Annotated in this window: 105 protein-coding genes and 1 pseudogene (2 of these 106 running past the window's edge); 84 read left to right on the top strand and 22 right to left on the bottom strand. The window is 37.1% G+C overall.

Annotation, left to right across the window (positions count from 1 at the left end; genetic code table 11):
• The 3 genes from Gferi_RS07940 to Gferi_RS07930 form a co-directional block, all read left to right on the top strand.
• A protein-coding gene (locus Gferi_RS07940) for an MFS transporter (protein ID WP_069975264.1) crosses the window boundary here: on the top strand, positions 1-627 show its 3' end. Its footprint begins 654 nt before the window's first position; only the last 627 of its 1,281 coding nucleotides appear in the window; its start codon lies beyond the left edge, outside the window; the stop codon is at positions 625-627.
• Positions 628-679: 52 nt separating this feature from the next.
• Positions 680-1,588 carry a macrolide 2'-phosphotransferase gene (locus Gferi_RS07935; protein WP_069975254.1) on the top strand — a complete coding sequence of 303 codons (909 nt, stop codon included), beginning with the start codon at positions 680-682 and terminating at the stop codon, positions 1,586-1,588.
• Between the two features lie 836 nt (positions 1,589-2,424).
• Positions 2,425-3,321, top strand: coding sequence for a macrolide 2'-phosphotransferase (locus tag Gferi_RS07930; RefSeq protein ID WP_069975253.1), 897 nt, complete (start codon positions 2,425-2,427; stop codon positions 3,319-3,321).
• 395 nt (positions 3,322-3,716) lie between these two features.
• Here Gferi_RS07930 and Gferi_RS07925 read toward each other — a convergent pair whose 3' ends face one another.
• Positions 3,717-4,865 (bottom strand): metallophosphoesterase, encoded by a 1,149-nt coding sequence (locus Gferi_RS07925; protein ID WP_069975252.1) that lies wholly within the window; start codon positions 4,863-4,865, stop codon positions 3,717-3,719.
• A gap of 486 nt (positions 4,866-5,351) precedes the next feature.
• On the opposite strand from Gferi_RS07925, the gene Gferi_RS07920 reads away from it, so the two are divergent.
• The 17 genes from Gferi_RS07920 to Gferi_RS07840 all read left to right on the top strand — a co-directional run bounded on the left by Gferi_RS07920 (position 5,352) and on the right by Gferi_RS07840 (position 22,055).
• The gene (locus Gferi_RS07920) at positions 5,352-5,897 is read left to right on the top strand and encodes a MarR family winged helix-turn-helix transcriptional regulator (RefSeq protein WP_069975251.1); all 546 of its coding nucleotides are present in this window, start codon (positions 5,352-5,354) and stop codon (positions 5,895-5,897) included.
• A complete protein-coding gene (locus Gferi_RS07915; RefSeq protein ID WP_069975250.1) occupies positions 5,890-7,164 on the top strand; it encodes an MFS transporter in 1,275 nt (424 codons plus the stop codon). Before Gferi_RS07920 ends, Gferi_RS07915 begins: the two co-directional genes overlap by 8 nt.
• Positions 7,165-7,578: 414 nt before the next feature.
• On the top strand, positions 7,579-8,136 hold the full coding sequence (locus tag Gferi_RS07910) for a flavin reductase family protein (protein WP_069975249.1): 558 nt from the start codon (positions 7,579-7,581) through the stop codon (positions 8,134-8,136).
• Between the two features lie 34 nt (positions 8,137-8,170).
• On the top strand, positions 8,171-8,362 hold the full coding sequence (locus Gferi_RS07905) for a hypothetical protein (protein ID WP_069975248.1): 192 nt from the start codon (positions 8,171-8,173) through the stop codon (positions 8,360-8,362).
• A 139-nt stretch (positions 8,363-8,501) separates the two neighbouring features.
• Entirely contained in the window at positions 8,502-8,720 is a 219-nt protein-coding gene (locus Gferi_RS07900) for a hypothetical protein (RefSeq protein WP_069975247.1), read from the top strand.
• A gap of 244 nt (positions 8,721-8,964) precedes the next feature.
• A complete protein-coding gene (locus tag Gferi_RS07895) occupies positions 8,965-9,840 on the top strand; it encodes a MerR family transcriptional regulator (protein ID WP_069975246.1) in 876 nt (291 codons plus the stop codon).
• 231 nt (positions 9,841-10,071) lie between these two features.
• On the top strand, positions 10,072-11,274 hold the full coding sequence (locus Gferi_RS07890) for an MFS transporter (RefSeq protein WP_069975245.1): 1,203 nt from the start codon (positions 10,072-10,074) through the stop codon (positions 11,272-11,274).
• A gap of 523 nt (positions 11,275-11,797) precedes the next feature.
• Positions 11,798-12,841 (top strand): TRAP transporter substrate-binding protein, encoded by a 1,044-nt coding sequence (locus Gferi_RS07885; protein ID WP_069975243.1) that lies wholly within the window; start codon positions 11,798-11,800, stop codon positions 12,839-12,841.
• 84 nt (positions 12,842-12,925) lie between these two features.
• Positions 12,926-13,450, top strand: a complete 525-nt coding sequence (locus Gferi_RS07880; RefSeq protein WP_069975241.1) for a TRAP transporter small permease — start codon at positions 12,926-12,928, stop codon at positions 13,448-13,450.
• A complete protein-coding gene (locus Gferi_RS07875) occupies positions 13,447-14,742 on the top strand; it encodes a TRAP transporter large permease (protein ID WP_330389619.1) in 1,296 nt (431 codons plus the stop codon). The genes Gferi_RS07880 and Gferi_RS07875 overlap by 4 nt, the downstream gene beginning before the upstream one ends.
• A 6-nt stretch (positions 14,743-14,748) precedes the next feature.
• Positions 14,749-15,219: a YcxB family protein gene (locus tag Gferi_RS07870; protein ID WP_069975237.1), complete on the top strand. Its 471-nt coding sequence runs from the start codon at positions 14,749-14,751 to the stop codon at positions 15,217-15,219.
• A 122-nt stretch (positions 15,220-15,341) separates the two neighbouring features.
• Positions 15,342-16,412 (top strand): mannonate dehydratase, encoded by a 1,071-nt coding sequence (gene uxuA, locus Gferi_RS07865; RefSeq protein ID WP_069975231.1) that lies wholly within the window; start codon positions 15,342-15,344, stop codon positions 16,410-16,412.
• 324 nt (positions 16,413-16,736) lie between these two features.
• Positions 16,737-17,738, top strand: a complete 1,002-nt coding sequence (yiaK, locus tag Gferi_RS07860; protein ID WP_069975229.1) for a 3-dehydro-L-gulonate 2-dehydrogenase — start codon at positions 16,737-16,739, stop codon at positions 17,736-17,738.
• Between the two features lie 423 nt (positions 17,739-18,161).
• Complete coding sequence (locus Gferi_RS07855) at positions 18,162-19,205, top strand: iron-siderophore ABC transporter substrate-binding protein (protein WP_069975227.1); 1,044 nt, start codon at positions 18,162-18,164, stop codon at positions 19,203-19,205.
• Complete coding sequence (locus tag Gferi_RS07850) at positions 19,202-20,200, top strand: FecCD family ABC transporter permease (protein ID WP_069975223.1); 999 nt, start codon at positions 19,202-19,204, stop codon at positions 20,198-20,200. The genes Gferi_RS07855 and Gferi_RS07850 overlap by 4 nt, the downstream gene beginning before the upstream one ends.
• Complete coding sequence (locus Gferi_RS07845) at positions 20,197-21,231, top strand: FecCD family ABC transporter permease (protein WP_069975221.1); 1,035 nt, start codon at positions 20,197-20,199, stop codon at positions 21,229-21,231. Before Gferi_RS07850 ends, Gferi_RS07845 begins: the two co-directional genes overlap by 4 nt.
• The gene (locus Gferi_RS07840; protein ID WP_069975219.1) at positions 21,228-22,055 is read left to right on the top strand and encodes an ABC transporter ATP-binding protein; all 828 of its coding nucleotides are present in this window, start codon (positions 21,228-21,230) and stop codon (positions 22,053-22,055) included. Before Gferi_RS07845 ends, Gferi_RS07840 begins: the two co-directional genes overlap by 4 nt.
• Positions 22,056-22,262: 207 nt before the next feature.
• Here the strand turns inward: Gferi_RS07840 and Gferi_RS07835 are convergent, their stop codons facing one another.
• Positions 22,263-22,736, bottom strand: coding sequence for a transposase (locus Gferi_RS07835; RefSeq protein ID WP_069975217.1), 474 nt, complete (start codon positions 22,734-22,736; stop codon positions 22,263-22,265).
• 211 nt (positions 22,737-22,947) lie between these two features.
• Here Gferi_RS07835 and Gferi_RS07830 point away from each other — a divergent pair, with 211 nt between their 5' ends.
• The 8 genes from Gferi_RS07830 (at position 22,948) to Gferi_RS07795 (ending at position 34,632) form a co-directional block, all read left to right on the top strand.
• A complete protein-coding gene (locus Gferi_RS07830) occupies positions 22,948-24,447 on the top strand; it encodes a sigma-54 interaction domain-containing protein (protein ID WP_069975215.1) in 1,500 nt (499 codons plus the stop codon).
• A gap of 228 nt (positions 24,448-24,675) precedes the next feature.
• Positions 24,676-26,106, top strand: a complete 1,431-nt coding sequence (locus Gferi_RS07825) for a trimethylamine methyltransferase family protein (RefSeq protein ID WP_069975211.1) — start codon at positions 24,676-24,678, stop codon at positions 26,104-26,106.
• A gap of 71 nt (positions 26,107-26,177) precedes the next feature.
• Positions 26,178-26,801, top strand: a complete 624-nt coding sequence (locus tag Gferi_RS07820; RefSeq protein ID WP_069975209.1) for a cobalamin B12-binding domain-containing protein — start codon at positions 26,178-26,180, stop codon at positions 26,799-26,801.
• A 106-nt stretch (positions 26,802-26,907) separates the two neighbouring features.
• Complete coding sequence (locus tag Gferi_RS07815; protein WP_069975207.1) at positions 26,908-27,708, top strand: dihydropteroate synthase; 801 nt, start codon at positions 26,908-26,910, stop codon at positions 27,706-27,708.
• A 95-nt stretch (positions 27,709-27,803) separates the two neighbouring features.
• Positions 27,804-29,405 (top strand): BCCT family transporter, encoded by a 1,602-nt coding sequence (locus Gferi_RS07810; protein ID WP_069975205.1) that lies wholly within the window; start codon positions 27,804-27,806, stop codon positions 29,403-29,405.
• Between the two features lie 378 nt (positions 29,406-29,783).
• Positions 29,784-31,340, top strand: a complete 1,557-nt coding sequence (locus Gferi_RS07805; RefSeq protein WP_069975203.1) for a glycine betaine uptake BCCT transporter — start codon at positions 29,784-29,786, stop codon at positions 31,338-31,340.
• Positions 31,341-31,779: 439 nt separating this feature from the next.
• Positions 31,780-32,574, top strand: a complete 795-nt coding sequence (locus Gferi_RS07800) for an epoxyqueuosine reductase (RefSeq protein WP_069975202.1) — start codon at positions 31,780-31,782, stop codon at positions 32,572-32,574.
• A gap of 705 nt (positions 32,575-33,279) precedes the next feature.
• A complete protein-coding gene (locus Gferi_RS07795) occupies positions 33,280-34,632 on the top strand; it encodes a YjiH family protein (RefSeq protein WP_236932710.1) in 1,353 nt (450 codons plus the stop codon).
• 108 nt (positions 34,633-34,740) lie between these two features.
• On the opposite strand, the gene Gferi_RS07790 is transcribed toward Gferi_RS07795, so the two are convergent.
• Entirely contained in the window at positions 34,741-35,979 is a 1,239-nt protein-coding gene (locus tag Gferi_RS07790) for a diaminopimelate decarboxylase family protein (RefSeq protein ID WP_069975196.1), read from the bottom strand.
• Between the two features lie 103 nt (positions 35,980-36,082).
• Between Gferi_RS07790 and Gferi_RS07785 the strand changes: the two genes are divergently transcribed.
• The 9 genes from Gferi_RS07785 (at position 36,083) to Gferi_RS28020 (ending at position 44,700) form a co-directional block, all read left to right on the top strand.
• Entirely contained in the window at positions 36,083-37,402 is a 1,320-nt protein-coding gene (locus tag Gferi_RS07785) for an aminotransferase-like domain-containing protein (protein ID WP_069975195.1), read from the top strand.
• Between the two features lie 175 nt (positions 37,403-37,577).
• On the top strand, positions 37,578-38,027 hold the full coding sequence (locus tag Gferi_RS07780) for a DUF5946 family protein (RefSeq protein WP_069975193.1): 450 nt from the start codon (positions 37,578-37,580) through the stop codon (positions 38,025-38,027).
• A gap of 536 nt (positions 38,028-38,563) precedes the next feature.
• Entirely contained in the window at positions 38,564-38,884 is a 321-nt protein-coding gene (locus tag Gferi_RS07775; protein ID WP_069975188.1) for a PadR family transcriptional regulator, read from the top strand.
• Positions 38,877-40,076, top strand: a complete 1,200-nt coding sequence (locus Gferi_RS07770; RefSeq protein WP_069975186.1) for a DUF2812 domain-containing protein — start codon at positions 38,877-38,879, stop codon at positions 40,074-40,076. Before Gferi_RS07775 ends, Gferi_RS07770 begins: the two co-directional genes overlap by 8 nt.
• A gap of 50 nt (positions 40,077-40,126) precedes the next feature.
• A complete protein-coding gene (locus Gferi_RS07765) occupies positions 40,127-40,696 on the top strand; it encodes a YdeI/OmpD-associated family protein (protein WP_069975184.1) in 570 nt (189 codons plus the stop codon).
• A 232-nt stretch (positions 40,697-40,928) separates the two neighbouring features.
• Entirely contained in the window at positions 40,929-41,630 is a 702-nt protein-coding gene (locus Gferi_RS07760; protein WP_069975182.1) for a response regulator transcription factor, read from the top strand.
• Positions 41,611-43,077, top strand: a complete 1,467-nt coding sequence (locus tag Gferi_RS07755) for a sensor histidine kinase (protein ID WP_207645809.1) — start codon at positions 41,611-41,613, stop codon at positions 43,075-43,077. Before Gferi_RS07760 ends, Gferi_RS07755 begins: the two co-directional genes overlap by 20 nt.
• Positions 43,078-43,175: 98 nt before the next feature.
• Positions 43,176-44,291, top strand: a complete 1,116-nt coding sequence (locus Gferi_RS07750; RefSeq protein WP_069975176.1) for a TolB family protein — start codon at positions 43,176-43,178, stop codon at positions 44,289-44,291.
• 244 nt (positions 44,292-44,535) lie between these two features.
• Positions 44,536-44,700: a hypothetical protein gene (locus Gferi_RS28020; protein WP_156782344.1), complete on the top strand. Its 165-nt coding sequence runs from the start codon at positions 44,536-44,538 to the stop codon at positions 44,698-44,700.
• A 413-nt stretch (positions 44,701-45,113) separates the two neighbouring features.
• Here the strand turns inward: Gferi_RS28020 and Gferi_RS07745 are convergent, their stop codons facing one another.
• The 3 genes from Gferi_RS07745 to Gferi_RS07735 form a co-directional block, all read right to left on the bottom strand.
• Entirely contained in the window at positions 45,114-46,607 is a 1,494-nt protein-coding gene (locus Gferi_RS07745) for a tripartite tricarboxylate transporter permease (protein WP_069981347.1), read from the bottom strand.
• A gap of 24 nt (positions 46,608-46,631) precedes the next feature.
• Positions 46,632-47,150: a tripartite tricarboxylate transporter TctB family protein gene (locus tag Gferi_RS07740; protein WP_069975175.1), complete on the bottom strand. Its 519-nt coding sequence runs from the start codon at positions 47,148-47,150 to the stop codon at positions 46,632-46,634.
• 165 nt (positions 47,151-47,315) lie between these two features.
• Positions 47,316-48,392, bottom strand: coding sequence for a tripartite tricarboxylate transporter substrate binding protein (locus tag Gferi_RS07735; RefSeq protein WP_083273438.1), 1,077 nt, complete (start codon positions 48,390-48,392; stop codon positions 47,316-47,318).
• Between the two features lie 166 nt (positions 48,393-48,558).
• Here Gferi_RS07735 and Gferi_RS07730 point away from each other — a divergent pair, with 166 nt between their 5' ends.
• On the top strand, positions 48,559-49,437 hold the full coding sequence (locus Gferi_RS07730) for a LysR family transcriptional regulator (RefSeq protein WP_069975174.1): 879 nt from the start codon (positions 48,559-48,561) through the stop codon (positions 49,435-49,437).
• Between the two features lie 434 nt (positions 49,438-49,871).
• Here the strand turns inward: Gferi_RS07730 and aroA are convergent, their stop codons facing one another.
• Positions 49,872-51,161, bottom strand: a complete 1,290-nt coding sequence (gene aroA / locus Gferi_RS07725; protein WP_069975172.1) for a 3-phosphoshikimate 1-carboxyvinyltransferase — start codon at positions 51,159-51,161, stop codon at positions 49,872-49,874.
• A gap of 612 nt (positions 51,162-51,773) precedes the next feature.
• Here aroA and Gferi_RS07720 point away from each other — a divergent pair.
• Positions 51,774-52,463 (top strand): response regulator transcription factor, encoded by a 690-nt coding sequence (locus Gferi_RS07720; RefSeq protein ID WP_334292699.1) that lies wholly within the window; start codon positions 51,774-51,776, stop codon positions 52,461-52,463.
• Positions 52,438-54,525, top strand: a complete 2,088-nt coding sequence (locus Gferi_RS07715) for a HAMP domain-containing sensor histidine kinase (RefSeq protein ID WP_069975168.1) — start codon at positions 52,438-52,440, stop codon at positions 54,523-54,525. The genes Gferi_RS07720 and Gferi_RS07715 overlap by 26 nt, the downstream gene beginning before the upstream one ends.
• A 150-nt stretch (positions 54,526-54,675) precedes the next feature.
• Here the strand turns inward: Gferi_RS07715 and Gferi_RS07710 are convergent, their stop codons facing one another.
• Positions 54,676-56,388 carry a M56/M15 family metallopeptidase gene (locus Gferi_RS07710; protein ID WP_069981345.1) on the bottom strand — a complete coding sequence of 571 codons (1,713 nt, stop codon included), beginning with the start codon at positions 56,386-56,388 and terminating at the stop codon, positions 54,676-54,678.
• Positions 56,389-56,469: 81 nt separating this feature from the next.
• Positions 56,470-56,856 (bottom strand): CopY/TcrY family copper transport repressor, encoded by a 387-nt coding sequence (locus Gferi_RS07705; protein WP_069975166.1) that lies wholly within the window; start codon positions 56,854-56,856, stop codon positions 56,470-56,472.
• A 155-nt stretch (positions 56,857-57,011) separates the two neighbouring features.
• Here Gferi_RS07705 and Gferi_RS07700 point away from each other — a divergent pair, with 155 nt between their 5' ends.
• The 7 genes from Gferi_RS07700 to Gferi_RS07670 all read left to right on the top strand — a co-directional run bounded on the left by Gferi_RS07700 (position 57,012) and on the right by Gferi_RS07670 (position 63,693).
• Positions 57,012-57,203 carry a transposase gene (locus Gferi_RS07700; protein ID WP_069975164.1) on the top strand — a complete coding sequence of 64 codons (192 nt, stop codon included), beginning with the start codon at positions 57,012-57,014 and terminating at the stop codon, positions 57,201-57,203.
• Between the two features lie 251 nt (positions 57,204-57,454).
• Positions 57,455-58,267: a DUF169 domain-containing protein gene (locus Gferi_RS07695; protein ID WP_069975162.1), complete on the top strand. Its 813-nt coding sequence runs from the start codon at positions 57,455-57,457 to the stop codon at positions 58,265-58,267.
• An 11-nt stretch (positions 58,268-58,278) separates the two neighbouring features.
• The gene (locus Gferi_RS07690; RefSeq protein ID WP_069975160.1) at positions 58,279-59,070 is read left to right on the top strand and encodes an ABC transporter permease; all 792 of its coding nucleotides are present in this window, start codon (positions 58,279-58,281) and stop codon (positions 59,068-59,070) included.
• Positions 59,071-59,112: 42 nt separating this feature from the next.
• The gene (locus Gferi_RS07685) at positions 59,113-60,138 is read left to right on the top strand and encodes an ABC transporter substrate-binding protein (RefSeq protein WP_069975158.1); all 1,026 of its coding nucleotides are present in this window, start codon (positions 59,113-59,115) and stop codon (positions 60,136-60,138) included.
• A 21-nt stretch (positions 60,139-60,159) separates the two neighbouring features.
• Positions 60,160-61,197 (top strand): ABC transporter ATP-binding protein, encoded by a 1,038-nt coding sequence (locus Gferi_RS07680; protein ID WP_069975156.1) that lies wholly within the window; start codon positions 60,160-60,162, stop codon positions 61,195-61,197.
• A 176-nt stretch (positions 61,198-61,373) separates the two neighbouring features.
• Positions 61,374-62,276, top strand: a complete 903-nt coding sequence (locus Gferi_RS07675) for a DUF3221 domain-containing protein (RefSeq protein ID WP_069975154.1) — start codon at positions 61,374-61,376, stop codon at positions 62,274-62,276.
• Between the two features lie 586 nt (positions 62,277-62,862).
• On the top strand, positions 62,863-63,693 hold the full coding sequence (locus Gferi_RS07670) for a CPBP family intramembrane glutamic endopeptidase (protein ID WP_069975152.1): 831 nt from the start codon (positions 62,863-62,865) through the stop codon (positions 63,691-63,693).
• A gap of 165 nt (positions 63,694-63,858) precedes the next feature.
• Here Gferi_RS07670 and Gferi_RS07665 read toward each other — a convergent pair whose 3' ends face one another.
• Positions 63,859-64,566: a L,D-transpeptidase family protein gene (locus tag Gferi_RS07665; protein ID WP_083273435.1), complete on the bottom strand. Its 708-nt coding sequence runs from the start codon at positions 64,564-64,566 to the stop codon at positions 63,859-63,861.
• Positions 64,567-64,748: 182 nt separating this feature from the next.
• On the opposite strand from Gferi_RS07665, the gene Gferi_RS29445 reads away from it, so the two are divergent.
• Genes Gferi_RS29445 through Gferi_RS07635 form a run of 7 tightly spaced genes read left to right on the top strand, consistent with a single transcriptional unit; the run spans position 64,749 to position 73,168 of the window.
• Positions 64,749-64,838: a potassium-transporting ATPase subunit F gene (locus Gferi_RS29445; RefSeq protein ID WP_156782342.1), complete on the top strand. Its 90-nt coding sequence runs from the start codon at positions 64,749-64,751 to the stop codon at positions 64,836-64,838.
• Positions 64,835-66,580, top strand: coding sequence for a potassium-transporting ATPase subunit KdpA (gene kdpA / locus Gferi_RS07660; protein ID WP_069975150.1), 1,746 nt, complete (start codon positions 64,835-64,837; stop codon positions 66,578-66,580). The genes Gferi_RS29445 and kdpA overlap by 4 nt, the downstream gene beginning before the upstream one ends.
• Positions 66,581-66,607: 27 nt before the next feature.
• On the top strand, positions 66,608-68,674 hold the full coding sequence (gene kdpB / locus Gferi_RS07655) for a potassium-transporting ATPase subunit KdpB (protein WP_069975148.1): 2,067 nt from the start codon (positions 66,608-66,610) through the stop codon (positions 68,672-68,674).
• 12 nt (positions 68,675-68,686) lie between these two features.
• Entirely contained in the window at positions 68,687-69,262 is a 576-nt protein-coding gene (gene kdpC, locus Gferi_RS07650) for a potassium-transporting ATPase subunit KdpC (protein WP_069975145.1), read from the top strand.
• Positions 69,263-69,289: 27 nt separating this feature from the next.
• Entirely contained in the window at positions 69,290-69,661 is a 372-nt protein-coding gene (locus Gferi_RS07645) for an NAD-binding protein (protein ID WP_069975142.1), read from the top strand.
• 47 nt (positions 69,662-69,708) lie between these two features.
• Entirely contained in the window at positions 69,709-72,438 is a 2,730-nt protein-coding gene (locus Gferi_RS07640; RefSeq protein ID WP_069975140.1) for a sensor histidine kinase, read from the top strand.
• 28 nt (positions 72,439-72,466) lie between these two features.
• Positions 72,467-73,168, top strand: coding sequence for a response regulator (locus Gferi_RS07635; RefSeq protein ID WP_069975139.1), 702 nt, complete (start codon positions 72,467-72,469; stop codon positions 73,166-73,168).
• A 101-nt stretch (positions 73,169-73,269) separates the two neighbouring features.
• Here the strand turns inward: Gferi_RS07635 and Gferi_RS07630 are convergent, their stop codons facing one another.
• The 4 genes from Gferi_RS07630 to Gferi_RS07615 all read right to left on the bottom strand — a co-directional run bounded on the left by Gferi_RS07630 (position 73,270) and on the right by Gferi_RS07615 (position 76,711).
• A complete protein-coding gene (locus Gferi_RS07630) occupies positions 73,270-73,845 on the bottom strand; it encodes a class I SAM-dependent methyltransferase (protein ID WP_069975137.1) in 576 nt (191 codons plus the stop codon).
• 43 nt (positions 73,846-73,888) lie between these two features.
• A complete protein-coding gene (locus tag Gferi_RS07625; protein ID WP_069975135.1) occupies positions 73,889-74,773 on the bottom strand; it encodes an EFR1 family ferrodoxin in 885 nt (294 codons plus the stop codon).
• A gap of 80 nt (positions 74,774-74,853) precedes the next feature.
• Positions 74,854-75,417 (bottom strand): TetR/AcrR family transcriptional regulator, encoded by a 564-nt coding sequence (locus Gferi_RS07620; protein WP_069975133.1) that lies wholly within the window; start codon positions 75,415-75,417, stop codon positions 74,854-74,856.
• Positions 75,418-75,745: 328 nt separating this feature from the next.
• Positions 75,746-76,711 (bottom strand): helix-turn-helix domain-containing protein, encoded by a 966-nt coding sequence (locus Gferi_RS07615; protein WP_069975131.1) that lies wholly within the window; start codon positions 76,709-76,711, stop codon positions 75,746-75,748.
• A gap of 272 nt (positions 76,712-76,983) precedes the next feature.
• On the opposite strand from Gferi_RS07615, the gene Gferi_RS07610 reads away from it, so the two are divergent.
• Together Gferi_RS07610 and Gferi_RS07605 are read left to right on the top strand one after the other, a co-directional pair.
• Positions 76,984-77,202: a heavy-metal-associated domain-containing protein gene (locus Gferi_RS07610; protein WP_069975128.1), complete on the top strand. Its 219-nt coding sequence runs from the start codon at positions 76,984-76,986 to the stop codon at positions 77,200-77,202.
• 96 nt (positions 77,203-77,298) lie between these two features.
• Positions 77,299-79,227, top strand: coding sequence for a heavy metal translocating P-type ATPase (locus Gferi_RS07605; protein WP_330389618.1), 1,929 nt, complete (start codon positions 77,299-77,301; stop codon positions 79,225-79,227).
• 73 nt (positions 79,228-79,300) lie between these two features.
• Here the strand turns inward: Gferi_RS07605 and Gferi_RS07600 are convergent, their stop codons facing one another.
• On the bottom strand, positions 79,301-79,687 hold the full coding sequence (locus tag Gferi_RS07600; RefSeq protein ID WP_069975127.1) for an ArsR/SmtB family transcription factor: 387 nt from the start codon (positions 79,685-79,687) through the stop codon (positions 79,301-79,303).
• 108 nt (positions 79,688-79,795) lie between these two features.
• Here Gferi_RS07600 and Gferi_RS27535 point away from each other — a divergent pair, with 108 nt between their 5' ends.
• The gene (locus tag Gferi_RS27535; protein ID WP_083273433.1) at positions 79,796-79,960 is read left to right on the top strand and encodes a transposase; all 165 of its coding nucleotides are present in this window, start codon (positions 79,796-79,798) and stop codon (positions 79,958-79,960) included.
• A gap of 200 nt (positions 79,961-80,160) precedes the next feature.
• Here Gferi_RS27535 and Gferi_RS07595 read toward each other — a convergent pair whose 3' ends face one another.
• The 3 genes from Gferi_RS07595 to Gferi_RS07585 all read right to left on the bottom strand — a co-directional run bounded on the left by Gferi_RS07595 (position 80,161) and on the right by Gferi_RS07585 (position 83,208).
• Positions 80,161-81,081: a hypothetical protein gene (locus tag Gferi_RS07595; RefSeq protein ID WP_069975125.1), complete on the bottom strand. Its 921-nt coding sequence runs from the start codon at positions 81,079-81,081 to the stop codon at positions 80,161-80,163.
• 82 nt (positions 81,082-81,163) lie between these two features.
• Entirely contained in the window at positions 81,164-82,558 is a 1,395-nt protein-coding gene (locus tag Gferi_RS07590; RefSeq protein ID WP_069975123.1) for a sensor histidine kinase, read from the bottom strand.
• Positions 82,555-83,208, bottom strand: coding sequence for a response regulator transcription factor (locus Gferi_RS07585; protein WP_069975121.1), 654 nt, complete (start codon positions 83,206-83,208; stop codon positions 82,555-82,557). The genes Gferi_RS07590 and Gferi_RS07585 overlap by 4 nt, the downstream gene beginning before the upstream one ends.
• A 346-nt stretch (positions 83,209-83,554) precedes the next feature.
• Here Gferi_RS07585 and Gferi_RS07580 point away from each other — a divergent pair, with 346 nt between their 5' ends.
• The 6 genes from Gferi_RS07580 to Gferi_RS07555 all read left to right on the top strand — a co-directional run bounded on the left by Gferi_RS07580 (position 83,555) and on the right by Gferi_RS07555 (position 89,335).
• Complete coding sequence (locus Gferi_RS07580) at positions 83,555-84,319, top strand: class I SAM-dependent methyltransferase (protein WP_069975119.1); 765 nt, start codon at positions 83,555-83,557, stop codon at positions 84,317-84,319.
• Positions 84,320-84,381: 62 nt separating this feature from the next.
• Positions 84,382-85,323 carry a nickel ABC transporter permease gene (gene nikB, locus Gferi_RS07575; protein ID WP_069975117.1) on the top strand — a complete coding sequence of 314 codons (942 nt, stop codon included), beginning with the start codon at positions 84,382-84,384 and terminating at the stop codon, positions 85,321-85,323.
• Positions 85,324-85,325: 2 nt separating this feature from the next.
• Positions 85,326-86,213: a nickel transporter permease gene (gene nikC, locus Gferi_RS07570; protein WP_069975112.1), complete on the top strand. Its 888-nt coding sequence runs from the start codon at positions 85,326-85,328 to the stop codon at positions 86,211-86,213.
• Positions 86,200-87,747 (top strand): ABC transporter substrate-binding protein, encoded by a 1,548-nt coding sequence (locus tag Gferi_RS07565; protein WP_069975104.1) that lies wholly within the window; start codon positions 86,200-86,202, stop codon positions 87,745-87,747. Before nikC ends, Gferi_RS07565 begins: the two co-directional genes overlap by 14 nt.
• Positions 87,748-87,757: 10 nt before the next feature.
• On the top strand, positions 87,758-88,564 hold the full coding sequence (locus tag Gferi_RS07560) for an ABC transporter ATP-binding protein (RefSeq protein WP_236932709.1): 807 nt from the start codon (positions 87,758-87,760) through the stop codon (positions 88,562-88,564).
• A 3-nt stretch (positions 88,565-88,567) separates the two neighbouring features.
• Positions 88,568-89,335, top strand: a complete 768-nt coding sequence (locus Gferi_RS07555) for an ABC transporter ATP-binding protein (RefSeq protein ID WP_069975102.1) — start codon at positions 88,568-88,570, stop codon at positions 89,333-89,335.
• 167 nt (positions 89,336-89,502) lie between these two features.
• On the opposite strand, the gene Gferi_RS07550 is transcribed toward Gferi_RS07555, so the two are convergent.
• Both Gferi_RS07550 and Gferi_RS07545 read right to left on the bottom strand, forming a co-directional pair.
• The gene (locus Gferi_RS07550; protein ID WP_236932753.1) at positions 89,503-89,709 is read right to left on the bottom strand and encodes a L,D-transpeptidase; all 207 of its coding nucleotides are present in this window, start codon (positions 89,707-89,709) and stop codon (positions 89,503-89,505) included.
• Positions 89,710-89,824: 115 nt separating this feature from the next.
• Positions 89,825-90,595: an alpha/beta hydrolase gene (locus tag Gferi_RS07545; protein ID WP_069975095.1), complete on the bottom strand. Its 771-nt coding sequence runs from the start codon at positions 90,593-90,595 to the stop codon at positions 89,825-89,827.
• Positions 90,596-91,881: 1,286 nt separating this feature from the next.
• Between Gferi_RS07545 and Gferi_RS07540 the strand changes: the two genes are divergently transcribed.
• The 20 genes and pseudogenes from Gferi_RS07540 (at position 91,882) to hypE (ending at position 113,133) form a co-directional block, all read left to right on the top strand.
• Positions 91,882-92,370, top strand: coding sequence for a ribonuclease H-like YkuK family protein (locus Gferi_RS07540; protein WP_069975093.1), 489 nt, complete (start codon positions 91,882-91,884; stop codon positions 92,368-92,370).
• Positions 92,371-92,994: 624 nt separating this feature from the next.
• Positions 92,995-94,110 (top strand): ABC transporter substrate-binding protein, encoded by a 1,116-nt coding sequence (locus tag Gferi_RS07535; protein WP_069975092.1) that lies wholly within the window; start codon positions 92,995-92,997, stop codon positions 94,108-94,110.
• Positions 94,111-94,123: 13 nt separating this feature from the next.
• Entirely contained in the window at positions 94,124-94,948 is an 825-nt protein-coding gene (locus Gferi_RS07530; RefSeq protein WP_069975091.1) for an alkaline phosphatase family protein, read from the top strand.
• A gap of 62 nt (positions 94,949-95,010) precedes the next feature.
• Positions 95,011-95,862 carry an ABC transporter permease gene (locus Gferi_RS07525; protein ID WP_069975088.1) on the top strand — a complete coding sequence of 284 codons (852 nt, stop codon included), beginning with the start codon at positions 95,011-95,013 and terminating at the stop codon, positions 95,860-95,862.
• Positions 95,855-96,652 (top strand): ABC transporter permease, encoded by a 798-nt coding sequence (locus tag Gferi_RS07520; protein ID WP_069975082.1) that lies wholly within the window; start codon positions 95,855-95,857, stop codon positions 96,650-96,652. The genes Gferi_RS07525 and Gferi_RS07520 overlap by 8 nt, the downstream gene beginning before the upstream one ends.
• A 15-nt stretch (positions 96,653-96,667) precedes the next feature.
• Positions 96,668-97,693, top strand: a complete 1,026-nt coding sequence (locus Gferi_RS07515) for an ABC transporter ATP-binding protein (protein WP_069975081.1) — start codon at positions 96,668-96,670, stop codon at positions 97,691-97,693.
• 39 nt (positions 97,694-97,732) lie between these two features.
• Positions 97,733-98,491 carry a DeoR/GlpR family DNA-binding transcription regulator gene (locus Gferi_RS07510; RefSeq protein WP_207645807.1) on the top strand — a complete coding sequence of 253 codons (759 nt, stop codon included), beginning with the start codon at positions 97,733-97,735 and terminating at the stop codon, positions 98,489-98,491.
• 394 nt (positions 98,492-98,885) lie between these two features.
• Positions 98,886-100,463 carry a DUF342 domain-containing protein gene (locus Gferi_RS07505; RefSeq protein WP_069975079.1) on the top strand — a complete coding sequence of 526 codons (1,578 nt, stop codon included), beginning with the start codon at positions 98,886-98,888 and terminating at the stop codon, positions 100,461-100,463.
• A 13-nt stretch (positions 100,464-100,476) separates the two neighbouring features.
• Positions 100,477-102,309 carry a hypothetical protein gene (locus Gferi_RS07500; protein ID WP_069975077.1) on the top strand — a complete coding sequence of 611 codons (1,833 nt, stop codon included), beginning with the start codon at positions 100,477-100,479 and terminating at the stop codon, positions 102,307-102,309.
• Positions 102,310-102,945: 636 nt separating this feature from the next.
• Positions 102,946-103,329 (top strand): annotated as a pseudogene (locus tag Gferi_RS07495) (RidA family protein).
• On the top strand, positions 103,326-104,420 hold the full coding sequence (locus tag Gferi_RS07490; protein WP_069975075.1) for a threonine synthase: 1,095 nt from the start codon (positions 103,326-103,328) through the stop codon (positions 104,418-104,420). The pseudogene Gferi_RS07495 and the gene Gferi_RS07490 overlap by 4 nt, the downstream one beginning before the upstream one ends.
• Positions 104,421-105,058: 638 nt before the next feature.
• Positions 105,059-105,508: a cytochrome b5 domain-containing protein gene (locus Gferi_RS07485; protein WP_236932708.1), complete on the top strand. Its 450-nt coding sequence runs from the start codon at positions 105,059-105,061 to the stop codon at positions 105,506-105,508.
• Positions 105,509-105,523: 15 nt separating this feature from the next.
• Positions 105,524-106,402: a hydrogenase small subunit gene (locus Gferi_RS07480; RefSeq protein WP_083273430.1), complete on the top strand. Its 879-nt coding sequence runs from the start codon at positions 105,524-105,526 to the stop codon at positions 106,400-106,402.
• Between the two features lie 21 nt (positions 106,403-106,423).
• Positions 106,424-107,833 carry a nickel-dependent hydrogenase large subunit gene (locus tag Gferi_RS07475; protein ID WP_069975073.1) on the top strand — a complete coding sequence of 470 codons (1,410 nt, stop codon included), beginning with the start codon at positions 106,424-106,426 and terminating at the stop codon, positions 107,831-107,833.
• Between the two features lies 1 nt (position 107,834).
• Complete coding sequence (locus tag Gferi_RS07470; RefSeq protein WP_083273429.1) at positions 107,835-108,275, top strand: hydrogenase maturation protease; 441 nt, start codon at positions 107,835-107,837, stop codon at positions 108,273-108,275.
• Positions 108,276-108,287: 12 nt separating this feature from the next.
• Positions 108,288-108,548 carry a hypothetical protein gene (locus Gferi_RS07465; RefSeq protein WP_069975070.1) on the top strand — a complete coding sequence of 87 codons (261 nt, stop codon included), beginning with the start codon at positions 108,288-108,290 and terminating at the stop codon, positions 108,546-108,548.
• The gene (gene hypF / locus Gferi_RS07460; protein ID WP_156782341.1) at positions 108,538-110,823 is read left to right on the top strand and encodes a carbamoyltransferase HypF; all 2,286 of its coding nucleotides are present in this window, start codon (positions 108,538-108,540) and stop codon (positions 110,821-110,823) included. Before Gferi_RS07465 ends, hypF begins: the two co-directional genes overlap by 11 nt.
• Before the next feature lies 1 nt (position 110,824).
• Entirely contained in the window at positions 110,825-111,064 is a 240-nt protein-coding gene (locus Gferi_RS07455) for a HypC/HybG/HupF family hydrogenase formation chaperone (RefSeq protein WP_069975068.1), read from the top strand.
• Positions 111,039-112,127 (top strand): hydrogenase formation protein HypD, encoded by a 1,089-nt coding sequence (gene hypD, locus Gferi_RS07450; RefSeq protein WP_179948117.1) that lies wholly within the window; start codon positions 111,039-111,041, stop codon positions 112,125-112,127. The genes Gferi_RS07455 and hypD overlap by 26 nt, the downstream gene beginning before the upstream one ends.
• Before the next feature lies 1 nt (position 112,128).
• The gene (gene hypE / locus Gferi_RS07445; protein WP_069975066.1) at positions 112,129-113,133 is read left to right on the top strand and encodes a hydrogenase expression/formation protein HypE; all 1,005 of its coding nucleotides are present in this window, start codon (positions 112,129-112,131) and stop codon (positions 113,131-113,133) included.
• Between the two features lie 364 nt (positions 113,134-113,497).
• Here hypE and Gferi_RS07440 read toward each other — a convergent pair whose 3' ends face one another.
• Together Gferi_RS07440 and Gferi_RS07435 are read right to left on the bottom strand one after the other, a co-directional pair.
• Positions 113,498-114,172, bottom strand: a complete 675-nt coding sequence (locus Gferi_RS07440; RefSeq protein ID WP_069975064.1) for a YjjG family noncanonical pyrimidine nucleotidase — start codon at positions 114,170-114,172, stop codon at positions 113,498-113,500.
• 15 nt (positions 114,173-114,187) lie between these two features.
• Positions 114,188-114,814, bottom strand: a complete 627-nt coding sequence (locus Gferi_RS07435) for a YczE/YyaS/YitT family protein (RefSeq protein ID WP_069975062.1) — start codon at positions 114,812-114,814, stop codon at positions 114,188-114,190.
• 100 nt (positions 114,815-114,914) lie between these two features.
• On the opposite strand from Gferi_RS07435, the gene Gferi_RS07430 reads away from it, so the two are divergent.
• Positions 114,915-115,343, top strand: partial view of a cyclic nucleotide-binding domain-containing protein gene (locus tag Gferi_RS07430; protein WP_069975059.1) — the 5' portion only. 189 nt of this gene lie beyond the right edge of the window; only the first 429 of its 618 coding nucleotides appear in the window; its start codon is at positions 114,915-114,917; its stop codon lies beyond the right edge, outside the window.

Raw genomic sequence — 115,343 nt, 5'->3', positions numbered from 1 at the left:
AACAGAACAATAGGTTTGCTCTGTTTATTTTATTTAGCAAATTATATGATGCTCCAACCAATTTTCAGTGTTATTTTACCTTTACTATTTAAAATGAGCTTGAAATTTTCCGATATTCGGTACGGTTATGTACAGATGATTGTAATTTTGGGAGGGCTGGTCGGAAGTATTTTCGTTGGAGTATTATTCGGAAAGGATGGAGAATTAAGAAAACCACTGGTGTGGGGAACTGGGTTTGTATCTGCTGCAATGATGCTTTTCACAGCATTGATATTGCCTGGCAGCATATCTTTGTTAGGAAAAGATACCTTTTTATTCTTTGTTTCATTAGCAGGAGCACTATGTTTGTTAAGTATATCCAGCGCATTTATCATTATTCCAATACAGGCACATATTCAAAAGGAGACACCCATCCAATATATGTCTAGAGTATTTTCTATGATGGGTTTGCTGTCACGAGGGGGTATTCCCCTAGGAGCTTTGATTTATGGATTTACCCTAGAGCGAATTGCATTGCACAATACGATGTTTTCCGCAGTCTTATTAATGATTGCAACATTCACAGGGATTATAATTTTGCTATTAAGGAAAACGGAAGATTTAAAAGAGTCCAATGAGAGCATGTGAGGTAAAAAGGAGATTTTTAATTTGAAAATAATAATGCTTAGGAGTGATTTGAATGAGTAGAACCAAAGAACAAGTTATCGAAATAGCAAAAAAGTATGGTTTAAAGATAAAAGAGGATACTTTAACATTCAATGAGTCAGGGCTTGACTTCCAGGTCGTATTTGCCCTTGATTTAGAAGGGAATGAATGGGTCTTACGTTTACCTAGGCGTGAAGATGTAATGCCAAGAACAAAGGCTGAAAAGCACGCATTAGATTTGGTGAATCAATATATAACCACCTTTCAAGCCCCCAACTGGACGATCTATACAGATGAGGTAATTGCTTATAAGAAATTAGATGGCATACCAGCAGGTACAATTGATCATGAGATAGGGAATTATGTTTGGGAAATGGATGTCAATAATGTTCCAGATTGCTTTCATCGGACATTAGGGAAGGCATTGGCAGCGTTGCATAGTATTCCAAAGGAAAAGGCAGAGGATGCTGGACTGGTGGTTTACACGTCTGAAGAAGTAAGACAGTTGATGAAAAAAAGAATGGATGCGGTAAAAGTTAAATTTGGAGTGGGTGAATCCTTATGGAATAGATGGCAGATGTGGTTAAATAACGACGAATTGTGGCCGAAGGAGACAGGCTTCATACATGGAGATCTCCATGCAGGACACACTTTAATGGATAAGGATGCTAATGTAATCGGTTTAATTGATTGGACTGAAGCAAAGGTTGCAGATATATCAAATGATTTTGTATTTCAGTATAAAGCCTTTGGTGAAGCAGGACTTGAATCTCTTATCAATGCTTATAAAGAAGCAGGGGGATACTATTGGCCAAAGATGAAAGAGCATATCATTGAATTGGTTGCCGCATACCCCGTTGACATTGCAGAATTTGCCATCACATCTGGCCTGGAGGAATATGAACAGATGGCGAAACAATCGTTAGAGGTAAGTGAAAACTAAAAAAGAATCTATATTGGTTTAACGAATATTTTTTGAATTAGTTATGTTTGCTAAAGCCAAATATATATGTTATCCTATTAATGATTTAAAAAGAATGGAGGGTTGCTTAAAAATGTGTGGAATATTTAGATCTCGATTGAATACTTTATGTGACTAATTGAATAGTGCTTAAAGGATCTACCTATGTGTAGCGTAATCGGGATTGGTCTGCCTATTTTTAAGAAAACCTTATTAACGAATGTGTGATGTTAAAAAGGAGGGACAAAGCTACCCTCTTTTTGTGTGTCTAAAAATAGAATTAGAATCAATAAGAAATTTCAATAGTATAATATAAGCACGACTATAACTATCTTTGCATGCCCGTTCAACTGCAGATCTATTATGTTGGCAAGTATGTATCTGAATCAATGATAGTATTTGTTTTGCTTATGTAAAAATTCTATTGAAAAGTTTTCTTGAAATGACCATATATTTAATGTGTGTAAGAACCACTTGTCTAAATAATGAAATACAAGGTGTTCTATTTTGTCACATATTTCTCCTTTACTCAGTGCACAGGTAGCCAGCCTGTGTTTTTTATTGGACAGAAAAAGAAAGTGAAATGGGAGAGAAGTAATGAATAATAAACGGAAAAGGAAAATCTTAAATACAAATTTTGTGTTGTTTCTACATTTAAAAAGAAAAATAAGGGTTGTTATCTGTTGTGTATGATAGATGAAGCCAATCATATTTATCAGACACAATACAAAAAGATTGAAGCTAAATCAATTAATATGTAAGGCCGGTTTTCTGCCTATGGAAGACAAGAATAAAATGAATATTAGGAGGAAATGAAAATGAATACACTTAAAGTTAAACAACTAGCAAATAATAAAGGTCTAGATGTTTTAGAAGACACGATAAGAATTAATGGATCTGGTGTTGACTTTCTAGTAGCTCATGCTAAAGTTCAAAATGGCGATAAATGGATACTAAGGATTCCGCGGAGACCGGAATCTATGAGACATGCGCTACAAGAGAAAAAAGCGTTAGATATCATAAGTAACTATGCAAGCTTTCAAGTTCCCGACTGGTCTATTTTTTCAGAAGACTTAATTGCATATAAGCAGCTAAACGGTATTCCAGCCGCTACGATTGATATTGAAAAACAAGGTTATGTATGGAGTTTTGATGAAACGAATGTACCCTCTGAATATTACTACTCATTAGGAAAAGCTTTAGCAAACTTACACGCATTACCTCAAGATGAATTCAATAATATCGGTGTTGAAATTCTTGGGGCTAGTGAGTTAAGAGCCTCAATGAAACAGCGAATGAAACGTGTACAAGAAAAATACCATGTCAATCCAAATTTATGGGACCGATGGCAAGCCTGGTTAGCTGAAGACTCTCTTTGGCCATCTCATATAGGGGTAAAACATGGAGATATACATCCAGGTCATATCCTTATTGATAAGAACAATCATGTTACTGGAATAATTGATTGGACAGAAGTAGGAATAGCCGATGTGTCTGTAGATTTCATGTCCCATTATCTACTCTTTGGTAAAGAGGGGCTGAAAAAGTTAATCGGTGCTTATGATAATGCCGGAGGTAAAACTTGGGCAAGAATGGATGAGCATATTCTTGAACTTCTAACAACCAGTGGCATCACTGTTGCTGAATACGCTCAAGTGTCAGGTATGAAAGAAATGCACGAGACAGCTGCACACATGCTTGCAAATGAAAGTTAATAAACGTGACTATATTTTAAGATTCCATTTATAAGAAAGCCCCTAAGTCTATTATTTATGTGAAATATTATCATCTGTCTATCAAAACCCATGTGGAGTGTGTGGTATTGATAGAGGACAAATAGCTTAAAAACAGCGGTATGGAAGAATTTGGATAAAAATGGAATGTCTAATTATATTCCCCTAAACGATTGTTTAGGGGATGTGTCTTTGAAGAAGGGGAAGAAATTTCGCGAAAAAGTATAGAATTTCAAGAAATTGTTTAAGAAATACAGATGAGATTCATTGCTGTTGTTAATATATTTCTATAGTTTTTTCATGTGGCGTGTTGCGTTTTAATAAAGCGAAAATAATTCTCACAAGGTAGGAGTTCTAAAAGCCATTTTTTCATAATTCTATTGAAATTGAATATTTATCTTTACAATTTCACTTCGATGCCCTACACGTATAGGTGGTCCCCAGGTTCCGTAACCAGAAGAAACAATAATATTATAATCACCATCCTGTAAATGTCCCCAGTCGATTTCAAAAATCCTTCCAGTTATCAAATGGAAAGGAAAAAGCTGACCTCGATGCGTATGCCCGGAGACCTGCAAATCGATCCCTGCCTTTTTATGCTCACTTAAATTATTAGGCTGATGGTCGAGTAAAATTAGGGGTAATGAAGGGTCCACATGAGCCATTAACTCTTTTATACTTTTTCTGGACTGTCCAGTAAAGCGCTGGCTATCTCTGTCCTCTCTACCTATAATATAAAAGCTATCATTCACAAGAACAACCTCATCTCTTAAAACAACAACACCCGCCTCGGCTAAATGAACGGCAATCTCATCCGCATGTCCTCCAATATATTCATGATTACCCATAACTGCATAAATGCCCAGTGGCGGATTTAGACGGGAAAAGGTTTCTGACATGTTTTGTTCAATAAAATATTGGATATTTTCATCTATAACATCTCCAGGAAGCAAGATTATATCTGGGTTCAATTCGTTAATACGATTCACCATGTTTACAAGTCTGCCATTATGGATAATCGTCCCCAAATGTATATCGGAGACCATGACTACATTAATTGAATTCACTTTATTTCCAGGTTTATTAATCATTACATCATATTCAACATTTCTCGGACTTCGGGCACTCCATGAGCCAAATAAGATAACTCCAACAACAAAGAGTAATACAGCAATGCCTACACCAGGGCCTGCCTTGAAATCCAACAGGTTAATTCCTGCTTTTTTACCCAAAAAGCTGACAATATCAATAAGTAGATAGGCCATTGTAAAATAAACCATAGCAGCAAGCCAGTAGGAGCCTACTTGAGTTAAGCTATAGGACACCGCATAAGGTAGAAAATTCTTTGATACCCTGCCAATAATATATGCAAAAACAAGCAGCCAGAAAAAACTCCAATAAACCCTGCTGTTTAAAAAGGGCACGAATATTCCTAGGGACTGCCAGACTCTGAGCCCGATATAATAGTTCAAAAAGCTATAAATAATTAATATTACTCCAAATACTGCAAAAAATACTAAGTTCATACAATATCTCCCTTTAAATTTCATTTTTTCAGGAATGCATGATTAATGATATCAATTAATTATAAACTACTTATAAAAAAATTCTTAAGATTTTATAAACTCAGCGCGCATTAAGCCTTAATTGTTTGACCACTCCTGCTGGAGGCTAAATATCATTGATAGTTGCTCTATATAATTCCATTAGTAAGTGGTGTATTGACATCAATGAAAGACGGCTGAAAGGCTGATTTATTGGGGTTTTTATGAGTAAGCAAAGAGGTAAGAATGATTTGAAAGTTGGTCTTGCTCTTTTTTGTTTTTCACGAAAACCTATCAACAGGATAATTTTTGTATTTTGAAATTTCAGTAGTTTAAGGAAATGTATCCATTGAGATTTAGATTACTTTATATATTGCCAAAAATATTTAGACAGTATATTGACAATTTTAATGCGGGGTACTATGCTTTATTTAGACAATATAATGTCTAAATAAGGAGGAATACCATATGAACATAGCAAAGGATTTATTTTTCTCACAACATGCTCTTGCGACATTATTTTCCGTGACCAATAAACTGCAAATGCAAGGAGATAAATATTTGCAAGATATAACCATACGTCAAATGTTGGCGATACCTGCCATTATCCATGCCCCGCACGGCAAAGCAACGATCAATTACCTAGCGCGACAACTGGGTACGACCAAACAGAGCGCAAAGCAGATTGTTGATGTTATGGAAAAAAAGAAATATCTGTCCGTCGCACCAAGTCAATTGGATAAACGAGCGGTCAATATCTCTATCACAACAGAAGGTTATCAAGCTTTCAAAGTTTGTTCCGAACGCACGGACGAATTTTTAGCGGATATATTCCACGATTTTACATCGGAAGATTTAGAAACATTGTGCACTCTTCTGAGAAAATTATATCGATTTGATGGCATAGAACAAGACCGCTTTGAAGAAGATATGGACTTTCACACAAGTGATACAGAGCGTGTACTGCAACATCATCAAAATTACCTAAAAAGGAGAACGGATAACCGTGAGTAAACAAACGAAATTTAATCAAGATTTTATTCTCGTAGCCATAGGCCAAATTATATCCGTATTTGGTAACCAGATATTGCGATATGCGCTTCCACTTTACCTGCTGAATCAAACAGGTTCGTCTGCGCTGTTCGGGACAATTTTGGCAGTTTCGTTTATCCCAATGATTTTATTATTCCCAATAGGTGGTATACTTGCCGATCGCATAAATAAGCGTAATATCATGGTTGTTCTGGATTTCAGCACTGCATTGCTGATTTCCTTATTCTATTTACTAGTTGGAAAAATGGATATTATTCCACTTATGGCAATTACTATGATGCTTCTGTATGGTATACAGGGTGCTTATCAACCAGCAGTCAAGGCGAGCGTTCCTATTTTGGTAGGATCAGAGCATATCATGAAGGCAAACTCGATTGTTGATATGATTAATTCAGTAGCCAGTATGGCAGGGCCTGTTATCGGGGGTCTATTATTTTCCGCTTTTGGATTAAATCTTATTTTAGTGTTGAGTATAGGCTGTTTTTTTGCATCGGCAGTCATGGAGATTTTCATCCATATTCCATTTGAGAAAAAGAAAACATCTGGGAATATATTTATTATCGGATTGGGTGATCTCAAAGAAAGTTTCCATTTTATGTTCAAAAAGCAGCCTGTACTGTGGAAAATATCTTTAGTATTTGCGGCTACTAATCTATTATTAACTTCGTTGGTTTTAATCGGACTGCCAGTTTTAATCACACAGCATTTAGATTTTAATGAAGATACTGCTAACCTGTTATATGGCTACTCACAGGGCATAATTGCCGCAGGCGCAGTGTTAGGCGGGCTTCTGGCAGGAGTGATGTCCAATAAACTGAAAGCGAAATCAAGCCCACTTCTGCTCATTGGATGCTCTTTACCTATACTCATAGGTGGAATTGCATTGCAAACGCTAAGCAATCAGGTGGCAATCTACTTTATCTTATCAGTGGGGAGTGGTTTGTTATTGACATTACACACATTGTTTCAAATTCAGATGATGACAGTTCTTCAGCTATTGACTCCCAAAGACTTAATAGGAAAAGTGGTTTCTGTTTTTATTTGTGTAGTTATGTGTACAAGTCCTCTGGGACAGTTCATTTATGGTTTTGTTTTTGATAAGATTGGAAGTGCTGTATATCTTCCATTTTATGCAGCAGCATTGATTATGATAGGCGTCAGTATCTTTACCCGACATATTTTCTATGGAATCAACTACTTGGTTGAAAAACAAACAATGAAGCGGTGAAATAATTCCTTTCTGAAGAAGTGTTTGGCAACGAGTTGTCCTATCCAGAGGGAAAAATAACAGAAAGGGGTGAAGTTTTCGTAGATCTAGGAGAATTTACAACGGAATATAACTGAGTATGGACGGAGGTAAAAGCAAAATAGAAAATGATGAGGAAAAGATAGTTTGAAAATGAGGCTGTTGCTATGACTGGATAAAAGAATAGCAATAACCTCATTTTTTGCCTTTGGGGCGGATTCGGAAATGATTAAAGACTCTATAAAAATAAAAAAACTAAGCCAACTGGCTTAGGGGCATACCCTATCTATATGATAACTCATGGAAAAGAAAAAGTCTATTCTTTTATTAGAATTCCAGATATAATACAAATACTACTGCAGTAGAAGAACAGATGAATGAAAAGGAGGATTTAAAATGGAAAAGATTAAAATTCAAAATCGCCCCTTCGGTCCCTTTCCTACCATGCTTGTGGGAGCGGATGTCAATGGGAAGCCCAATTATGTCACTGTGGGTGCATGTGGAGTAGTGAGTTTGAAGCCAATGCTGTATATTTCGCTGAAAAGCACGCATTATACAACGGCAGGCGTTAAGGAAAACGGGTATTTTAGTGTCAATATTCCCCCAGCGGATTTGGTTGAACAGACAGATTACTGTGGTATGGTGTCAGGAAAAAGAATAGATAAGTCAAATGTATTTGTTCCCTTTTATGATGAATCGGGAAAAGCACCAATGATTAAAGAATGCACGATGAATTTTCTCTGTAAAGTTGTTCAGGTTATTCCTATAGATGACTTTGAAATGTTTCTGGGAGAAATTGTTGCGGTATATGTGAATGAGGAATGTTTAACAGAGGGCAAGCCAGACCCTTTGAAGATCAATCCAATGATTATGATGGGTGCTAGTTATTATGATCTAAATCAGTTATTGGGCAATGCTTTTAAGGCTGGATTAAAAATATCGGAAGGCAAATAAAAGCTGCTGCGTATAAGATGGTTATGATTTTGAAATGGGTAATGCCTATTACACGGCACCCATTAGAAGAATTTGCAGCGATATTTGTTTGAAAAGACAATACAAAATTAAAGATAGTCATATGGAGTACATGCTGGAAAGTGCATTGAATATAGGAGACGATGTTTTACAAAAGGAGTTTAGCCGTACTTCTGATGAGAAGATGAAGAATATTGTAGCTACCTAGATTTTGTACAAACAAAACCATGATGTTTTCATAAAATTTCCATATCTTAATTACCAAAAAACAACAAAAGGTGAGAAGTAACCGCCAGTAGAAGTATTTTTTATCCAGAAAAAACCCTACGAAAGGCGGTATCTCACCTATGAAAAGTATATCATTTCTGTTAGATGAGAATAAAGTGGTAAATACTTCTGCTTGGCTTGTTTCAATCATTCAGTTTGCAAATAAGATCCATTTCTTTGATGCTTTTAATATCTTTGATCTGAAAATGAAGACCATAGACTATACGAATCTAAACAGGCTTCAAACCTTGATTTCTTCTATTACCATGGGGTGTACTTATACAAGTGACTATTTTTAGCATCATCATCAAAGTGGTCTAAATGTAAATGCGTTGTAATTACAGCATCTACAGTAATAAGATTATCAAGGGATATTTTGTATAGTAGAAAAAGGTGTGTAGTTTTGCTGAAAAGGTATAATAATCTGACAATATACAGAACTGTTTAGTGGAAGAGTCATATGCGAATTATTTGTACTTTTCTCGTAAAAACTATTGACTATCACCTTGGGTGTTAGCTTATGATTATCTTGAGGTGATTGAAATGTTAATGAATGAAACCAGTAAAGTAACGAATTTAACCAAAAAAGCAATTGAGTATTATGCAGAACAAGGATTAATTTTCCCTACTATTTTAGAAAATGGATATCGGGATTTTAGTGCAGATGATATAGACCGATTAAAAAAGATTTCTATTTTTCGTAAACTTGGATTTAGCACAGAAGAAGTTAAAGCAGTACTCTCCGATGAAACCGGCGATACGCTACAGAAGTTTTCAGTTCAAAAGGAATTGAGTGTTCAAAGAGAACAGGCGAAGAAGGTTATTCTGGATAAGCTTAGTTGTGGTAAAGACTATGCTGAAATAAGTACGGATTTGAAAGCAATTGAGCAAAGTGCAACAATTGCCGAAAAGCTGCTGGATGCTTTTCCTGGGTATTACGGCAGATTTATATGTCTTCATTTTGCCCGTTTTTTGAATGAACCGATTATAACGGTTGAGCAGCAATCAGCATATAGGGATATTATTGAGTTTTTAGATAATGTACCATCATTTAGGTTTCCCGAAGATTTGCAAGCTTTTTTAATTGAAAGCACAAAACATATTAGTACAATAAATATTAAAGAGCTGATAGAAGTCACAAAACAATCTATTGAAAATCCTGAAAAGTTTTTATCGGAAAATAAGTGTATTCTAGAGCAATACATGTCGTTTAAGCAATCAGATGAATATAAGAATTCCCCAGTATATAAAATGCAAGCTTTGCTGAAAGCGTTTAACAAGACGAGTGGTTATTACGACGTATTCATTCCCGCTATGAAGAAACTAAGTGCCTCTTATACGGACTATTATACGAAAATTGAACAAGCAAACGAAAAACTTCTTGCTCAATATCCTGAGATAGCAAAGCTCAATAATTAAAGCAAATTGGTTTAGTCTACCCCACAGCATGTATTATGCAAATTTTCTTATTTAGTGAAAATTTAAAGAACTGTTGGTAACCATAAGCTAGTTGAGCGAATTATTATAATCTATAAAGCAAGCAAGAACTTATATGGTTCTTAGAGATAGATGGATTTGCTTGTAATTATTTTAGAATGTGCTATACTTAGTAGGATTATCATCTAATTGTAAGTAGGAGAGCTATAGAATATGAAAAACCAATCGTTTTACACACAGCTTAACAAAGATCAAAAATACATTTTGAATTGCTGCTTTTTTGTTTTTGCAGTCAATGGATTATATGCTATGATTTTAGGTTCACTGCTCCCTTTAATGAGTATTGAATATGGGTTAAGCAATACCGTAAGTGGAGGATTGATTTCTGCACACCAAGCAGGTAATTTAATTTCTGGTTTTATTGCAGGGGTGTTGCCTCTGTATTTAGGCAGAAAAAAATCAATTATATTTTTATGCAGCTTTGTTGTTATGGGATTTCTAATTATGATTTTAACAGGTAATCCAATCCTATTGATTTTAGGGTTTTTATTTACAGGATTAAGTCGGGGGAGTATTTCTAATTTTAATAACACTATTGTAAATGAGGTATCGAATAGCAGTCCGGCAGCACTTAATGTTTTGCATAGTATTTTTGCGGTCGGTGCTTTAATCTCTCCATTTTTAGTTATTCTATCTTCAAGCATTTCCGGGGAACTGGGCTGGAAAATAGCTGCCAGTATGATTATTGTTCTTGCTATTATTTCTATGTTTCTTTTTTCAAGGATGAAAATAGATAACACTGCGAAAAAGATTGAGAAAGAGAAAGTGTCTTATGAATTTTTGAAGAACAGAGATTTTTGTATTAGTGCTGGGATTATGTTTTTTTATTTGTGCGCTGAAGCAACTATTAATGGATGGATGGTTAAATATTTCATTGACTCAAATATCATGACCATAGAATATGCTCAAATTCTTGCTTCCTTATTGTGGCTGGTTATTCTTGCGGGTAGATTAACTTGTGCATTTTGGGGAGATAGAGTATCGAAGAAATTACTGCTGCTAGCAACTAGTTGTGGAACCGTTGTCTTTTATCTATTATTACTTTCTACACATAACTTGAAGGTTATTACCATTGCCATAATGGGATTAGGATTTTCTATGGCAGGTATTTATCCTACCACAATTTCTACAGTCGGGAATATCATTAAGTCTTATCCTATGGCGATGGGAGTCTTACTAATGATAGGAGGAATTGGTGCTATTATCATGCCAATTATAACTGGTGCATTATCGGATGTTTTTGGTATTTTGGCTGGTATGGGTGCTATTGTAGGTGCTATTGTTTTAATGGTAATATGCGTGGTTTTAAACGGACAAGGAAAACAAGAAAAAAAGAGCATGTTGGTAATGAAATAGAATAATAAGGCAAGGGGCAAATTAAATCGAAAACTTTATAAGTGTAGAATTGAATAAACTACCATAAAACTGGCTAAAAGGATTAGCCAGTTTCTATTTTTAAGGAGATAAGATTTAGATGAGAAAAGAAAGGAATCTTAAAACAATCGAAATATCAATCCATTTTTAAACATTTTTGATGATATAATTGACTAAAGCTATACTAGTATGTTAGTATATGATACAGATAAAAATGTAGGATAAAAGTTATTAGGTTATGATAAATTTTAGGCACAAAGATTATTGTATTGATGACTTACTTAAAACGTATAAATACTTTATAATAATATGATAAATGTATGAATTTTACAGCATGAAGGAAAGACCTTTTTTTTAGATTTTAGAGAAAACGTTATCCTATGCAAACAAAAATAATTGGCAATTATGTAGAAATTTCCTAGATGTGGGTACTGATCTAATGAAAAGCTTTTTTAGGAACTTTCTACAATGCAAATATTAAGTACAGAAAATAGGAGGGGGCAATATGAAAAAAGGTTATAAGGTATTATCATTAAGTCTGGTACTCGTTTTAATTATTGCAGCGTTAGCAGGTTGCGGTACGAAACCACCAGCGGAACCACCGGCACAAGGAGAAGCACCAGCAGAACAACCAGAGATTACGCTTGTATATGCAGAAGTTAACCCACTAGATACAATTGTTGGTCAAACAGATACTGCCTTTAAAGAAAAAGTCGAAGAGCTTTCAGGTGGAAAGATTAAGATTGATATTCAGGCAAGCGGTGTTTTAGGATCAGAAAATGATGTGCTTGATGCAATGCTAGGCGGGGGTGGAACAATTGATATGTCCCGTATTTCAGCATTTGCTCTTACAAGCTACGGCGGAGAAAAGTCAAAACTGCTTTCTATTCCTTATACATTTGTAAATCGTGAGCATTTCTGGAATTTTGCTACATCTGACTTAGCTCCTGAATTCCTTTTAGAGCCACATGAAAATGGCAGCGGAGTTAGAGGTTTATTCTATGGAGAAGAAGGTTTCCGCCATTTCTTTACAGTTAAACCAATTAGTAAGATGGAAGATTTAAAAGGTATGAAACTAAGAGTATCCAATGACCCTGTTATGAATGGTATGGTACAAGGACTTGGTGCTTCACCTACAGTTGTAGCTTTCGGTGAACTTTATTCTGCACTTCAAACAGGCGTAGTAGATGGTGCTGAGCAGCCTATCGCTAACTACAAATCAAATGCATTCCCAGAAGTTGCACCAAACTTAATTCTTGATGGTCATACACTTGGCGCAATCCAAGTAGTTATTACAGATGAAGCTTGGAATAAACTTACAGAAGAACAGCAGAACATTCTAATGGAAGCTGGTAAATATGCATCAGAATTTAATAGAAAGATTTCTGAGGAAGCTGAAAATAAAGTGTTAGAACAGTTAAAAGCAGAAGGTGTTAATGTTGTAGAAGTTGAAGATATCACACCTTGGCAGGAAGCAGTTAAAGGGGTTATTGAATCTGCTACAGCAAACAACAAAGAGCTTTATAAAAAGATTGTTGATATGAAATAAGATTTATATTGTATTAATGGGATGTTTCTATAGACACAGAGGAGGATAACAGCCTCTGTGTCTAAATTTTTAAGGAGGTAAGGTATGCCCAACATTTTTAATACAATTGATAGGATTAAACCGGCATATGATGTGGCTTACAAGATCGTTCTTTTCTTATGTAAGTTACTTTTAATAGTGGATATTCTCATTACTACTATGGCAGTGGCTGGTCGATACATCTCTTTTATTCCAGATCCAGCATGGAGTGAAGAAGTGGTTTTAACTTGTATGGCCTACATGGCAGTTCTTTCTGCGGCTTTAGCCATCAGAAGAAATGCACATATTCGTATGACAGCTTTTGATAGGTACTTGCCTAAAAAAATGATACTCGTTTTAGACATTATTTCAGACTTTGCAGTTTTAGCACTTGCAGTGGTTATGATCGTAGTAGGTTGGAAATATGCAGTACTGCTTGGATCAAGAGGTTCTTATGTAAGCATGCCAGGTCTTTCAAGATTCTGGATGTATTTCCCAGTTCCCTTAGCAGGTATAGCCATGGTTATTTTCGAAATAGAGACTTTATATAATCATATTAAAGGAATTTTTGTAAAAGAGGAGGATAAATGATGAGTGTTGAGAGTATGGCAATATTAATTTTGCTCGGTAGCTTTTTTGTCATGGTATTTTTAAGATTTCCTATTGCTTATGCAGTAGCACTTGCATCTTTATTTTCTCTTTTATACCAAGGCCTTCCACTTACAACCATTGCACAGCAGATGGTAAAGGGGATTAGTTCTTTCAGTCTTATGGCAGTACCTTTCTTTATTACAATGGGGGTTCTTATGGGATCTGGAGGGATATCTGAAAAACTGATAGCCCTAGCGAATGCTTGCGTTGGCTGGATGCGAGGCGGTATGGCAATGGTTAATATTGTTTCATCATACTTCTTTGGAGGTATTTCTGGTTCTGCAGCTGCAGATACAGCATCTCTGGGTAGTATTCTAATCCCTATGATGGTAGACCAAGGTTACGATGATGACTTTTCAACAGCTGTTACCATTACTTCATCCTGTGAAGGACTCTTGGTTCCGCCAAGCCATAACATGGTTATTTATGCGACCACTGCAGGTGGTATTTCCGTAGGAAGTCTATTTCTCGCAGGCTATGTTCCAGCTGCAATACTAGCAGTATCTTTGATGATAGGTTCCTATATCATTTCCGTTAAGAGGAATTATCCAAAGGGTGAAAAGTTCAGTATCATAAATTTAATAAAACAATTTGCTGTTTCCTTTTGGGCCCTCGCAGCTGTTCTGATCGTTGTAGTAGGTGTTGTAGGTGGTGTTTTTACAGCTACAGAATCTGCAGCTATTGCGGTTATTTACAGTTTGTTTGTAAGTGTATTTATTTATAAAGGTCTTGATTGGAAGGGTGTTTGGAGAGTACTTGAAGTATGTGTAGATACACTTTCTATCGTGCTCATTCTGATTGCAACTTCTAGTATTTTTGGATTTGTGCTGACGCGCTTGGGTGTTCCTAAATTAGCATCAAATGCAATTATTGGTCTTACAGATAATCCGATTCTTTTGGCACTCCTTTTAAACCTTATCCTATTAATTCTTGGTTGTATCATGGACATGGCACCAATCATATTGATTACTACCCATATCCTGCTGCCAATTGCAACTTCAATTGGTATTGATCCTATTCAGTTTGGTATCATGCTTGTATTAAACTGTGGTATCGGTCTTTTAACACCACCTGTTGGTTCTGTACTGTTTATCGGTTCTGCAGTTGGGAAGGTGTCGATGGAGCGGGTTGTAAAAGCAACATTGCCATTTTATCTATGTATGGTCGTTACGCTTTTACTGATTACCTTCATTCCCGCAGTTAGTTTATGGCTTCCATCCTTATTCAGGTAAAGTGATATGAAATATATGTTTGCTTATCGAACAACGGCTTTTGATCTCTGGCAGTTATCCATGTACAGTATTTATGGTTCAATGGTAGGGGTATGTAATATTATATTTACTGTGGCTATGTTACTGTTAAGTTCAAAATTTTGGGGAGATGTAAATAGCCTTATGAAAATACTTTTCATAATCGCAATTTGTTTATTTACGGTTATTCAACCCGCAATCGTTTATATGCGTGCAAAAAGACAGGTAGCGACGATTCCACAGGATATGGAGATAGGTTTTGATGATAATGGCATTCATGTAAAAGCTGGAAATCAAAATTCAGATTTAAAATGGAATACGATAAAAGGCGTATCAAAAAAACCGACTATGATTGTTATATTTTCGACGACTAAACATGGTTTTGTACTAACGAATAAAGTGTTAGGAAAACAAAAAGAAGCCTTTTATGACTATATAGTATCAAAAATTCAAAAATAAATATAACTATCTGTTATATAAAGATGAAATTAAGAATCATGCAAGAGCATATCAAGAAACCCATAGAACTATACTAGTGCACTAGTATAGTTCTATGGGTTTAGGGAGGAGATTTTATAGGAATGAAAATGACATTAAGATGGTTTGGAAGCAAACATGATACCGTAACCTTAGGACAAATAAGGCAGATTCCTGGCTGTGTAGGTGTTATTACAACTCTTTATGATACGAAGCCTGGAGAGGTATGGAGTAGAGGCGCGATCAGAGCCATGAAGGAAGAAATAGAAGCAGCAGGGCTTGCGTTGAGCGGTATTGAGAGTGTTAATATACATGATGATATTAAAATTGGTCTTCCTACAAGGGAGCAATATATTGCAAATTATATCGAAACCCTCGAAAATCTTGGCAAAGAAGGAATCGATTTAGTATGTTATAATTTCATGCCTGTATTTGACTGGACAAGATCTGACCTTGCGAAAGAAAGACCTGATGGATCTACAGTCCTTTCTTATGATCAGGAGCTTATCGATAAGATTGATCCTGCTAAAATGTTTGAAGAAATGGATGCCAATTCCGGTGGATTTGTTCTGCCTGGTTGGGAACCAGATAGACTTGCAAGGATAAAAGAACTATTTGAAATGTATAAAGGGGTAGATGCAGAAAAGTTATTCCAAAATCTTGTATATTTCTTGAAGGCAATTATGCCAACCTGCAAAAAATATGGAATCAAAATGGCCATTCATATGGATGATCCGGCATGGTCTGTATTTGGTTTACCAAGAATTGTAAATCATAAGGAAAATATTCAAAGAATATTAGATGCAGTTCCTGTAATGAATAATGGCCTTACGCTATGTACAGGTTCTTTAGGTTCAAGCCCTCACAACGATATCCCAGATATGATAAGAAGCTTCAAGGGAAGAATTCACTTTGGACATGTACGAAACGTTATCCATCTTGCACCGGGTAAGTTTGACGAGGCAGCTCATCTATCTTCTGATGGATCTTTAGATATGTTTGAAATTATGAAAGCATTTTATGATATCGGTATGACCGGACCGATTAGACCTGACCATGGAAGGATGATTTGGGGCGAAAAGGCGATGCCTGGGTATGGTCTATATGATAGAGCTTTAGGAGCAACCTACCTAATGGGATTATGGGAAGCAATAGAGAAGTCAGCTAAAGAATAACCTAAAGGTTATCAATCTATGGCTCTGTGACTGAGAAGTTTAATATTCAACGGACTGGTGAGGGCACCGTTCCCTACGTAAACATAAGACAGAAATGTAGGGATCGGCGCCCTCGTCGATCCGCATATAAATAAGGATTCTTCAGTCACACATCTATATAGCTGTTCAATAAAAGATCTATCAGGAATGGACTTGTCCAGAATACAATACACATCGCGATAAAGATGTAGATGCAAGTATCAACTTCCCAAGAAGCTCCCACTTCAATCAGACTGCAAGGTCGGATAAGTGGGGAGTAATTCACAATAAATAGGAGGGTTATTCATGCGTGTATCTTATAATGAGCTGAAAAGTGAACTAAAAAGAGTGCTTATAAGCAGAGGATTTGAATCGAAAGCTGCGGAAATGGGAGCGTCCATAATAGCAGACAACAGCCGTGATGGCGTATATTCCCATGGTTTAAATAGGTTTCCTGTTATTGTAAAATCTATAGATGAAGGTATAATTAGACCCGATAGGCAGCCAGTAAAGTTGAATAGTGCCGGAGCCCTTGAACAATGGGATGGACAGCTGGGCTTCGGTCCAATAAATGCGTGTATTGCCATGGATAGGGCTATTGAATTAGCGGGACAATACGGTTTAGGATGCGTTGCGCTTAAAAACACCAATCACTGGCTCCGTGGAGGGACCTATGGGCTGAGGGCTGCCAATGCAGGGTGTGTCGGTATTTGCATGACAAATACATTCCCAAATATGCCACCATGGGGTGGTACGGAAAAGCGTATAGGAAACAATCCCCTTATTATATCTATTCCAGAAAAAAGTGGAGCGCACGTGCTATTAGACATGGCGCAGTCCCAGTTTTCCTTTGGAAAACTGCAGACATATGCCCTTGCTGGAAAGAAGCTGCCGGTTACGGGCGGCTATGATAAAGATGGAAATCTTACGGACGACCCCAATACCATACTAGATGGTGGTGAGGTTCTTCCTGCAGGATATTGGAAGGGATCTGGACTTTCCATTGCTATTGACATGGTAGTTGCAGCACTATCCGCTGGCAAATCTACCTATGATATGAGGATGAGCAAAAATGATGCAGGCATTTCACAGGTATTTATCGCTATAAATCCAACCGCATATGCAGGTGAGGATTATGCGGATGCGTATATAGAAAGTATGTCTGAGTACATTAAGACATCAGCAAAAGAGAACGGTGTTACCGATATCCTTTACCCGGGAGAAAGGACTGCCAAAGCACGGGAAGAAAGTATGAGAGAAAATATTCCCGTAAACGAGGAAATGTGGGAAACATTATTGAAGCTATAACGAGAGTCCTTGAGTTAAAATTAGTCATTATTAAGGGACACGGGGACAGATAAAAACTACTGAAATAGTGCTGATTTTTCTGTGTTTGAGCTCTGACCCCCGTATTTTTACTAATGCTCATTTCCCTAAATAAAAAGGTAAGCAACCATATTTAATGCAAATATGTGCTTACCTTTTTATAATTCATAAGTTTTATGCCATGGACCCTTAAAGATACTTTTGTTAGAAGGTTCAATCCTTTTACTTTGCTTTTCATTTTATGCTTCCTTTTTTTCTCTAACTGTACTCCTTAATCCTATGAAATAGTTGACGCAAAAACAATATGACTATATAATAATGATTATGAAATTCATTATCAAATAGATAAGATTAAATAATCAATAATCACAGCATCAAATTTTAAAAAGAAAGGAAGAAAATATTGTGAAATTCAAAAAAATAAAATCTATTTTTGCTATCACAATCTTACTTATTCTCGTAATAACAGGTTGTGCAAAATCACCAACAACATCATCAAATGGGGAAAAAGCTAAGATTAAGTCTGAATCCTCTACTATATATCCAATTACCATTAAACATGCATTCGGAGAAACCGTTATCGAAGGTGAACCAAAGAGGGTTGCTGCCATCTCTTGGGGAAACCAAGATGTTCCATTGGCATTAGGGGTTATTCCTGTTGGAGTTTCCCAAGCAAACTATGGTGTACAGGATGACACTGGCCTTTTGCCTTGGACAGCAGCGAGATTTAAGGAACTAGGAGTTGAAAGCCCTGTCATTTTCAAAGACACGGACGGGTTAGATTACGAAACTATTAGTGATGTTCAGCCTGATGTTATCTTGGCAGCTTATTCAGGAATAACTCAAGAAGAATACGATTTATTGAGCAAAATTGCGCCCGTAGTTGCTTACGCAACCTTACCATGGCAGACCCTTTGGCGTGACCAGATTATTATAGATGCAACTGGTATGGGTATGAAATCAGAAGGTGAAGAACTAGTTCGTGAACTAGAGAATCTAATAGCACAAAAAATTAGTGAATATCCACAAATCCACGGAAAAACAGCAGCTTTTTTCTATTTTAATCCGGCAGATTTAGGTAAGTTCTACATATATCTTCCGAATGATCCCCGTGCAGCTTATCTTACAGATTTGGGAATGATGCTGCCAGAAAGTATTTCAAAACTAGCTAAAGAATCCAATAGCTTTGCTTTAGAGCTGAGTGCAGAAAATGTAGATTTAATTCAAGACATTGATATGATCATCACCTATGGTAATGATAAATTATTAGAAGTGCTGCAGGCAAATCCTTTGATTGGGATTATTCCAGCTGTTAAGCAGGGATCTGTAGTGGTGATTGAGGATGGCACGCCTTTAGCAGCATCCGGAACACCTAGCCCACTTTCCATCCCAGCCACTATCAATGAATATCTTAGCCTAATCGGAGAGGCAGCTGATAAAGTAGAATGAAACATTCTAAAATAATTCTTTTATTAATTGTCAGTTTACTAAGTTTAGCACTATGCATACTGGCTTCCTTAGCATTCGGAGCACGCTTTATTAGCTTTAATGAAGTGTTGGACACGTTGTTACATTTCAGAAGGACAACAATGAATGAAATTGTCATTCATGAACGGATTCCAAGAACTATTTTTGGCATTTTGGCTGGAGCAGCTCTTGGAGTCTCTGGCGCCCTAATGCAGGCGATTACGCGCAATCCAATCGCAGACCCCAGTATTTTAGGTGTCAATACTGGAGCCACATTGTTCGTTGTTAGTGGCATTGCTTTTTGGGGCATTAACTCTGCTGAAGCGTATATATGGTTTGCTTTGGTTGGTGCGGCAATTACGGCAGTATTTGTTTATGGAATAGGCTCCATGGGACATGGTGGTGCGACTCCCATCAAGCTTGCTTTAGCTGGGGCAGCCACAAGTGCTGCGCTGTCCTCGCTGGTTAGCGCAATCATTCTGCCTCGGGCAGAAGTTATGAATGCTGTTCGTTTCTGGCAAGTAGGAAGCATCAGTGGAGCTACTTGGGAAGGGATATCCTCTGTGATTCCATTTCTCATCATTGGATTCGCTTTAGGTATGTTGTCTACTCCTGCATTGGACGCCCTTGCTATGGGAGATGATATTGCAACGGGTCTAGGGGTTCGTACAGGGACAGTAAGGGTTGTGGGGGCATCAGCCGGGGTGCTGCTATGTGGTGCAACCACGGCTTTAGCAGGACCGATCGGTTTTGTAGGTCTAATGGTTCCCCATACCATGCGCCTGATCTGTGGTCCTAAGCTGCGATTGATCATACCTATGTCAGCTATTGGAGGAGCGGTTCTACTAACACTCTCCGATGTCATAGGAAGACTCATTGGCAGTCCTAGTGAATTAGAAGCAGGAATTGTGACCGCTTTTATCGGGGCTCCAATACTTATTATCATTGCCATGAGAGCGAAGGTGCGGGCGTTATGATTAGAAATAATATTGATACGATCAAAATCGGATACCGCAATAGGAGGTTTCGCTGGATTGCAGGGACGCTGCTACTGGGCATGCTGACTTTGAGCCTATGTGCTTCTTTGGTTTTACTTGGAAACCATAAATATCCTATTGGCGTTATTATTAGAGTGCTTTTAGGAGAACAGATTCAGGGTGCTTCCTTTGCAATTCGGACCTTACGATTACCTAGAATGTTAGCGGGCCTACTTGTTGGCATAGGATTTGGGATGGCGGGCAGTACTTTTCAGACAATATTACGCAACCCCTTAGCCAGTCCGGATATCATAGGAATAACGGCTGGATCCAGCGTAGGAGCTATGTTTTGTATACTTGTATTGAAAACCAGTGGTACGATTGTTTCCGTAGTTGCTGTGATATCAGGGCTTCTGGTTGCTGTGTTGATTTATATGCTTTCAAAGGTGGGGAGCTTCTCAGGAGGAAAACTCATACTCGTAGGAATGGGTATTCAGGCAATGCTTAATGCACTCATATCGTTCCTAATGTTAAGGGCGTCACAGTATGATGTTCCCGCTGCTTATCGATGGCTTAGCGGTAGCTTAAACGGAATGCAAATGACGAACATCCCTAAACTTTTCCTTGTTTTAGCAATCTTTGGAGTTGTAATTATTTTATTAGGAAGACATCTTAAAATTTTAGAATTAGGTGAGCAGTCTGCTATTACCCTGGGTGTCAGGACGGATCTGACACGACTCTTATTAGTTATCAGTTCAGTGGCCTTAATTGCCTTTTCTACTGCAGTCACAGGACCTATTTCCTTTGTGGCTTTTCTGGCAGGGCCGATCGCAACGAAACTTGTTGGCGCTGGAACGCCCAATGAATTTCCGGCAGGTCTTGTAGGTGCCATATTAGTACTTAGTGCCGATCTAGTGGGTCAGTTTGCCTTTAAAACCCGATTTCCAGTGGGGGTTATTACTGGTATTTTAGGATCACCTTATCTACTCCTACTACTTATTCGTATGCATCGAACAGGAGGTTCAGTATGAAGACAACAGGATCACTGAAAGCGAATCATGTCTTTGCCGGGTATGATAAAAAAATCATTATTAATGGTATCGATATCATTATCCCTAACAATAAAATCAGTGTCATTATTGGTGCGAATGCCTGTGGGAAGTCCACTTTACTGAAGACACTTGCCCGGCTAATCCAACCAAGCTCAGGGGAAATCCTTCTTGATGGTAAGAAAATCAGTGAAATTCCACCTAAACAATTAGCTCAGATATTGGGACTTCTTCCCCAATCCCCAGTTGTGCCAGAAGGCATAACCGTGGCAGATTTAGTTGGAAGAGGAAGGTTTCCGTATCAGTCCTTTTTTAAAGGGTTGGGTAAAAAGGATTATGAGGCTGTGGAAGAGGCCTTAGAAATTATGGGTATTACAGACCTGGCAAACCGTTGTGTGGATGAACTATCCGGCGGACAGCGACAACGTGTGTGGATTGCTATGGCCCTTGCCCAACAGACAGACATCCTTCTTTTGGATGAGCCCACAACATATCTTGATATTACTTATCAGGTTGAAATCCTCGATTTGTTGACAGACTTAAATAGAAAACGGGGTACCACCATCGTTATGGTCCTCCATGATATCAATCTTTCCGCCCGCTATGCAGATTATATCTTTGCACTTCAAAAAGGAAAGCTGATTTCAGAGGGAACACCTTCTGAAATCATAACAGAAGCATTGATTAAGCAAGTCTTCGATCTTGATTGCTCAGTTATAAAGGATCCAGTTTCGGGTTCTCCATTTATCGTGCCGAAGGGAAGACATCATGTAAATTTCCAAACGCCTTCTATCTGTACGATCTGATAAGAAGCCTACACCGGCAAGCCGTGGAGGCGTTTCGTTTGTCATCTTAGACATATCAATACTAAGAATCATAAACATTCCCTAGGCTCTTTTACTTTGTTAATCAATATAAGCAACGCTGTAATGTATGGCATTGCAAACGGGGACGGCAGACTGTGTAATAATGCTAAAATATTCTAAAGCTATTTTATCAAAACGAGGTCGTTTTCATGGAACAAAATGGATATTTAAAATTAAGCAGGTTATTGGTGGTTTTTTCCCTATTAATCTGCTTGTCATTTCTCTTATTCCCAATATGTTGATTACTCTTTTTATGTTATACGCTAAAAAAGTCAAAGAGGCCTCCATTTTCACTGACTTTAGTCCTCTTGTCAGAAAATACGAATATCCCCACCATCTTTTTATGGTTCCAAAAGGGTGTTCCACAATCATTTTACGTTGTTTGTACAGTTCTTTATTGCTGTTGGTTCTTTCATCAACTTTATCTAATATATATTGATTGATATCTCTTGTAATGGCTCTTCCTCTTTTGCTCGTTGTGCATTTGTCTTTGTATTCACAAACCTTACATGCTTTGGTATTTCTATAAACTAATTCCTTTGTATTTTCATCTATTGCTTTTTTCCTTCTCCGAATTCTTAGGTGGATTATAGCATACTCTTTGTGTTTTATGTTAACCATTTTGTGGATTTATTACACAGTCTGTCGTTCCCACTTCGGCTGATTTTTTAAACATATTATGATTTTCAGGAAGGAAGTAGAGAATTTGTGTTGAAAATGTTAGCAACAAATATATTCTGGCAAGTTTTTATTAGCAACTAAGATTATGAAAACGGTAGACTAATATAAGCTGAAGAACGGATAGCTAATTGAGTTTGGAGGAAATGTTATTATGAATGAAGATAATAAAAGGCTCGCTCAATTGCAAGAAGAATTATTTAAGCTAAATATTAAACTCCATGAATTTCAGAACAGAAATAACTTATTTGAGCGAATATTAGATCAGATTGATGAAGCAATTTATGCCTATGATCAATCAGGGCACCTAATTTATATGAACCGGGCTAGTGAGAAGGTTGAAGGACAAACAAGAGATATGCTAGTTGGAAAAAAAGAGAAGGATATATGGGATACAAATGTAGTTTTACCGTTGATTCAAGGGAAGAAACCTATTGAGAATGAGAGAATGTATTATACAATTCCCAGTGGCAAAACAGTACATATTGTTCATAGCATGTATCCATATTCTCAAGACGATGAAGTAATGGGTTGTTTTTCTATCACGAAAGATGTGACAAAAATGGATGATATGATCATGCATATCTATGAACTACAGCAACAATTACGAAAAAGCAAAAAAGTAAATATTCCTATTAATGGTACAAGATATAGCTTAGAGGATATTATAGGTGAGACGCCAGCAATTGAGTTATGTGTTGAAAATGCATATAGGGTTGCTAAGCATAAATCAAATATTATGTTGTATGGAGAGACAGGAACTGGTAAAGAACTTTTCGCACAAGGCATTCATAATGCTGGTAATGATTATAATGAATCTTTTATAGGAGTAAATTGTTCAGCTATTCCTAGCAATTTACTGGAAAGTATACTATTTGGAACAGTAAAGGGAGCCTTTACAGGAGCCACGGAGACACCAGGATTATTTGAGCAGGTAAGGGAGGGAACTCTATTTCTAGATGAAATCAATTCTATGCCTATCGATATGCAAGCAAAATTATTACGTGTACTGCAGGAAAAAAAGTACAGGAGGATAGGTGATTTAAAAGACAGAGAGGTGAAATGTAGAGTTATAAGTTCGACGAATATAGAACCCGATAAAGCAATTGCGTTAGGTCAGTTAAGACAAGACCTATATTATAGGATTGCTACTGTGACAATTAGAATACCGCCATTAAGAGAGCGTATTGAAGACATTAACCTATTGATATATTATTTTATGAATAAATATAATACGGTCTTTGATACCCAATTTGAGGCAGTAGATGACAAATTACTAGAAGCCTGCCTTCGATATCATTGGCCTGGTAATGTAAGGGAACTAGAACATATGGTAGAAAGTGCATTGAATCTTTCTAATAGTTATGAAAAAGTACTATTATTAGATTTTTTTCCCATATTAATTAATAATCAAATGATAAGTACTCAGAAACAGGTTATTAAACCGCATTGCGTTGATGATGCAAAACAAATAGATTTGAATGAGGAATTAAATCATTATGAGAGGCAATTGATTCTCAATGCTTTGATAAGTAATAAAGGAAATATTGCTGCAACAGCGCGACAATTATCTCTTCATCGAGGCGTTCTATATAATAAATTAAAAAAATTAGATATGAATTTAGAGCAGCTGACAGAATATGTACTAAAATAGTACTATATGCAATAAAAACAGACAATTTTGAATATTATTGCAAAATTGCATCGTGGAGGAAATTAGGTGTAATAAATTATTACAAATCCATTATGTTTTTCTTGTATAAAAAAATAAGATACTAGTAATTTCAACGACTTTCATGTATATGAAGGTTGTTTTTTTTTTGGCATAGAATTCGCTTTATGATTATAACAAATTCAAAATTAAAGGAAAGGGGTCATATTGATGGATTATGAAAAAGAATTATTGGCAGTAGAAGAAATTCATCGAGCGAGTTTAAAAATACTAGGGGAAATTGGAGTTGAATTTGGTAGCGAGGAAGCAAATGAAATTTTTAAGACAAATGGTTTCAGACAGGAAAATGGAAGGACGTACTTTACAGAGGAGCAAATAGATAAGTATTTAGCTATGGCAACGAAGGAGTTTATAGTTTACGGCAGGGATGAGAACTATTTTATCAATGTTAATACAAGGGATATAAATTATTGTCCTGGATATGGATCCCCAATGATTATCAACACAGATGGTAGCGTTAGAGAAGCTTTGTTTGATGATTACCTCAAGATGGCTAATCTATTTCACATGGAAAAGTCATTTAAAGTAAATGGGGGTATTCTTGTACAGCCTTCAGATATTGCTGCAGATATTAGTATACCAGCAATGATCTATGCCACAATAAAACGTTCTTCAAAAGTGATTTTTGGTATTCAAGGGGTTAAAAAGGATCAGAAAGATATCATGAATATGTTAGAGATTGTATTTGGAGGGAAGGAAGAATTAAGAAAAAAAGCGAGATATATAGTACTATCTACTCCTACTAGCCCACTTAGAGTAGATGCAAATGCAATAGATACACTACTCCTTGGTTGTGAGTATAATCAACCAATTGCTGTCTGTTCAGCCTGTATGCCTGGGGGGACAGCTCCTGTTACACTGGCCGGTGCCATTGCAATGTCTAATGCTGAAATGTTAAGTTCTATCGTTTTGACTCAACTTGTAAATCCAGGGAATCCTGTATTGTATGAATTTGCATGCTATGGATCAAATGTTCAATCAGGAAACGCATCTATAGGAACACCAGAGCTAATAAAGGCTGGGAGATATGGAGCTTTACTTGCTAAAAAGTATGGTTTAGCTTGTAGAAGTGGCGGAGCTTTATCTGATGCAAAAGGGGTTACTGCTCAAGCTGGAGTTGAAACAGCTATGTGCTTATTCCACACAAATACATATAAAGCAAACCTTGTTATGCATGCAGCAGGAATTTTAGACTCATTTGCAGCCATGAGTTACGAAAAAATCATGTTAGATTTTGAAGTGATAGATAGATATGCTAATTATTCTGAGGATATTGAAGTCAATGAAAATACTCTAGCTTTGGATACGATAAGAAATGTGGCTATCAATGGCGGTACTTTCCTAAACCAAAAGCATACAGTTAAGAATTGTAGAAAAACCTATACGCCACAAGTTAGTTTGAGGTCTAACTTACCATCCGGGAAAAATCCTAACGAGGCTCTTTATGAATCTATGAATAGCAGAATTGAAAAACAGTTGGCGGCTTATGTGAAGCCGGAATTAGATCCTGTTATAGAAAAGAAACTGGATGAATACATGTTAAAGATTGGGATGAAGCCGGAGGACATTAAAAAAGTTTAATTTACTAATGACCTGAAGTATAAATAGATAGATTCATTGAGGCAAATTTTAAAATTAAGGGAGGAATCATCATGAGTATTCAAAAGATATTTGATGCTGTATTAGAGTTTGAAGAGGATGCGATAGTAGAGCTAGTGAAGGCTGAAATAGCAACAGGGACAGATTTAAAAGAAATACTAGAGCAAGGTTTGATTGGTGCAATGGACGAGGTAGGCAAGCTGTTTTCAGCTGGAGAGCTATATGTACCTGAAATGCTAATGGCGGCAGAGACGATGAAGGCAGGGCTTGAAGAAATAAAACCATTGTTAAAGGGGGATGAGGCGAAAAGCAAGGGAATATTTATTATTGGAACTGTAAAGGGAGATTTACATGATATCGGCAAAAACCTCTGCGCTATGATGGTTGAAGGGGCTGGATATGATGTTATTGATGTGGGGATGGATAGTGAACCAGAAGTTTTTTTAGAGAAAATTAAAGAAACAGGAGCAACCGTAATAGGGCTTTCAGCGCTATTAACCACAACTATGCCAGCCATGGAAGAAACCATTAAAAAAATAAGAGAAGCAGGATTAGATACCAAGGTAATCGTAGGAGGAGCACCTGTATCCCGGGAATATGCAGAAAAAATAGGCGCCGATGGATATGGGATCGATGCACCTACATGTGTAGAGTTAGTAAAGCAGTTTATGGCATAAGGATGATAAATTAGAGATCTATTAACATTAATGATAAAGCTGACTGTTGCGAACGTTGTGTCCTTCAGTTAGCTTTATGCTAATAACTAAAGGGAGATGAGGGCGTATGTATATTGTTGGCGAGTTAATAAATGCAAGTCGTAAAGTAATTGGGCAAGCTATAAAAGAGCAAAGTAGTGAGTATATCAGGCAGATAGCCAGGGAACAAGAAGAGGCAGGTGCGGACTATATAGATGTTAATGCAGGGATATTTGTTGAGGAGGAAGCAGCGTGCTTAGAGTGGCTTGTAAAAAATGTACAAGCGGCTGTGGACTTACCCTGTTGCATAGATAGTCCAAGTGCAGCAGCTCTGGAAAGAGGACTTGCTGCTCACACTAAAGGAATTCCTATGATCAATTCAATATCGTTAGAAAAAGATAGGTATGATCAGGTGATGTCCATTGTTAGAAATACGGATTTAAGGATAGTAGCACTATGTATGAGTGATAAAGGTATGCCCCAAACAAGAAAGGAAAGAGTAACGATCGCAGATGAACTAGTAAATAAGCTAGTACAAAATGGCGTCAAAATTGAGAATATCTTTCTAGACCCGCTGGTACAGCCTATTGGAACCAATGACAGTTTTGGTGTTGAGTTTATTCATGCGGTTGAAGATATCAGAAGAGCATTTCCTGAGGTTCATTTTATGTGTGGACTTTCAAACATATCCTTTGGCTTACCCGATAGAAAATATATGAATAGTATATTCGCTGTTATGGCTATAGCAAAGGGACTTGATGGACTTATGGTAAACCCATTAGATAAAAAAATGATGGCCAATATCATTGTAGCTGAAACTTTGGCTGGAAAGGATAGATCCTGTAAAAACTATCTAAAGGCATTTAGAAAGAAAAAATTCGAATTTTAATCTACCTTGTTGAGCTAGTACATCGCAGTAACCGACAACATTCCAAAATTCACAAATTTTGTGCCTTGGGCATAGCGAAAGGAATGATAGCTAACATGAAAGAAAACAAAACAATAGCTAGTATTGTCAATAAGCAAATATTTTTTCCACCTGCCATATTATTGGTTGCTGTTGTATTATTTGGCGTAATATTTCCTAAATCTTTAGGCGTGATAGCTAGTAGTGCGTTTAATTTTTGTATAACCTATTTTAGTTGGTTTTATGCTTTGGGTATGAGTATATTATTTGTATTTGTACTATGGGCAGGTTTCAGTAAGTATGGCAGTATTGTATTAGGTGGGCCAGAAGCAAAACCAGAGATGTCGTTTTTTACATGGTTTGCAATTGCCCTTACATCAGGAATTGCTATTGGAATAGTGTTTTATGGTGTTGCAGAACCACTTGGAAACTTTACAAATCCAGCATCTTTTTTAGGCGTAACACCTAGTTCGGCTGAAGCAGCAGAGGTTGCATTGAGGACTGTATATTTACATTGGGCACTACACCCATATGCTACATATACGTCATTTGGTTTGTTTGTTGCATTTTTATACTATAATTCCGGAAAAAAATTCAAAATTAGCACAGGCCTATACCCCATTTTAGGACAGAAGGTAGATGGACTTACAGGAAACTTAATAGACGCTCTATGCATTTTTAGTATCGTGGCTGGCATTGGAACCTCCCTGGGAATAGGTGCTATGCAATTGGCCGGCGGCCTAGGATATACTACTGGCATTAGCTTTGAATCTATGATATTGGTTTGGTTTGCTATCATTGCAGCTATGGCTGTATTTTACACGGTAGCAGCCTGTACTGGACTGCATAAGGGTATTGCTTTGATTAGTAATCTAAATGTATATATCTATTTTGCTTTATTGGCTTGGGTATTTGTTTTTGGACCTACATTATATATCTTAAACAATACAACTTCGGCCTTGGGAGACTATTTAAACACAATGCTTGCTCAATCCCTATATTTGGAGCCAGCGCTCCAAAGTGGATGGGTCGGAGGATGGACAATATTCTATTGGTCTTGGTGGTTAGCGTTTGCGCCTATGGTAGGGTTGTTTTTAGTAAAGCTAGCTAAGGGGAGAACCATTAGAGAATTTGTAATGGTAAACTTTTTTGCTCCAGCTGTATTTGCAGTTGTATGGTTTGGAGTATTCGGAAGTGCAAGTATTTTTATGGAACTTTTCCAAGGGATATCCTTATCTGGTGAGATTTCGACATTCGGTCTAGAGGTTGCTATGTTTGCTTTTTTAAAGAACTTACCTTTACCAGCCTTGTTAACGATTTTAGGATTTTTAGCTATTATTTTCTCCTTTGTTACATTGGCAGAATCTATGACACTCACTCTTGCGAATATGACTTCAGCTAGTTATGAAAGCAATAAAAATGAACAGGATGCTCCTAACATTTTAAAAATCTTCTGGGGTGCGTTAATGGGAGGCATGGCCTTCGTATTACTAATGAGTGGTGGGCTGAATGCATTACAGACAGCTGTGGTAGTATGCGGGTTACCAATATTATTACTAGGATTAGTTATGTGTGTGGCATATGTAAAATCTATGAAAAACGTTGAAGATTATGATATGGTTGGAACCTTTGAAAACAGTAAAATGAAAGACATAGAAAAGTTAAAGAGCTTGGAATAGCTGGATTAATAATTTTAAAAAGAAAAGTATGTTAAGGTTATAGACAGGAGAGGCCTTAACATACTTTTCGTATTGCATCGTATAAATGTATAACTAATAAAGAAATAACTTCCATATATAAATAAAGACTGGGGAAATACTCTTATCAAAGATTATGCAGGAGATGTAGCATCAGAACTTTTACAATGGGAAAATAAAAAGTACAATGAAACAGGGAATGTTATACAATAAAGATGTAAGGGGCAGATTTTTTAAAAAGAAAGATGTCTATTTGCAAGCCCTAAGCACATTTATTACAGCCCAGTAGAAACAGAAATATTTCAAGGGTTAAATCAATTGATTGTAAAAATTAGCCAATGGAATCAAAGGGGGTAAGTAATGAAAAAATATTTTGGTAATTACGATAAAACAATCTCTGAAGTTTCAGCGGTTTTTTGTTTGATTTTTGTGGCTGTTACGATGGTTAAACCAATTGGAGTTCAAAAAGTATTTAATTCAATTTTTAGATTTTTTATTAGTAATTTCGGATGGTATTACCTGCTGTGTGGAATCATCTTTTTAATAGTTTGTTTCACGTTAGCATTTAGCAAATATGGCGAAATGAGATTGGGAAAAGATGATGAAAAACCAGAATTCAGTTTGTTCAGCTGGTTTTCAATGCTCTTCAGTGCAGGTATGGGGATTGGTTTGGTTTTTTGGGGAGTTGCAGAACCGATCTATCATTTTGCAGGACCGCCTTTTGCCGAACCAGGAACCGCAGCTGCTGCAGTTGAAGCCATGAGGTATTCCTTTTTCCACTGGGGCCTACATCCCTGGGCAAGCTACGGTGTGGTTGCTCTTTGTCTTGCATACTTTCAGTTTCGTAAAGACATGCCCGGGCTGATCAGTTCGACTCTTCTACCTGTCCTTGGTGAAAAAGGAATGAAAGGGCCTACTGGGAAGGCTGTAGATACCTTTACAATCATTGTGTCACTCTTTGGTATAGCCACTTCACTGGGACTAGGTGCAATGACCATTACCACTGGCTTAAACTTTGTTTATGATATCCCCAACACGGTAACTACATCAATTGTGGTTATTGCAGTCATAACAGTTATGTTCATAATATCTGCAGTAACAGGCGTTGAAAAAGGGATTAAGTGGCTGAGTAATATCAACATGAGTCTGGCTCTTATGTTAATGGCTTTCCTTTTTCTGTCAGGCCCTACCAGATTCATTATTAATATAATGATAGAATCCATCGGATCCTACGCACAGAACATTCTATGGATGAGTTTTTTTCTGGACACACAAGGAGTTGTGGCAGAACACACCGGATATGATTGGGTTGGTACCTGGACTATTTTTTACTGGGCATGGTGGATTACCTGGGTACCTTTCGTAGGAAGCTTTTTAGCTAGAATCTCCAGAGGCAGAACAATTCGGGAGTTTGTGCTTGGTGTTCTGGTAGCACCTACTCTTCTAAGTTGTATATGGTTCGCCATTCTGGGCGGATCAGCAATGCATATTGAGATGTTTGGTACTGGTGGAATTACTGAAGCTGCCCATACTGAACTAACTAGTGCTATTTTTACAATGTTCACTCACTTTCCTATGACAGGATTATTGTCAGTTCTTACAATGATTATCGTCGCAATATTTTTTGTCACTTCGGCTGATTCTTCAACGTATGTTATCAGCATGATGACATCGAGTGGAAATTTAAATCCTTCGAGCGGACTAAGGGTATTTTGGGGTATCATTTCAGGAGGAATTGGAGTTGCTCTGGTGTTAGCAGGGGGGTTATCAGCTGTTCAAGCCGTTTCGTTTGCCCTTACCTTCCCATTTGCGTTTTTGATGCTGATTATGATCTACTGCCTCTATCAATCGCTTAGAGAAGAAAAAGCAATTAATGATGAGACTATAGTTTCAGCGCAGGATACTGGTCAGATATAATGTGCAAGCATGTCAAGATATTATAGTGAATATCATTATTCTATTACTTAAGTTAGAAAGTTGCTAATTACAAGATATGCAGAGTAGAAGATTAAGGAAGACTATTGCAAAAGATAAGTTTCAGACCGTCTCAATTTTGGATACCTACTAATGAAGTAAGGCACTCCAGACCGTCCTGCTTGCCTTCGGAACTGCAGGGAGTCGACTTAAACGATAGGCTTCTATCGATTCAACCCAATGTTTATGTTTATCTTCATGCTTCATGACAAAATCCCTCCCATTGGAGTATCATCTCATGAAGTTAGATCAGTTGAAATGTCTCCTAGAATTGAAGTTTACGATAAAATGTTCTTAAATTGCATTAAAACATCATGGAACTTACTAAAAAATAGTAATAGCTTCTTATGACCGTAGAATTTAATTTTAAAGGGGAAAAAATATGAATGATTATGTAACTTTATTAATCAAAGATTATGTAAAAAGTTATAAAGTATTAAAAGGAACAGAGTCCAATTGGCGTGAACCAATTATTGGGATTGCTAGTGCTGCTGACCCTATGTTTTCAGATCTTAAAGACTTAATAAGCACTTCTCATGCATTGCCATCAGATTTTATTAGTGATGCAAAATCTATCATTGCGTTTTTCTTGCCTTTTAGTGAAAAAATTGTGAAGAGTAATATAGGGAATATTGAAAGTTCAAGAGAATGGGACATTGCCAATATCGAAACAAATAATCTTATAGTGGATATAAATAAATATTTATATAAAAAGTTAACGGAAAAGGGTTATGATTCTACTGTCTTACCACCTACTTATAATTACGATGAAAAACTATTAATTAGTGATTGGTCACATCGGCATGTTGGATATATAGCGGGCATTGGAACATTTGGAATACACAATATGTTTATAACTGAAAAAGGATGTTGTGGTAGAATTGGAAGTATTATTACGAATATGCCATTAAAACCTACTACAAGAAAAGAAAATGAAAACTGCCTTTACAAGTATAATGGGACATGTAAAAAATGTGTTGATTATTGTGTTGTTGATGCAATTTCAACCGATAATGGATATCCTTATGTTGACAAAAAAAGATGCAATGATCAAATTTATGATGATAACATACCAGAATATCCTATTGGTATTGGAGATGCATGTGGTAAATGCATGTGTAATGTGCCGTGTTCTTTAATGAATCCTGTAAGTAAGCTAAAAAATAAAAGTGTATAGAGCAAGCAACAAACATTTAAGTTAATAAGTAACAAATCTTATGATCTGATTCAATCATATCTCCTATGATGCGTACAATTAATTAAACATTGAGTATCTATATACATAGAATAATTTTACAAACGGGTAATGATAGGATGGCGAAGTAGTCCGCTTGTCCTTATATCACACCTTCTGCCGTTGCTGTCAGGTCAGCCTGTCGGTAATGACATATGGATTGCGTTCGCGTGGTGCATTGGAATTATGCTTGTAGGATATATCTTCACGATGAGGCGTATAAAAGCCGGTGTAAAAGAGCTTTTTGTAAAGGGACTTACTTATTCTGAAAAATGAAATCATCATTCTATCAAAATCCACTTGGAGACAGTACTGAGGGTGATGCGGAAATAGGCTGATATTAGAGGTTTTAAAGGTTTTTTAATGAATACTGAAATGTGGTTTATTTTCCCTCAGACTTATGGTTTGAGGGGATTTTTATTAAAGGGCTCAAGGATTATAGGGATTATTTCGAGCTATCTGTAAAGTGGAAGCGTAGCTACACCAGAAAAGAAAGGTGGATACGCACTTGCATTGTCATGAATGAAATGAATATTCATGCAATTTAAACAATGAAAAATGCATAAAAATACATTGCAACGCACTACAGACTATGTTATTCTAGGAAATGTGCACTTAAGTCAAAGAAAAATGGGGGCTACTAGTATTATGAGTAAATTTAAATTTGTATTTTTATCAATTGTTGGGTATATATTCTTTCTAACGCCTTTTAGTTTTGGCGGTGAAAAGAAGATTGCTATTTCACATATTGTGAATTTTATTACAGGAAATATCTATGATTTGTTTATAGGATTCACTATTCTATGTGCATGGCTTGTATTAATTACGACTGTACTTTTCATTTTTTATTCATCAAAGAATGATTTTATTAATTCTGTATTCAAAGCATCACCTTTGAATGTTGTGCTTAGAGTGGGTGGCTCATTCTTATATTTGATGGTGCTTAATAATTGGTTTGAAAACTATGGTATTGCAAGTATTATTCTAGATGGCAATACTGGAGGACTTATGGCTGGAGAAGGAGGTCTGTTAACGACACTGTATATAACATTCTTTGTTGGTATAATTGCCCTTCCTTTATTAACACATTTTGGTTCTGTTGAATTCATAGGAATTTTATTAGGCTCTATCGTTGAAAAGCTATTCAAAGTACCAGGATACTCAACGATTGATGCAATTGCATCCTTTGTTGGGGATGGTACCATTGGTATTGTAGTAACAGATACCCAGTATCAAAGAGGATACTACAACAGAAGAGAAGCCTATATTATTGCGACTAGTTTCTCTATTGTAGGTATTGCCTTTGCTTCTGCAGTGGCTGAAGAGTTAGGATTTTCACATATTTTCCCGATTTTTTATGGATCTATTGCATTGGTAACGGTCTTATTAGCTTTTATTACAGCTCGAATGCCACTTAAGAAATTTAAATCGACTTATTATGAAGGTGTGAGCCCGAATAAGATTGAAATTCCAGTAGATAAAACGGTCTTACAACATGCATATGATTCTGCAATAAAGCAAGCGGATAGTGTAAAAATTGGAGAAGCCTTGGTGCAATCTCTTAAGGGTGTTCTGAATATATATGTTGGTTTTTTACCTATCATTATGATGGTAGGGACTTTAGCTTTGATTGTGGCAGAATATACTGGTTTTTTTAATATCATTAGCGCACCACTGGTGTTTGTTTATACGATGATAGGTTACAGCAAAGAAGTAGCCGCAATGATGGCACCAGCATCGGTTGCTGGATTTGCTGATATGTATTTACCAGCATTGTTTATCAGCGAATCAGCTTCTGAAAGCTCAAGATTTCTTGTTGGCGTACTGGCATTTACCCAGTTGGTATTTATGTCTGAAACCGGAATGGTTTTAGTAAAAAGTAAAATTGGTTTGAATTTTTGGGATGTAATTAAAGTATTTATTTTTAGAACTGCGTTATCGTTGCCAATATTAGTAATTATAACAAAAATCTTGTCATATTTAGACATCATATCTTTTTAAATAATAGTATATAAAAGGGGCTATTGCGTTTAACGCAAGGCTCTTTTTTGTATACAGAATAAAATAATGAATGTAACAGGCACTTTTCCAAAGTGTCTGTTACCAAATTTAAAATTTAAGAGTAGCAAAATAATCCTCTGGAGTTTCAGCTCGGCGAATCATCTTTACTGATCCATCTGTGCAGAGCAACAGCTCTGCTGGACGAAGCTTTCCATTGAAATTGTAGCTATGTGAGTAAGTATATGCACCTGCATCATGAAATACTAAAATATTACCTTCCTTAGTATATGGAAGAAGTCTATTAACTGCAAACCGGTCTCTATCTTCACATAATGCTCCAGTTACATCATATACACAATTACACGCCTCATTTTCATTACCCATAACAGTAATATGATAATAATCATTATACCTTGCAGGACTCATGAAGCTATTTGTGGAAGCATCAAGTCCTAGAAAATTCTTATAAGTTTTTTTTACGTGCAGCACTGAAGAAACAAAATACCCATAAGGGCCTGTCATATATATTCCAAGCTCAGTAAATAATGAAATTGGGTCAAGCCCTGCAGCTACAATAGTTTCATCATAAGCTTTTTTAATAGAATAGCTTATTGCTTCGATATTAGCTGGGGAATCATCTGGCAAAAAAGGAATACCAAGTCCACCTGCTAAGTTGATAAAATCAACTTTTATTCCTGTATTATTGTATAAGTCTATTACGAATCTAAAAACCTTACGAGAATTATTTCCAAAGTAATCGGCATCTCTTTTATGGGCTCCAAATTGAGTATGAATTCCAAAACGATTTACTCCTAATTCTTGAAGATATCCAAAACCATCATAAATCTGGTCTTGCGTGGAACCGAATTTACTACTTCTAAAATTTATAACAACTTTATCTTGATACTTTATATCTTCACCAAGATTGAGTCTACAACATATTATTTCAGGTATACCTGCACAATTATTTAAAAAGTCTATATGCGTAGTATCATCTAGATTAATGATAGCACCTAGATTTTTAGCAAGCACGTATTCATTAGAGGGGGTTACATTAGATGTAAACATGATCTCTTCCTTTGAAAAACCACATAGATCAGCTAGAATCAATTCTGTGAGGGATGTACAATCTACGCCGCACCCTTCTTCTTTAAAAATTTTTAGAATGGATGGATTTGGAGTAGATTTAACTGCAAAATATTGATGGTAGCCACCATTCCATGAAAAAGCCTTCATTAAATCTCTAACGTTCTCGCGAATTGCCTTTTCATCATAAATATAAAATGGGGTTGGAAACTCCGATATAATCTTTTTAAGTTTATCGTATGAAAATGGAACGGTTTTCATTTTACATTACTCCTTTTTGTTTGTGATATAATAATTTTAATGGAAATAAAATGAAGAAACCAGTATAGAATTTTTAATGTATACCGGTATAGGGTGGGCGAGTATGGAGTATAAATACGAAGTTGTTGCTGATTTAATCAAAAAAAACATTTATTCTGGAAAGTATAAACCAGGTGAAAAATTACCATCAATTCAAAAGTTATCGAAGGCGTTAACCTATAATACTGATACAATAATAAAAGCTTATAATCAGTTAGAAGAAGAACACTTAATTTATGCAGTCCCCAAAAGTGGTTATTATGTTATGAAAAGTGAAGATAAGATGGGTACAGATAAAAGTGTTATTGATATGCTAAACATTTATCTTCCTGATAAAATTAATCCATACAAGGATTTTTATCACTGCATGGATAAAGCAATTTCAATCTATGGAAACAAACTTTTTGACTATTCTTCCCCAAAAGGCATGCCCGAGCTAATTAATGTTTTGACTAAACATTTGATGAATTTTCAAATATTTACTAAGCCAGACAATATATTTATAACAAATGGTTCACAACAGGCTTTATACATACTTGCAACTATGGCATTCCCGGAAGGCAAATCGAAAGTACTTGTTGAACAACCTACCTATTCAGTAATGCTAAAAATATTAGAAAGTGCTAAAATCCCTGTTATTGGTATTGAAAGAACATATGAAGGTATAGACTTAAATGAACTTGAGGCAATACTTAAAAAAGGGGATATAAAATTCTTTTATACAATGCCAAGATATCAAAACCCTACTGGATTTTGCTACAATAATACACACAAAAAAGAAATTATAAGATTATTAGAAAAGTATGACGTATATATTGTAGAAGATGATTATCTGGCAGATCTTGAATTGGATAAAAAATCAGATCCAATGTACACCATGGCAGATAATGACACAAGTATATATATTAGAAGTTTTTCAAAAACCTTACTTCCAGGATTGAGGTTGGGGATGGCAATACTTCCAAAAAAATTACAACAAAAATTTATAGATTTTAAGTTCAGTATAGATTTAAATACATCTATCCTTACACAAGGTGCTCTAGAAGTTTATTTAAAAAGTAGCATGTACAAGTTTCATATAAAAAGAACAAGAAAATTTTATAAAAATAAAATGGATGTTTTAAGAGCGCTATGTAATAAGGAGGTAAATGATAAAATAGCTTGGTATATCCCTGAGACTGGATTATATGCATATATGGAGACAAAAGAAGTACAATCCGATGCACTTGAAAAAAGTCTGTTAAATAACAAGGTCCTCGTTAGCAGTACAAGAAGCTGTTATATTGAAGACTTTAAGCATGCTGAGGGTATACGACTATGTGTATGTAATGCAACTGATGAAGACATAAGAAGAGCAGTTAATATCATTGAATCTCAATTCTAGAGAAGCCCAGGGCTGTTTTGATTACCATGCTATGTATACAACACATGCTGAGATCGTTTATAAGTTAGCGCTGCTTTGCTATTAAATTTCTAAGATAAAGAATGAAGTTGACATTTACGTTACGTAATAGGATAAACTGATAATTAATGATTCTATTAAAGGAGTTTGATAATAAATGGTGGATAATAACACAGTTATGAAATCGGGTAGATGTTTAGAATGTGGAAGTAAGGAGACCGATGGATTTTCATGCTATGAGCTATTCGGGTTTCCACTTGTTTGGGAGCATAATGACCCCCACCTATATGAACTGCATTTTTGGCTTGTTTCATGTTATATGATACAACATCCATCAAATTATACAAAAGAAGGATATAAGCATCTAGTTAAATTATTTATCGATGCTTATGATAATAAATGGGATACACCATATATTCTTAAGAAGAATCGAGAGATAGTAAAATCAGTGGGCAAAATAACAAACCCTATTCCAAGCAAGGAAAGAAAGCGTAAACTAAGATTGTGGTCTATGACAATTGAAGATATATATTTAGGTGGGGAGAAAAATGCAATTGTGAATATTAATAAATGGAAAGAACAAATGAGAAATGAGTTAAGTTGTTGAAAAATAACAAAAGAAACACCTTTTAAAAACGATGCTACAATATAGACGGATATCGACTTCAATGTTTAACTTTCTAAGTAAAGGAAATCAATGTAATGTGTATATATGCTTAGAGAAAATAATAAATAATATTTCTTAAAATAACGAGAAATTTGAAAATGGTTATTTGAAGGTATACCCTTGACCCATATTATTCAATAAGGGATGGTTTGGACAATACACGCAAAATAATAGAAATAAAGGTATAAATAGAGAGAAGGACAGAAAAGTAAGTGAGTCAAAAAAAGGGTCTCTGAGACATCTGTACCTAATGAGAAAGTACTTGATGCAACGGAGAATGAAGTAGTGATCGAATAGATTATAAATAAGCCGCTTGGGGTGCATTCAACTCAAGCGGCTTACTTTTTTTATTGTGAATAAATAACTAGTGATTTGAAAAAAGGAGTATAGACTTCATTGACAAGAGAAACTTAAAGAAGTAGTATTATGTTAAGCGATATATCGATATACATAATAGGATAGAAAGGATGTTTGCGATGCCATATAATGGTGGGCCTATGACAGAAGCAATGTACTATGTGTTGTTAGCACTGATGAATCCAAACCATGGATATCAGCTAATGAATGCAATCACAAAAGTTTCTAATGGTAGATTGAACATGGGGCCAGGAACGCTTTATGGAGTTCTTAGTCGGATGCAGAAGGACGGATTGATAACATTAGCAGAAGATGATGGTAGAAGGAAAACCTACAAAATTACAACGGATGGAGAACAAGCTCTCCGTATAGAATATAGTCGATTAGTGGCTTTAATACGAGACGGAAAAATTTTAGAGGAAGGTGATGAGGGTGAATAAGATCATTCGCAAGCTCCGACCCAGTGACTATTGGCGTATTGGAGAGCACGAAAGCTGGTTTACAGATATGGCGGCTGAAGGATTGCATTTGAAAAAGATGGGGCTTCACTTTGCTCAGTTTGTCAAAGGGGAGCCGAAAAAAATGAGATACAGAATAGATGTATCATCCAATAAAAAGATTACACTAGAACAAAAGCAAATGTATGCTGAAAGTGGATGGGATTATGTTGCAAGCTATGGGGATTTTAATGTATTTTCATCACCTGCTGAGCTGAATGCACCTGAACTTCATACTGATCCTGCTGAACAATCCTATACAATGAAAAAATTGGGTAAAAAATTACTAGTAAACGCACTTATCGTAGTTACTTCAGTAATTATAATGATAGGTATGCTATCTGCTATTTTGTTTCTTGATGGAACACCTGTTTTGGCACTAGTAAAAGGAACAATCATTCCACAGATTATATTAACGATTGTTATGCTATATTTAGCCTACACTTCCTTACAGGCAGCTATATCTATACGTAATTTACAAAAGACTCTGTTAGACGGAAAACCTATAAATCATCATACACCCTGGAAAAAGCGCAAAAGACTAAACTTTATCATTGCTGTAATTTATAGTTTCGTTGCTATTTCTGCCAGTAGTATATCTTTTGTACAACTTGCTAAGATGGAGACGAAAACATTACCATTAACGAATACGGATTTACCTATTGTAAGACTGGCCGATGTAGAGAAGAATCCTAATTTAATTCGAGAGAATTCCTCTTATATTCGTAATGACATTGACTGGGGTAATAGGTATAGTTCTGATTGGAGTTTATTAGCACCAGTACAGTATGAATCAGATGAAAATGGTATTGTTCCGGATCAAATGTGGAAGGATGGTAGTGGAGCATATTCACCAAGTATTCGCACTATGGTTTATAAACTCAATTTTCCTTTTATTGCAGAGACGCTGATTACTGATTTGATAAAAAGATATAGCCTTGAATATAAAGGTGGAGATTTTATTAAAATAGAGCACACCGGTTTTGATATTTTAATTGTACATGAGGTAGATGCGTTTAAAGAAGTATTTGCTGCTAAAGGAAAAGCAGTAATGTATGTTAGATATTATGGATATGCGGATATAAATTCACTAATTGAAAGTATTGCATATAAGATGAATCTAATTTCCAATTAACCTAAATACAGAATACAGATGATATACTGGATGAAAGGATGAATGTAATTATGGATATGGAAAATATACTTAATGTAACAACAAGAGAAGCGCTAAGGCTTTGGTTACAGGATAATTGCAATATTGAAAAATGTTGCTGGGTAATTGTAAGTATTTCTCCAAAACAAGACACTTTACTATATCTGGATGCAGTAGAAGAGGCGCTGTGTTTTGGATGGATTGATAGCGTTAGAAAGAAGAATTCAAAGAATCAACTTGTTCAAAGATTATCCCCAAGAGCTAAGAAAAGTTCATGGACCGAATTAAATAAAGAGCGAGTACGCCGTCTTGAAAAGCTGGGACTTATGACGGATGCGGGGAGAAAAGTGTTGCCTGATATGCGCAGTGATGCGTTTATAATTGATGAGATTATAGTGAAAAGGCTGAAAGAAGATGATCAAACATTTGAGAATTTTATGAAATTCCCTGAACTCTATAGGAGAATAAGAATAGACACAATCCATCAGGTGAAGAATCAACCTGAATTATTTATAAAGAGGTTGGATAAATTTATAGATCATACAAAGCAGGGTAAGATGTATGGCGCATGGAATGATAATGGCCGCCTCAGTGAATATTAAGGAGAGAATTACAATATTTTTGTAGCTCTTCAATATGACTGAAGTAGAAAAAAGTGCCAGAGATTTTTGACTTTGAGGGCCTTATTAATCATTATGTATAAATCACTGTGGGCCGTCGCTTCCCTTCGCGCGAAAAAAAAGACGAGGGATGCTTCAGTTGTCTTCAAGTACTATGCAGAGTAATCTATCATTTAAGAAATCAAATTATTTTGCTAGTTAGGAAGGGATAATAATGAATGAAAGAATAATGGTAGTAGAGGATGAACAAAAAATTGCTGATGCAATTACATATGCCTTAAGAAGAGAAGGTTATTTGGTGGAGGCTGTCTATAATGGTGCTGATGCGCTGGAAAAGTTAAAGCAATTTTCTCCGAATGCTATTATTTTAGATGTTATGCTGCCGGGGATGGATGGATATGAGATTTTAAAAAGGCTTCCAGATAAAGGCTCCCTAGGTGTTATAATGCTGACGGCTAAAGAAGATATTGTTAATAAAATTCTTGGATTAGAGCTGGGGGCAGATGATTATATAACCAAACCCTTTGATATGCGAGAGCTGCTGGCTCGATTGAGGTCGTTGCTAAGAAGGCTGCAGGCAGCAGGAGAAAAGCAGTCGGATGATCGCATTAAACTAAATGGTGTGGAGATTCATTTAAGTAAAAGAACAGCTTATGCAGGGGAAAGATTGCTTGAGCTCACGCCCAAGGAATATGATCTACTGGCACTTTTGGTATCTAACCCCGATAGAGCCTATTCAAGGGAGCAGTTATTGGATTTGATATGGGGAATGGAATATGTGGGGGGCACCCGTACAGTGGATATACATATACAGAGGCTCAGAAAAAAGCTGGGGGCTGAATTTAACGAGCTCATACAAACCCTTCATGGAGTGGGCTATAAGGCCCTAGGAGGTTATGGTGAAAACAAGTATTAAAATAAAATTCAGCATCTTTTTAGGTATGCTATTGCTGCTCACGGTATTTATTTTAAGTCTCCTGGTGCTGCGGGGAATTGAATCAAATCAGCAGGCTGAGTATGAGGATTATTTGGCACAGCAGGCTCAAAGAGCTAATATCTATTTTATGCAGACAATCTTATCTGAAGCAAATAAGGTGCCTGAAACCTTTCTGGCAACAAAGGGAGAACAATTTGCAGAGGCACTGGAATTAATAAGTGGACAGCGTTTAGCTTTGTATGACAATGAGGGTACATTAGTCAGCAGAAAGATAGCACATATGGATTCCGCTGATATTAGAAGGGCTCTAGGATTTGCCCTAACGAATAAAACTACTTATTTAGTGGAAGGGGACTCTCTGTACTACCTGACGCCCTTGAAAGTAGGACGTGAACAGGTGGGGGTTGTACAGTTTTATTACTCGCTGGCAGGAGAACTTCGATTCTACAATCGCATCCGACAGTTATTTATTAATATTGGGGTGGGGGTATTTCTTCTTAGCTTTATTTTAGCCTATTTTTATTTTAACTCCTTTGCCAATGGAATCATACAGCTGCAGAAAATGGTGGAACAGATCCGTGAAGGGCATTTTGATACCTATGTGCTTTCGCGCAAAGATGAAATTGGAAGCCTTAGCCAAGGGATCCATGGCATGAGCGAAAGGATTCAGAAAAGTATTCAGAATATGGAAGAGGAACAAAAAAAACTTAACCTTGCCATAAATAAATTATCGCTGCTGGATCAGCAGCAAAAGCAGTTTATAGGGAATGTAACCCATGAATTTAAAACACCGCTAACTTCAATAAAGGCTTATGTTGACCTACTAGAAATGTATCCCGATGACCTTGAGCTGCTGGAAAAGGCAAAAGCAGATATCAAAAGCGAGACCCAACGGCTTTATGAAATGGTTGAAAAGGTACTTCAGCTGTCAGCCATGGAAAAGTATGATTTTGAATATAATAAGGAAAAACTGGAGATTGGTCAGGTAATTGAGGGGGTAATCAATAGCCTGAGAGGTAAAATTGAAAAATTTGGTATAGAACTGGAGACGGACTTAAAAGAAACCTATGTGGAGGCTGATAAAGACAGCTTAGCAATTATTCTGGTCAACCTATTAGATAATGCAATCAAATATAATCATACAAGAGGGTATATTCATGTGAAGAATTATCAGAAGGATAATCAAGTAGTCGTTGAGATCGCCAATACAGGTATGGGTATACCTGAAGAGGCTGCCCAAAGAATTTTCGAGCCTTTTTTTACAGTAGATAGAAACAGATCTAGAGAAAAGGGAGGAACGGGCCTGGGTTTGTCGTTGGTCAAGCGAACTGTTGAAGGGCAGGGGGGCTCTATCGCTTTAGTGAAGAGTGATTCAAAGTCCACTGTCTTTAGCGTTATACTGCCCTCCGTTAAAACAGTAGAATAATTTGCAGTATTGATGTATTTGTTTACATAATTGAAACAATTGTATATTGAATAGAAATAATCCCTTGATAAGATATACATATCGAGGAGGCGATATAAATGAACAATAAAAAAGCTAAAAAATTAATATTAGCAATGTCATTACTATTGGTATTAACTGCCTGCAATAAGGAAATGGATGAGGATCGAGTAATAATTAAGGAGCCGGGAAAAACCATAACCATTATTGATGACAAAGATAATGAAGCAGGAGAAGCAGTGATATCGGTGGTGAAAATTGATCGATATGAAAACATGTCAATTACTGATTGGCTAAACGAGAACACCGTAATTGTTTCAAGGGAAAATACCACACTGGAAAAAATGAGCTTGTCGGAGCTGGCAAATGCTCATCCTAGAAGCTTATATCTATTCAATCTGGATAATAAAGAATATAAACTTTTGAAGGAAAAATCTAATACACATCTAGGGGAGGCTACACTGTCAGCAGATAAAAAAAATCTATTGTATTATGAATATACCCTAGGTGACCCTGCTTTTTCTGTGATGAATATGGATACCCTGAAGGACTTTAGTATAAGAGGACCTAATATAGCAGGAGCTATGAGCGCTAAGTGGGGTGACAATGAAACCGTAGTTGGAGCAGACTATAGCGGTGGAGCTTATTTAGCCCATATATCTGGCAAGATTACTTCTATAGAGGGCTTAAAGGGAAAAGCCTTAGTGATTGTGGAACAAATTAAAGATAAAATCTACTACAATACAAATTCTGATGGAAGTCTATGGAGACTTGATTTGGCTACAAAGGAGACTGTAGATTTAAACCTAAAAAATATCTACCGTGTATTCCCTTCGCCAGATGAAAATCAAATGCTGCTAATACAAGGCAGTGGGGCTAAACAAAGCCTGCTTCTCTGTGATACAAATGGCGGCAACCGCAAGACGATTGCTGAGGGCAATGAGATTAGCGGAGTTTCCTGGTCTGGGGATCAAAGACTGATAGCCTATAATATGAAGACGGATATGAATGGCAATACTGTGAATGGTCTTTATATCTATGATACCCTAAAGGGAGAGGCCACTCAGGTTGCTGTGGGTGTACAATACCTAAGTACAAGTTGGAGTCCTTCAAGCGAAGCCCTTGCTTATGCAGAATGGGACGGGAGTAAATATGACAGTAGTATTATATACCTTGAATATACCTTAAGGAAATAATATTGATAAAAGGTAACGGACATTAAATGACAGCCACCATAAAAAATCTCTGATGATAAATTCTCATCAGAGATTTTTGCGTGATTTCATTTCCTTCGATAACGGTTTTCATTTGTTTACAAAAGGATGTACCATGACATCGGGTTAGGGTCTTAAAGGTGTACCCCTTTGAAAAGTTATTCTTCTCCACCTTAATTATATCAAGTATTTCCGGGGAACTGGGCTGGCGATAGGGGCCTTACTAATGATAGGAGGAATTGGTGCGATTATCATGCCAATTATAACTGGTGCATTATCGGACGTTTTGGGTATTTTAGCTGATATGGGTGCTATTGTTTTAATGGTAATATGCATGGTTTTAAGCGGACAAGGAAAACAAGAAAAAAGGAGCATGTTGGTAATGAAATAGAATAATAAGGCAGGGGGCAAACTAAATCGAAAACTTTATAAGTGTAGAATTGAATAAACTACCATAAAACTGGCTAAAAGGATTAGCCAGTTTCTATTTTAGGAGATATTCTAAAATCAATAGGGTTTTTACAATTTTCCTTTGTACTGTTATAATCGTCTCTCAATCTAATTTTTCTGTTCTTCTTGCTTCACCGAATCCCTTTCTTCGAGATTTATCCCGATTAAAAACATTAACCCTTACCCAGACTTAGCACATCGCCTCTAGTCCATTACACTAGTTTTTTTGTGCTCATCTAATTGAGTAAGGGTCCTATATTCACAAAGTTGGTCAATGAATTCTGTGGCAATACTATGTTTTTCCTTAAATGTTGTTAAACAGGAATCCTATGTTATTGTAGCAAATACACATACCTATGCACCAAATTTGACTTTTTTAGAATAAGCTTTAATAAATGTGTTTTTGAAGGCTGGTATATTTGACAAAATGATTGATATTGTCAACGTAAGCAATACCAAAGTTATTGGTTTGAAGAACATTGCCTTAAACATATTATCCGTAGCAGAAGCTAATGAAACAGCCCTTCTAAAATTCGAATCCATCATCCCCCCCAGTACAATTGCAAGTACCGTAGGTGCTACAGGATATTCATACCGCCGCATTAAGAATCCAATCACCCCAAAGACAAACATAAGCACAACATCAAATAGTCTATTATTACATGCAAAAGAACCTATCACACAAAGCACCGTAACGATTGGAAGTAATATGTTTTTCGGAATAGCTATTACTCTAGAAATTCTAGGCGCAACTAAAATACCTAAAACAAGCAAAGCAATACATGCGATGAAGCCTCCAGCTAAAATGACATAAAACATTTCAGGATTTTCCTTAATAAACATAGGCCCTGGTTTTAATCCGTGCACATAGAACACCGAGAGTAAAATTGCCGTTACTGCATCTCCCGGTACAGCTAATGCCAGCATAGGTATTAACGCGCCTCCTATACACGCATTGTTTGAAGCTTCGCTTGCAACAATCCCTTCAACAGCTCCTTTTCCAAAAGCTACCTCAGGGTTTTTAATGACTCTTTTTGCTTCGTTATAAGAGATAAAGGCTGCAACAGGTCCTCCCGCACCTGGAAGTGCACCAATAACTGTACCTATTGAAGATGCATATAGGGACAACTTCCAATGCTTGAGCGTTTCTCGAACATTAATCTTCATCTTTACTAATTCTGAAACCCTTTGTTTTAAATTGTTATCATACACTACACTAAGAACCTCTGTAAATCCAAATAGTCCAACCAGAGCAGGAACCGTAGATATCCCCGACTGAAGATCATATAATCCAAAGCTCATTCTTGGAGTACCTATGATTGGATCAAGGCCTATCATGCTAACAGCCAATCCTAAAGCAGCACTCATTAAGCCTTTAGTATAATTTTTAGAAGTTACAGAGCCAACGGTAGAGAGTCCAAACATTGCTAACAAAAAATAATCCATAGGTGTAAATTTCAATGCAATGTTTGCAACTGGTTTGGCTAAAAATGTTAATGCAATTAATCCAAAAACACTCCCAATAAACGAATATATCGTTGCATAAAATAACGCCTTATGAGATTCTCCTTTATGCGCCAATGGATATCCATCTAAGGTTGTTACAACAGATGAGGGTGCTCCAGGTATGTTAATCAGTATTGCAGAAACAGCACCAGAGAATACGCCTACTACATATACTCCCATAATTGTGGCTAATGCATCTGTTGTACTCCATGTATATGTTATGGAAACAAGCAGAGCTGTGGCCATAGAAACGGAGAGTCCAGGAACTGAGCCTACAAATAAACCTGCTAATGACCCCACAAATACGAGTAAAATAAATCTAATATCTATAAAGGATAGCATCTCTAACAAGAACTTCTCCCCCCTTTATGGTAATAATACATTTAAAAACGTTCTAAATGAAATGCTCAAAAACAAAACTGAAATTACAGGAACTGAAATAAGTATATTAACCCTACGTACACCTAAATAAAACAAAAGTGCTAACAGAAATATTACAGTTACAACTTCAAATGTAGCAATAGATATAGCAAACGAAGAGAATTTAAAGATAATCCTCGGCAGTGAAATCTTGGACAGCGCAATATAATACAATATTGACATAACAAGGATAACGATAACCCCTTTATTATTTTTCTTGATACTGGCCTCTTCCGTATCTATTAGTTCTAATTTTTTCTCTTTATAACCTTGTATAAGCAGACTAATTGAGAGTATAAATATAAAGATTGCTACTAATATCGGAAAGAGATAGGGCGACTGTGACCAGTCTTTATTAAATGAACTTGAATAAGAAGTAATTGAATAAAAACCTAGAGCAACACCAATTATCATAAAGAAAATGCCTTCACCAATGTTGCTGTTAAGCCTTCCTCGTTTTTCCATATTGTTATCACCTTTTCTTTATTCAGTATTATCGGTAATTCAGGTTTTAAGCTTATCGACTAAAGGATTTATTTTCAAAATTTTAATAATGTCGCCCTTATTTTACTAAATATTTCATAAAATAAGGGCATTGTAAGATTCTTATCCATTAATGTACATACTACCTTATTGGAATTTTGGAATTGAGAATTCCTGAGGACTCTTATTGCTAACTCCATTTTCATATTGTAACCAGCAAATCATTGATTCCCAATTCTCAAAGAATTTTCTCATAGAATTTTCATCTGTGTATTTCTCATAAAGCTTTTCTGCAGAATTGGTTTCAACATATTCAGTCCATTCTTTTTCTTCCAAAGCAGCTTTCGTAGCGTTTCTCAACATCTCCACAATTTCATTTGGCGTACCTTCTTTGACAAGCAAAGAAAGTGGTGTAAGTGGTATACTTAAATATTTTTTTGCCTCAGGCACAATTTCCGTAAATGCTGGTATATCGGGATACTTTTCAAGTCTCTCATCTGCAAATACTGCAAGCACCTTTATATCTCCACTGTCTATATATCCTGACGCAAAGGAAAGATTAGGATTTGTGAACGCAACTTGCTCTCCAAGAACCCCCAATAATGCATTATTTCCACTATCAAATGCTGTCATAGCCACTTCATAGCCTAACTCTTTCAGGATAAGTCCTTGATTATGGCCGCTTCCTCCAGGACCTGAATGGGACATTGTTACTTTTCCAGGATTTTTCTTCATATCCTCTAGTAACTCTTGCAAAGTGTTATATTTAGATTTTTTGGATACGACTACAAGCTTAGGATCATTTACTGTAACTGCAATAGGTATAAAATTGCTATATGAAAGGCTACTTGTGCCCATAGTACGATATGTCCCAATTGTTTCTGCGGAGAACAATAGTGTATATCCATCAGCAGAAGCATCATGAACAAACTTCGTTCCTATAGACCCTGAAGCTCCCCCTTGATTTGTCACAGTGATAGGTGTACCCAAGTGTTTTTCTAACTGTGCAGCAAGCATTCTTCCGTAAGTATCCGTCCCTCCACCAGCTCCATAGGGCACTATCATCGTTATGGGCCTTTGAGGATATCCATTTTTAACTGTTTCTGATTTTCCCTCATTAGAATTTGCTGGTGTCTCTGTACTTATAGTACACCCAGCTGTAGACAAACTCAAGACAAGTAAAAGGATTAGAGCTATTCCGATTTTATACTTGCTTTTTTTCATTTTATTTCCTCCCCTTTCTTATTGGTTACGTTTTCATATACTTCAAAGTACATCTAACTTTCATTACTTTAAAGAAAGTTTATCATTGATTTTTAATATTGTCTAATATATAATTTTTCATATATTTATGATGTATGAGTTATATATTTTAAAGAGGGGGAGTTATATGGAACTGTTGCAACTTAGGTACTTTAAAATGATAGCTGAAACTGAGCACATAACCAAAGTCGCTGAAGAACTTAGCATTTCTCAATCTGCATTGAGTAAAACTATTAAAATTTTAGAAACCGAACTAGGCGTTAAGTTATTTGATAGAGAGGGAAAATATATAAAGCTAAATCAGAATGGAAAAATTTTTTTAAAATATGTAAATAAAACACTTCAATCATTAGAAGATGCAAAAAAAGAATTGCTAGATCACAATCACAATTCCAAAAATGAAATTACAATATACGTACAAGCAGCTATGTTCATGCTACCCAAAATAATTTCTATGTTTAGTGAAAAACATCCTCATATAAAATTTCATATTAGCCAGAAGCAATTTAGTCCAGGCAATAAAAAATATGATTTCATGATATATATCCCCTCACCGAATGCATCCCATTCCGAAAATACAATAACACTTTTAGAAGAGGAAATCGTTCTGGCTGTAAATAAAAATCATAAGCTTGCTAACCGAAAAAGTGTATCCCTTTGTGATTTATCAACTGAAAATTTTATAAGTCTGCCCGAGTTTACCCAGCTAAGGATTTCAACAGATCATTACTGTCGCATTTCAGGATTAACACCTAACATTATTTTAGAATGCTATGACTCTCCTACCATCTTAGAGCTTGTAAAAAATGGAATGGGCATTTCCTTCGTGCCCAGATATAGTTGGGGAGATATTACAGATAAAGAGCTTTCCTTGGTTAGCATATCCTCTCCTAAATGTACTCGGCTTATAAATTTAACCTGGGATGATAGCGAATATCTTTCAAACGCAGCAATGCTATTTAAGAAACATATTATTGAATTTTATGCTAACCTACTTAAAAAATAAAGAATCTTAACATAGTCTCTCTAAATGGAGTATCAAGGATACTTATATTCTTTATTCCCAACACACTCTAGTCTAATATGCCACTAACTACTTTTATGACAAGTTGACGTTTTAGTCAGTTCACACAAAAAGGAATGATAGGATTTTATAATTGTCCTCATTCCTTTTTGTGTTTATATTCAACGGGTATGGGAAAGGCTTTTAATTATCGTTAATCTCAATCTATTATATCTGAATATAGGACCCTTTTAATTAATTCAAAACGCAAATCTTCTTCAACATACCAATATCCACCCTCCACATCTATTCTACAAGTCTGTTTTTGCGACTAATAGTATACAAATTTGTGGTATATTACTGTCTATCTTTCTTCCCCTGACTTCAACAGTTTTAATTTGCCTGTTTACTTCTTCGATACCTCATGGCAAGAATTTTTATGAAAGAATCTCAATATTTGCTCCTATCGCATTCATTATGTTTATGAAGTTTGGAAATGAGATATTAGCACATTCTACATCATTTACTATGGTTTCTCCTTCTGCAACTAGTCCTGCCATCATCAGCGCCATTGCTACACGATGATCATCATGACTTTCTACCATCGTTCCTTGAAAACCTCTTCCACCTTTTATAGTCATATGATCAAGGCCTACTTCAACTTCTACTCCCATTTTACTTAATTCTTCCTGCATAACTGCAACTCTATCTGTCTCCTTTAATCTTACTACTTCCAGTCCTGTCATTTTCATTTCACCGGAAGCATATGCCCCTATAACCGATAAGGCCGGCAGTGTATCTGGAATATCTTTACAGTCTACCTCTATGCCTTTGAGAGGTTTCCCTCCCCTTATTGTCATTCTGTGGTTTTCCACATCTTTCGTTATATCCGCTCCCATACTGATAAGTATATCTACTATGGCTTTATCTCCTTGTACATCATTAAAATCAACTCCATCTATGGTTACTTCAGAGTTTGTCATTACAGCACCTATAAGTGGAAATGCTACCCCTGACCAATCACTTGGTATTACACTATTTACAGGGCTATATTTTTGAGGTCCTTTAATTACATATCTTTTATAATCATCTTTGTGCTCTACATGTACACCATGCTTTTCCATCCAATCCAATGTCATCTTAACATATGAAATTTCTAATGGATTTTCTACATCTACCACCGTAGTTCCACTTAATAATGGAGCTGATATTAATACACCCGATACCTGTGGAGATATTTTTCCTTCAAGTCTTATGTTTTTAGCTTCCATTGGTCCTTTTATCACAACTGGTGGTGCATCTATGGACGGCCTTGTTTTAAATGCAGTTGCTCCCGTCTCACTGATAGATTCTAATAAAGTATTGATCGGTCTTCTTCTAATTTGTTCATCTCCCGTTATAACCGTTGCTCCTTCTATTGTTGCTGCCATTGCACATGCAATATATGTTGTGGTACCAGAGTTTCCACAATCTACTACGTTGTCTGGTACTTTTAACTTGCCATTTACTCCTTGCATTATCCACTCGTTGTTTTTCATTTCACAGGTTGCTCCAAAGGCCTCTGCAACTCTAACCGCACTTTTACAATCTTCACTTGTTAAAGGGTTTTTAATAATGGATTCTCCCTCAGCCAACGTAGCTATTATAACCGCTCTGATTGTGTGGCTTTTAGAGCCAGGTACCATTACTTTTCCTGATATGTTATTTTTCTTTATTATCGCTTTCATTTTTTACTTCTCCCTACTATATAAAATTTTTCTAATTATCTATACTATATTATTGTTTTTTGCTGATGTCTAATATATGATTTTATATATATTTATAACTTATAGCTCATGTAAATCCATCCTGTTAGATTTGAGAAGCTAGCCATAAAAATAGCTTTGTCAGGAGAATAAGGTTCTCTAAAGAACATCTCGATTAATAATTCTAAAAATTAAAAAGCATCCCTATTTTTCGCAATGTCTAGCAGTAGCCTAAGCTTAAAGTCACAGCTATTCATAGACATTTTCAAAATTTGATGCTATGCATGTTTAAAATCTAGCTATTCTTGATAAATGTGTTGCTTGTCTTACAGAGAAAATAAGAAGAATAGCTGTGGGTTATGCACAATACCATAATAGAAAAAATAGCAGACTATAAGTGGAGTAGTTATAATGCATGTATAACAAAAGATCCATTAATTAATTCTACTTTTGCATTAGACGAAGAGAGTTAACATTAAGAAAATCTTAAGATTTACGTTGGGGATTTATTAAGATTTAATTGTTACTATTAGTTCATACAAAATTACAAAGGATGTGATATACTATGTGCAAATTTATATATTGGAGTGGTACATCTTGAATATAATAGTCTGTGATGACGACAAAGAAATCGTCTACGCCATAAAAATCTATTTAGAAAACGAAGGGTATAAGGTATTTACAGCTTCTAATGGTTTAGACGCCCTTGAAATACTGGAAGAAAATGAGATACACCTTATTATCATGGATATTATGATGCCGAAAATGGATGGAATCAGAGCTACCATGAAAATAAGAGAGGAGAAGAATATCCCGGTGATCATGCTTTCGGCCAAGTCGGAGGATACGGACAAAATAATCGGACTAAACATGGGAGCAGATGATTATATTACTAAGCCCTTTAATCCACTGGAACTAATTGCAAGGGTCAAATCCCAGCTAAGAAGATATACAACACTGGGGAGTATGGAAACAAAAAGTAATGTATATAAAACAGGGGGTCTCGTGATAGATGATGAACGCAAGATCATAACTGTTGATGGGGAAGCTGTTTATCTTACACCGGTACAATATAAGATATTAAAGCTTTTGGCTGCAAATGCGGGAAGAGTCTATTCTATCAATCAGATATATGAAAAAGTATGGCAAGAAACTGCCTTTAACCCAGAAAATACGGTTACAGTACACATTAGAAAAATCAGAGAAAAAATTGAAATAAATCCAAAGGAGCCAAAATATCTAAAGGTGGTGTGGGGGATTGGATATAAAGTTGAAAAACTATAGTCATTCTATAATAACAAAAATGATTGCTTTTGTTCTTGTGATTCTGTGTTTTACAGGGGCAATTACATCTTTTATAAATGTGATAGCATCTCACAATAGTGATTTCGGTATTGTGTTTGAAGAAAGCTATTTTTTAAGCAGGTCATATATAGAAGAAAGTGAAGAGCTTGTAAGGAGTTTAAGAGTCTTAATCTCAGAGTACAAAAACGAAGAACGCATTCTGAATGAAGAAACCGTTACAGAAGAAGAAATGCGGAGCGAAGAAGAAAATCTATTTTCAGATTTTCAATTTAATTCAAGAAGCTACAACCCCAATGCTAGTGAAGAAGAAAACTATGTAAGGTTCAAGGAATTGTATGCAGATAAGATTTCTCAGAGAAGAGCGCAAATGATAAACCATGAGCTGCAAACATATCATCAGCTCTTACAAAGATTGGAAGAGGTCGAAGGGATTCTTTATTATGCCAGTGATGGCGTAAATGTATTTACCAATAGCCCACAAACTGAGAAAGAAAGTTTTAAAGCTTTTTCTTCCTATATGCTGTTTGATAAACAGGAAACGGTAGTATATCCATTAGAAATCAAAAACAATGAATATTATCGCTGGATTCGACCAAGAACCGACGAATTCGATCAGAAGGATAATGTTATTTATATTGCCTTTACAGAAGCGTTTTTAAATCAACGTGAAAAAGAATGGAATCAAAATAAGGGAATGATTCAAGACGCACTATATAGAATTCTAGGATTTTCATTAGGATTAATGCTGTCATTTATATATTTATTGCTCATTGTGGGGAGAAAAGCCTTTAAGGATGAGGAATTGCACATCAATGCAATAGATAGAGTATATAACGATATCAATCTACTATTATGTTTAGGGCTAATAACTTTGTGGATTGGATCTTTGCAAGCGGTAGTAAGGAACCTTAGTAATTTTAATAAAATTATCATACCGATTACCGCATTCATTGCTGTCTTTGGGTTGGTATTGGTACTATCCTTAGTGAAGCATTTCAAAAATAAGACTATCTTAAAGCATACCCTGATCTATAGAATTTTCTATAAACTATTTAAATTTGTAAAAGGTGTATATGATAGCGGAAGTGCTGGTGTAAAGATGGTGCTGATCGTGATTGGATATCCAATCATCGTTGCTGCCACATTCTTTATATTCCCAGTGACGATAGGCGCGGCAGCTTGGTTGACCCTAAAGCGCATTAAAGAATTTAACGCTATCAAAGAAGGCGTAGAAAAAATAAAGGATGGAGATATTCATCATACAATAGCAGTCAATGGAAATGGAGAGTTTGGAAAACTTGCTGCAAATATAAACAGTATTACGGATGGGTTAAAAAAGGCTGTTGACAACGAGCTAAAAAGCGAACGCTTAAAAGCGGAATTGATCACCAACGTATCCCATGATACAAGAACACCTTTGACTTCGATTATCACATATATTGATTTATTAAAGAAGGAGAAAGATCCATTAAAGACAGAAGAATATTTAGAAATACTGGATCAGAAATCTCAACGGCTTAAAGCATTGACAGATGATTTATTTGAAGCAGCCAAAGCTTCTAGTGGAAATATACCAGTAAATTTGGAGCGAATAGATATCGTATCTCTAATAACTCAGGGGCTGGGAGAGCTAAACGATAAGATTGAAGACCTAGCATTAGAATTTAAGATCAATCAACCTATAGATAAGCTATACATTACAGCGGATGGAAGGTTGTTATGGAGAGCGATAGAAAATCTATTATCCAATATATTTAAATATGCCCTGAAAGGTTCAAGGGTATATGTAGATATCGAAGATTTAGGCAATGAAATCGTTATGGTTTTCAAAAATATCTCGGCCTACGAGCTCAATATCTCTGCGGATGAACTGATGGAGCGATTTAAAAGAGGGGATGAATCGAGGAGCAGCCAAGGCAGCGGACTGGGATTATCTATTGCCAAAAGCTTGATTGATATTCAGAGGGGAAGGTTTCATATAGAGATAGATGGAGATCTATTCAAGGCAGTTATTTATATGCCCAAGAAGAATAATCAGTGAAAGTAATAAGAAAAGGAAGAGGATATACCCTATGATGCATTATAAAAAGCAGGTTTAAGGTTAACCTTAAGCCTGCTTATATCTGAATTTCTTTCTGCTGGGAGCATCTTTTAACATACTACCTTAGCTGGATGGGCTCACTGCTTCATATTATTTTTTTGATGTAGATGCCATTTCATTTAAAGCCTTTATGATGCCGTCATGCAAAGCTTGTGCTGCTTGTGTTTTAAATTCTTCGGTCATCAGTTTTTGCCTGTCCGACTCATTAGTAATATATGCAATGTGCACAATAGATGATGGCATTTTGGTATTTTTAAGCAATATCAAGCGATCCTCTTTTTGTATTCCCTGATTTGTGGTTTCTAGCTTTCCGATCAGTTCTTCCTGCAGAAGCTGAGCTGCTCTTTCTCCTGTAATGCCGTAAGAAGTATAATCCATAGAAGGATTGAATAAAGTCGTTGTGCCATTTTCTGACGGGTCAGCATTTGCATCAATGTGAATACTTACAAGCAGAGAAGCATTCAATTTATTGGCTAACTCGGCCCTTTCTGACAGTTTCATTGCAATATCTTCTTGTCGTGTTAATTCTACTTTTATTCCTGAGGTCTTGAGCATATCGTAGAGGAGCAGTGATATTTGCAGATTTAAATCCTTTTCTTTAGTTTGACTGTTATCCGGTTTCGTATAGATTGCTCCTGGATCTTCACCACCATGTCCTGCATCAATCAGCACTAATTTATCTTTTGCTTTGCTATTTAAAATAGCTGTTATTGTAGAGTCGGATACAATCGTATTATTAGCTAGGCTAGAAGCATTTTTTATATCTGCACTTTGAGAGCTGACAGGATTGGTAAGTGTTATAGCGGCTATGACTATACAACATATAATCACAGCTGCGGATATTTGATAAGAACCTTTCTTGAACATTTTTATCATTGTGATTCTCCTTTCTAACGGACTATTAATTTCAAAAAAGCTTGCAAAATACAATTGCTTATATTTATTGGAAAATAGATTGGAAAAATGAATGATGGTCATTCCGTAGTTCATCGTTTCTTCTTCTTCAAGCATTTCCATAACATAAGCGTCGCAAGCAATTTCCCTGTCATATCGCATCTTTTTTACTGTCAACCATACCAGGGGATTAAACCAGTGAACCAGTACAGTTAATACGGAAAATAAATTGGACCATAAATCTTTTCTTTTATAATGGGACAATTCATGCAGAAGTATGTGCTGGAGCTGAACTTGGTCAGCCCTGCCGCAGATATCTTCGGGAAGATAAATACGAGGCTTTATGATCCCTGAAATACATGGACTTTTAAAATAAGGATTCATATAAACAGAAATTTGTCTTTTGATCTTTACTTTTTTACGGCAATAGTCTACTAAGGAATGGATTTCTGGGTTTTCCAGTGGTTTGAAATTTTTGGTTCTGTGTTTGAATTTCATTGTAATGATATAGGAAAAAACAGCAAGAGCGAGAAATCCCATCAGCCATGTTAGAGACAATACTTTTAGGATGGACAGATGCAGATTATTTTCATTATCTGCAATATCATCCTGATATCCACTATGTTCTGTGTTACTCCCAACAAGTTCCTCTTCCATTAAAGGCTCGTGTGCGAAAGGAAGTACTTTGAAAGTTTCATTATTATTTTGAACCATAGAAGTTATCCGAAAATTCATATCAAGAAGATTGAATATGCTAAATGGGCTTTCAAACGTAACCGGTATTAGAAGCCGCAGCAACACCAGTATCCATAAAGAATGGAGAAATCTTGCTCCAAAACGCCGGTAAAATAATTTACGGATCAAAAGCAGCAGCAATATTAGAATACTTGCCATAAATGACGATCGCATAATATGTAAAAAAACTGTTTCCAAAGCGGCGATATCTGGCACCCCCTTTTATCGTTATTTGGATAAGAACGGTTCCATTGACTATTTTTTTCTTTGAGTTTTCTTTTCTTCCAGCAGCTTTTGAAGCCTTTCAATTTCCTGATCGGATAAAGGTTCCTCCTCAATAAAATTGGAGAAAAGCATACTGACTGCTCCATCATATACTTTTTCAACAAATGATTTTCGTTCAGTTCGTATACAATCTTTTTCGGAGACTAATGGGTAGTAAATATAGTTTCGTCCTGACTTTTCAAACCCTATTGCTCCTTTTTTATGAAGTCTGTTTATAAAGGTTTTGACAGTTGGTGCGGACCAATCCATTTTTTCGGATAGAGAAATTATGATTTCTTCTGAGGTTATTCGATTTCCCCTCCATATAATCTTCATTACTTCCCATTCGGCATCTGATATTTTTGGAAAGAGTTGCATCGTTTCACCTCCTTGTGTTTACAAATGTAAACTATATTCGAATATAGTTTACATTTGTAAACAGTATTTGTCAAGAATTTTATCTTATAAAAGCCAAGGGGACGTTTTGATTGCCATGTATTTAGAGTTAGGATAGGATAAAAAAGGCTGATAAAATGGCAAGAACAGCAAGAGAAAAAAGTAAAACAGGGATATATCATGTTATGTTGAGAGGAATAGATAAAAGGAATATATTTTTAAAGGATTCGGACTATGAAAAATTTATAGAGTATATTAAGAAGGCAAAGGAAAAGACAAAATTTATAGTATATGCATATTGTGTAATGACAAATCATGTACCATACTGAAAAATATAAAAGAAACAACTGGAGTAAGCAATAGGAAATTATCAAGGATACTAAAAATAGGAAGAGGCATACTAGACAAAATCAAGTAACTGGTGGCAAACAAAACGTCCCTTTGGCTTCTTTGTCTTATAAAGAATTTTTATGAGAAACATAAACTTGATAAACATTATATATTGGACAGTATTAGTAGGGCCAAGTATAATTACCAGTGGGAAACCAAATATCATTAACTAGAAAGCTGGAGAAACAACGTGGTTAACAAAGCTGATGTAGAAAAAGCCTATGCAGTATTAGATCTGGACAGGCAAATAGTTGGGATTAAAATAATTAAGTCCAAAGCAGAATTCGAGCAAGCTCAAGCCAAAGAATTGACCTACCCACTTGCTTATTGTGTAGCGGTTAAACATGCAACAAAGGGGATTGCCGTGAAAATGACCAAAAAATTTTCTGGGTGTCGGGGAAGTACGAGAGCACTTGGCCTAACCCCGCCTACAGAAAGTTTTTATAATGGTCAAGATGGTTGTGCCTTAGGCCTATATGAATCGCCCGAAATTGCAGCAAGTGTTGCCAAGCAAATGAAATTTTGTCCGCCAGATACTTATGGTGTTATGATTAAACCACTGGAACAATTTGAGGCAGACCCGGATGTCGTTTTGATGGTGGGTGATAGTTATCAGATCATGCGCGTCATACAAGGGTATTCCTATGTCTATGGCATGCAACCGAATTTTAATATGTTGGGGAATCAAGCAATTTGCGTGGAATGCACTTCTTATCCTTTGATGACAAATCAAATCAATGTTTCACTGCTTTGCTCAGGGACCAGATTTTTAGCAAAATGGCGACATACTGAAGTAGCTGTAGGAATTCCTTTTGAAAAGTTTGCGAAGGTAATCGAAGGAGTCCGTTTAACCGTCAATGCAGTTGAAATGAATGAGCGCAAGCGGGTTATCCAGGCAAAACTCGCCAAGTTAGGCTATGATGGTTCGGAAATAAGGTTTAATTATACATATTATTTGAAATTAGAACAAGAGAAACGAAAGCAGAGGAAGGAGGTTGACTAAACAGAAAGCTTATGGATAGAAAGAGAATATTGATTATTGCGACGCGAACTCTGCTGGTTGTAGGATTGATCGCATTATGGGAATGGTCTGCGATCAATCGTTGGTATAATCCCTTTTTTACCAGTTATCCCAGCGAAATCGTCAAAGATTTAATTACTTTTGCCAAAAGTGGGGATTTAGTTTATCATACCTCAATTACTCTGAAAGAAGCCTTCTTAGGTTTGTTTTATGGAACAACCATCGGAATTTTGCTAGGGATTTTATTTGGTCAGTTTGTCACGCTGGGAAAAATTTTTACCCCGATTTTGACTGCAATTAATGGTATTCCCCAGTTGGCATTAGCACCAGTGTATGTTTTATGGTTTGGTCTGGGGTTAACATCAAAAGTTTTTTTAGCAAGTCTAATGGTGTTCTTTTGTGTATTTTTTGCAACTTATAATGCCATCAAAAACATCGAACAAAATTTAGTTGAATCTGCCCATATCCTTGGCGCCAATTCTTTTCAAACCTTGTGGTATGTAGTATTACCGGCATGTATGCCCTGGATCCTTTCAGGTATCAGAGCTGGGGTGGGAGCCTGTATGGTAGGTGCGATTATAGGCGAGTATATGGGTGCTGCCGGTGGCTTTGGCTGGATGATCACCTATGCGACTTCTTTCTTTATGGTTCGCAGAGTTATGTCCTGTATCATCATCTTGCTGGTAGTAGGTATTGTATTAAATTGGTGTTTGGATAAGGTTGAAAAATATGTCCTTCGCTGGAGGGTGGAAGCCAATTTATCTATGAATATGGAAAGCAAGTGATTTCACCAAATGAATTACAAATAATTTTAAAGGAGACAAGAAATGAAAAAAATTATTGCAATGATGGTTTTAGTGGTTATGTCGGCTACCCTGATGATCGGATGTGGCACAAAAGAAACAGCGGCAGAAAAAGAACCTGTAACAGAAAAAACCAGTAACGAGTTAACCAAGGTGGTGATTTCAGAGTTTAGAAATTTAAGCTGGTTACCGGTTTATGTTGCTTATCAAAATGGCTATTTTCAGGAAGAGGGATTAGCTCCGGAATTCGTCTTATATAAAGATGGGCCAATTGCCTTCCAGGGCATGCATGGAGGAGATTCCCAATTTTGCTTGTTGTCTCAGGAACCCGTTCTAAAGGCAGAACAAGAAGGATTAGATTCTTCGATTATCTATTCTGTTTTGGATACCAGACTTTATGGGTTTGTTGGGGCGAAAGATATTAAAAGTGTCAAAGACCTGAAAGGTCAAGCGATTTTTGCAGGTATGCCAGGGTCTGCACCCTACTCTTTTGTCTCTGCTATTCTTAAAGAAGGTGGCTTAGATCCCCAAAAAGATGTTACCTTTGTTAATTTGGATTACAGTGCATCGATGACAGCCTTAAGTCAAGGAAAAATCAAAGCCAGTTACATCAATGTTGATAACCGGATAGAAATTCAAAGTATGGATGTCAATATGTTAGTGGATACTTCCAACCCGGCTGATGCTGCCAAGTACTTAAAAGCGGATGTCTTTACAGGAGAAATTATTACTACTACAGGCGAGTTTGCCAGTAAAAACCCTGAAGTCGTACAAGACTTTGTAAATGCAGTACATAAAGGCACAAAATGGATTAATGAACATAGTGCAGAAGAAGTGGCTAAATTAGTTGCGCCTTTATTCCAAGGCATGGAAGAAGATGTTTTAGCTAAGAAAATTACAATTTTAAAAGGTGCTATTACCAAAACAGGCTATATATCTGAAGAATCTCAAACAGCTGTTGAAAATTTTGCTATCAAAAATGGCGTAATTAATGCATCAATCCCTTATAATCAAATCATTGATATGCAATTTGTGAAGACAATTAAATAACTTTAAAGATGGAAAAAAGCGATGAACTATATTAGATTTGAAAACATTAAAAAATCCTTTGCTGCTAAAAGAGTCTTAGACAATATCAACATTTCCATTGAGCAGGGTGAGTTTATTACCTTGTTAGGACCTTCCGGTTGTGGGAAAACTACATTGTTGCGCTGTTTGGCAGGTTTGGAAAAAGTAGACGGCGGCAAGATTTTTTTAGACAACAGAGATATTACTTACGCTTTACCCAAAGAAAGAAATCTTAGTATGATTTTTCAGCAGTATAGTTTGTTTCCGACTATGACAGTCGCTAAAAATATTGCCTTTGGCTTAAAAATGCAAAGACTTGGCCAAGCAGAAATTAAAAGCAGGGTTGCCAACGCCCTGAAAATGGTTGATCTAGTGGGAAGTGAAAATAAGTATCCCGGACAATTATCGGGCGGGGAACAGCAACGTGTGGCCTTAGCAAGAAGCATTGTTACCAAATCAAAAGTTTTATTATTAGACGAACCGTTTAGTGCCATAGATGCTAAATTAAGAAAAGCGCTACAGATAAAAATCAAGGAAATACATGACCAATTAGGGATGACAACTGTCTTTGTGACCCATGACCAGGAAGAAGCCCTGAGAATGTCTGATCGGATTTATTTAATGTACAATGGCAAAGTTGAACAGGTGGGTTCCCCAATGGACTTGTACTTAAATCCCAAGACCACTTTTGCCGCAAGTTTTATGGGGCATTGCAACTTATTATCCCACGAGGCTTTTCAACAAGTGATAGCTGCTGAGCATGTTAAAGAAGGTTTCTATGCAATGCGTCCAGAGAATATTGGGATGACTTTGCAGGAAAGTACTGAACATACTCAAAATAATTATTATTTTAAGGGAATCGTCAAGCGGATTATTCCCCAAGGAAATATTATTCGTTATACAGTATCGGTAAATGGGAATCTTATAGATGTCGATACTTTGTTTGAAGCCAACAATCAGTTTGCTAGAAATGACGAGGTATATTTATCAATTGATAAAGAACTGATTATTTACTTCGATAGTACAAAAAAAATCAGTTAATGGGATGCTCAGGCATCCCATTTTTTTGTATATGAAAATACTAGGAGTACCGATAAGGCACCTGAGTGGAAGAATAAGACCTATACAAATCTTATCAGATAGGGAACCGGTGCAAAATTTTCATCGTCTAACTACTATAAAAGCGAATTAATTATTCTATACGAGGAGGAAAAGACATGAAATCAAAATTTGCAAAGGCTGTATTAATATGTGGAATAGCAGTAACTGCAGGCTTCTCTACGGTGGGAGCAGCTACGGTATACAATAACGTAAGTGCTACCCTGAGGCCGGATATAATGGTGAAGTACAACAATGAAGCTATTGCGCTAAAGGACGCCAATAATGAGTTAATAACTCCAATAATAATAAATGGCAGCACCTACTTACCTATAAGGGCCATAGCCAATTTAACCGGATTAAGCATTGGCTGGGACAATGAAAGCAAGACAATACTTATTGGGGATATAATTGAAGAAAAGGATGAAATCGGTGTAAGGGGTGTAGTCAAAAATCTGGTTAAGGGCAAGGATGGTGTAACCTTTTTAGTTGAAGGAAAGCTGGAGGAGGACACTATGCTGGATATAGCTTATGTGACCGTCAATATGCAAACCACAGTAATGAAGGATGGTGTGGAAATAACCAAGGACTTTGCCTATGGGGAAATTAAAGAAGGAGATATTCTAGAGACTGTCTTTACGGGTCCTATTGCAAAATCCTATCCGGCCCAAGCTGTGGCAAAGAAGATCAATATAATATCAGAGGACACAAAAACACCTGTCATAAATGCAAGAGTTAAGGCGCCGGATGTAGCAGGCAAAATAATGGAGATTGAGGAAGGCGGAAAACGCATATTGGTGGATTCTAAGAGTACCACTGTCAATGGTCTGATTTGGGTAACCGTAAATAAAGAAACGAGCTTCTTTGAAAACATTTCAGAGGATATAGCTATTGGCTATAGAAATGTCAGCAGAGAATTTGAAGTAGGAAATCATGTAGAGATAATAATAGACGGAGGGGTTAAGGAATCCTATCCAATGCAGGCAACCGCCGATGCAGTGGCAGTAAACGAAAAAAGATAAATATGCCAGCTGTGGAAAATGAGCAAAACTAGTGTATTTAATATGCATTCTTCTTTTTAAACTAAGTTAGATCATAAGAAGGGTTCAAGGAGCCGCTGCCCTTGACAACTCTATCATATCAAATCAGATTTTTTTCTCTATTGGTTAAGTTTGTTTTACACAGGATTTTCTAGTATTTAGGAAGCGTTTTTCAGTAGTTTCGAACAGGTACCTTGTCCCTATATGTTCCCTCAGACTATAAGTTTGGGGGAGTTTTTATTTAGGGAGGTCTATTCGGTGTGCAAAAATAAGAATATTTGTATTAATATATAGGGTTTTGCGTAATTGTAAAAATGCAGCAATAAATCCGATGAAATTTAAAATTGTTGAAAAAAGACAAAAAATGGTTTATATGAGAATTAATGTATTGATTGGAAAAAATGTATATGATATCGTAGATGTATGTGTAATTGTCCTGTAGAGGACATTAGTTTAGGACAGGAGACAAAATGGAAAAGTATAAGAAAACAGATCTCACTAAATTATAATCTATTTTATATATAAAACTATGTGATAGTTAATGAAATAGAAAAAGGGGGAAGTAAAGATGAAAGGAAAGAAGATTGATGTGATGTGGAAATATATAATCAATACATACCTATTGTTTTGGGTAATGATTTTAGGGATTGGCGGTTTAGCATCTATGGTGTTACACGCTCCAACTATTGTCATGAAATGGATTACAGTATTGTGCAGCTGGTCACCAACTATAGTGCTTCTGATTATGCTAAAAAATCTAAAGACCGATATGAATATTAAGAAATTCTATAAGAGAGTTTTCAAAGAAAAACTGAAAATTGGATTGATTTTGATTATACCGGTTTTAATAATTGGTATTTTTTTGCTGTCGGTATTGATTCTGTCTGCAATTGAGAAAACATCTATTACAGCACAGCTTATTTTTGTTCCATCTGCACTATACAGCACGATTCTGTTTACGATTTTACAGGGACCATCTGGGGAAGAGTCCGGATGGCGTGGATACTTGCGGCCGGAACTGGAAGAAAGATATGGTTTCATTAAAGGAAATCTCATTCTAGGTGTGGTATGGGCATTTTGGCATACGCCGCTTTGGTTTGTCGCTTCTGATTACATTGGATTGCAGGCATTGATTTATATAGTTGCAAATATAGTCGTGATGATGGCTTTAACAATTATAATGGGAATATTTATGAAGAAGTGTGATAATTTGTTCATAGCGTTCTGGATTCACTTCTGTTTTAATTTTTCATTAAGTTTCTTTGCAGGTGCTGCTACTTTTTTTGCAATTTTTTCTGTACTGTATCTGGCAACTGCAGCGGCGTTTCTTGGAATATATTTAAAAAGAAACAAAAAAGTCACATATGTTGAGGACCTGTCAAGGGGACGGGATTGTTGACACAAATGAGACTATATATTAATTGATAGAGTTTGACTGGGACAAGGAACCTGTCCCCTGCAACAAAGTTAATAATGTTGACTGATAAGGATACAAAATAGAAAGGTAAGCAATCATATTTTGCAAAATATGTGCTTACCTTTTTAACATGCATAAGTTTTTCTTTTATGGAATAATCAGCTGCTGTCCTACATAGATCACATCCACGTCAGCCACACCTACATTTGCGCTAAGAAGACCTTCAAAGGATACACCAAATCTCAAAGCAATGGAATACAAGGTGTCTCCAGGCTGCACCGTATAGGTACGGAAACTTCTTTCAGAAGGGATGATCCTAACCTCTGTACCGATGGTTGCCACAGCATAGATAAAGTTCACATCCTCATTGTACATACGGACGCAGCCATTAGATACGGCGTTGCCGATAGAAGCAGGATTATTGGTTCCATGGATACCATAGTCCTCAAAGAAACGAATCCAGCGGGTTCCAAATACCCCACCGGGGTTCATTGCCTTTTCTGTTACGGCAAAGGTACCCGTTGGGGTAGGTGTGCTAGGCTTACCGATAGCAACAGGATAAGAGGCTTGCAGTACTTCATCCAAATAGAGATATAATCTTCTCTGTGCCAGATTTACCAGAATTCGGGCTCTTCCTGCCACATCAAACAAAGCCCTGTAAGTAGCTAATCCGACTATGCCGTCAGCCTCCAGACCTCTGCTGGCTTGAAACTGAATCACGGCCTGATGTGTCCTGGGGCCGAAAATTCCATCCTGTAAACCGGCATCAAAGCCCAAAGTATTTAGCCTTTCTTGCAGATGCCGTACATCCTGACCCCTTGATCCTAATCTTAATGCCCGCGTAAAGGGAAACACTTTTCTATCACCTCCAAAATCACCTTTCTATCATCATATGTGCGGGGAGAGAGATTGGAATCTGTTTATGTGAGAATAAAAACCTTAACAAAATCTTTATACCATCCACTCTGGTCTTAATCCAATATTTATATCCAGGTTGATAAAATAAAAATATAAATAAACTTGAAAGGGTGGTGCATATGAATTTTATTCAGGTTGTTTCCTTAATAACTGTAGTTGTTTTGCTGGTATATTTGTTTTTTGTATTGATGAAGGGGGAAGAGCTATGATGAATATTATTACGCAAATCGCATTGTATCTGATTCTATTAGTCTTACTTGGAAAACCATTAGGTAAATACATGGCTAAGGTATATGAAGGGGAAAAAGTAGCCTTAAGCCCTCTTTTAAGGCCGGTAGAAAATTTTATATATAAATTAATAGGAACAGAAAAAGATCGTGAAATGGATTGGAAGGAGTATTTGAAAGCGGTTGTAATGTATAGTGGGTTTGGGTTTTTGTTTGTTTTCTTTATACAAAAATTGCAAGGGATATTGCCTTTTAATCCTGAAAAATTAGGCTCTGTCCCATCTGATCTTGCTTTTAATACAGCCATGAGCTTTACAACGAATACAAACTGGCAAGCATATGGCGGGGAAACCACTTTAAGTTACTTCACGCAGATGGCAGGACTTACAGCACAAAATTTCATATCGGCGGCGGGTGGAATGGCTGTATTATTTGCTTTGATACGGGGATTCAGCAGAAAAGAGACTGCAAAAATCGGTAACTTTTGGGCGGATATGCTTAGGGGAACATTGTATGTACTGCTACCGCTGTCCATTCTATTAGCACTCATGCTTGTTTCCCAGGGTGTGGTACAAAACCTTAAACCTTACCAGGAGGTATCTATTATTGAACCGCTCGTTCTGGATGACGGATCAGTAATCACTACCCAAAGGATTGCAATGGGGCCTGCGGCAAGCCAGATTGCCATTAAACAATTGGGAACAAATGGGGGAGGATTTTTTAGTGTTAATTCAGCCCATCCTTTAGAAAATCCAACACCATTGTCAAATTTATTGGAAATGCTGTCAATTTTGCTGATACCTTTAGCGTTATGCTTTTCTTTTGGTTATCTTGTGAAAGACATGCGGCAGGGCAGAGCACTATTTATTGCCATGATGATTGTATTCGTCCTATGCCTTGCTTTAGTAGTGACCCTGGAGCAAATAGGAACACCGCAATTAAGTCAAAATAGCCAAGTTGATTTGGCTTATTCCATGGACCAATCCGGCGGAAATATGGAAGGAAAAGAAGTAAGATTTGGAATCGTGAATTCGTCTATATGGGCTACCGCTACCACAGCAGCTTCCAATGGTTCTGTAAATTCGATGCATGATTCGTATACACCGCTGGGTGGATTGCCATTATTGCTTCTGATGCAGCTTGGAGAAGTTATATTTGGCGGTGTTGGTTCAGGACTGTACGGCATGCTTGCCTTTGTGATCGTAGCTGTTTTTGTGGCTGGACTGATGGTGGGCAGAACGCCGGAATACCTGGGTAAAAAGATTGAACCCTTTGAGATGAAAATGGCATCTCTGGCCGTATTAATACCGCCTGTGACGGTATTAATAGGAACTGCCATTGCTGCTGTAAATCCCGGTGTTATGGACTCGCTCAATAATCCTGGACCCCACGGATTCTCAGAAATACTTTATGCCTATTCATCGGCAGGAAATAACAATGGCAGTGCTTTTGCAGGGTTTAACGCAAACACTGTATTTTTAAATATTACGCTGGGGATCGCAATGCTGCTGGCCAGATTTGGACCCATGCTGCCGATGATTGCCATATCCGGTTCCCTTGCAAAGAAGAAAACCATACCCGTTACTTCAGGTACACTTGTTACGCATAATACGCTATTTATCAGCCTGCTGATTGCAGTTGTATTAATGGTCGGGGCATTAAGCTTCTTCCCGGCATTAGCATTAGGACCTTTAGTAGAACATCTTCAAATGATATTTAGATAATGTGATCTGTGAAGGGAGTTGTAGAAGATGAAAAAAGAAGAAAATAAATTTGTCACAAAAGATATCTTTATAAATGCCATAAAAGATTCCATATGTAAATTGTCGCTGAAAACACAAATTAAAAATCCAGTCATGTTTGTGGTGTATATAGGAGCAATATTGACAACGGGCTTATTCTTCGGAGCATTATTCGGATATGCAGATGCTCATGCAGGTTTTATATTTGGGATTTCAATGCTGCTATGGTTTACTGTCATTTTTGCAAACTTTGCTGAAGCCATTGCAGAGGGGAGGGGAAAGGCGCAAGCGGAGAGCTTAAGAAAAGCAAAGAAAGATGTATCGGCTAAAAAATTAGAAAATCCGGATAGAAATGCTTCTTTTGAAATGGTCAAATCCTCACAACTGAAAAAAGGAGATATTGTATTTGTAAAAGCTGGTGAGCAAATTCCGGCTGATGGAGAAGTAATTGAAGGTGCAGCATCTGTTGATGAGAGCGCAATCACTGGCGAGAGTGCTCCTGTTATAAGGGAATCCGGAGGAGACAGAAGTGCCGTAACCGGAGGAACTACAGTGTTGTCCGATTGGCTGATGATAAGAGTGACTGCAGAAGCCGGAGAAAGTTTTCTTGATAAAATGATCGCCATGGTTGAAGGTGCTACAAGACAGAAAACACCCAATGAGATTGCATTACAAATATTACTGACAACCCTTACAATTATTTTCTTGGTAGTAACAGCAACGCTTTATCCCTATAGTGTTTTTGGAGTAGAACAGAGTGGCAGAGGAGAAGTTACATCCATCACTGCCTTGATTGCATTATTGGTATGCCTAGCACCTACTACGATCGGTGCACTTCTGTCGGCGATTGGTATTGCTGGTATGAGCCGGTTAAATCAAGCCAATGTACTAGCAACATCAGGCAGAGCAATAGAGGCTGCCGGGGATGTGGATACATTACTGCTAGATAAAACAGGAACGATCACATTGGGAAATAGACGGGCCAGCGAATTTAAACCCGTGCAAGGTGTAAGTGAAAAAGAGCTGGCAGATGCGGCACAGTTAAGTTCATTGGCGGATGAAACACCGGAAGGCAGAAGTATTGTAGTTTTGGCAAAAGAGAACTATGGTTTGAGGGGAAGAAATTTGAATGAATTAAAAGCGAAGTTTATTCCTTTCTCAGCCAAAACGAGAATGAGCGGTGTTGATATTGGAGCGGATGAAATTCGCAAAGGGGCTGCTGATGCAGTAAAAAGCTATGTTGAAAGTAAAGGCGGAAATTTCCCGAAGAGCTGCCAAGAAATTGTGGAGTCTATTTCAAAAGCAGGTGGAACGCCTCTGGTTGTTGCTAAGAATAATAAGGTGCTCGGCGTTATTTATTTAAAAGACATCATAAAATCAGGAGTAAAAGAAAAGTTTGAAGACCTGAGAAAGATGGGTATTAAAACGATTATGATAACAGGTGATAATCCGTTAACTGCAGCAGCGATTGCCGCTGAAGCAGGCGTGGATGATTTTTTAGCAGAAGCAACGCCGGAAGCAAAGCTTGAACTAATTCGAGAATACCAACAAAAAGGTCATTTAGTCGCTATGACCGGTGATGGTACAAATGACGCACCGGCCCTGGCTCAAGCAGATGTAGCTGTTGCCATGAATACAGGAACCCAAGCCGCTAAGGAAGCAGGAAATATGGTGGATTTAGATTCAAGTCCGACAAAGCTTATCGATATCGTAAGGATCGGAAAGCAGCTATTAATGACAAGAGGTGCTTTAACGACTTTTAGTATTGCAAATGATATCGCAAAGTATTTTGCCATCATACCACCATTGTTTGTAGGCATGTATCCAGTGCTGGGCAAGTTGAATATTATGGGTTTATCAAGCCCGGAAAGTGCAGTTTTTTCGGCAGTGATCTACAATGCCTTTATCATTATAGGATTGATTCCTTTAGCGTTAAAAGGCGTTAAGTATCAAGAACTTCCGGCTGATAAGCTTTTAAGAAAGAATTTGCTTGTATACGGCGTCGGCGGCATTATTGCACCATTCGCAGCCATAAAGTTGATCGATCTGTTCATTACAGCAATAGGGATTGTATAAGGAGGGTTTTAGATGAAAAACAATGTTGTTCAGCAGTCTTTTAAATTCGTTTTAGTGATGACAATCATAACAGGCTTCATATATCCCCTTGCCTGCACTGCTATAGCCCAAATAATTTTTCCGGATAAGGCGAACGGAAGTATCCTTTATCAAAACAATAAACCTGTGGCATCAGAGTTGATTGGCCAGGAATTTACATCTGAAAAGTATTTTTGGTCCAGGCTCTCAGCTACATCACCTTATCCCTATAACGGGGGAGACTCCTCCGGGTCTAATAAAACCCCGGCAGGAGAGGAAATAGCAGATGCAGTGCAGCAAAGAATAAAGCTGATTAGAGCGTTGGATCCAGAGAACGATCAAAAAATACCCGTTGATTTCATCACTGCATCCGGTAGTGGCCTTGATCCTCATATTTCACCGGCAGCTGCACTTTATCAGGCAGGGAGGATTTCAAAGGTTAGAAATATTGAAAAAGCTGTGCTGATGAATCTTATTGAAAAAAATACAGAAAAAAGACAGTTAGGAATTTTAGGTGAGCCAAGGGTCAATGTTGTCAAATTGAATATAGACCTTGATAATCTGGAGTAGTTATATTGCGGCATAGGGGGAGATCATATGAACTATGTTATAATAGGAGGAGATAGTAAGGCTTGCAGGGACTTTATCAATATCCTTGCAGGCTCTATCGATCATCTCACAATAATTTGTCCTGAAATTCAATATGCTCAAAGTTTGCCTGCAGAATTCAAAGGAAATTTAGTTATTGGAAATTTAAGGAAGGAAAGTACCTTAGAGAAAGCAAATCTATCAAGTGCAGATACCGTCTTAATATGGACCAAGAATGAAGATATCAATGCTTTACTGGCAGCAGCAGTAAAAAAAATATACAATGTAAAAAATGTGGTCGTATATACTTGCGAATCTAAAAATAGTAAATTCTATGAAGATCTTGAAATAGACACAGTTGCCATTAGCAAATTTTTATAGACCTTTCATGAATATGTCTATGTTAAGTAAAAGTAGGGTGATGAATAATGAATAGCAATGGTATAAAAAATATCAACTTGGAAACCAGGCCGGATCCGGAGCAATTGCTGGCGAAAATAAAATCCGAAAATAACCTAAAAGCGAAAGGCATGTTGAAAATTTTTTTTGGCTATGCTGCAGGTGTTGGAAAAACTTATGCGATGCTGGATGCTGCTCATGCAGTCAAAAAATCCGGTGTAGATGTAGTCGTCGGTTATATAGAGCCCCATACGCGCCCTGAAACTTTAGCGCTCTTGGATGGATTGGAAGTACTGGAAACAAAAAGTGTATTTTATAGAGGGATTTATATTAAAGAGTTTGATTTGGAGACGGCAGGAAAGAGAAAGCCTGAGATCATATTGGTTGATGAACTGGCGCACACCAATGCACCAGGCTCTAAATATAAAAAAAGATGGCAGGACATATATGAGTTATTGGATGCGGGCATAGATGTCTACACAACTGTCAACGTCCAGCATATTGAGAGTTTAAATGATATCGTTGCAAGCATAACCAATGTGTTTGTAAAGGAAACCATACCGGATAAGGTTTTTGATGAAGCCGGTCAAGTTGAACTAATCGATATTGAACCGGAAGATCTTTTAAAGCGATTCAATGAGGGGAAAGTTTATAGAAAGGAGCAGGCGAAAAGGGCACAAAGCAACTTTTTTCAAAAGGAAAATTTGGTTGCTTTAAGGGAAATCGCATTGAGAAGAACGGCCGACCGTGTCAATAGAGAGGTTCAAATTGCCCGCCTGTCTAAAACCAATATAAAAATACTGCCTGTCAAAGAGCAGTTATTGGTATGTATCAGTCCGGCACCTACTTCTGCAAAAGTAATCCGGACCGCTGCCCGCATGGCGGATTCCTTACAAGCGACATGGATTGCAGTTTATGTTCAAACATCAGAAAATAAGTACATAGACAAAACGGTTCAAGAACAGTTGCAGAAAAACATGACACTTGCAGAACAATTAGGTGCAGAAGTTGTTACATTGCATGGAGATAATATTGCTGACCAATTGGTAAGCTATGCGAAGCTGAGAAATGCAACGAAAATCGTAATAGGACGAAATCAAAAATCGAGAAATCCTCTATTACGTATTTTAAAAAAAGATATTGTAAACAGACTTTTGGATTTAACTGCATATATTGATGTACACGTTATTCCAGGTATATCGCAGGATTATGATAACAGAACAAAACCGAAGCATAAAAATGCGGATCTGTTTTTAAAATTTACATTTTCTAAAATTGATTTCTTAAAAATTATAGGGGTTCTGATTTTTGCTACAGCTTTAGCATACTCTTTTTATGCGATAGGATTTGCCGAAGCAAATATTATTATGGCTTATATTGTTGGCGTACTTGTTATGACGCTTATAACCAAAGGTTATTTAATGGGTATGATTGGATCTGTTTTAAGTGTATTGGCATTTAATTATTTCTTTACTGAGCCTAGATTTACTTTTTCAGTATATGATGCCGGATATCTGGTTACTTTTCCGATTATGCTTTCAGTAGCTTTAATCACCAGCACGTTGACTTCAAGAATCCAACATCAAATGGTAACATCCTTAAAAAGGGAAGAACATACGCAAATGCTTTATGACGTCACGCGAAGCTTTTTAAATGTATCTAACAGAGAATCCATTGTGGTCAAGGGAATCGAGTATCTTACCAGCGTTCTAAAGAGAGATATTATCGTATATTTAGGTGATGAGAACGACAATTTAGCGGAACCGATTCTAAATGCACAGGGTAAAATGACACAGGATTTATTAGATAAAAATGAAGAAGCGGTAGTAAATTGGGTTTTCAAAAATAGAAAAAATGCAGGCGTTGGAACGGATACATTGCCAGGCTCGGTTGCTTATTATGTACCAATAAAAACCCATCAAAAGATAATGGGCGTAATCGGCATTAAATGTTATGATGATATCCTAGACATCGATCAACGTCACTTTTTAGACTCGGTAACAGTTCAAATGGCAATTGCATTGGAAAGGGAAAAGCTTACTGAAGAGCAGGCAAAAATAAAAATAGAAGTAGAGCGGGAGAAATTAAGAAGCGATTTATTAAGAGCACTATCCCACGATCTTCGCAGTCCTTTGGCGGGTATTGCAGGAGCAACTACAACAATACTGGAAAATAGAGAGATATTAGATCCGGAAACAGTGAATGAGCTGCTGAATGGAATATATGAAGATTCAGAATGGCTAACAAGATTGGTTGAGAACCTCCTTAGCATGACAAGAATAGATGAAGGGAAGCTGCAATTGAGAAAAAAACCTGAATCTATTGAAGAAGTAATATCAGAAGCAATTCAGCATATAAAAAAACGTGCAAAAGACCATGTTATTAAAGTACAAATACCTGAAGATATATTTATTGTGCCGATGGATGGAAAACTAATTGAGCAGGTTTTAATCAATTTAATTGATAATGCGATTAAATACACACCAAAGGGTACGACGATAGAAATTAGAGCTTTTGAGGCAGGAGAATCAGCCTATATGGAAGTATCCGACAATGGTGAGGGAGTGCCGGAGGATTCCATTAAACACATATTCAATAGATTTTATACATCAGAAAGCAGTTCAAGAGATTCCAGAAGGGGTATAGGGCTAGGTCTGGCTATCTGTAAATCTATTGTTGAAGCACATGGAGGAAAGATTGAAGCCCATAACAAAAAGGAAGGGGGTGCACGCTTTAGATTTTCACTACCTTTGGATTAATTTATCCTGCTTTGAGGGGGAGACTTTTATGGATAATAAACCGTTGATATTGGTGATTGAAGATGACAAAGCCATTCGGAATTTTATTTCAGCCGCTTTGAGAACACAAGGCTATAAATATATAGAAACGGAAAATGGTGAGAAAGGACTCACACTGATTATGTCCCATAACCCGGATATCATTATTCTTGATCTTGGGTTACCGGATATGGATGGATTGAGAATCATTGAAAAGGTGAGATTATGGTCCAATACGCCTATTATTGTAGTATCTGCCAGAGGACAGGAAAGGGAGAAAGTGGAAGCATTAGATTTAGGTGCAGATGATTATATTACAAAACCCTTTGGAATATCCGAACTGCTAGCCCGGTTAAGAGTATCTTTAAGGCATATTTACAGGCATGGAAGTGAGCAGAAAGCTTGTATGAGTGAGTTTGTTCTCGGAGATTTGAAGATTGACTTTGAAAAAAGAATTGTAAGTTTAAGAAATGAAGAAATTCATTTAACGCCAATTGAATATAAAATTTTAACGCTTCTATCCCGACACGCCGGAAAAGTATTAACACACAACTTTATACTCAAAGAGGTATGGGGTTCTACGATTGGAAATGAAGCTCAGTCATTAAGGGTATTTATGGCAAGCTTGAGAAGAAAGATTGAAAAAGAGCCGGCGCAACCCAGATATATTCTAACTGAAGTCGGCGTTGGGTATAGAATGGTGGATGAGTAGTATAAAAGCATCAGGTGTGAATCCATGAAGACGAACAAAAGTGAATTGCCATTCAATTGTCGAAAGTAACCTTGCAATCTTAAAGTTATTATTATCTAAATTCATTGATTTGGATAGTTCACTTTACGCAAACGAAAAACTCCATTAAGCTTCTTCATTTTTTCAAAAGAAGCACATTTTAGTGCAGTACATGGGGACCAGAATGGTGATAGGGTCCATATTGCGTAGATGCCTCCGGGTTTTAATACCCTGTAAATTTCTCTGGATATATCTTTCATAGGGATAACGGGGGCAGGTACAACACCATAAAGTAGAACAAGGTCAAACATGGAGTCTCCAAAGGAGGATTTCATAGCATCCTCCTTTTTAACTATAACATTTTTCAGTTCTAATTGATCAACTTTCTTTTGTGTTTCTTCAACTGCTAAAGGATGAATATCTATAGAATAGAGTTTACCTTCATCTCCTAATATTTTTGACGCAGATACTGTGAAAAAGCCAGATCCGCAACCGATTTCCAAGACCGTTTGTCCAGACTGTATTCCGGAAGCTTGCACTAACCTGTCAGGATTATTATATTTTACTCTTTTGGGATTATTTAACCACATCAACATTTTCTTATAAATAAGATTTCCGTTTTCAGATTGACCGTCTAGTAAGAATTTCTTAATTCCCATAATAGTTTCCTCCATAATTATATAATATTTTGCGCAACAAGGTTTATGTAGTTGGATATAAACATGTGTCAGGATGTTCCTTAGCTTTTTTGATCATATTTTCCATAAAGATTTTTGCTTTCTCAAGGTCACCCATCGGAGATATTGCTTTTTGTGGGCATTCAAATATACAATTAAAACAATGAATACATTGTGTATTAATATTTTTTACAATTAAACTATCCAAATCTTGCTCTAAGTGGCATACCGGACATACGCTGACACATTTACCGCACTGAATACACTTATTGTAGTCAATTAGCACTTTTGGATATCTTTTTTCATGCCAAACCTTTTCTTTGAATATTACTTTTGCTTTTAGGTAGGTTTTTACACTCTGATATCTTAGATGGTTAGAATAATCTTTTGTAGAATTCAAATCAACTGATTTAACCAGCTGCACAAGATCTTCGATGATAGAAATTAATTTATCTTCATCCGGATTCTTATTATACTCTTCTTTCATAAAAGCTCTGGTCATATGATGTGAACTGGATACCTTCAAACCGGCTAAAACCTTCCTTCCACTTTTTCTTAGTAGTTTTCCTGCTTCATCAAGAGCAATACCTGAATGAATTCCACCATAAGTAACAAAAGGTACTGCTATTTTTCCCCATCCATCCATAGGTCTGGGAAGGCTTTCAATTAAATCCTTAACGTGATATTGAAGATGGTGAGCGTATACAGGGGACCCTATAAATAGAATATCATGTTCATTAACTATTTCTTGCAAAAAGCTTTGTGTATATTTGGTTAAGAAGTACTTTTCTTTGCCGGCAATATTAATTAATTCGGCACCAATGCTATTCTGTTCAAGGGAAGTCTTTAATAACTTTCCAACCCGTTCCGTATTGCCTGAGGGACTAAATACAACAATGACAGCTTTCATAAAATTCATCCTCCAAAAATTTTTTTAGTATATTTCTACCTGCAATAAAGAACAATAGTTCCTTATTCGGGTAAAAAAATTTACATTAAATGTTTCATGCCATTTATATGATATGAAACCAATGTACCAATACTTTTTTCAAGCCAACGATCATCTTTGTAATTCTTAGCTATCTCAATTATTCCTTCCATAAAGTTTTTAGCTAATATATATATGATTAACTCATCTTCAACGAACTCCTTGTTCACTTGTGATAGCATATGATTGCTGAGAATATTAATTATTTGTTCTTTGAATCCTTCATATTTTGTTCCTTGGCTCTTATCTGCTATAATAATAAATTTTTTTTGATCAACTTTTATAATTCTTTGGAAAACATGACTAATATCAATATTCATTCCATTACTTTTGTCATCATGATTTACAAATGTTTTAAAACCGTTTATAAAGTATTCAAAAAACCCGTCAGTAACTCCGTAGAAGATAGCTTCCTTATTTTCATAATATAAATACAAATTACTAACACTAATACCTACTGCTTTAGCGATGCTGCGGGTAGTAGTATCCCTAAACCCATTTTGGTAAAATAGATTTTCAGCTACATCTAATATTTTATTTCTAATTTCATCTTTTAAAATTTGCATAATAAGGAACCTCCGTTCCTTATTATGATAATATAGAAATATACTGATGTCAATAGATATAAAAAATATTGCTGTATACAGTCAAAAATCATTTCTAAATATACCGTTAAAGGAGGAGACGTATCTGTTCGTAAGAAGGGTAGAAACCCAAAAAGACAAGAAAAAATCGTCTAAAAACTTGATTTGGACAGATTTTCTGATATACATACGCGCTTTCATCTGCAAAATTTTTGCAGAAAAAATGTTAATTTTTTTGTATTTATTACATGAAAATTCATGCCTTAAGTCAGTAAAATCAAAGCTTTCAAGTTTGTTCAGTAGGCCCTGTTTAAAAATTATTCGTAGTATATGCAAATTTTCTACGGTATTCAAGGGGTGTGATTTTCATAATCTCTTTAAAAGCTGCCCCAAATTTGCTCTGACTTTCATAACCGATTTTGGCAGCAATCTCTGCCACACTTAGCTGTGTCTGACGCAGCAGAATCGCTGCCTGCTGGATCCTGTACTTCTTCATATAGGTTGCAATAGGTACGCCGTAAACTCCTTTAAAGTTTGACTTTAAAGCGGTGGGACTAATGCAGTATTCTCTCGCCAGGTCTTCAATCGTAAAACGATGTTCAGGCTCACCGGTAATTTTTTTCTGTATCTGCTTAATGATCTCTACTTGTTGTTGTGGATAAGTCTTTTTTGGTTTTTCCTTGGATGGAAGAAAAAAATACAAGTACAATAATAGCTCCTGAATTTTAAGCCGGTAGTAAAGAAGGCGGGCACTGGCAGGAATTGTATACATTCCAGAAAATATGTGTTGGATTTCTGGTTTTTCTTGGATAAGAAAGCATTTATCATGGTCAAAAAAGCGCTCAGAAAGTTCCTGCATATTGATAGGAATATTGGGAAACAACTCTAAAATTACGGGGGCGGCTATATCAATATCGATGAGAACCATGATGCCATGATAATATCCTAAAGGTAGTTCAATGCTGTCGCTGTAGTTGTTCAGCGTATTCATGAACAAATCACCTTCACCAATATATTGAAAACAGCCGTCGCTCATCTTGCATTCGGCTCGTCCTTCTTTGCAATGGTTGATTTCAACGATATTCATTTGTGCGTGTTTTATTGGGTTTAAATGACTAGTTTGAAAGACTAAATTACCTATTTCAATGCCAGGAAACACTGAATATACCGATGCAGTTCCTTTGCCATCCAAAGTTTTCAGATTGTAAGAAATATGGTCTTTACCTTGCCCCGCAATGATACGATCGCTAAAGTGAGAAAGAATGGCTGAGAACATCGGAATACCTCCCTATATCTGCTATCATGACTATTTAAATTATAGCAAATAGATATACGTTTAACTATAGGGTAAACAATGAATGATTGGAGTAATGATACGAATATTATACCAAATAGACTACTTTTTCTCCCATTCAGACTTTCTGCCTAACTTCCATTGACATTCCATCAAAGGATAAATATACTAATAATATAACAATCAAACAATTGTTTAATCGTTTAAATGATTGGATAAGAAATGTATTCTTTACTTTGAAGGGGGAAAATGAGATGAAAAAAACGATCAAATTACAGAACCTAGATTGTGGAAACTGTGCAGCAAAAATTGAAAACGCGATTGTAAAGTTAGAGGGTGTTATCGGCGTTAAAGTGAATTTTATGGGTCAAAAGATGATTTTAGAAGCACCGGATGATAGATTCAATGAAATCCTAGAAGAAGCAAAAAAGATAGCAAAGAAGATTGAACCAGATATCGAAGTGATGGCATAGTTTTATTCCTGTGTATGTGCGTATCAAGCTTGTATAAATCTACTGCAGCGGTTGTTATTTCAGCCGTTGCTTTTTAATAGAAGGAGGATTACTTCCATGATGAGCATGTCCAAAAAAGAAAAAAGGCAGTTAATACGTATCTTGGTTGGAGGGCTTTGCTTTGCAGCAGCTGTATTATTCGCCTTTGAAGGTGTTATAAAGTTTATGTTGTATTTGGTTGCCTATCTTATTATAGGTGGAGATATTGTTTGGAAGGCTGTACGGAATATTGCCCGAGGTCAGGTATTTGATGAAAACTTTCTAATGACGGTAGCTACTATTGGTGCTTTTTCCCTGACAGAGTATGCCGAGGGGGTTGCCGTTATGCTCTTTTACCAAGTAGGAGAGCTTTTTCAGTCTTATGCAGTATCCAAGTCCCGCCGTTCTATAGCAGATTTAATGGATATTCGCCCAGATTATGCCAATGTGATGCGTGATGGTTCTCTCGTGAAGGTAGATCCTGAGGAAGTACAGGTGGACGACATTATTGAGATCAAGCCAGGTGAACGGATTCCATTAGATGGTGTTGTAGAAAAAGGCTACTCCTCACTAGATACTGCTGCTTTGACTGGGGAATCTGTTCCACGAGAGGTAACTGTTGGAGAGAATGTTATCAGCGGATGCATAAACCAGACAGGCAAGCTTACTGTTAGAGTAACCAAAGAATTTGGTCAATCTACCGTAGCTAAAATCTTGGAGATGGTAGAAAATGCTTCTGATAAAAAAACTAAAAGTGAAAATTTTATTACCCGGTTTGCACGGTATTACACACCTGTAGTTGTCCTTGCAGCTGTTATCCTGGCAGTAGTACCTCCCCTTATTACTGGGCAAAATTTTACTGTTTGGATCAGTAGGGCTCTGACTTTCCTTGTAATTTCGTGCCCATGTGCCCTTGTAATTTCTGTTCCCCTTGGTTTTTTTGGAGGGATAGGGGGAGCGTCAAAATTAGGCGTTTTGGTCAAGGGCAGCAACTATCTTGAGGCATTAGCCAGTACAGAAATCGTTGTATTTGATAAGACAGGCACTTTAACAAAGGGTAATTTTGTTGTAAGTGAAGTGCACTCGGAAAAGATGAGTGAGAAAGAACTTCTTGCGTTGGCTGCATATGCTGAAGACTATTCCAATCATCCTATCGCAATGAGTATTAAAAATGCCTACGGAAAAGCTGTTGATGCTTCTCAAATTAAGGATATTGAGGAAATCCCAGGGCATGGCGTAAGGGCTATAATAAATGAAAAAGAAGTTCTTGCAGGGAATGCTAAATTAATGAAGTTGAACAATATCTCTTATGAGGCGAATGCTTCTGTGGGTACCATCGTTTATGTGGCCATAAACGGCAAATATGTAGGATATATTCGTATTGAAGATGAAATCAAGTCTGATTCAGCACAAGCGATTCATGATTTGAAAGCGGCTGGAGTCAAAAAAATAATGATGTTGACGGGAGACAGTGGCGCCGTTGGAAAGAAAGTTGCACAATCCCTTCATCTTGATGAATGCTACACAGAGTTGCTGCCAGCGGATAAAGTGGAGAAGATGGAACTTCTTATGAAACAGAAGAACAATAAAGGCATGTTGGCATTTGTTGGGGATGGAATTAATGACGCTCCTGTGCTTGCCCGAGCAGATATTGGTATTGCCATGGGCGGATTGGGTTCTGATGCCGCTATCGAAGCAGCAGATATTGTTATTATGACGGATGAGCCTTCAAAAATTGCCACAGCTATGAAAGTTAGCAAGAAAACATTGCGTATTGTTCAGCAAAATATTGTATTTTCATTAGGCGTAAAAGGGGTTGTTCTTATTCTAGGGGCTGTAGGTTATGCTTCCATGTGGGCAGCGATTTTTGCAGATGTCGGTGTTTCAGTTATTGCGATTCTCAACGCAATTCGGGCACTGAACGTCAAAAAATTTAATAAATTAGAAATACCTCCTCTACCTCCTTCCCATAGGCACCCTATTGCGTCTGAAGGTCAAAAAATTTAATAAATTTATATAGAATGATAGGATATAAAGAACGTGCTGTTCCCCAGAGGTTATGGGATTAGCACGTTCTTTACTATTCTTGTATATATTCTGCAATTCCTTTGCTTGGACAAGTCATCTGAAAAAAATCATCTATTATTCGATGAATAAGTTGTGCTGTTTCTGTATTGGCCAAGGTATAATATACTTCTTTGCCGGCTCGCCGGCTTGTAACTAAGCCGTTCAGTTTTAAGGATTTAAGATGGTGGGATACGGCAGCATTGCTCATACCTACAGCTGCAGCAATATTAATGCCACACTCCTCACAGTGACAGAGCAACCATAAAATTCGCAGACGAGAGCCGTCGCAGAGCTGCTGAAAGACAGCGGAAGCATCTAAAAAGCATTCGGTATCCGGCATTTTTTTTAGAATGTTCTCTATATCCTTACCATGATTATGGGGCAGTACTTGTTTACGCATAATACTGGCTCCTTTCAATCAAATATTTGTTTGATTATACTTTATGAAAGAATACTTGTCAAATAAATGCAATAAAGTACTATCATTTTCATAAAGGTGAAAGAACTTATGGCACCGTGTATTCAGAACAACCCACTAGGTTTTCAGGCAATCGAGAGGATTTTTGCAGATTTTAAAGAAAAATATGGCATGAGTTATACGCAGTATAGGGGGATACAAAAAGTGCATGATGAGGCAATGCTTGATTTCACATGCGTGAATATGAAAAAATAGCTAATTGGAAGTGGAGTAAGGTAGCACAATTGCTTTTTGATTTTTTTGCAGTGTTCAGAACTTTGTTCAAATTTTAAATAAAAAAAGCTCAGGTTTTTGGAGTGTTTCTCCCAAAGCTGAGCTTTGTCTAAGGTCTGAAGTCGCCATATTGTGGCGGCTTTTGATATTGATATTTACTTTATAATCTTGTAAATCCTTTGCTAATTACCCATTAAAGTAGGTACTTTACTTTTATCGGCAGAGGTCGCCTCATCAGCTTTTGCCTTTGCTTCCATTTCTTGTACCAGTTCTTCGATCTTTAGCAGATCATATTTATATTGTCCATTATACATTACACCTAATAATACTTTATCGTATCTGGAAATTGTCATGAGCGCAACTTCTCCGTTTTCGCCATGAACTTGAAAACTGATGGTCGGATCACCGTAAGTACTGCTAATATTCGTGGAAAATGAGGCTCCCTGTCCGGTAAATTGAATCGATTGAACGGTGCTGTTGACGATATTATATTTTTCTGCCAGCTTTTTTGCCGCTGCCTCATATTCACTTTCGTTAAGGGACCAATCAGGGCCTACAGGAACCTTTTCCTTCAGTGTCCTGTTTAAACCTATATTATAAAGTTCCCCAGTAACAGAATCGATCCATACTCCATAACGGTCCACACGATACCCATCGGCATAGTTCTGGCCTTTTAACTCCACCTCGGCAATCCACATTGGACGTGGAGTGTTCTCAGTTGGTGCATCATAACCCATTTCGATGGTCTGACCCTCCAGATTTGCGCCATACACCTGCCAGAGGTATTGTGCCACAAGTTCCGCCGCTGCTTCTTTAGTCATGTCCTTTTCAGCAGGTGTCTGATTTTTGTAATACGGAAGGTTAATTGTCCCAACTTTATAATTCGCTTTTTTGTAGCCTTCCGGTAAACTGTTTTGCACTGTCTGTGATGACACGCTCGTACTATTTGCGTAACTTGTTGGAATAATATTTGTCTTGTTATACACCGCTGCTGAGGCTGCCTGTGTAAATCCTTGGAATGCTATTATGTTTGCCCCGATGATCATTGCGGCAGCTAAAACGGATTTTTTGAAATGTCTTTCTTTTGAATTTGGTTTTTTCATGTAAATTTCTCCTTTTTGATTTATTTGTGATCACATAAGTATTATAGGAGGTCTAAATTATAGAATTGTAATCGAGTTATTATTAAGTTGTAAAAGTTATTTTTGCTGTTGTTCCTTTACCGGGGAAACTGGTGAAACTCAGCTCTGCGCCATGGTGTAAAGCAATTTGTTTGCAGATGGCAAGCCCCAGTCCTGCACCACCGTCGCTCCGGCTGCGAGATTTTTCTCCCCGGTAGAAGGGTTCCATGATTTGCGAGAGGACTTCGGGAGTCATGCCTTTTCCGTTGTCTCGGATGAGGATTGTTTTTTTGCCCGCTTCATGGACCGCACACACAAAGATGTGTCCGCCTTTTCCACATGCCTTTATTGCGTTATCAATCAAGTTTATAAGCAGACTTTCTAACAGACAGGCGTCTCCCCAGATCGTCTCTATTTCACTGTTGAACTCTATATATATGTTTTTTTCCGCAAGCTTGCCATGCAACGTTTGCTTGACCATCTCAAAGAGGCGGGATATTTTTTGCTCTTCACAGGTGATCTGATTGTTTTGCAGATTTGCCAGTTCTAGCAGCTGAAATGCTATGGTCTGCAGACGGCGGCTTTCAGACATGATATAAGTGAGTGCCGATAACCTGTCGTCCTCTGATAAAACGGCTTTTTGCATATATTCTGCATACCCATAGATAGCGGTCAGCGGTGTACGAAGCTCATGGGCGAAGTTATCAATAAACTGCTGCTTTTTATCCGCAGTATCAATAAGCTCTGCCATCTGATGCTGGATTTCTTCTGCCATGTGATTAAAGCTCTGTGCCATTTCAGAGAGCTCATCATGCCCGTAGATTGGAAGTCTGGTTTCATAGGCACCGTTTGCGATATTCTTAGAGGTCTGAGAAATCTGCTTGAGCGGCTTGAATATCCGGTTAAGTATAATGAGAAGGCCAAAGGCGAGTAAAACGGAAAGAACAAATCCCGCCAGAAACAGCATATTTTTTAGGTAGCTCCAAGACCTTATAGCATCTGTCGTATCATAAGTATAAATCAATGTGTAGAAATCATACGGAATAGGAAGATTTCCCGAGACGATGACATAAGTTTTTTTGTCTGCTTTTCGTACTGTTGCCACACGGTTTCCATTCTTCGGCGGCTCCAATGAATTACGCTGCAGTACGAATGTGTCATGATTTGAATAAACAAGCTGATTGTCTTTATAAAGGGCAAGTCCAGCCTTTTTATCTCCAGATAGATAGCTGTAAGGCTGGAGCAGAGAACTTAAAGATCCTTCTATATTAATGCCTCGGCTTTCCACGACATGGAAATCCTTTATAAGGGCTGATGCGATAAAATAGTGTTCCCCTAGGCTTCTTTCTTCTGCCCGATGTACAGTATCCTTAAATATTGCAACTGAAATAATAAATATTCCAAGATTGAAAAAGAAGAGAAAGAGTGCAAGGGTTGTTAAAAATGTACGGTGTTTCATTGGCTCACCTCCAGACGGTAACCCAGCTTATAGACGGTTTTTATCACATCCTCCCAGCCCAATTTTTTTCTCAGTTTTTGTATGTGTACATCTATGGTACGAGTATCTCCGTCAAAATCATAACCCCATACCAGCTCCAGCAGCCTTTCTCTGGAGAGGGCTATATTGCGGTTGTTCACCAGAACCTCCAGTAATTCATATTCTTTCGGGGTACACTCCACAAGCTGTCCCTTATGATATACCTGATGACCATCGAAATCGATTTTTACATCTCCCACTTCAAAATCGTTTCTGCTTTTTTGAGTCCGTCTCAGTACCGCTTCTACACGGGCCAGCAACTCCAGCATTTCGAAGGGTTTTGTCAGATAATCATCGGCTCCCATTGAAAAGCCCTTTATTCGGTCCGGCAGGCTGTTTTTCGCCGTTAGAAAGATCGTAGGCGTTTCATTCGCGTGTTTTATCACCTCAAACCCGTCAAGACCCGGCAGCATGATGTCTAAAATCATCAAATCGTAGGATTGACACTGTATTTCGGAAATGGCAGTTTTTCCGTCAAAAACGGGGGTGCAGTGATGTCCCACAAGCTGCAGATTCCTTTTAATCAGCTCATTGATTGCCACTTCATCCTCGACGATTAAAATAGATGCCATATTGATCAACCTCCTTATTTCACTAATGTTACCACCATTTTATTATAGAGTTGTAAAGTGCATCGTAATTTTTATAATTTGCATAGCTTTTTATATCATTCTTATACTTCAATTTCAACAATTGTTGCTAAAAGTTGACAATTTCAAAAAAGAATGTTAAAGTTTTAATAAAGAATGAAGCAATGAATGCTTCGCAGCCCTTTCACATTATTATTAACAGCGGTATATAAAAGAATAATCGGGGAGATACAACCATGAAGGTTTACTACAACAGAGAACTGTTGGGTGTAATTTTTCATGGTTTTTTATTTGCCTGATTTATAGATACATAGGGGAGGAATAGGGGATGAAAGCACTTTTAGAAAGCGTAGAAGAATATTGGAGGCAAAGAGCCGACGGCTATTGTCAGGTAAATTTGGAGGAACTCGATAGTTTTAAAAGGAGAGCATGGACAGACTTAATTAATGAATATGCACCAAGAATATCGGGAAAAAGGCTGAGGGTATTAGACATTGGAACAGGACCTGGTTTTTTTGCAATCATTATGGCGGCATGTGGATATGAGGTTACCGCTATCGATTATACAGAAACGATGCTTCAAAAAGCGAAGAATAACGCAGGGATCTATAGAAATGCAATTCACTTTGAAAGAATGGATGCACATAATCTAAAATTTGAAGAGAATACTTTCGATCTGATTGTTACAAGAAACTTGACTTGGAATTTGGAAAGACCGGATATGGCCTATAGAGAATGGCACAGAGTTTTGGCCCAGGGAGGAAGATTATTGAACTTTGATGCGAATTGGTACCTCCATGTACATGATGCTGAAAAGAGAAAAGCCTATGAACAGGATAGAGTAAATTGTGCAGAGAGAGGTTTCGCAGATCATTATATCCATACAGATACAGAGGCGATGGAGGAAATTGCAAGGAAGCTGCCATTAAGTAAAGAGCACAGACCGGAATGGGATGTAAAAGAGTTACGTAAAATCGGTTTTGGAAAGATCATGATAGTAAAAGAAATCGGGAGCAGCGTTTGGGATGAAGAAGAGATCGTGAATTATGGCTCTACGCCTATGTTTATGGTTTGTGCAGAGAAATCAAAGTAAGCAAATTCTGATCCGGCACCAGTGCAACGAGAATCAACAGAGGAAGGAAAGGTTGCTGCAAAATGAAGAAATATATTGGAAGACGATTGCTGCAATTGATACCGATTATTTTGGGAATTACTTTTTTATCCTTTGCCCTTATGCAAACGGCAGCAGGTGATGCAGTGGATGCCCTTTATGATAATACATCAGGGGGAGTGTCGGAGCAAATCAAAGTGGAAAAAAGAGCCGAGCTGGGGTTAGACAAGCCCTTTCTGGTGCAGTATTTTAATTGGCTAATGGATGCTGTTCGTGGCGATATGGGGGTTTCATATATTTCTAAAAAGCAGGTATTTGAAACATTCATATCCAAATTGCCGGCAACGATTTATCTTACACTCGCAGCAATTCTGGTAACCGTTTTAGTCTCTATTCCCCTTGGCATTTTAGCAGCGGTAAAAAGAAATCAGTTTATTGATTACTTTATTCGTATGATGAGTTTTATTGGAAACTCCATGCCAAGCTTTTTCATTTCTCTTTTGCTGATATACGTTTTTGCATTGAAACTCAATATTTTACCTGTCATAGGAAACAGCGAAGGATGGAAAAGTATTATTTTACCTACACTTACCCTTGCAATCGCCATGTCCTCAAAATATACACGGCAGGTGCGTGCCGCTGTACTGGAAGAACTCAATAAAGACTACGTCATGGGAGCGAGGGCCCGTGGGATAAGGGAATCAGTGATTTTTTATGCCAGTGTTTTAAAGACAGCGATGCTGACGATCATTACGCTGTTAGCATTATCTATTGGATCACTGCTTGGGGGAACGGCTATCATAGAATCCATATTCATGTGGGATGGTGTAGGAAAATTAGCTGTAGACTCTATCACGATGAGAGATTATCCAATGATTCAGGCATATGTGATCTGGATGGCGCTCATATATGTAGCCGTGAATTTAACAACCGATATATTATATCATTATCTTGATCCGAGAATTCGCATTTTACAGGAGGAATAGGCATGAATACTGCAGTCGGACAATCGGTAAAGATGCGAAGCGGTCATCATCAAGACTACACCCTTATAAAATTTTATGTTCTTTTGACATTGGTAGGAGGATTATTGCTGATAGCAGCTTTTGCCCATCGGTTAGTACCCTTTGATCCATATGCTCAGGATTTATCAAAGGCACTACAGCCTCCAAGCAGTGCTCATTGGCTGGGGACAGACCGTTATGGAAGAGATATGCTGTCCCGTGTCATGATGGGGGCGCAGTCCACAATTTTTACTTCCCTATTGCTGGTAGGCATCATTTCGATCATAGGGACATGGATCGGTGTGGTTTGCGGATATATAGGGGGGAAAATCGATACCTTCATTATGAGAGTTTCCGATGTTTTCCTGGCCTTTCCAGGAATGGTTTTCGCCATAGCAGTTGCCGGGGTCCTTGGCGGAGGAATCATGAACGCGGTGATAGCTTTGGCCTGCATATCTTGGCCAAAATACGCAAGGCTGGCAAGAGGACAGGTATTATCTGTTAAAACCATGCCATATATTGCAGCCGCTAAAATGAGCGGCTCGGGAACATTAAAGGTTATTTTCAAACATATTATACCGAATATTATAGGAACCATTCTGGTAACTGCCACCCTTGATATTGGGACAATGATCATGGAATTGGCAGGACTTTCCTTTTTAGGTTTAGGAGCAATGCCTCCCACTGCTGAATGGGGTTCCATGATGAGTAATGGCAGGAGTATGCTTCAAACGTCACCCTGGGTAATTTTAGCTCCCGGTTGTGCAATTTTTATATCGGTGATGCTGTTTAACCTATTTGGGGACACTGTACGGGATCTGTTAGATCCTAGAATCATTCAAAGAAGGGGGAAGGGAAATGAAACAATATAGAAAAATAGGAGGAATGCTGCTGGCCGTGGCATTGGTGGTTAGTAGCATGACAGGATGTACAAATACAAAAGCAGATACAACAGAAAAGGTATTTAATTATGGAACCATGGCTTATGGGGTTGCCATGGGGAATGCCGGTTTAAATCCACATGAAGGATATAGCGGATGGTCGACGGTTCGTTACGGCGTGGGAGAAACCCTCTTCAAATTCAATGCCTCTATGGAGTTGGAACCTTGGCTTGCAAAGGATTATCAGCAGGTAAATGAGTATACTGTTAAAATAAACTTAAGGGATGATGTGTTTTTTTCCAATGGGAATAAAATGACCGGAGAAGCGGTGAAAGTGTGCCTAGAAAACCTTGTAACTGTTCACGACCGTGCTCCTAAGGATCTGCAGATAAAATCCATAGCTGCAGAGGGGCAAAGCGTAACGATTGTTTCTGAAAACAAAGTTCCTGGGCTTGTGAACTACTTGGCTGACCCTTATGGAGCAATCATTGATATGGAAGCAGGCGTAAGTGAAGATAAAAACGTGGTGGGGACTGGACCCTATGTAGCAGTAAAAGTTTCTGATACAGAGATTCATCTGGAAGCCAACAACAAATATTGGAATGGCGTACCGAAGGTGGATAAGGTGAACATTAAAAGTATTTCAGACGGAGATACTCTAACCATGGCTCTGCAAAGCGGAGAAATAGATGCAGCCCAGGGTCTTCCCTATGCAAGTCTTAAATTGTTCCAAAATGATGATCGATATACCATAAGTTCTACAGAAACCTCAAGGGTCTATCAGGCTGCACTAAATTATCATTCAAAGATGATTCAAGACAGTGCAGTACGAAAGGCCATGGCTATGTGCACAGATAAGGAGGGCTTTACCGCTGTATTGCTTCAGGGCAATGGATCTCCTGCTGTTGGGCCTTTTCCGGATAACTTTAAATTCGGAGGGAATGCTGTCAAAGAAGTCCCCTATGATATTGAAGGGGCAAAAGAAGTCCTTGAATCTGCAGGATGGGTGGACACCGACGGGGATGGGATCAGAGAAAAGAATGGACAGAAGCTTTCAATTGACTGGCTGACCTATACATCCCGACAGGAATTACCATTGCTGGCTGAATCCGTTCAGGCATCCTATAAAAAAGCTGGTATCGAGGTGAAGGTGAATGCAACAGATAGTTATAAGGATTTCCTCAAGGCTGGAAAGTATGATGTGTTTGCCAATGCCTTTGTTGCTGCCCCTACGGGGGATCCTCAATATTATTTTACAACCCATTTGGTAGATGGGTCTGACTACAATAGGGGATATTACCATAATGATAAGGTTGAAAAATGGGTGGAGGAGCTTCGTAATGAGTTTGATTTGAATAAACGAAGTAATCTGGCTGTAAAAATCGTACAGCAAGTACTGGATGATAACGCATATATCTATGCTTCTCATTTAAAAATGTCATTTGTCATGAAGAAGGGAATAACAGGTTTTACGGCACATCCATCGGATTATTATGAAATAACAGCGGATTTAGACAAGAATTAACGGGATTGCCATGAAGGAAAAGGATGAGAATATGCAGCAATCACTGTTGGAAATGCGCCATGTTGAGATTAGCTATGGTGGTGAACCAGTTGTACATGATGTGAATTTAGTGCTGAAACCCGGAGAGATTCTTGGAGTCGTTGGGGAATCGGGAAGTGGAAAAAGCACCTTGATTAAAGCTGCCATGGGTTTGTTGGGAAATCAGGGGAGAATAACCGGGGGAGATATTCTTTACAAGGGTAACAGCCTTCTGCATATGAAACCTGAAGCGCTGCGAAAAATGCGAGGACCGGAAATCGCCATGGTTTTTCAAAACTGTGCCAGCTCCCTGTGTCCTATACGAAGGATTGGCGATCAGTTATTTGAATTGATGGAACAACATAATCAAAGAAACCGGGAAAAAGTTATAGATAGGGCACTTGATCTTTTTGAAAAAATGAATTTGTCTGATGGAAGAAATATATTAGAAAGCTATCCCTTTGAATTATCAGGAGGGATGAATCAGAGGGTAGGTATTGTTATGGCCATGATGCTTAAACCTGCCTTGTTATTTGCCGATGAACCTACCTCTGCCCTGGATGTAATCGTGCAGGCACAAGTGGTGAAGGAATTGATGAAGCTTAGAGATGAATTCGGTACTGCCATCGTAATTGTGACGCATAATATCGGCCTTGTTTCCTATATGGCAGATAAAGCGGCTGTGATGTATCAGGGGCGCCTGTTGGAATACGGAGCCACAAAGGAAATCATAAGCAATCCGCAAGAGGCCTACACACAGAGATTGATTCAGGCGGTACCTAAAATCAGAAGGGGATGAGTTATGGAATCAGTCTTGGAAGTAAAGAAGATAAACAAATCTTATATGGGTAGAAACAGAAAGGTTCATGCGGTTAAGAATGTAAGTTTTGAGATTTATGAAGGTGAATGTGTGGGGTTGGTTGGAGAAAGTGGTTGTGGAAAGAGTACCATTGCTAAGATGATTTCCCGCTTGGAAAGCGTAGATTCCGGTGAGATTTTTTTAAATGGCAAAGACATTGCTGATGCGTCTGGAAAAACATTGAGAGAGGTATACAAATCCATCCAGATGGTGTTTCAAAATCCGGTGGAATCTTTTAATCCAAGACTTAAGTTCGGCGAATCAATTATGGAAGGTATGATCAATCATGGGGTTTCAAGAGGCGAAGCAAAGGTAAAAGCAGGGGAATATTTAAAGATATGTGGGCTACCAAAGGAATTTGCTGGTCGATACCCCCATCAGGTAAGCGGAGGAGAGTGTCAGCGAGCCTCCATTGCCCGGGCGATTGCCGTAGAGCCAAGGCTGCTAATTTGCGATGAGGTAACAAGTGCATTGGATGTTACCGTACAGGCACAAATTGTAAAACTTATGAAAGAATTAAAAGAGGAAATGAAGATGGCTTATTTGTTCATCAGTCATGATATAGCACTGGTACAGGAAGTATGTGACCGTGTACTGGTTATGTATAATGGCCAGGTGATTGAAGATGGATCCACAGACGAAATTATCCAGAATCCGCAAAATGAATATACAAAAAGACTAATTGATTCTATATTTGAAATCGCTTGGTGAAACAGAAGTTCTTAGCTTATGTGTTACAAGGGAAGGTTCTGCTGGCAATAGAAAATGTAAAACCATCCTACTATCGGAGCAGGAATAATTTACTAATGGCATCGCAAAACAATGGTATAGCGTAAAAAAGTAGGCTTTATATTTGACACAAGTATAAAGCCTACTTTTTATATTTTGTAGACTACGGCATACATAGTATCTCCAGGCTGTACCGTATAAGTATGGAAGCTTCTCTCAGAAGGAATGCTTCGAACCTGAGTACCGATGGTTACCACAGCATAGATGAAGTTCACATCCTCATTGAACATACGGACACAGCCATTGGAAACAGCTTTGCCAATCGAAGCAAGATGATTGGTGCCATGGGATACCATAGTCTTCAAAGAAACGAATCCAGCCTGTGGTGGGTACATCAGTCGCTGGATTTTTAAATTCTTCTATAGGGGCTATGCTTGCTATATTTCATTAAGCTAAAAGTGCAGCAAGTTATTATTGAAGGAGAAATTCCAATACCCAAGGTAAGACAGTATCAACTTTACTAACTAGATCGCTGTGGTTAAGGTTATCAAATATTTTATGAGCGATTTCGTTGCGCTTTAGTTGATTCTCGTTTTGCTCAAAGTTTTCCAGAACCAAAGGATTATCATTGAAGCCTGTATATACTGCTAATTTTTTAGTAATATCACAAACATCAATGCCTTTCCAAGACTTCATAGCCATTAGTTGAGCGATTATTATTTCTATATCCGTATTTTCTACCCATTCGATATCTTCTTCTGCCAAATCTTGATTACTATAAGTTTTAGTTTGCTTGCAAGTATTTAAGATTTCATATTCATCAATCCATTTTGGTACTGACTCCTTGAAGAAACTATCTCCAAATGTAGTACCGGCACAAATGACCTTTTGTACATGTTTACTTAAAATACATGTCTGTAGTCCAATTGTTGCCCCATAAGAATGTCCAAAATAGTGGTATTCTTTAAACCCACAGGCATTTATAACTGCATGAATATCATTAATAATATTATTGATTGAGTAAAATTCTGGATCGTGGGATTTATCACTCTCGCCAAACCCCCTCAAATCCATTGTAATCACAGTGAAATGAGGAGTGAGTTTTTCTACCCAGCCAGTGTCCTTCCATAGGTTTTTATTCACCTTTGATCCCATGCCATGAACTAGCAAGATCGCTGGTCCGTGCCCAGTAACGTCATAAGCTATTCTAGCGTTATCTAATGACAAAACATAATTTGACATGACCATTACCTCCGTTTTAATAGATAGGATAGTCGATTATAATTCTTTGTATCTAGTTTATCCATTGATGCAAGTACAGTCAATAGAGAAAATGTAATTTATTTCCTATTTAAATATACAATGTAGGACTTGTGGGGACGATTCGTTTGTCTTCTAGATATACTTACTTGTGATGATATATTTTCCTTGCCAGTCTCTTTCATTCTATCCTATTACTTTTTTTTCTATGATATCAGAGATTAATCATATAGCGCATAGGTAGATTAGTGCGACATATTGGTGGAGTGTGGACCTATGTGTCCACCCGTTAATTTTGCCGTCTCTTTGGGCAGACACACAGGTCTGCCCCTACCGCTATCCTTATGTGGGAGACAATGTAGGGGCGCACAGTGTGCGCCCGCTAATGATATGCATCGGGAGAACAATGTTCTCCCCTACAGGAAATAACAGCCTGTCGGTATGTGATGCATGGAACACTCCCTGTGGTGTTCCCCTGTATGTCGCACTATTCTACAATTGCAAAATAACTTTATAAGGATATATCATTTTCAACCACTTTCTTAAACATACCCTTGATTTTTTATTTTACAAAAAATGATAAATTCTTCATAGTTTGTTCATAGTTTATTCATAATCTTGTTTTAAACTGTATTTATGAGGTTATCCCCCTCTTTATAATATAGAGCTCTCAGCAGTTATGAGAGCTCGTTCCATTGAGGAGACTATAATAGCAGTATCGCTAACAAAAAAATTTGAGCAAAATTACTCTTTTCATTTCATCACGCGCTTTCTTGTTTATCGGAACACGTATGGTAAATGTGGATTCTTTTATATGTAATTAGGCGCTGTCAAAGGAAGTGTTATTTTGCACTTCCTTTGCTTTGTGATATCAATAAGGTATTTTACTGAAAAGACTGGATTTTCCGATTCATTCTACCATCCACTGCGCTCATCTGAAAAGAAAAAACCATATTCTGCATAAAAGCATGAACTCCTTTAAATCCTGCTGTATCTCGCTAATCCTTATGTTTAAAAATTTAGGGAACCTATCAGTATGATAAAAACAGGCTGTGGCAGCCTGCTTTATATTCGTTTTCTTGAAGTTATATTTAATGCTTAACTTTAACTTTAACAACAGTTTACAAGTAATGTAATGAAATAGTTTGAAAACTGGTGTATGATTAACATGAAATTTAGAAAATCTTAATATTAAAACCTCGTAAGAAAATACTGAAGGCGTATGATATAAATATGACAGTTTAGAAAAGTTCTTGGAGGTGTATAGGATGAAAAGTATCACTTATGGGGAACTAAGTTTTCAAGAAGTATGTGAAAAAATAAAAGATTACATTGACATGGATTTACAATGTACCTATGTGATTTCTATTGGAACAGACTCTCAAAACTTCAGTGGTCTTACAAAAATGGTTTCTGTAATCACCCTGGTTCGCAAGTCCAAGGGAGGCATCTTTTTTTATGATATAAAAAGATTGAAAATAATTAATGATCTCCGGCATAAGATATTTGTGGAAACCCAATATAGTCTTGAATTAGCTGCAAAGGTTATGGAGTATATTCAAAAGAAGGAAATCCGTGCTGCCTTAGAGGTGCACGTAGATATTGGTGAGGGTGGAGATACGAAGTATTTAGTAAAGGAAATTGCAGGTTGGGTGGGGGCATTAGGGTTTAAATGCTGTATTAAACCAGAATCCTATGCATCCACAGGGATTGCAGATAAGCTGTCAAAAAAGGGTAGTCGAGTAGGTTGCGTATAGAGGTTATCTATCTTATATAGATAGCCTTCTTATTTAGGCTTAAAAACCTGTAGCTGAATGTTCTCCGATGGAGCCGTGTCTAAAAAACGATTAATCTCATAAGATTCTGGCTTTAGTTCTGACTCGTTTTTTCTGTAGATAATCCATCCTCGCATAAAGTAATTCACAGACTTTCATAAAAAATTTAACGAAAAGACATGAAGCAAAAGAGATCATCCATAGAAGATGAACCAATTACGTTATAACTGTGCTAAGGTTCAGGATGTTTATAGGCACGTTAAGTTTGTGTTATATTTGTAGTGAAGAATATAAGATTAATCATAAGGAAGGCTATATGAAAACCGCATAAAATTCGTTTTTCTTTTATTAATGAGCATAGAGACGAAGCATGTCTCCAAATAAGCCAATAAATCATAAAGGTAAGCAGATCGATTCGTTAAACGAAAATATGCTTACCTTTTCTATTATAATGCTAAGGCAAGCTGGGAATAAAACAACAAAAAGCAAAGAAACACAAATAAAAACCACAAAATTTACAAAATAATTACAAGCTTTTAATTATCTTTTTAATTGGAATCGGTATGATTAAGAGGACAAGAAATAAAAAGATATGGAGGGTTGTATATGAAAAGTAAAAAATGGTTTAAACAAGTTGCTGCATTTTTGATGACAATTTCAATGTGTTTAAGCTTAATAGGATGTAGTGCAGAAAAAAAAGCAGAATCTACAGCTGCTGCAGATTCATTGCCAAAAGAGTTATCCCTTGAAGAAATTGAAAAATTGGCAAAGGAAGAAGGCAAGGTGATTAGCGTAGGGATGCCTGATGATTGGGCGAACTGGAAGGATACTTGGGCGGATTTAAAAACCATTTATGGATTGGAGCACTCCGATACGGACATGTCCTCCGCTGAGGAGATTGCAAAATTTGAAGCAGAGAAGGAGAAGCCCACTGCAGATATTGGAGATGTAGGGATGGCATTTGCTCCAGTAGCTGTACAAAAAGGTGTAACCCAGCCCTATAAAACTTCTTATTGGAATGAGATTCCTGATTGGGCAAAGGATAAAGAAGGACACTGGATGTTGGGTTATCAAGGAACCATTGCATTTATAACGAATAAAAAGCTCATTCAGAATCCACCAAAAACTTGGGATGAATTACTGAATGGAGACTACAAAGTAGCTGTTGGTGATGTAGCCAAGGCTGCTCAAGCGCAAAATGCACTGCTCGCTGTAGCCATGGCAAAGGGTGGAGACGAATCCAATATTGATGCAGCATATGAATTTTTTAGCGAGATAGCCAAGCAAAGAAGACTATCGCTGGTAAATCCAACCCCTGCAAACTTCGAAAATGGAGAAGTGGAGATGGCAATTTTATGGGATTTCAATGCACTGTCCTATAGAGATCTGCTTAATAGAGAAGACTATGAAGTCACTATTCCGGCCGATGGTTCTATTGTCAGTGGCTACGCAACGATTATCAATAAATATGCACCCCATCCTCATGCAGCCATGTTAGCCAGAGAGTACATACTCAGTGATGCAGGACAGATTAATCTAGCAAAAGGCTATGCCCGCCCTATTAGAGACAATGTTAATTTACCGGAGGATGTAAAAGAAAAAATGCTTCCATTGGATCAGTATAAAAATGTTAAACCGATTAAAGATTTTACCGTATGGGAAAATACAGCTAAGGAAATACCTCAAAAATGGCAAGAGAAAGTACTTATACATGTAAAATAGGAGCTGTTTTTTAATGCAACAAAAAGTCATTCTTTTACTAATAGACGGTTTACACTATCATAAGGGAAGAGCAATGATGGGCTTTTTAGAACATCTAGTGGAGTCTAAGAAGGCTTGGTGCAGAAAAATTAAGACTGAATTGCCAACCTTATCAAGGCCAGCTTATGAGGTGGTTTTAACAGGTACTCCTGCTTTTGACAATGGGATCACAAGCAATTATATCGTACGGAGATCCAGAGAAAAAAGCGTTTTTCAAATAGCAAAAGAAAAAGATTTGGTAACAGCCGCCGCTGCATACTATTGGTTTAGTGAGCTATATAATCGTGCACCCTTTGACCACTTACAGGATAGAGAATATGAAGATGACAATGGGTTTATACGATGGGGCAAATTCTATTTTGAGGATGATTATCCCGATAGTCATCTGATTTTAGATGGCGAAGTGCTTCGAAGAAAGTATGACCCACATTTCTTATTAATTCACCCAATGGGCCTGGATTATGTAGGACATAGATATGGCTGCGAGTCAAAGGAATATGCAGAGAAAATTATTCAAATGGATAGTATTTTATCAAGATTTTTACCCCTCTGGATGGAATTAGATTATCAGGTTTTAATTACAGGAGATCATGGTATGAATGCCTTTGGCCAGCATGGTGGAACGGGAGAGGACGAACGAATAGTACCCTTATGGGGTATTGGATCTGTTTTAGAAAATAGACAATTTCCTCAAGAGATTTCTCAGCTATGTATAGCACCATTACTTTGTCAGTTATTGAATATACCTAAATCGAAAAAAATGGTCGATATAAGTTCTTCTGGTATGACATTCTGCTGATAGCAGAATGTCATAGTTGTTTTATTCTATAAAAATTCCATGTTAGAACAGGAGTTGAGTAAATGATTTTTAAAAAAGAAAAATTTATTATGCTATTAGGATTTATTCCCTTTGTTTTTTTTATCATAAACTTTCTAATACTTCCTCTAATATTCATTTTCATAAATAGTTTTTTGGTTGAAGGGAAAGGAATGAGTATTGAGAATTATAAAACAGCTTTTACAAATCCTTTTTATTTTCAAAGTATCCAGAACAGCATATGGATTTCTTTGATGAGCAGTTTTTTTGGTATTCTCATTGCGTGCCTTGGAGGGTATTCGATCTCAAGACTATCACCAAAGCTTCGGAGCAGGTTTTTAATGCTATCCAATATGACTTCTAATTTTGCTGGTGTACCTTTAGCATTTGCATTTATGATCCTATTAGGAAGCAGTGGAGTTCTTCCAATTTTACTACATAAAATTGGTTTTGATTTAAGTAAGGTGTTTACCCTATATTCAGGGACTGGGCTGATACTGGTCTATATCTACTTCCAGATACCCTTAGGGATATTATTGATGTATCCAGCCTTTGATACGATAACTGAGGATTGTATACATGCCGCTACTCTGCTTGGAGCTTCCAAAATACAATTCTGGACTAAGATTGGAATTCCATTATTGTATCCTAGTATTCTAGGAACCTTTAGCATTCTATTTGCAAACGCTATGGGGGCCTATGCAACGGTTTATGCTTTGACCACAGGAAGCTATAATGTTTTACCTATCAGAATAGGTGCTTTGGTCTCAGGAGATATGTTTTTAAATCCCAACATGGCAAGTGCGCTAGCGGTTATTCTTGGAAGTATATTAATCGGGGCCACCCTATTAAATGAAAGGCTTCTAAAATATAAGGGAGGAGAGTCCCATGAGTAAAAAAGTTAAAAAAACTAATTTCATTTCACTGGGAATTATGATTTATTTGTTTATTCCGGTGATTGCGACGTTCTTGTATTCTATTGCAACAAAATGGCAAACAACTTTATTACCAGAGGGATTGACATTAAAATGGTATATTATGTTATTTTCCGACACAAGGTTCTTAGCTGCTTTAGGAAGATCATTACTCGTTGCCACACTGTCTTTATCTATAAGTATGGTAGTGACAATTCCTGCAATCTTTATCACAATCGCCTATCTCCCTAAGCTGGAAAAATATTTGAATATGATTGTTGTGCTGCCCTTTGCAGTACCAGGAATTGTTTTGGCAGTAGGGTTGATTCGTATTTATTCTAAAGGGCCCTTTGCAATTGCTGGAACCATCTGGATTTTAGTAGGTGCCTATTTTATTGTATGTCTTCCTTTTCTATATCAGGGTATGAAAAACAATCTAAAGACCATACAAGTGAATGTGTTGATGGATGCAGCTGAACTGCTAGGAGCAAGTAAATTACAGGCTTTTTTTTATATCATACTGCCTAATATGATGAAGGGTGTGATTGTCTCTTTATTACTTGCTTTTTCGATGTTGTTTGGAGAATTTGTATTGGCAAATATCTTGGTAGGCGGTAACTTTGAAACCGTTCAAATTTATTTATACAATAAGAATGCTGAAAGGGGACATCTTACCAGTGCTATTGTAATTACATATTTTGTTTTTATCTTAATTATTTCGGCTGTTGTGGTAAAGGTCAATCAAATAATGAATAGGGCCGTTGAGTCATAAAATGGAGGGAGAACAATGAGTTACTTTTACGGAGAGAAATTATCAAAAAACTTTGACAATCTAAAAGTTTTTGAAGATCTAGGCTTTGAAATTGAAAAAGGAGAACTGATTACTTTACTGGGACCATCGGGATGCGGAAAAAGTACATTGCTTCGGTGTATTGCAGGATTAACCGAGGTCGATAGTGGATGCTTATATATAGGGAATCAAGAAATAACAAATTTAAGTCCAAAAGATAGAAATATAGGCATGGTATTTCAATCCTATGCTTTATTTCCCAATATGACTGTAGCTGAGAATATTGCTTTCGCATTAAAAATCACGAAGAAGACTAAGGCTGAAATAAATAGAAAAATTAAAGATATTCTTGCATTAATTGAGTTGGAAGAAAAGGAAAATCATTATCCGCGGCAGCTTTCTGGCGGACAGCAACAACGTGTAGCTTTGGCGCGGGCATTGGTCACAGAACCAAAGGTGCTTTTACTGGATGAACCGTTGAGTGCTTTAGATGCAAAAATTCGAAAAAATTTAAGATACCAAATAAGAAAAATACAAAAAGAACTGAATATCACTACTATATTTGTTACCCACGATCAGGAAGAGGCATTAATTCTTTCAGACAGAATTTTTTTGATGAACAATGGACAGTTTTCTCAAATAGGAACACCAGAAGAGATATATACATCTCCTAAGAATGAATTTGCAGCAAGATTTATGGGTAATTATAATGTATTTAATAAAGATGAACTAGAAAAAATCATTAAATCAGCATTTAACATGCATGGCAATATATTTGCGATTCGGCCAGAAGCAATATGTATGAGTAAAGACGAAATATTGGCCAGTAAGCGGGAAGGAATACTTTTTGAAGGTAAGATTGTAGATATCATTATATTAGGAAATGTGATCCGCTATCATATTACCTGTGATAACCATACTGTGATTACAGATGTTTTAAATAACGGAAAGTTAATTGATTTTAAAGAAGGAAATATGACAGAATTGTTGATACCATGGGATGAAATTAAAAGCCTAGCCTAAGGAGGATTTGTATTGTCATTATTAGGAGAAGAAAGAAAAATGATTATTTTAAACAAGTTAGATATTGATGGCAAGGTTACAGTAAAAGAACTTTCAAAGGAGTTTCAGGTAAGTACAGAAACTATTCGTCGTGATTTGGAAATTTTAGAAAATGAAAAGCGGTTAAAAAAAGTTTATGGTGGTGCTATCAAAATATCCTTTGATGGCTCGGAACCCCCCTACAACCACAGAGAAACTCTTCATATTCATGAGAAAAGGATTATCGGAAAAAAAGCTGCCGATATCGTTCAGGATAATGATATGATTGTAATTGATGTTGGAACTACAACACTGCAAATCATTCATCATCTGCTTCATAAAAACAACTTAACAGTATTAATAAACTCTATACCAGCTCTTACTCTTCTTTTAGAATACAAACAGAGAGGGTTATTTTCAGGTAGAATTATTTTTTTAGGAGGAGAAATTAATGCTGAACAGATGACCACCTTTGGTTCTATAGCAGAAAAAACATTGGAGGCATTTTATTTAGATAAGGCGTTTATTGCAGTGGGAGGTTTATCCGTCAAACATGGGATAACAAGCTATGATGTTCAAGAAGGAACCTTGTCTAGAAAGCTTATTATGCATGCAAAGGAAGTGATTGTAATGGCAGATCACTCTAAATTAGGGGTGAGAAATTTTTATAGGATTGTTGATATTGATGCTGTACATGCAGTTATCTGTGACAAAGAACCTCCTAAAGAGTGGCAAGATGATTTGAATGATAAATGTATTACTTGGATTACAGCAACTTAAGGATTTATTCGAAAGAAACCTAATGCTATTCGATTATGATTGGGCAAATGGGGATCGCAGACGGTGGTGTAATAAATTCAGGAGATCATGATAAAAACGGATGAAACAACTATTCTTTAGAGATGAGGTTAGTTATTCATTCGTTTTTTATCCATAAAATACAAAGTTTTAATATCCATTAGACAAATTGAAAGATTGACAAGAGTTAGTAGAGGCATTATTCAAAGAGTGTAGTGTGACGATAACCCTGTCCCCCTGTCACTCGTATGCGATCCTGTTCACTAATTTTATTAAGTAATTGACGAAATATGCCGAAATTAGTAATATTAGAATTTATTTTCTAGATTTCCATTATTTATGAATAATGAATTTAGAAGGGATAGGAGTGTATTGTATGCTAATGCAAAATGAATTTTTTTCTATTAGTGAGCGAGATGGCAAGTTATATATTACTCCTTTTGGGACGGGGTTCCCTATCCGTGATTTCCAGCGAATCATTGAAGCTTATCCTCGTATCCATGTAACCAATTTTCTTGCATTAAAGAAAGCTTTAGAGGAACCTGGCAAAAATGCTGTGGAGTTTGGTAAGTTAAAGCCACAAATAGATATAACGATTTCTCCAGATAATTTGGAAGCAAAAATTCATATCAATTTGACAGCTGAAGAATTTGAAGAGCACAAAGAACAAGTTGTCAAAGAGTTATTGGAGCTATTAGAAAAAAATAAAATTGTGTATGGCATACTATACGATGTGATCAACAAAGACCTGAGCGTAAAGACGGATATTGTTATTGCCAGAGGCGTACTACCAAAGAGCGGAGCGGATGCAAGTATTAATTATCTAGATCTACCGGAAAAAAGACCAAAGATTACAGATGATGGAAGCGTAGACTACTACGAAATGAACCTTTTCAGACATGTAGAAAAGGGAGAACGATTGGGAGAAAAAGTACTGCCTCGTGCAGGAGAGCCAGGAATGAATATAAAAGGAGATATTTTACCTGCAAAAGCCGGAAATGATAGAACCCTACGATTTGATAAAGAAAGTGTAGAGGTTCTTGAGGTTGAAGGTCGCGTACTGCTGCTTGCAAAGATCACTGGGGCTTTACAGGTTAAGGAAGGGAAAATCGGCGTTGTAGATCATTTAATTATTCATGGAAATATAGGATATGAAACAGGGAATATCAATTTTAAGGGCTATGTAACGATCGAAGGAATCGTAGAAGACGGATTCTCTGTTCAGGCAGGTAAGGATATATCAATTTTAGGAGATATAGGAATTGGTGCTGTTGAAAAGATTGTTTCAAATGAAGGCAGCATATATATTAAAGGAGGTATATCCGGCAAAGGAAAGACCTATATTGAGGCTAGGCAAAATGTTTTCACAAAATATGCGAATAACTGTACAATCAAAGCGGGAGATACCATTAGCATCGGTTATTATACAGTAGATAGTCAATTAGAGGCAGACAATATAGTGATCGAGGCAAAAAACGGAAGAACGATTGGGGGAAGTATTGAAGCAAAAACAAAAGTTGCTTTACGTACCGTTGGCAATATTTATGATAAAAAAACCTATGTAAAAGTATATGGCTTTGATAGAAAAGCAATGAAGCAAGAATTAGACAAACTATTGATGAACTATAAAAAACTACTTGAACAAGCAGAAAAAAATGAAAGAGAACTAAAGATATATGAGACAGCATTATCGAGTACTGATGAAATTAGGAATACAGAGGAGTATATTCGCTTTTATAAAAACCATGAAGAATTGTTACATAAAATATTTCTACTAGAAGAAGAAAGAAAGAGTCTAATGAGAATGCTGACATCTAAAGGGGATGGAGAAATATCTATATTTGAAAAAGCATATCCTCAAACTTTTTTGGAGATTAAAAATATTCAAAAACGTATCAAGGAAGTTACCACTGGAACTTTCTACGCAGTAGACAATCAACTTATCTTTGACTAAAGGAGGAAGCAGATTGGAGGATGTGAGAACCACACATAAAGTATATCGTTATGAAGTATTGCTACAGGCCATTGATTTTTTTACCCAAAGGTTTAATTTAGACCAGTTGGGAGCATATGCCTTTGATTTCACAAATGAAATATTAACTTTAAATTCTTCTGCGTTGTTTATTCGTGAAGGAGATAACTATGTTCTTAAAAACGCTAGGTTATACGAGATTAAACAGTACAGCATTGCACATAATCGCTTCTTTGAGGATCTACCGGTACTTCATGGGGATATCATAACAAATAGATTTGATACATTTTTTAGTGAAGAGGTGATTAAAGATTTTAATATTCAACTTGTGATTCCACTGGTGATTCATGATTATCTTTACGGGTTTATTATTTCAAATGGAAAGATTTTGGGGAATTTAGAAGAAGATGATCGGGTTATCGCCAGCTCATTAACGAAATTATTCCGAAATTCTCTAGAAAACAGTAAACAAATCCATGAACTTTATCTCAAAACAAAAGAACTGGATCAAAAAATATTTAATTTATTTGCGATCAATCAAAGTGCAAAATCTTTACTATCAGAGGTTAATTTAGATAAGCTGTATTCTCTAGCTACCGATATATTCAGTGAAATTACCTGCAGTAAAGTTACTTCTTTTGGGGTATATGATTCAATTTCAAAAAGTATCAAGGTATTAGGCTATCGAAATGTACATAATTATACAAAATTCCTTACGGAGTTACATATTTCAAATCGCAGCTATCACGCATATAAGATTGTTTTAGATATTGAGAAGGATTTAGAGAGCATTCAAACTATTTTTACAAACTGGGAAGAATTCTATGCCCTACAGGCTAAATATGTAATTTTGCTTGTAAAGGATGAAATTTTAGGTGTGATTACCTTGAGCGAGGCTGTCAATGATCGGCTCTATGATGACGCTACCTTTGAACTGGTTGAAACTTTGGCTTCCTTTACCCATATTGCGATTTCCAATGCCCTATTATTCAAAGAAATGCTCACACAAAAAGAGAGAGTGGAGAGGAAATTTAGTATACTAGATACCCTGAATAGGGTTATACGTACCGTTAACTTAAGTAATAGTATTGAAGAATTGTCAGATCTAGTCTTAAAGGTTTTGACAATAAATTTTGGTATAAAAAAAGCTTTCTTTGCATACCAAGATCAAGAAAAATATGCCATAACGCATAGTATAGGTTTAGAAGATAAAAAGATAAGCTTTACAATAAATGATGCTTGGCAGAAAGCACAGCAACGAGAGACAATCCAAGATTTCCACCAAGGTGCAATAAAAGATTTTTTTGAGGAATCACTGGTAGATGTAATAGGAAGTTCTAATTGCTTGGTAATTTCTCCTATGGGGTCAGGGAGCAGCTGTGCTTACGAAAAATCTTCTCCTATGGGATTTTTAGTGGTAATCGAAACAAGGGACAGCTTAAAAGAAGAAGAGGTATTATTAATTGATACGATTGTTAAAAATATTTCCCCCATAGTCACTCAGATGCGTATCAATCAACAAATAAAGCAGGAATACCAAAAAGACCCTGTGAAGGAATTCTTTCAAGCAGTGGAAAAGAAAATTACGGAAAGACAGGAATTCGATCTTGAATTCTATGTATATTTTAGAATATTGAATAAAAATCCTTTCGAAGAAGTACAGTATATTCCCCATGAGGGAACAGAAAGCTTTGTTGTTAGCAATTATATTTTTCTATTGAGTTACGAAACGATTGATAATAACCATTTCTGTAATGTTCCAAGATTTGAAACGGTGGAAGAGCTTTGTAGCTTTGACTATCACAAGCTTTATGCGTGTGTTCGATAAAATTATATATGACCCAACTTTCATTCATTATAGGATAGGTTTTACATACAATCCTGTAGCACAGATAGAGCGGAAGCAGGTTTGGGATCAATAAGGGCTTGGGGACGTTTCGTTTGTCTCCCCGTTGCCAATCCAAGCAGGATTGTTGATTCCATGGGTGCCATAGTCTTCAAAGAAACGAATCCAGCCCGTGGTGGGTACACCCGTCGCTGGATTTTTCGATTCATTCTACCATCTATTATTCTCATTGAGAAAGAAAAAACCATATTCCGATAAATATAACTATGGTGATAATCGTACTAAGCCATCCTTGTTTTGTTAAATGATTTAAGCCACCTACCTTAAAATCAGTACCGCCTTTTTCATATCAGTACCTCCTGTGTAAATCTTTTGTATCATAACGAACTTCTACATAAAAGCATGAACTCCTTTAAATCCTGCTGTATATTCGTGTTCTTGAAGTTATATCACCCGTTTACAAGTAATGTAATGAAATAGAAGCAGTATAGGCCTTCCTTGATAAGGCTTAGGAAGCTTAATTAAACTTGTAAATGGGTGTAAGAATCTAATATTGACAATTGAAAAAACGAATGATATATTCATAAGTTACCAAGACGAAGTGAGAGGGGAAAAAATATGTATAAGATAGAACCAAAATACCGTGGTGAAAACAAAGGCCATTATACACCTGGAATTATTTCAAATGGAATGTTGTATATATCTGGACAACTATCTATAGATCCAGATACCCGGAATGTGCCAGATGGGGGAATCGAAGCACACGCGAAACTTGCTCTGGAAAATGTTGACCGAGTGCTAGAAGAAGCTGGGCTTAATCGTAATGATGTTGTCCAGTGTAGAGTGTATGTATCAGATATCGACCAGTGAGACATCGTTAACCAAGTGTATACTGAATTCTTTGGCGAACACAAACCAGTAAGGACAGTTGTGCCTGTTGGTAAACTCCACTTTGGATGTCTTATAGAAATTGAAGCGATTGCGGAGGTGTGTCAAAAATGAAATATACCTGTTCAAAGTGTGGTATAGGGACGGAGGTAACAACGAAAAGGGCAAAGTGCGACTGTGGGAGTCTTTGGAAATTGGATTATAAGCCTCCAAAGTTTGATCTATCCTTAGTGGATCGTGATACTTGGAGCATTTTCCGTTATCGAGCTTTCATGCCATTGGAAGGAGAACACTGGCGTAAAATCAGTTTAGGAGAAGGTATGACCCCTGTGATTCAGTTTGATGAAGATGTCCTACTTAAAATGGATTATTTCATGCCGACCTTGTCTTTTAAAGATAGAGGTGCCGCCGTATTGATTGCCCACTGCAAAGCTATTGGGGTAGATTCTGTTGTGCAGGACAGCAGTGGCAATGCCGGAAATAGTGTGGCAGCTTACAGTGCAAAAGCGGGTATAGATTGTGAGATTTTTGTTCCTGAAGGAACATCACCAAAAAAAATCAATATGATTCAATCCCATAATACACGGGTAAATGTGGTTCATGGTACAAGGGATGACTGTGCGGATGCCTGCAGAGCAAAAGTGGATACTGAGGGAAAATATTACGCAAGCCATGTGTATAATCCGTTCTTCTATGAAGGCACAAAAACATATATTTATGAAGTCTATGAGCAAATGCACAGAATTCCTGAAAATATTTTTGTTCCCCTGGGTAACGGTACGCTATTTATTGGTATTGTGAAGGCATTGGAAGAACTTCTTGAGAGCGCTGTCATTGAGAAAATGCCCAATATCATAGCCGTTCAAAGCGAATACTGTGATCCTTTTGCAAAAGCATTTGTTACAAAAGAAAAGTATCCAGTTAAGGTGAAGCCTGAGCCAACAATGGCTGAGGGAATTGCTATTGGCATACCCATACGTGGCGAGGAAATTTTAGAATATACCTATAAGCACAATATTAAAATCATTACAGCTCCTGAAAATCGAATTATGGAAGCCAGGACAGTTCTTGCTGCAAAAGGTATTTATTGTGAGCATACAACAGCAGCCACTTTTGCAGCCTACCTAAAGTATTGTGAATTAAATGAAAAGCTATCCGATTGCTTGATCCCTATGTGTGGAGCAGGTCTTAAATCCGATCACTAATCAGCTAACAATCCTTTTTTACATCCGGAATATAATGACCATTGCGCTCTTTTTCCCGCTGAAATAGGCTGTTAACCAGTAAATAACGCTTTACCCAAAAAAATAGCAGTAATCGCATCCACACTCACATTTACACCAACAAGATTCTCAGAGGATACTCCGAAGCTTAAGGTAATGGAATACAAGGTACATCTCATCTGCACCGCATAGGTACGGAAACCTCTCTCAGAAGGAATGATTCGAACCGCTGTACCGATGGTGTCCAGCGCTTATATAAAATTAACATCTTCTTTAAATATACGGACGCAGCCGTTTGAGATGTAGAATGTGTGGTTTTGATAGAGAAGAAGTAGGTTAAAATCAGTAGCTTAGCAAGTCTTAGATGAAAATAAAAAATGATGGATGTTCCTCTAGACGATAAGTTTAGGGGTCTTTGCTTTATAGGGGGAAAAATTTCGCAAAACAAAGAGATTTTATAAAAGTAAGGAACTGGTTAGAATTCTATAAATCATAGTTATGGATATATAACTTCTTAGAATCTCTAGGGACCAAATTTGTAGAGGTCTAACCGTTAAGGCTAATAATTCCTGATTTCGTAACATAAAATTTATAAAATCAAGAATGTTGGAGGAGATGGAGTGAAGGCGAATCGTTGGTATGATAAAGAAAAGTCTCTCATTTATCACAATATACAATATTATCAGCAGATGATTATATTAAGCTCAGATCCCTATCAAAGAATGATTTACGAAGGTCTATTCAATAACGAGGTAAGACGTTTGAAATATTTGCAATTGTATGCCCAACCGCCTAGCCAACCAAGTAATCAAGTCGATGAAAATGCACTACCCAATCAAAGGGAGTTCACTCTGGAAGAGCTGGCCCAATATGATGGCTCAGATGGGAGGTCTGCCTATGTCGCAGTAAATGGAATTGTTTACGATGTAAGCTTAGAAGCAACCTGGGGAGGAGGTACCCATTTTAGCTTGTATGCTGGTAGAGATTTAACTGGCGCTTTTATGGGCTGCCATAGCGGGAGGCCTGAGATTTTAAGAAACTTACCTCAAGTTGGGGTGTTAAAGCCATAGATTGGAGGGAGTCATTTGAATGAGATATCAAGTAACTGTCCAATGATCAATTCAAAAACAATTACAGCGAGAAGAATAATGGGTTTAGCAATAGAGAAAATCAAAAATGCTAGTATGAATAAAATGAATTTAATCTGGTTAGAGGCAACGGGGTGTGCAGGAAATATTATTTCTTTACTTAATGCAGAAAATCCAGATGTAATTTATTTATTGGATCAGATGGTGACATTAAAATATAACAATAGTCTAATGGCTGCAGAAGGAGAGGCAGCCTTTCAGCAGTTTTTGGATACCTTAGAGACGGAGTTTATCCTGGTGGTCGAAGGGGCAGTAGCTACGAAGGATGATGGACTATACACCGTGATTGCCCGATACCAAGGGGGGCTGGTAACGGCCATGGAGGCAGTGAGAATGGCAGGGGAAAAGGCTAAGTACGTGGTGACAGTAGGAACTTGTGCTTCCTATGGAGGACCTTCTGCTGCACGACCCAATCCTTCCCAAAGTGTCAGCGTGCCACAGTTTTTAAATCAGGAAGTGATCAGAGTGCCAGGTTGTCCTAGCCATCCAGATTGGGCTATCGGAACAATCGCTAACCTTATCGCCTTTGGTATGCCAGAGTTAGATGCCCAAAGCAGACCCATAATATTTTATGGTATTACTATCCACGATCGATGTACTCGAAGGTCATATTTTGATAATGGTATTTTTGCTACAAAGCTAGGAAATCCAGAATGTATGTTTAAATTAGGTTGCCGAGGGCCTGTCACTAGAACCGATTGTCCTGTAAGACAGTGGAATGGATATGTAAACTGGCCTATTGAAGATAACACACCCTGTATAGGCTGTGCTCAAGAAAGGTTTCCAGACGGAATGGAGCCCTTTGTAAGATATTAGAATAATACTTGGGAGGAAACTATGGGAAGTAAAATTACCATCAACCCAATTACCCGAATCAGTGGGTTTTTAGAAATTCAAGTAGAGGTTGAAGAAAATCAAATTATCGATGCTAAAAGTAGTGGTATGCTCTTTAGGGGTTTTGAAAAAATGTTAAGGGGAAGACCGCCTTTGGATGCCATCTATTTTACAGAAAGAATTTGTGGTATTTGTTCTACTGCCCATTCCATGGGATCTACTTTAGCCTTAGAAGATATATTAGACATTTGTCCTAATGAAAATGACAAGATGATTAGAGATTTTATGCATGGATGTGAATTTATTCAAAACCATTTAAGGCATTTCTACCAATATACCTTGCCAGACTTTGTAAGGGGGCCGGAGATTCAACCTTTATACAATGTTACTCATAATGATTATAGATTGCCTGAGGAGTTGAATAGGGAGTTATCTGGAAACTATGTGGAGTCTCTTGAGTACAGCCGGCTAGCCCATGAAATGTTAGCTGTACTTGGAGGTAAAGCCCCCCATACCCATGGCATATTTGTAGGGGGTGTGACAGTGAACCTAGATGCGGCGAAATGGATTAAGGTCAAATCCATATTAGCCTCCATTAAGAATTTTGTGGTAACACGAATGATACCTGATGTATATACCACTGCAGAATATTACCCTGATTACTTTAAAAATGGAGTAGGATATAAAAATCTAATGACCTATGGGGTATTTGATACTTACGTGGAAAAAGACCTATTTTATGTGGGTCCCCAGGTATTTATCAATGGAGAGCTACAAGGATTCAACCCCGAAAAAATTACTGAAAACATTCATCGAGCTTGGTATGAGGCAAGGCAGACAGAACAAAGACCAACGGAGCCAACGGTAGAAGAAAATGTGTATAAGGAGGAGGGCTATAGTTGGATTAAAGCACCACGGTATGAAGGAAATCCCATGGAAGTTGGCCCCCTTGCAAGGATGTGGTTAAGTGGTAACTATACCAGAGGTATTTCAACTATGGATAGAATCATTGCCAGGGTGTTAGAAGTAGGAAAAATCATCGAAATTATGGAGGGTCTTTTGGAACGGGTAGAGTTTAAGCCAACGCAACAAGGAAGATATGCGTTTCCAGGTGAAGCCAAGGGAAAGGGGCTTATCGATACTACGAGAGGAGCCCTAGGTCATTGGGTTACCACTCAAGATGAAGGCATTCAAAACTATGGGATTATTACCCCCACTGCATGGAATCTATCACCAGAAGATTCTAGAGGACTCAAGGGAGTAGTAGAAAAAGCATTGATAGGAACAACCATAGAAGATTTGAAAAAACCTGTGGAAATAGGAAGAATTGTTAGGTCCTTTGATCCCTGTGTTTCCTGTGCCACTCATGTATTAAGTGGTGGATATTCTTTGGTGCAGATTAGGATTGTATAAGATGGCTGTAAAATGTATTGGGATTGGCAATCGGATCATGGGGGATGATAGCATAGGAATCAGGGTAGGAGAGGAACTTTCACCACGGTTGAAGCATATTGGCATCGAAGTAATACTAGGAGAGACAGATATTGATTTTACCTTAAGCAAAATTGAGGACGGAGATTTTTTATTTATTCTTGATGCAACCTACTTTAATGTGAAACCAGGTACTGTAACCTTTACTCCGATTGATAAATCTATTAAAGCGCATCCGCAAGCTTATTCACAGCACCAACCAAGTTTCGTTCACCTCCTAAAGATCTATGGAAAATCTGTTGACGGATTTATCGTTGGTATCGAAGTGGAAGAGATTGATTTTAGTTTAAAACTGAGCAACGTATTAGAAACCAGGCTCTCTCATATATGTGAGGAAGTGTATCAATTCATTATCAAATCATAAGGAGGGTTTAAAATGCATGATACTTATTTATTAAATAAAATAGCACAATCCCTAAAGGAACTATGTCAGGAATATAAACTGAAGAAAATAGAAGCATTTACATTGGTGGTGAACCATCATAGTCATGTTAATGAAGAGAGCTTACGGGAACACTTAGAGATTCATAGTAAGGAATGCATAGGAGATGCCCTACGGATTAAATTACAAAGAGAAGATATAGAGGAGCAGACAGCCATTATTCATAGTCTCCAAGGTGAGACCTTTGAACTATAACAATCGTCTTAAGGATATCGATAAGAGAAGGTACATAATAGAAATTTATGGAATCGTCCAAGGGGTAGGATACAGGCCTTATATTTACAACCAGGCTGAGTTTTTTAACATTAAAGGCTGGGTTAGCAATCAGGGAAGTGCTGTTCTCCTAGATATAGAGGGAGAAGGGAAAGCCATAAGAGATTTTTTAATAAAAATTATTAAGAATCCTCCTAATCTGTCCATCATAGAAAAGATACAATTAATTTCGAAGGAATATAAGGGCTATATAGACTTTCAAATTAAATTCAGCTCCTCTGATGAAAAAGGGCTTAAATTTATCGGTGTAGATGTGGCTACTTGTCCCCAGTGTCTAGAAGAAATATTTAATATACATAACCCGAGATATCATTACCCCTTTACAAATTGTACAGCTTGTGGCTCTCGGTATTCTATTCTTAGGAAATTGCCTTATGATCGAATTCATACAACCATGGATGACTTTCAAATGTGTCCTAGCTGCAGGGGAGAATACAATGATCCAGCGGATAGGAGATTTCATGCTCAACCCAATTGTTGTCCAAATTGCGGACCCTCTGTATATGTATTGACGAATGAAGGAAGGAAAGTGCTGTGCACTGATCCTATTCAAAAAACCATAGACCTTTTGCAGAGAGGGAAAATAGTGGCTATTAAAGGACTAGGAGGATATCATTTAGCCTGTGATGCTGGAAATCAAGAGACTATAAAAGCTTTGAGGAAAAGAAAAAACAGGCCCCATAAGCCCTTTGCTCTTATGGTAAAGGATATAGAGGTAGCAAGAGAATTATGTATGATCAATGAAATAGAAGAAAAAATCCTGTTAAGCAATAAAAGACCTATTGTTCTATTAGAAAAAAAGGCGTCTAAGACACTACCTGATGAAATTGCTCCGAATATGAAAAAATTGGGAGTGATGCTCCCTTATACACCGTTACATTATTTACTGTTTGAGGGGACAATCACAGCGCTTGTCATGACCAGTGGCAATAGAAGCAGTGCTCCAGTACAATATGAAAATCATGAAGCCATTGAGAACCTAAGAAGGATTGCTGATTATTTCTTAATGCATAATCGAGATATACATATCCCAGTGGAGGATTCCGTTATAAAGGTAGTAAACGACCAAGAGGTTTTGGTAAGAAGGGCAAGAGGCTATATCCCCTTCACCTTTCCAATTAATATAACACAAGAAGCATTAGCCTTGGGGGCAGAGGAAAAAAGTACATTTTGTGCTGCTCAAAATCAATACGGGTATATGAGTCAGTATTTAGGAGACTTAAAGGATTTTGATACTTATGGGATCTATGAAAAAGCAATAGGAAATTTAGTAAACCTATTAGGATTGAAGCCTAAAGTAATCGCTCATGACTACAATGGGAGCTACTTATCCTCTCAATATGCAGAATCGATAGCAGGTAAAAAAATAGCAGTACAACATCATCATGCCCATATGGTTAGTTGTATGGTGGAGCACAGACTATTTTCTCCTGTGATAGGGGTAGTTTTTGATGGAACGGGTCTAGGGACAGACGGCAAAATATGGGGCGGAGAGTTTTTTGTAGGTACAAGGGAGAGTTTTAGTCGAGTAGGACATTTAAAATATGTCACCATACAAGGCGGGAATCAAGCAATCAAAGAACCCTGGAGAATTGCCATCAGCTATATACATGCAATCGATTATAAGTATAAGAAGGTTTTGAGAGAAGTAGACAAAAAAAGTATTTATACAGTCAGACAGGCTTTGGATCAAAACTTAAACTGCTTTGAAAGTTCTAGTATGGGAAGGCTTTTTGACTGTGTGGCAGCCTTACTGAATCTACGACAGCGAATTACCTACGATGCTCAGGCTGCCATTGAATTAGAAAATATTTTAGACCCTTCAGTTAAAGAATACTATTCTTATCATATAGGAGAAGAAAATGGAGTTTATCAAATTGATTATAAAAGTATTCTAATGGGGGTTTTAAAAGATATAGAGGATGAATTATCTCCTTCTGCTGTTTCAGCTAAATTTCATAATACTATAGGCAATGTGACCCTAGAGATGATCACTAGAATAAAGGAAAGATATCATATAAACAATATCGTATTCAGCGGAGGGGTTTTTGAAAATATCTATCTATTGTCTTATGTAGTAAAGGGGTTAAAGAAAAGAGACTACGACGTTTATTATCATCAACAAATTCCCACCAATGATAGTGGGATTTCAGTTGGACAATTAGGGATAGCAGCTGCAATAGAAGGGAAGGGTTGATATGTGTATTGCAGTTCCTGGGGAAGTTATTGAATTATTTTCTCCCGAGGCGAGGGTAAAAATCATGGGTGTAGAAACGATTGTCAATATACAATTAATTGAACATTTAAAGGTTGGAGAGCATGTGCTAATCCATGTGGGGTGTGCTATTGAGAAGATTGACAGAAGCTATTATGATGATTTACTAGGTATACTTGAAAGTATGGTGGATGGAAATGAGAAGGAAGATAGATATAGATAAGGATTTGTTAACCAACCTAATCAATGAGGTGAATTCCATGGTCACAGAAGAAATAAAGATTATGGAGGTCTGTGGTACCCACACTCAGATGATTGCTAAGCTGGGGCTAAGAACGCTGTTATCCTCCAAAATAAAGCTTTTATCAGGTCCAGGATGCCCTGTCTGTGTAACGGAAGAAAGGTATATTGACTGGGCTATAGAGATTTTAAATAGATATAATGTAACAGTGGTTACCTTTGGAGACTTGATGAAAGTGAGGGGAAGAAAGGGAAGCCTGCTGGAGGAAAAGGGGAAGGGGAAGGATGTCAGGATAATTTATTCACCTTTAGACATCATTGATATAGCAGAAAAGTACAGAGGAAAACAAATTGTTTTTCTAGGGGTAGGTTTTGAAACTACAGCTCCTATTATAGCTTTAGCAACTAAAACGGCTGCGGAGAGGGGCATTGATAACCTATATTTCCTTACCTCCCTCAAGCTAATGGCACCAATCCTGCATTATATTTTAAAGGAATCTAACAATCAGATCCATGGATTTATCTGTCCAGGCCATGTGGCTACGATTAAGGGATCTGATTATTTTAAGTTTATAAATAGGAAGTACCATGTTCCAGCTGCCGTATGTGGATTTGAAGCTGTTGACATTGTAGCAGGGATATATTATCTGGTGAAGCAGATCACCCAAGGGAAAGAAGACGCCTTTCAAAATCTATATAAAAGATGTGTAAGCCCTCAAGGGAATACCACTGCCAATCTGTTGATAGATGAGGTATTCAATATTTTAGATGGAGAGTGGCGGGGAATTGGTAACATAGAAAACTCTTCTCTACAGATTAAAGAAAAATATGCTAGATTTGATGCAAGAAAGGTATTTGTGCTAGAAAATCAACAGGTAAAAGTCAGTATGGGCTGTGATTGTAAGGATATTTTACTGGGAAAGAAGACACCGAGGGAATGTAAGCTTTTTAAGAAAGGATGTAACCCAATGAGCCCTCAGGGGCCTTGTATGGTGTCTACAGAGGGGGCTTGTTCCATTGACTATCGGTATGGGGAGGAAGTGTAGAATGGAAAAAACAGTGATGCTCCGCCATGGAGACGGAGGAAAACATACAAGCATACTGATCAAGGATATCTTTTATAAGCATTTTCATAACGATATGTTAGTAAATTCTCTAGATGCATCTGTATTTGATGGGATTCATGGGAGACTGGCCTTTACAACAGACTCCTTTGTTGTAAAGCCTCTGGTGTTTCCAGGGGGAAACATTGGCAAATTAGCTGTCTGTGGTACCATAAATGATCTCGTTGCAGCAGGAGCCAGATCATTATATTTAAGCTGTGGCTTTATCATTGAAGAGGGCTTTGATATGGAGCTGCTTGAGAGAATTGCAGCCTCCATCGGAGAGACCTGTAGAAAAACAGGAGTGAAAATAATCACAGGAGATACAAAGGTGGTGGAGAAAGGCTCAGTAGATGGGGTATTCATCAATACTTCTGGAATAGGCGTGGTTCAGGCTCAGTATCAACCAAAACCCATTCAAGCGGGAGATCAAATTATTATCACTGGGGGAATTGCCCAGCATGGCACTACCATAGCGGTGGAACGGTATGGAATAAAAGTAGAAGAAAATATAAAAAGCGATTGTAGACCATTAAATCATATTCTTGAAAAGCTTCAGACATATATGGGAAGTATTAAGTTAATGAAGGATCCTACCAGAGGAGGTTTGGCAACTGCCTTAAATGAAATCCTAGAGGCATCAGGACGCGGAATTCAGCTATTAGAAGAGGCTATTCCGATAGCTGTGGAAGTGAAATCTATCAATGAGCTTTTAGGACTAGACCCACTATATCATGCCTGTGAGGGCAGGCTGATCATTGTGGTTGACAAGCAGAAGGCTAGAGCGGTACTAGAGGAAATTTGGCAATGTGAAGACTGTGAAGATGCAGCAATCATTGGTAGCTTTCTTTCCACTGGACTATTTCCAAAGGTAGTGATGGAAACAGTTATTGGGGGCAGGAGAATTGTTGGGCCTCTTGAGGGAGATATGCTCCCCAGGATATGCTAATTAAATAGTAGGCTCGAAATATAGGGTTTCCGAGCATGGGACTTTCCGAATGAGTATCTGATAGAAAAGAACTGGTGCTTGGAAATCTTTATTTTTGAATGTGGAAAAGAATATCTATGGTATAAAAATGGATAGGGTTAAGTGAACAAACTTGATATTGGACATTTTGCATAGAGTTGAGGAGACCTGATCAATGTTGCGTTTGCTTTAATTTTCAAAAATAATACATGTGGAGCACCTGGCGAAGTTTGAAAACTGAGAAAAGAAAACAATGAGAATGGATAGAACCCATTGAGTGTGGGGATGATCGTCGAGGACTTTTGCTTACTGATAAATTGAGAATAATCATCTTTAATAAAAAAAACTATACGATATCTAAAAGTTCGGATATGTCATGTATGATATAGTTGGCATAGGTACATTCAACATTTTTGCTGTGTTGATAAAAACAAGAATCAATTCCGACATTAACGGCTCCCTGCACATCAGAAGTAGGGTTATCTCCTACCATGATTATGGAACTGTTTAAAGCTCCATATATGTTTTTGAGGCAGTATCCAAAGAAATAAGGGGAAGGCTTTTCATATTTTATTTTGTCAGAGATAAAATGTCCATCAAACAAGTCAATTATGCCAGCGTTTGACAAGCGCTTGATTTGTGTTGTATATACACCGTTAGATGCTGAATAAATTCTTTTTCCCATCATCTTAAGTTTTGTTAAGGTGTATTCTGCATTGGAAATGAGCGAGGAAGAATTATCAAGGTAAAATCTGTACTTTTTTTCTATATCGCTACCATCAACTTGAATGCCATAAAGCTCAAAAAACTCACTGAAACGCGTATTCAATACGACATCTTTTGGAAGATGTCCTTGTTCGAGACGATTCCATAAAGATTTGTTTATTTTTTTATATTGTTGCAATAACGCATCTGTATAGTTTAGTCCTGATAATTCTATGATTTTTCTGAAACTTTCTTTTTCCGCAGCATCAAAATCCAAAATAGTATTGTCTAAGTCCATTAAAATGATATTATACATAATCTACAACTCCTTCTATAAATGTTTTTTATGAAAATAGTATGAGAAACCCATTAACCTTGAGAGCATGAAAAAGCTAATGATAGTTCCTTCTCTTATATATAGGCCACGACTGGTTATTGAAGTAAGTATCAGAGTGCTAATCGCAAAGAAAATATCAAATAGCATTCGAATTGTCGTCAGTTTACATCCAAGCTTTTGAGCCAATGCAATGCATAAACTTTCTAGAGGGAACTGAATGATCTCCATAGCTAGAATTGCCCCGAGACTAATGGAAGCTAATATAAGCCCAATCATAAATAACAATACTTTCATCAAGTATGTTTGAATTATTAAATGGTTCAAAATGATGTAAATATAAAAGTTAACGATATAGCCATTTACTATAGTCGCAACTATTTGAACAATATCTCGGCGGTTAATTTGAGACCGTCGGACCATGAGATAAATTATAAGAAATGACATATTTAAAAAGTTAAGCACAGTTCCGATCTCTAAATTAGATAACTCTGCCAAAATCAAAGAAAAGGCATTAAACATACTTTGCCCAATCCCAGCTTTGATTTGCAGAGAAATACCTAAGCCCAGCGTCAGGAAAGCCAATACTGAATATAATAACTTTTTCGTATGTTGTGGAATCATATTTCACCTCAGATAATGCAATATTCTTATTTTTATAAACATGTTATAATAAAAAAGGGAAATGAAATATGAGAAATATCATATTTGGAGAGAAATATATATGTTTTTTGATAATGAGATGCCGACGGTAGTATTTGAAATCGGAAAGAAAAGGACTTTCTTAAAAAGAGATAATATTTATAAATTGAACAGTAGTCCAGTATATTGCTATTTTATTCTGTCTGGGACTGCTAAAATTTATATCGATCATAAAAACGGGCGACGTTCAATCCTTGACTTTGTAGGGAAAAATGACTGGTTAGGGGAGCTTTCCTTGTTCTGCTATGAATCAGACATAAAAGAAAATAGAGTTCTTCAAGATGTCGAATGCTTGGAATTTAATATGAATGAATTACGAAAATTGTGCAAAGAAAATGCAAAAGTTTCTTTTTATTTTGCATCGTATATTGCCAACAAATTATTAGCCAGAAGTTATCGAATGAGTGAGAACTTAAATTATTCTTTGAATAGAAGACTTGCGGCGTTTATT

Source organism: Geosporobacter ferrireducens (assembly GCF_001750685.1).
Lineage (GTDB): Bacteria > Bacillota > Clostridia > Peptostreptococcales > Thermotaleaceae > Geosporobacter > Geosporobacter ferrireducens.
This window is presented reverse-complemented; position numbering and strand designations above follow the sequence as displayed.

Excerpts from the sequence above, each read along its gene's own strand:
- Gferi_RS07560 (WP_236932709.1), top strand. The coding sequence starts at position 87,758 with ATGAAGGAAAAGGATGAGAATATGCAGCAATCACTGTTGGAAATGCGC.
- Gferi_RS07840 (WP_069975219.1), top strand. The coding sequence starts at position 21,228 with ATGAAGACAACAGGATCACTGAAAGCGAATCATGTCTTTGCCGGGTAT.
- Gferi_RS07735 (WP_083273438.1), bottom strand. The coding sequence starts at position 48,392 with ATGAAAAAAAGCAAGTATAAAATCGGAATAGCTCTAATCCTTTTACTT.
- Gferi_RS07625 (WP_069975135.1), bottom strand. The coding sequence starts at position 74,773 with ATGAAAGCTGTCATTGTTGTATTTAGTCCCTCAGGCAATACGGAACGG.
- Gferi_RS07870 (WP_069975237.1), top strand. The coding sequence starts at position 14,749 with ATGAAATATATGTTTGCTTATCGAACAACGGCTTTTGATCTCTGGCAG.
- kdpC (WP_069975145.1), top strand. The coding sequence starts at position 68,687 with ATGAAAAACAATGTTGTTCAGCAGTCTTTTAAATTCGTTTTAGTGATG.
- Gferi_RS07835 (WP_069975217.1), bottom strand. The coding sequence starts at position 22,736 with ATGGTTAACATAAAACACAAAGAGTATGCTATAATCCACCTAAGAATT.
- Gferi_RS07550 (WP_236932753.1), bottom strand. The coding sequence starts at position 89,709 with ATGGTATCCCATGGCACCAATCATCTTGCTTCGATTGGCAAAGCTGTT.
- Gferi_RS07895 (WP_069975246.1), top strand. The coding sequence starts at position 8,965 with ATGTTAATGAATGAAACCAGTAAAGTAACGAATTTAACCAAAAAAGCA.
- Gferi_RS07905 (WP_069975248.1), top strand. The coding sequence starts at position 8,171 with ATGGGTAATGCCTATTACACGGCACCCATTAGAAGAATTTGCAGCGAT.
- Gferi_RS29445 (WP_156782342.1), top strand. The coding sequence starts at position 64,749 with ATGAATTTTATTCAGGTTGTTTCCTTAATAACTGTAGTTGTTTTGCTG.
- Gferi_RS07600 (WP_069975127.1), bottom strand. The coding sequence starts at position 79,687 with ATGCGTAAACAAGTACTGCCCCATAATCATGGTAAGGATATAGAGAAC.
- Gferi_RS07745 (WP_069981347.1), bottom strand. The coding sequence starts at position 46,607 with ATGCTATCCTTTATAGATATTAGATTTATTTTACTCGTATTTGTGGGG.
- Gferi_RS07710 (WP_069981345.1), bottom strand. The coding sequence starts at position 56,388 with ATGCGATCGTCATTTATGGCAAGTATTCTAATATTGCTGCTGCTTTTG.
- Gferi_RS07890 (WP_069975245.1), top strand. The coding sequence starts at position 10,072 with ATGAAAAACCAATCGTTTTACACACAGCTTAACAAAGATCAAAAATAC.
- Gferi_RS07740 (WP_069975175.1), bottom strand. The coding sequence starts at position 47,150 with ATGGAAAAACGAGGAAGGCTTAACAGCAACATTGGTGAAGGCATTTTC.
- Gferi_RS07705 (WP_069975166.1), bottom strand. The coding sequence starts at position 56,856 with ATGCAACTCTTTCCAAAAATATCAGATGCCGAATGGGAAGTAATGAAG.
- Gferi_RS07670 (WP_069975152.1), top strand. The coding sequence starts at position 62,863 with ATGAAAGGAAAGAAGATTGATGTGATGTGGAAATATATAATCAATACA.
- Gferi_RS07475 (WP_069975073.1), top strand. The coding sequence starts at position 106,424 with ATGGGAAGTAAAATTACCATCAACCCAATTACCCGAATCAGTGGGTTT.
- Gferi_RS07805 (WP_069975203.1), top strand. The coding sequence starts at position 29,784 with ATGAAAAAATATTTTGGTAATTACGATAAAACAATCTCTGAAGTTTCA.
- Gferi_RS07645 (WP_069975142.1), top strand. The coding sequence starts at position 69,290 with ATGAACTATGTTATAATAGGAGGAGATAGTAAGGCTTGCAGGGACTTT.
- Gferi_RS07850 (WP_069975223.1), top strand. The coding sequence starts at position 19,202 with ATGAAACATTCTAAAATAATTCTTTTATTAATTGTCAGTTTACTAAGT.
- nikC (WP_069975112.1), top strand. The coding sequence starts at position 85,326 with ATGAATACTGCAGTCGGACAATCGGTAAAGATGCGAAGCGGTCATCAT.
- Gferi_RS07815 (WP_069975207.1), top strand. The coding sequence starts at position 26,908 with ATGTATATTGTTGGCGAGTTAATAAATGCAAGTCGTAAAGTAATTGGG.
- Gferi_RS07545 (WP_069975095.1), bottom strand. The coding sequence starts at position 90,595 with ATGTCAAATTATGTTTTGTCATTAGATAACGCTAGAATAGCTTATGAC.
- Gferi_RS07455 (WP_069975068.1), top strand. The coding sequence starts at position 110,825 with ATGTGTATTGCAGTTCCTGGGGAAGTTATTGAATTATTTTCTCCCGAG.
- Gferi_RS07750 (WP_069975176.1), top strand. The coding sequence starts at position 43,176 with ATGAACAATAAAAAAGCTAAAAAATTAATATTAGCAATGTCATTACTA.
- Gferi_RS07775 (WP_069975188.1), top strand. The coding sequence starts at position 38,564 with ATGCCATATAATGGTGGGCCTATGACAGAAGCAATGTACTATGTGTTG.
- Gferi_RS07535 (WP_069975092.1), top strand. The coding sequence starts at position 92,995 with ATGAAAAGTAAAAAATGGTTTAAACAAGTTGCTGCATTTTTGATGACA.
- Gferi_RS07700 (WP_069975164.1), top strand. The coding sequence starts at position 57,012 with ATGGCAAGAACAGCAAGAGAAAAAAGTAAAACAGGGATATATCATGTT.
- Gferi_RS07755 (WP_207645809.1), top strand. The coding sequence starts at position 41,611 with ATGGTGAAAACAAGTATTAAAATAAAATTCAGCATCTTTTTAGGTATG.
- Gferi_RS07565 (WP_069975104.1), top strand. The coding sequence starts at position 86,200 with ATGAAACAATATAGAAAAATAGGAGGAATGCTGCTGGCCGTGGCATTG.
- Gferi_RS07630 (WP_069975137.1), bottom strand. The coding sequence starts at position 73,845 with ATGGGAATTAAGAAATTCTTACTAGACGGTCAATCTGAAAACGGAAAT.
- Gferi_RS07685 (WP_069975158.1), top strand. The coding sequence starts at position 59,113 with ATGAAAAAAATTATTGCAATGATGGTTTTAGTGGTTATGTCGGCTACC.
- Gferi_RS07505 (WP_069975079.1), top strand. The coding sequence starts at position 98,886 with ATGCTAATGCAAAATGAATTTTTTTCTATTAGTGAGCGAGATGGCAAG.
- Gferi_RS07925 (WP_069975252.1), bottom strand. The coding sequence starts at position 4,865 with ATGAACTTAGTATTTTTTGCAGTATTTGGAGTAATATTAATTATTTAT.
- Gferi_RS07635 (WP_069975139.1), top strand. The coding sequence starts at position 72,467 with ATGGATAATAAACCGTTGATATTGGTGATTGAAGATGACAAAGCCATT.
- Gferi_RS07610 (WP_069975128.1), top strand. The coding sequence starts at position 76,984 with ATGAAAAAAACGATCAAATTACAGAACCTAGATTGTGGAAACTGTGCA.
- Gferi_RS07810 (WP_069975205.1), top strand. The coding sequence starts at position 27,804 with ATGAAAGAAAACAAAACAATAGCTAGTATTGTCAATAAGCAAATATTT.
- Gferi_RS07760 (WP_069975182.1), top strand. The coding sequence starts at position 40,929 with ATGAATGAAAGAATAATGGTAGTAGAGGATGAACAAAAAATTGCTGAT.
- Gferi_RS07935 (WP_069975254.1), top strand. The coding sequence starts at position 680 with ATGAGTAGAACCAAAGAACAAGTTATCGAAATAGCAAAAAAGTATGGT.
- Gferi_RS07675 (WP_069975154.1), top strand. The coding sequence starts at position 61,374 with ATGAAATCAAAATTTGCAAAGGCTGTATTAATATGTGGAATAGCAGTA.
- Gferi_RS07930 (WP_069975253.1), top strand. The coding sequence starts at position 2,425 with ATGAATACACTTAAAGTTAAACAACTAGCAAATAATAAAGGTCTAGAT.
- Gferi_RS07680 (WP_069975156.1), top strand. The coding sequence starts at position 60,160 with ATGAACTATATTAGATTTGAAAACATTAAAAAATCCTTTGCTGCTAAA.
- Gferi_RS28020 (WP_156782344.1), top strand. The coding sequence starts at position 44,536 with ATGATAGGAGGAATTGGTGCGATTATCATGCCAATTATAACTGGTGCA.
- Gferi_RS07845 (WP_069975221.1), top strand. The coding sequence starts at position 20,197 with ATGATTAGAAATAATATTGATACGATCAAAATCGGATACCGCAATAGG.
- Gferi_RS07785 (WP_069975195.1), top strand. The coding sequence starts at position 36,083 with ATGGAGTATAAATACGAAGTTGTTGCTGATTTAATCAAAAAAAACATT.
- uxuA (WP_069975231.1), top strand. The coding sequence starts at position 15,342 with ATGAAAATGACATTAAGATGGTTTGGAAGCAAACATGATACCGTAACC.
- Gferi_RS07765 (WP_069975184.1), top strand. The coding sequence starts at position 40,127 with ATGGATATGGAAAATATACTTAATGTAACAACAAGAGAAGCGCTAAGG.
- Gferi_RS07435 (WP_069975062.1), bottom strand. The coding sequence starts at position 114,814 with ATGATTCCACAACATACGAAAAAGTTATTATATTCAGTATTGGCTTTC.
- hypE (WP_069975066.1), top strand. The coding sequence starts at position 112,129 with ATGGAAAAAACAGTGATGCTCCGCCATGGAGACGGAGGAAAACATACA.
- Gferi_RS07830 (WP_069975215.1), top strand. The coding sequence starts at position 22,948 with ATGAATGAAGATAATAAAAGGCTCGCTCAATTGCAAGAAGAATTATTT.
- Gferi_RS07515 (WP_069975081.1), top strand. The coding sequence starts at position 96,668 with ATGAGTTACTTTTACGGAGAGAAATTATCAAAAAACTTTGACAATCTA.
- Gferi_RS07640 (WP_069975140.1), top strand. The coding sequence starts at position 69,709 with ATGAATAGCAATGGTATAAAAAATATCAACTTGGAAACCAGGCCGGAT.
- aroA (WP_069975172.1), bottom strand. The coding sequence starts at position 51,161 with ATGAAAGCGATAATAAAGAAAAATAACATATCAGGAAAAGTAATGGTA.
- hypD (WP_179948117.1), top strand. The coding sequence starts at position 111,039 with ATGAGAAGGAAGATAGATATAGATAAGGATTTGTTAACCAACCTAATC.
- Gferi_RS07820 (WP_069975209.1), top strand. The coding sequence starts at position 26,178 with ATGAGTATTCAAAAGATATTTGATGCTGTATTAGAGTTTGAAGAGGAT.
- Gferi_RS07825 (WP_069975211.1), top strand. The coding sequence starts at position 24,676 with ATGGATTATGAAAAAGAATTATTGGCAGTAGAAGAAATTCATCGAGCG.
- Gferi_RS07910 (WP_069975249.1), top strand. The coding sequence starts at position 7,579 with ATGGAAAAGATTAAAATTCAAAATCGCCCCTTCGGTCCCTTTCCTACC.
- Gferi_RS07875 (WP_330389619.1), top strand. The coding sequence starts at position 13,447 with ATGATGAGTGTTGAGAGTATGGCAATATTAATTTTGCTCGGTAGCTTT.
- Gferi_RS07790 (WP_069975196.1), bottom strand. The coding sequence starts at position 35,979 with ATGAAAACCGTTCCATTTTCATACGATAAACTTAAAAAGATTATATCG.
- Gferi_RS07595 (WP_069975125.1), bottom strand. The coding sequence starts at position 81,081 with ATGAAAAAACCAAATTCAAAAGAAAGACATTTCAAAAAATCCGTTTTA.
- Gferi_RS07605 (WP_330389618.1), top strand. The coding sequence starts at position 77,299 with ATGATGAGCATGTCCAAAAAAGAAAAAAGGCAGTTAATACGTATCTTG.
- Gferi_RS07520 (WP_069975082.1), top strand. The coding sequence starts at position 95,855 with ATGAGTAAAAAAGTTAAAAAAACTAATTTCATTTCACTGGGAATTATG.
- Gferi_RS07795 (WP_236932710.1), top strand. The coding sequence starts at position 33,280 with ATGAGTAAATTTAAATTTGTATTTTTATCAATTGTTGGGTATATATTC.
- Gferi_RS07510 (WP_207645807.1), top strand. The coding sequence starts at position 97,733 with ATGATTATTTTAAACAAGTTAGATATTGATGGCAAGGTTACAGTAAAA.
- Gferi_RS07530 (WP_069975091.1), top strand. The coding sequence starts at position 94,124 with ATGCAACAAAAAGTCATTCTTTTACTAATAGACGGTTTACACTATCAT.
- Gferi_RS07585 (WP_069975121.1), bottom strand. The coding sequence starts at position 83,208 with ATGGCATCTATTTTAATCGTCGAGGATGAAGTGGCAATCAATGAGCTG.
- Gferi_RS07490 (WP_069975075.1), top strand. The coding sequence starts at position 103,326 with ATGAAATATACCTGTTCAAAGTGTGGTATAGGGACGGAGGTAACAACG.
- Gferi_RS07580 (WP_069975119.1), top strand. The coding sequence starts at position 83,555 with ATGAAAGCACTTTTAGAAAGCGTAGAAGAATATTGGAGGCAAAGAGCC.
- Gferi_RS07690 (WP_069975160.1), top strand. The coding sequence starts at position 58,279 with ATGGATAGAAAGAGAATATTGATTATTGCGACGCGAACTCTGCTGGTT.
- Gferi_RS07730 (WP_069975174.1), top strand. The coding sequence starts at position 48,559 with ATGGAACTGTTGCAACTTAGGTACTTTAAAATGATAGCTGAAACTGAG.
- Gferi_RS07920 (WP_069975251.1), top strand. The coding sequence starts at position 5,352 with ATGAACATAGCAAAGGATTTATTTTTCTCACAACATGCTCTTGCGACA.
- Gferi_RS07470 (WP_083273429.1), top strand. The coding sequence starts at position 107,835 with ATGGCTGTAAAATGTATTGGGATTGGCAATCGGATCATGGGGGATGAT.
- Gferi_RS07885 (WP_069975243.1), top strand. The coding sequence starts at position 11,798 with ATGAAAAAAGGTTATAAGGTATTATCATTAAGTCTGGTACTCGTTTTA.
- kdpB (WP_069975148.1), top strand. The coding sequence starts at position 66,608 with ATGAAAAAAGAAGAAAATAAATTTGTCACAAAAGATATCTTTATAAAT.
- Gferi_RS07880 (WP_069975241.1), top strand. The coding sequence starts at position 12,926 with ATGCCCAACATTTTTAATACAATTGATAGGATTAAACCGGCATATGAT.
- Gferi_RS07525 (WP_069975088.1), top strand. The coding sequence starts at position 95,011 with ATGATTTTTAAAAAAGAAAAATTTATTATGCTATTAGGATTTATTCCC.
- Gferi_RS07465 (WP_069975070.1), top strand. The coding sequence starts at position 108,288 with ATGCATGATACTTATTTATTAAATAAAATAGCACAATCCCTAAAGGAA.
- Gferi_RS07590 (WP_069975123.1), bottom strand. The coding sequence starts at position 82,558 with ATGAAACACCGTACATTTTTAACAACCCTTGCACTCTTTCTCTTCTTT.
- kdpA (WP_069975150.1), top strand. The coding sequence starts at position 64,835 with ATGATGAATATTATTACGCAAATCGCATTGTATCTGATTCTATTAGTC.
- Gferi_RS07900 (WP_069975247.1), top strand. The coding sequence starts at position 8,502 with ATGAAAAGTATATCATTTCTGTTAGATGAGAATAAAGTGGTAAATACT.
- Gferi_RS07555 (WP_069975102.1), top strand. The coding sequence starts at position 88,568 with ATGGAATCAGTCTTGGAAGTAAAGAAGATAAACAAATCTTATATGGGT.
- Gferi_RS07620 (WP_069975133.1), bottom strand. The coding sequence starts at position 75,417 with ATGCAAATTTTAAAAGATGAAATTAGAAATAAAATATTAGATGTAGCT.
- yiaK (WP_069975229.1), top strand. The coding sequence starts at position 16,737 with ATGCGTGTATCTTATAATGAGCTGAAAAGTGAACTAAAAAGAGTGCTT.
- Gferi_RS07780 (WP_069975193.1), top strand. The coding sequence starts at position 37,578 with ATGGTGGATAATAACACAGTTATGAAATCGGGTAGATGTTTAGAATGT.
- Gferi_RS07615 (WP_069975131.1), bottom strand. The coding sequence starts at position 76,711 with ATGTTCTCAGCCATTCTTTCTCACTTTAGCGATCGTATCATTGCGGGG.
- Gferi_RS07440 (WP_069975064.1), bottom strand. The coding sequence starts at position 114,172 with ATGTATAATATCATTTTAATGGACTTAGACAATACTATTTTGGATTTT.
- Gferi_RS07800 (WP_069975202.1), top strand. The coding sequence starts at position 31,780 with ATGAATGATTATGTAACTTTATTAATCAAAGATTATGTAAAAAGTTAT.
- Gferi_RS27535 (WP_083273433.1), top strand. The coding sequence starts at position 79,796 with ATGGCACCGTGTATTCAGAACAACCCACTAGGTTTTCAGGCAATCGAG.
- Gferi_RS07540 (WP_069975093.1), top strand. The coding sequence starts at position 91,882 with ATGAAAAGTATCACTTATGGGGAACTAAGTTTTCAAGAAGTATGTGAA.
- nikB (WP_069975117.1), top strand. The coding sequence starts at position 84,382 with ATGAAGAAATATATTGGAAGACGATTGCTGCAATTGATACCGATTATT.